Below are 110,480 nucleotides of genomic sequence, written 5' to 3'. Positions count from 1 at the left end.
ACACTCGATCTCCGGCCCGTGGGCATCTCCCACGACACCACCCGTCGCTCGATCCAGCTCGTCGGCGGTCTCGCCCTCTATGGCGGCAGCATGGCCATGCTGACCAGGTCGGGCCTCGGCCTCGACCCGTGGGACGTGCTCCACGAAGGCCTGATGAAGATCACCGGTCTCTCGTTCGGCACGGTCACCGCGTTCGCTTCGGTCGCGGTGCTCCTGCTGTGGATCCCGCTGCGGCAGCGGCCCGGCATCGGCACTGTCGCCAACATCGTGGTCATCTCACTCACCGTCGACCTCGTGCGGATCTTCCTTCCCGATCAGCACGTGCTCGGCTGGCAGATCCTCAACCTGGTCGCCGGGGTCGTGCTCAACGGCCTCGCCGCCGCGATCTACGTCGGCGCGCGGCTCGGGCCCGGCCCTCGTGACGGGCTGATGACCGGCTTCGCGGCCCGGACGGGCAAGTCGATCCGGCTCGTCCGGACCCTCATCGAGATCACCGTGCTGGCCGCCGGCTGGCTGCTCGGGGGCACCGTCGGCGTCGGCACGATCCTCTACGCGCTCGCCATCGGGCCGCTCACGCAGGCGTTCCTGCCGTTGGTCGCCTGGCGAGAACGCGCTGAGAGCTAGTGCCGCGTGATCCTGCAGGTCTTACGCGTGATCAGGCGTAGATCATGCGAGATCTCCGCCTGGTCACGCGACGCTAGCTGGCCGCGCGACGCTCCAGCAGGCGCCGGACGGCGAGGTGGTCGATCCCGCGCTGCGCGAGGACGTCGGCGGCCACGCCGGGGATCGAGGTCAGCGCGAGCAGGAAGTGCTCGGCATCGATGCGCTTGTCCCCGACGTCGACGGCTTCACGAAGGCACTTCTCCAGCACCTTCTTCGCCTCCGGCGTGAAGGGCCGATGGCCGCGTTTGCTCCGCGTCCCACCGGTCAGCGCGCCCTCGCCGTGGGTCTGCTCGACCCGCTCGACGATGTGCTCGACGTCGATGCCGAACCCGGTCAGCGCTTCGACATCGGCGTCGCTCATCCCGCCCCGGCGGCGGACCCGCCGGAGGTCGTCGGACAGTTCTCCCGCCGGACAGCCCAAGGTGGTGAGCAGGCTCGTGTTCTGGGAAAGCGAGGTCAGCAGGTGGAGCGCGTCGACATTCGCGGACTTCTCGTCCGACGCGACGCGCTGCGACCCGAGGACGATCTCGCGGGCTTCGGGGCTGAAGCGTTCGAACATCAGTGCCTCCCGTACTTCTTGTGGACCGCTTGCCTGCTGACCCCCAGCTCGGCCGCGATCTCCTGCCAGGACCAGCCGTGCACCCGCGCGCTGCGGACCTGCACGGCCTCGAGTTGTTCCAACAACCGGCGCAAGGCGGCGACGGCGCGCAACCCCACGCGGGGATCGCGGTCACCGGCTCGCGCGGCCAGGTCTGTCGCTTCGGTCATGACGTCAACCTACATTGACATGTCGCCAGTGTCAATGCCGGTTGACAGTTAGGGTCGTGGCATGGTCGAAATCGCAGTGGCGGAAAGGGACGGAGTAGGCGCGGACGGGGCACCGCGCCCCACCGAAGACCACGTCGCCGTACTCGACAACGCCGTGGTGGTGCTCGACGGGGCGACCTCGCCGCATCCGGATCTGCCGTCCGGCGGCTGGTACGCGAGCCTGCTCGTGCACAGCCTGTCGCAGGCGCTGAGCGCGGAACCCGAGGCGGATCTCTCGATCCTGCTCGCCGAGTCGATCGCCGACGTCGCCCGGCGCGAAAGCCTCGCACCGGGGCGCTCGCCGTCGAGCACGGTCGCCATCGCGCGCTGGACTGACGACACCGTCGACGGGCTGGTGCTCGCCGACAGCCCGATCGTCGCCTTCGGGCCTTCGGGCGCCGATCCGCTCACTGACGACAGGCTGGTCTCCCTCCGCGACGGCGGTCAGCTCCGTACCGGCGCCGACGTCCGCGCGAAACGCAACGCGCCGGACGGCTTCTGGGTCGCCGAGGCGGAACCCAAGGCGGCCGCCGAGGCCGTACGCCGCAGCTGGCCACGCTCCGAGGTCGAGGCCCTGCTGCTGGCGACGGACGGCGTCGCGATCGGTGTCGACGAGTACGCGCTGTTCGACTGGCCGGAAGTGCTCGCCATCAGCCGGCAGCGCGGCCCGGACGCGGTACTCGACGCGGTGCGCACGGCGGAGAAACAGGACCCGGACGGCGACCGCTGGCCCCGCGCGAAAAGGCACGATGACCAGCTACTGGTACTGATCGAGCTAGGGGTGGCCCCAGGGAAAAACCGGGGGCTTCCCGGATCGGAAATCTGCGGCCGTGCGAGCACTCTGGACGCATGACGTTCACTGGGGAGTCCTCGCGTGCCAGACCTTGGCTGATCGCGTCGGCGGTGGCCATCGGCTGGGCGGTGTTCACGATGGTCGTACTGCACCTGATCAGCTCACGCGACCCCGTGTTCGACACGTTGTCGAGTTACGCCTATGTCGACCGCGGCACGGGCATGCTCGGCGCGAGCGTGCTGTCGCTGTCCATCGGCTCGCTCACCGCGCTCGGCGCGCTGGCCGCGGCCGGGTTCCGGCCCAGCCGCACCACGAAACTGCTTTTCGTGCTGTGGTCGCTGGGGCTGGCGGCGGCCGCGATCTTCCCGGCGAGCTACCCCGAATTCCCGGATCCGGTCAGCGGCGAGATCCACCTGTACGCGTGCCTCGTCGCGTTCCTCAGCCTGCCGGCCGCCGGGTTCACCCTGCGCGACAACCTGCGCGGCACCCCCGCGGCCAGGCAGATCGGCCGCCTCGCCTGGGGCAGCGCGGCCGGGCTGATCGTCTTCGGGCTCAGCTTCATCTTCGTGCGCCTCTCCGACATACCGTTCTTCATGACGCTGACCGACATCGCGCCGGTCGGCGTCGCGCAGCGGCTTTCGCTGGTGGCGCACGTGATCCTGATCGGCGGGATGCTGAAGGTCGCGTCAGCCGCCCACCGTGCCGGTGAATTCGGGCGCGTAACCGTAGAGGCCGGGCAGACCACCCGTATGCAGGAAAACGACGTGCTCCTCGGCCGCGAAATGGCCTTCGGCGGCCCAATCGACCAGCATGGCGGCCACCTTGCCGGTGTACACGGGGTCGAGCGCGATCCCTTCCGTGCGACCGAAAAGCCGCACCGCGTCCCAGGTCCCGGGGGTCGGGAGCCCATAACCGGGGCCGATCGCGCGGTCGTCGATGCGCAGTCCTTCGAGTGACGGCGGCTCGATCCCCAGCAGCACGGAGACCGCGGTGGTGAGGTCGGCCAGGTTGTCCAGGGCCTCGTCGACCGGATGGCTGACGCAGGCGACGTCGAGGGTCAGCCAGTCGAGCTTCGCCGTCCCGGCGAGGAGCCCGGCCGAAGTCCCGCCGCTGGCGTGCGGGACGACCAGCCGCGCCTTGGTGATGCCGCGGTCGGCGAGTTGCCCGGCGATCTCGTGCGCGGCCGCCACGTACCCGAGCGCTCCGACGGCGTCAGAGCCGCCGACGGGGAAGGTGGCCACCTTGCGGCCCTCAGCCGCGGCCTCGGTGATCAACCTGTCGTAGGTCCCGCCGGTCTCCTCGCCGTCGCGGCAGACGTGCACGTTCGCGCCGAAGAGGTGATCGAGCAAGACGTTGCCGGACCGTTCGTACGCGTCGCCGTCACGAGGAACCTTCGCGGTAAGCACGAGTTCACACCGCAACCCGAGCTTCGCGCAGGCCGCCGCGGTCTGGCGGCCGTGGTTGGTCTGCAACGCGCCGAAAGTGATCACCGTGTCGACGCCCGCCTCGATCGCGGCGCCGAGCAGGAACTCGAGTTTGCGCAACTTGTTGCCACCTACGCCGAGCGGATGCACGTCGTCCCGTTTGAGCAGCAGGTTCGGCAGGCCGAGCGCCTCGCCCAGCCGGGGTGCCGGATGCAACGGCGTCGGGTGACCGCCGAGGTCGACGCGGGGGAAGCGATCGAGGTTCATGCGGATCACGTAACCACACCGAGGCCACACGCTGGTATCGTTCGTTTGAACGAACGAGACACGCAGGGGGAGTCATGACCACCTCGAAACCGGAGCTCGCGTTCACCGGCTTGGCCGAACAGGCCTCGATGCTCGCCAGTGGAGCCACGACGTCTGTCGAGCTCACGCGCTTGGCGCTCGAGCGCGCCGAAGCCAGCCAGCCGACTCTCAATGCCTTCAAGTGTCTTCGCCCCGAAGAAGCCCTTCGCGAGGCAGAAGACGCCGACCGGCGCCTGTCCGACGGCGAGACCGCTCCCCTGCTCGGCGTCCCCACCGCGATCAAGGACGACCTCGACGTCACCGGCCTGCCGACGGCGTTCGGCTGCGACGGCGACTTCTCCCCCGCGACGGCGGACTCTCCGCCCGTCGCCGCGCTCCGCCGGGCGGGTGCGGTGCTCATCGGCAAGACCAACACCCCGGAACTCGGCCAATGGCCGTTCACCGAAGGCCCGGCGTTCGGCGCGACCCGCAATCCGTGGGACACCGAGCGCAGCCCGGGCGGTTCCTCCGGCGGCGCGGCGGCGGCCATCGCGTCGGGGGTGATCGCCGCCGCGCTGGGTTCCGACGGGGCCGGGTCGATCCGGATCCCGGCCGCGTGGACCGATCTGGTCGGGATCAAACCGCAGCGCGGCCGCGTTCCGACCGAACGCGAACTGTTCCACGGCCTGACCGTGGTCGGCCCCCTCGCGCGCACCGTCGCCGACGCGGCCCTGCTGCTCGACGTCGCGGCGGGCACCGGGACCGCGTTCCAGGCCGCCGCCCGCCGCGAACCGGGCAGGCTGCGCATCGGGCTGTCGACCCGGATTCCTTTCACCGCCACGAAAACCCGGCTCGACCCGCAAGCGCACGCGGCCGTCGTCCGGCTCGCGGAGCGGTTCGCCGAACTCGGCCACGAGATCGTCGAGGTCGAACCGGACTACCGGCTGATCGGCCTCACCTTCCTGCCGCGTTCGCTCGTCGGCGTACGTGACTGGTCTCGTCGCGTCCCGGATCAGGCCCGGCTCGACCCGCGCACGCGGGCCAACGCGCGGCAGGGCTCGGCGCTCGCCGGTCCGGCGCTGCGGCTCGCGCGGGCCACGGAACCGTTGCTGCAACGGCAGATCGGCTCGGTGTTCGGCCGGGTGGACGTCCTGCTCACGCCGACCACCGCGACGCCGCCACCGCGGATCGGCACCTTCGACGAACTCAGCGGCTGGCAGACCGACCAGGCCATGATCGCCGCGTGCCCCTACGCTTGGCCGTGGAACGTGCTGGGCTGGCCGGGGATCAACGTGCCTGCCGGGCCGAGCCGGGAAGGACTGCCGCTCGGCGGGCAGCTGCTCGGCCCGTCGCACTCCGAGGAACGGCTGATCTCGCTGGCCGCGCAACTGGAAGAGGTCGAACGGTGGCAGGACCGCGAACCCGAGACCGCTTGGTGAACACCCGCGAGTCGATCCTCCACGCCACGCTCGAGGTGGTCGGGGAACAGGGCGTCGGCGGGCTGACCAACCGCCGGATCGCGCGGCAGGCCGAGGTCTCCCTCGGCACGCTGACCTATCACTTCCCCAGCCAGACCGCGTTGCTGCGCGAGGCGATGCTGCTGTTCGCCGAGGAGGAGACCTCGAAGCTGACGGGGTTCGTCGACGCCTACCGCGAGAAGGGCCTGAGCGTCGAAGAAGCGGCGTCCGTGGTCGAGCAGGTGATCGCGCGACTGCCTTTCGGCACCGACGAACTCGGCGCGCACGAGCTGTACTTGCAGGCCGCGCGCGATTCCGGACTCCAGGACGCGGCCGCGCGGTGTTTCGCCGCCTACGACGAACTCGCGCTGGTGATCCTGCGGACGCTGGGGGTCCCGTCGCCCGAGCGGCTGACCGGTCCGGTCGTGGCGCTGATCGCCGGACTCCAGTTGCGCAGGCTCGCCACGGGCGACGACGGCGTGCCGGTGGCCCTGCCCTTGATGATGCTCATCCGCGGCGCGTCGTGACCGGCCCGCCGATCGTCAAGGGGACGGCGGCGTGGAGGTACTTCGGGGACTTCCGGGCCGGACTGCTGGCCGGCCAGGTGCTGGTGTTGCAGGTCGCGCATCCGGTGGTCGCCGCGGGGGTGCGCGATCACTCCGACTACGCCGAAAACCCGTGGACCCGGCTGATGCGCACGGCCGCGTCGCTGTCCATCTACGTCTACGGCGGCCCGGAAGGCGCCAAGTACGAGGCCGACCGGTTGCGCGCGCTGCACCGGTCGTTCACCGGCGTCGACGCCGACGGCCGCCGGTACAGCGCGCTGAACCCGCGCGCGTACGCCTGGGTGCACGCCACGCTCGTCATGGTTCCCGTTGACACGCAACGGTTCTACGGCAACCCGATGACACCTTCCGAACTGGACGAGTACTACACGCAGATGTGCGACGTCGGGCGGCTTCTCGGCCTGCGCGAGCAGGACTTGCCGCCGACGTGGCCGGAATTCGAGCGGTACTACGCGGAAATGCTTGCCGGCTTCGGGCCGAACGAGACGATCTCGACGTTGTTCGAGACGATCCGGACGGTGAAGAAGCCCTGGCGGTGGCTGCCCGACGAACGCTGGGTCCGGTTGCGGCGATGGCAGTACCTGGCGCAGATGTTCCTCATCCGGGGCACGCTCCCGCCCGCGCTGCGCGACCGGCTCGGTCTACAGTGGACAGACCGGGACCGGCGCCGGTTCGACCGGTTCCGTACCGTGGTGCGGCTGGCCGGCGGCCTGGTGCCGCTGACGTCGCGGTCCTCGCTCGTGCGCCGGATCGGGCGGCTCAACGTCTGGTTCCGGGCGCATCCGCGCGCGTATCGGTTCTTGGGTGGGGTTCAGGGCTCCCCCCACCCTGGGTAAGGGGAACCATCCCCTTCACGGGGGACCCCGGTTCACCCGGCGCCGTGACGCTTTCCCCGGCCCCGGTCGTTAACTTCAGCCAGGATGGGGAATTCACCGAGGAGGCGGCGCACGGCGCCGTTGGTCATCGCCCGCGCGCTCGTGCTCTGTGCGCTGGCGTCGTTGCTGTTGGGCGGCACGGCCCAGGCGGACGGCGTGTCGAGCGGGGCGGACGTCCAGGTCGCGCAGACGCTCGGCACCCGGGATCTCACGATCGTGCTGCGGCGGATGGACAGCGCGCCCGGTCCGCTGCACGTCGACGTCGTCACGCATGCCGGGAGCGCACCGGGAACGCTGACGCTGCGCGCGTCCACCGCGGGGACGGCGTTTTCCGAAACCACCGTCCAGCTGGACGGGAAACCCGGCGCTCATCCGGCGCTGTTGCGCGTCGACCAGCCGGGGCCGTGGGAACTCGGCCTCGACGACGGGACGGACACCGCGTCCATCCCGTTCCTTGTCCCGGCCAGGGTCATTCCCCCGTGGGAGAAGGCCACTTTCGGCGGTTTCGTCGCCGCGGGCGTGTTCCTGGTGCTCGGTCTCGTCGTGGCGATGCGCGTCAAACGCCCGCAGCTCGCGCTGGTCCCGGCTGGTGGCATGGTCGCCGCGCTCGCGGTCGCGATCACCGGGGCGATGCTCTCGGCGTCGACCCCGGCACCGCCCGCGCCGGGCACGGCACTGGATCCGACCATCGACAACGTCCAGGACCCGTACGCGAACGCCCAGCTGTCCACTGTGGACTTCTCTCGACCGCCGGTGAACCTGGCCGTACGGTCCCCGAACGCGCGGTCGGGCAGCCTCGCCGAAGTCCGGATCGCCTTGGCCGACGGCGCGACCGGCCGCCCGGTCGATGACCTTCTGGTGCACGACAACGCCTTGATCCACTTCGTCGTCATTTCGCCGACGGGCAGGCTCTGGCATCTGCATCCGGTGCGCGTCGGCCCCGGCGACTACCGCGTGAAGTTCACGCCGCCCGAGGCCGGCACCTACGCCGTCGCCGCGGAACTCGCCCGGCGAGGCGGTGGCGTGCAACTTGTCCGCACCACGATGGATGTCGCGACCGGCACGGACTCCCCCGCCGAACCCGTGCCGACAGGGGCGGGAAAGCGGGTCGTCAACGGGAACCCTGTCGACGTCGACGTCGAACCGGGTACGCCGACCACCATCACCGCGCGGTTCGGCAAGGCGGATCTCCAACCGTGGCTGGGCATGCTCGGCCACCTGATCGTCGTCGGCCCGATAACCGACGACAGCCGGGTCGGCGCGGCTGCCGCTGCCGCGCCGACCTGGGCACACGTGCACTCGATGATCCCGCAATCGCCTGGTATGCCGGGAAAACCGGACGAGACCGTCGCCGCGTACGGCCCCGGCGTCCCGTTCACCTACACCTTCGCCGCGCCAGGCGAGTACCGCGTCTGGTTGCAGGCCGAACGCGACTACACGGTGCTGACCGTGCCCATGCGGCTCGAAGTCCCGGCGGAAGGGGCACCACAGTGACTTCCACAGTGGACAGATCCAAGCCCGTCCTGCTGATCTCGGTGGTGGCCGTGCTCGTGGCGGCGATCGTGGCCTGGCTGGTGTGGCCGAGTAGCGGCGGGGCACAGGTCCAGCGCTCGACGCGGGGTCCGTACACCGTGCAGTTGTCGGTCGAAGACCCGCATCAGGGCGGCAATGTCTTCGCGGTGACCGTCACCGGCGGCGAGCCGGACGTGGTCACCATCGAACCCGTGATGCCGCAGATGGGGCACGCGCTCGCGCCGTCGCCCGCCATCGCGGAGGCACCCGGCCGGTATCGCACCGGCGACGTCCTGCTGCCGATGCCGGGGCAATGGGAGATCACCGTTTCACTGCGGGGGCCGTCCGGCGCCACGCAGCACGTTTTTCCTTTGCTGGTCAAGTAAGAGAGGGAGGTCGGGGGATGGATCTCACCGCGGGAGGAGCGAGGGTCGCCTCGGTGGCACGAAGTGAGCGCACCGGGCTGATCCCGGCGTCCACCGTGCTGGCCGGATCGGTGATCTCGCTGGTCGGGCTGACCTGGGACATCCAGTGGCACGGCGACGTCGGCCCGGACACGTTCTTCACGATGCCGCACCTGTTCCTGTATTCGGGCAGCGCGATCTCCGGGCTCGCGAGCCTCGTGGTCGTGCTGATGACCACGGCCGCGCGCCGGGCGGGCCGCCAGGCCGACGCGCGTGTCGGCGGTCGCGCGATCAACGTGTTCGGCAAGGTCTTCGCCGCACCGGCCGGCTATCTGGTGACCGGGACCGGCGCGGCGATGTTCCTGCTGTACGGCCTGTGGGACCAGTGGTGGCACGGCCTGTACGGCTTCGACGCGGTGATCGACTCGCCGCCGCACATCGGGCTGCTGTTGTCGATCACGCTGAGCATCATCGGGACGGTCATGGTGTTCGCGGCGGCGCGGGAGCACCGCTGGGGCGCCCTGGGCGTGGTCGGCACCCTCGGCGTGCTGATCGCGTTCAGCATGGTCACCGTGCTGGGGCTGGAACAGATCGACGTCGACGGGCTCGACGTCGTCTCCGTGGGCATCGCGCTGCTTTCGGTGCTGCTGGTCTCGGCGGGCGCCGGCTTCTGGAAACGGCCGGGCGGCGCGGTCCGGGTCGCCGCGGCACTCGCGGTCATCCAGGCGATCACCTGGTGGTTCTCGCCGTGGGCCGCGGAGGCCTACGCGAGCGCCGTCGGCCTGCCGATGCGGGACTACATCGACGGTGTGCCCGCGATGCCCTCGATGATGCCGATGGCGTTGCTGCCGATCGCCGTCGTACTCGAAGCGGTCTACCTGCTTTCGCGGCGCGGCTGGTCCGCGGGCCGCGTTTCGGTACTGGCGGGCGGAATCGGCGGTTTCCTGGTCGGCGCGAGCATGCCGATCCAGAACACCGTCGTCCACGGGGGCGGCTCCGTCGACTGGACGGTCGTGTTCGCGACGGCCGCCGTCGGCACGGTGCTCGGGCTGCTCGGCGGGTTCGCCGGGTGGCGGTTCGGCGGGATGCTGCGGCTGCTGGCCCCGGCGAAGGAGGACAACGCGCATGCGTAAGACACTGCTGGCGCTGGCGGCGGCGATCGGGTTGCTGTTCGCGACCACTCCCGCGGCGAACGCCTACGAACCGGTGAACATCGTCCACACCGAACGGGTGCAGGTCGGCCCGTACGGGATGACGGTCGGGTTCAGCACGTGGCCGTTGCGTGCCATGCAATCGCTGGACTTCACGTTCATCCCGGACGACGGGATCGCCGGGAAATCGGGGACGCTCGCGTTCCTCAATCCGGAGACCGGGCGGCTGGGCCGTCCGCAGCCGCTGGCGAAGCATCCGCGGAAACTGGAGGTGTGGGGGCTGGACATCCGGGCCCTCCAGGTGCAGGGCTCGTGGACGTTCCGGTTCGAAGTCGACGGGCCCGCGGGCAAGGGCGCCGGGGAACTCCGCGACCTGACGGTGCTCGAACAGCCGGGGCCGCCGATGGCGGTGAGCTGGTCGATCAGCCTGATCCCGCTGATCGTCCTCGCCGTCCTGATCACCATCGCCTGGCGGAGGACCAAGTCCAGGCTGCGTGGAGGAGGGCTCCCCGCGACGGTGTGACTCGAAGTGACCGAAGATCGGATGGCTCGCGTGTCCCGATGGGGCACGCGAGCCTTTCGTCATGGGCTCAAATCGAACTGTCCGGCCTTGACCGCCATGAGGAACGCGTTCCACTCACCGGAATCGAAGACGAAGACGGGACTCTCGGCCAGTTTGGTGTCACGCACTCCCACCAGGCCTTCCCTGCCCAGGTTGACCTCGACACAGTTCCCCCCGTTGGGCTCGCTCGCGAAGGATTTCTCCCACGCGGCGTCGTCGAACAGCGACACGGCCGTGGTCGGATCGTAATCCGCCGCCGATGGATAATCGGCCATTGGTCGTACCTCCGAACGTCGGTCGGGGGCGCGGGTCGCGACCTGCGCGAACCGTCACGGTCCCGGCTTCTCCCTGCCTCAACGGGACTATCCCGCACGGCCAAGTGGGTGATCAACTCCGCCCACTCTCGACATGAAGATTATTCCAGGAGTAGGATTAATCGCAGCGGCCGGGGCTCGGTTGTTGGTGAATCGCTCGCAGTATGCAAAAACCTCGGCGACAGGGGTCACCGAGGTGGCGTTCAGCAGGGGGTTTCGCCGTTCCGGCAGGCACCGACGGCAGGTGTCCGGCAGGGGCAGCAGTAACCCCGCGGCGCAGACCACCCACCGCCGACCTCGTGGGGGAGGATCAGCGTGATCATTCAGGACACCATGCCTGCGACGGTACTCGCCGTCGGCAGGCTCATGGCCGGTACGGCTGGCGAGAGCCGCCGCTCCGCGCATCTTTTCGACCTGCACTCCAGGGGCTCGCACCCCGAATTCCTGCACGCCCGTTGTGGCACGGCGATGCCTTACGACCACTTGGAATGGATCCCCGTCGGTTCGGGGATGCCCTGTGAGCGTTGTCTCGGCTTGACCGGTTCGGCCGAGCAGACGCGGCTGCCGCGTCCGAGCCGGGGAGTGTGACCGGGATGGCCGTCCGCCTCACCACGCTGCTGTTCCGCCGTGAGGACGAACGCCTTGCCTCGGCGAAGCACCGCAACATCGGACTCGAACTGCGCCGGCGTTTCGGGTTCAGTCTCATCCAGGCGCCGCTGCGCAAGCAGCCACCGTGGAACTCCGAAGTCGATTTCCCCGGGCAGCGCGGCGCGCACCGTGACCTGATCAGGACCGGCCGGCCGTTCGAAGGTCAGTTCGAGCCTTCGCCCTTGATCGGGCATCTGACCGGCCGGGCCTGATCTCCCGACGTCTCAGGGCTTGCGGCCCAGTCCGCCGAGCCCGCCGGTGAACGTCGGATCGTCGGCGAACCGGTCGCTCGCGCGGGAGGCCGCTTCGTCCAGATGCCAGGCGGCCATCCAGTCGATCCCGGGCTCCACCATCTCCAGTCCGTCGAAGAACGCGGCGAACTCCGCGCGGGAACGCAGGTGGAACGGGGCGCTGGTCTTCTTGTACAGCTCCTGGACATTCTCCCGGTTGTCGCCCTCCTTGCGGGTGACGCCGTCCTCGGTCAGATGCGAGGACAGGAAGTACGAACCCGACGGGAGCAGGTCGAGGTAGCGCTGGACCATCTCGTGCACGTCCTCGTCCGGGCCGAGGAAGTACAGCAGGCCGACCATGACCAGCCCGACCGGCTGCCGTGGGTCGAGGACGCCGGTTTCGAGGGCGCGCTTCCAGATGTCGGCGGGATCCCGCACGTCGCCTTGCAGGACCGCGTGCCGCCCGAGCAGGCCCTCACGTTCCAGCAGCAGCTGGGAATGCGCGACGGCGACCGGCTCGATGTCGATGTAGACGACGCGGGAGTCGGGGTTGATCGCGCTCGCGATCTGGTGGACGTTGCCGACGGTGGGCACCCCGGAGCCGATGTCGAGGAATTGGGTGATCCCCTGGCGGGCCAGGTATCCCACGCCGCGGCCGAGGAAGTCGCGCCCGACCCTCGCGAACGTCTTGACCTCCGGGAACTGCTTGAGCACCTGCGTGCCGAACTCGCGGTCGATGGCCCAGTTGGCCGTACCGCCGAGGAACCAGTCGTACACCCTGGCCACGTTGGGGCGTTCGAGATCGACACCTTCGGGGGCTTCGGGATCCTGCTGCGTCGTCATGCGGTCACACCTCGTCATGAAGCGGGTTTGCGGGCGACCCCGCCGATGGTGCAGCTAAGCGTAGGCGAGCGGGCGTCGTCCAGCCTCCATGTGCCGACCGGGACCAGACCCGGCTCCGCGAGGGTGAAATCCCCGAAGAAGGCCCTGATTTCTTCCCTGTCGCGGAAGGAGGCGGGGGTGCTCGACTGTTCGTACTGCTTCACGACGTTCTGGATCTGTTCGAGCAGCTCGCCTTCCACGCCGGACGTCGTGACGTGGGAGAGAACGTAGAACGAGCCGGCGGGCAGCAGTTCGCGGTACCGCGCGATGACGGTGGCGAGTTCGGGTTCCGGCAGGAAATGCAGGACCGCGACGGTGAGCAGGGCCACCGGTTTCGCCGGGTCGAGGACACCGGTGTCGAACGCACGCTCCCAGACGTCGTCCGCGTCACGAAGGTCGGCGCCGATCACCGCGTGCCTGCCGGGGTCGCCACTCTTCTCCAGCAGGATCTTGGCATGCGCGACGGCGACCGGTTCGTTGTCGACGTACACGCACCGGCTGTCGGCGTCGACCTCATCGGCGATCTCGTGGACGTTGCCGACGGTCGGCACGCCGGACCCGAGGTCGAGGAATTGGTGCACGCCGTGCGCCACGCAATGCCGGACCGCGCGGCCGAGGAAGGCACGGTTGGCCCTGGCGAGGGACCGGATGAGCGGGAAGGCCTTGACCAGTTGCTCGCCGAATTCCCTGTCCACCGCCCAGTTCGCGGTTCCGCCGAGTGCCCAGTCGTAGATACGGGCGGCGTTGGGCCGCTCGAGATCGACACCCTCGGGCAGGAACTGCGGGTCCACGTCCAGCCCCTGTCCACTCGACCGCGCTGACGGCGGTAACCCTACCGAAGGAAGGCCTGTCGCTCTCAGGATTGCATCTGATTGCGGTACAGCTCGGCGAGCTCTTTCAGGAACTGCCGGGTCTCCTGGCGTTCCAGCGCGGCGCCACGCAAGCGGTCCCAGGAATCGACGAAAATGTTGAAATCCTTGACGTCGTCGAGGTACAAGCCGCCCGCGGAATGCTCGATGTAGACGAAATCCCTGGTGCGATCGGGAAAACGCATGATGGTGAAGTCGTTGGGCACCGCGGCGAGCCGTGCGCCGAACGGCAACACGTGCACATACACGCGCGGATGCTTGTCCAGCGCCAAGAGATGCTCGACCTGGTCCAGCATCACGGCGGGGGCGGAGCCGCCGGGAGCGCGGCGCAGGGCGCCTTCGCTGATGATGAACCGGTAGTAGGGCGGCTGCTGTTGGTCGAAGACGGCCTTGCGGTCCAGCCGGTTGCGGACCAGCGAGGTGACGTCGGTGGCGCCTGCTTCGGTGAACTGCTTGAGCATGTAGTGCTCGGACTGGAGCGGGCCGGGGATGCGCTCACCGTGCCAGGTGAGGATCTCCGCGGTCGCGGGTTCGAGGTCGGTGAAGGTGCGGAACCAGTGCGGCACCACGGATCGGTAGCCGGACCAGTGGCCGCGCTGCCCGGCGGCGGCGCGGGCGAGGTTCATCAGCGTGTCGGCCTCGTCGCCGTTGATCCCGAACGCGTTCAGCATCGATCGCACATCCCCGAGTTTGACCCCGACGGCACCGGACTCGATCTTGTTGACCTTGCCCTGGGTGCAGCCGAGAACCTCGGCGACCTGCTGCTGTGTCATCCGCGCGGCGTTGCGGGCATGCCGGAGCTCGTTTCCGAGCTGCTTCCGGCGCGAGGTGACGGTGCTGGCCATCAGCCTTGCTCTCCCGGACCACATAGCCAGGACCGCGGCTTCCCGCCGTCCTGCGCGCGAACACTTCGAACCCACCCAGGGTACTGCACCTTGCGGGGTTCGATGATGACATTGCGCAGCGTTCCAGGAAACGGCTGAAAACACCAGTCACCTGGTGCGTCACCCTGGTGGCGGAACGATCTCGTCACATTTCGGGCACCTTCGCCCGGCATGGTGACCGAGTGGACCAATCCCCCTTCGCCGAGCAGGTCATCGACGATGTCCGGCTGGAGCCGATCCACCCTGGACACGCCGCGCACGTGCTGGTTCGGCCGCCGGACACCGAATACGGTTCGGCGGCGAATCTCCGGCCTACGACGCACTGTCCGAACAGGAACGACTGCCGGCGAACCTGTACCGGCCCTACGCCGAACTGGACGGCCGCGGCCGAGGCGCGCCGATCGACCTTGGTCATCCACGAGGGTGCCCCCGATCCGCTGCTTCTCGTGACCGGACCGCACCTTCGCTCGCAACCCCCGCCGCAGCGGCTCGCAACGGCTCGCAACCCCCCGGACCGGGATGTCGCGAAAGCCACTTTCGCGACATCTGATGCCCCGAAAGTGGCTTTCGCGACATCCCGGAATCCCGCGGCGCCGCACCCCAGCCCCCCACCCAACCCTGGGGGACGGCCCCGCACCCAGCGTATCGGTACCCACCGTCGGGCCGGGGGCTTCGGGCCGAGTTGTCCACAGGCAGGCCAGGTTGTGGACAACCGGGGTTCGATCCCTTCTCGCCCCGGCGCCGTATCCCTCGACGGGGATAGGCTCGGCACGGGAATCAAAGCGGAAGGGTGCGGATGAGCAAGAAGGCGAGCATCGGGGTCACCGGCTTGGCGGTCATGGGCCGCAACCTGGCCAGGAACCTCGCGAGGCACGGGCACACGGTGGCCCTGCACAACCGCTCCGAGAAGCGGACGAAGGAACTGGTCGAGCAGTTCGGCGACGAAGGCGACTTCATCCCCGCGTATTCGGCGCAGGAGTTCGTCGACGCGCTGGAGCGGCCGCGCCAGGTCGTGATCATGGTCAAGGCCGGGGCGCCGACGGACGCCGTGATCGACGAGTTCGTCCCGCTCCTCGAGAAGGGCGATGTGATCGTCGACGCGGGCAACGCGCACTTCGCGGACACCCGCCGCCGCGAGGCCGCGCTGCGCGAGAAGGGCATCCACTTCGTCGGCACCGGTGTGTCCGGCGGCGAGGAGGGCGCGCTGCACGGGCCGAGCATCATGCCGGGCGGATCCAAGGAGTCGTACCAGTCGCTCGGTCCGCTGTTCGAGGACATCTCGGCGAAGGTCGACGGCGAGCCGTGCTGCACGCACGTGGGCGCGGACGGCGCCGGGCACTTCGTGAAGATGGTGCACAACGGCATCGAGTACGCCGACATGCAGTTGATCGCCGAATCGTTCGATCTGCTGCGCGGCGCGGGTGGCTACTCCCCCGCCGAGATCGCCGACGTCTTCCGTACCTGGAACTCCGGGCGACTGGACTCGTACCTGATCGAGATCACCTCGCAGGTGCTGGCCCACACCGACGCGGCCTCCGGCAAGCCGTTCGTCGACATCGTGGCGGACCAGGCGGAGCAGAAGGGCACCGGCCGCTGGACCGTCCAAATCGGACTGGACCTGGGCGTGCCGATCAGCGGGATCGCCGAGGCCGTCTTCGCTCGGTCGCTCTCCGGTTCTTCGACCCTGCGTGAGGCCTCCCGCGGTCTCGGGGGTCCTTCGCGTGCTCCGCTGACAGGGTCCGCTTTGGACACCTTCGCGGATGACGTCGAGCAGGCGCTGTACGCGTCGAAGGTGGTGGCGTACGCGCAGGGCTTCAACCAGATCCAGGCGGGCGGCGCCGAGTACGGCTGGGACATCGACCTCGGCAAGGTCGCGTCCATCTGGCGCGGCGGCTGCATCATCCGCGCGAAGTTCCTGAACGACATCACCGCCGCGTATGCCGAGGAGCCGGCGCTTCCGACGCTCCTGACCTCCGGCGGCTTCCGCAAGGCCGTCGAGGACGCTCAGGACTCCTGGCGTTCAGTGATCTCCACGGCCGTGCGGCTCGGGATCCCGACCCCGGGCTTCTCGACCGCGCTGGCCTACTACGACGGTCTGCGCGCGGAGCGGCTTCCCGCCGCGCTGGTGCAGGGGCAGCGTGACTACTTCGGTGCCCACACGTACCGCCGGGTCGACCGCGAGGGTTCGTTCCACACCGCTTGGGCGGCCGACGGCCGTCCTGAGTCCCCCGCCTGACGGACTGTATGAAGGCCCCTAGCGAGGGAAAGGGGCCTTCATGCAGTCGCGACCAGCAGCACGAGGAGCGCGACCCGGGTCATTTCCCGCGCGCGGCGACGATCTCCGTCAGCGCCCGCAGGATCACCGCTTCGCTTTTCTCCTTGGTGAGCCCAAGCCCGCCGAGTACGGTGAAGTCCTCGATTTCGAACAGGGCCAGCAGGATGTGTTCGGTCCCGATGTAGTTGTGCCCGAGCCGCAACGACTCCCGCATGGTCAGCTCCAGCGCCTTCTTCGCCTGCGCGCCGAACACCATCTTCGCCGCCTCCGCCGGTTCGGCGGCGGGTTCCGGCAGGCCTGCCACCGCGGCTTCGCGGACGGCATCGAGGGTCACGTTCTGCGCCACGATCGCCCCGGCGGCGAGCGCGGCCGGCTCGGAGAGCAGGCCGAGAATCAGGTGCGCGGGCTCGATCTGCGGGCTCTTCGCCGCGACGGCCTCGTCCCGCGACGCGACGACGACGTGCCGTGCGCGATCGGTGTAGCGGCTGAACACCTTCACCAGGTCTTCGAGTGAGGCGCCTTCGCCGGATTCCTTGGGCACGAAGCGTTTCTGGGCGGCCTGTTTGGACACCCCCATGTTCTTGCCGATCTCGGTCCAAGACGCGCCGGAGCGCCGGGCCTGGTCGACGAAGTGGCCGATCAGGTGGTCGGCCACTTCGCCGAGGTGCTCGCCGAGGAAGACCGCGTCGGACAGCTGGCCGAGCACGTCGCCGTCGGGATGCTGCTGCTTGATGTGGGAAATGAGGTCGTCGAGCCGGACTGGGTTCGTCATACCGTCAACTCTAGGTTGACGACCCCCCCGTCGTCAACCGCGAGTTGACGCAAAGGTCGCCTTCAGATCGAAGCCGTTGGCCTCCAACGTCTCGAACCGCGGCTCCGGATCCACGGCGAACAGGCGGCGCGCGGCGATGTGGTCCGGCGGCCGGTTCACCGACTCCACCCCGACGAGCACGCCGTCGCGAAACAACAGCACCGAAAACTTCCCGCCCTCCCGATCCCCGCTCACGACGGTCTTGTCCGCCCCGGTCAGCAGCCCGGCGATCTGCAGTTTCGCGCCGAGCTGATCGGTCCAGAACCACGGCAGGCTGTCGTAGGGCGCGGGTTCCCCGGCGATGGCCGCGGCCACCGCCCGCGCCTGGTCGACGGCGTTCTGCACCGACTCCAGGCGCGTCGCCGTCCCCGCCTGGACACACGGGAAGTTCGCGCAGTCCCCGACCGCCGAGATCTTCGGGTCGCTCGTGCGCAGATGTTCGTCGACAACGACACCGTTCGCCACGGCCAGCCCCGCCTCCTCGGCGAGCCGCGTCCTCGGCTCCACCCCGACCCCGACCAGCACCAGATCGGCGAGCAACAGGTTGCCGTCGCTCAGTTCCACCTCGGCCACCCGGCCGTCGCCTCGCAACGCGGCGACGCCCTGGCCGAGCAGGACCGTGTGCCCGGCGCCCTCGTGCAGTGCGGCGAAGTACGCAGAGACCTCCGGAGTGGTGACGCGGGCCATCAGCCTGTCCTGCGCCTCCACGATCGTCACGGGCCGCCCGGCGTGTGCGGCGAATTCGAGCCCGATGAACCCGCCTCCGACCACGACCACGTTCTCCGCGCTTTCCAGTGCCGTCCGCAAGACGTCGGCGTCGTTCTTGGTGCGCAGGGTGAACACCCCGTCCAAAGTGGACCCAGGAACCGGCAGTACGCGGTTGTTCGCTCCCGTCGCGAGAACGAGATGGTCGTACTCGTGGGCGCTTCCGTCTTCGAGGACCACGTTCGCGCCCTCGCGATTCACCGACGCGACGCGGCCAGGGATCAGCTCGATGTCCTTCTCCGCGAAGAAGTCGTCGGGCCGCAGACGCAACTGGGCGTCGCCCGCGGTCCCGGCGAGGTAGCCCTTCGACAGCGGAGGCCGCTGGTACGGCAGGCCGGGTTCGTCACCGATCAGCACCACCCGCCCGTCGAACCCCTTGTCCCGCAGCGAGGTCGCCACCCCGAACCCGCTCTGTCCGGCTCCTACGACGAGGACGGTCTCCATCGGCGCTCCTTCCGTTGTGCCCAGTGTCCATTCAACACAGATCCGGCCCTTTCGACCGTCCCTCCGAGAAGTGATCCTCATCCGGCGGAAGCGCTACGGTGATGCCCGACGAGTTCACTGGCTGTTCCCGCACCTGAGGAGGGGGTTGCATGAGCGCGAGTCCTTCCGAGGTCCATCCGGTCGATCAGCGTCCGCCGCTGCCGAAGCTGACCTTGCTCGGCCTTCAGCACATGTCGATCATGTACGCGGGCTCGGTGGCCGTCCCGCTCGTCGTCGGCAGCGCGCTGAAACTGGACGCGGCGACGATCGCGTGGCTGGTCAACGCGGATCTGCTGGTCGCGGGGATCGCGACGCTGATACAGGCGATCGGGATCGGAAAGATCTTCGGCATCCGGCTGCCGGTGGTGGCCGGCGCGACGTTCACCGTGGTCAACCCGATGATCATGATCGCGTCCCAGTACGGCATGCAGGCCGTCTACGGCGCGATGATCGCGTCGGGGGTGTTCGGCCTGCTCATCGCGAAACCGTTCGCCAAGATGATCCGGTTCTTCCCGCCGCTGGTTTCGGGCACGCTGCTCGTCGTCATCGGCATCTCGCTGATCGCCCCCGGCGTCGGCCTGATCGCCGGCCACGACACCGGATCGCCGGATTACGCGAAACCGGCCAACATCGCGCTCGCGTTCGGCGTGATCGCGGTGATCGTCCTGTTCACCCGGGTCCTGCGCGGGTTCGCGAACCAGATCGGCCCGCTGCTGGCGCTGTTGATCGGCCTGATCGCGGCCGTCCCGATGGGCATGGTGAGCTTCAAGGGCATCGCCGACGCCGACTGGTTCGGCCTCGCTTCGCCGTTCCACTTCGGCCCGCCGACCTTCCCGGTCGCCGCCGTGCTCTCGATGTGCGTCGTGATGCTGGTGACCTACACCGAATCCACCGCTGACCTGGTCGCGGTCGGCGAGATCACCGGACGTCCGGCGAACGCCTCCGACCTGGCACGCGGTCTCGCCACCGACGGTCTCTCGGCCATCCTCGGCGGTGCGATGAACTCGTTCCCGGACACGGCTTTCGCGCAGAACGTCGGCCTCGTGCGGATGACGGGGGTGCGCAGCCGCTGGGTGGTCGCGATGGCCGGTGGCCTGCTGGTGCTGATGGGCCTGGTGCCGAAGGTCGGAGCCTTCGTCGCGGCCGTACCGGAACCGGTGATCGGCGCGGTCGCGGTGGTCATGTTCGCGATGGTGGCCGTTGTCGGCGTGCAAAACCTGAAGAAGGTGGAGTTCTCCGGCAACCACAACACGTTCATCGTCGCGGTGTCGTTCGGTGTCGGCCTGTTACCCGCGTTCTCCACGAACCAGTTCGGCACCTCGATCTTCTTCCAGCACTTCCCGGCGTGGTTGCAGACCATCTGCGGCAGTCCCATCACGGTCGCCGCGATCGTCGCCTTCACGCTGAACCTGCTGTTCAACCACCTCGGCAAGCGCCGGGAGCCGGATCTACTGAAGGCGCCCTAGCACCAGAGCCACTTCGGCCACAGGTTGCACTCTTCGGCCGGGGTCGTGGTGGACGTCGGCGGAGTCGGGTTGGGCTGCTGAGGCGCACCTGTCGACCCTGTCGTCCGCGGTGGATCGGCGGGCCCTTTCGACGAGGTCGGCGTCGTGGGGTCCGGGGAGTCGGACGTCGGCGCGGCCGAACTCGACGTGCGGCGGCTGGACGTCGTCTTGCTGGGCTGCGACGAGGTCCCTCCGTCGCTGCCTTCGCCGGTTTCCACCGTCTCGGTGGACGGGGCCGCCGAGGTCGCGCCGGCTCCCCTGTTCTCCGAAGGACGCTTGGGCATCTCGATGACGCTGACCTGGTTCGGCTGCGCGTTCTGCTCGGGCTCCGAATCGAACCCGACGAGAACGGCGGCCGCGCCGCAGGCGACGACCACGCCGATGGTCACCGCGATAACTCTCCAGCGTGACTTTGCCCGTGACTCCTCGTGGTCGTCCCAGCCCTCGCGAATGAGCAGGTCGGCGACCGAAACGTCGTCGTCATCCACCGGCTGAACCTTTCGCACTGGGAACAGGCAGACAGTAGTTTTACCGGAGCTCGCGGCCGAATGGGTGAGGTTGACCAAAAATAATTCACCCGATGGAACACCTTAGCGGGTGTCGGTCACACAGCGTGTATTCATATGTTTTCGCGCATATCAACGCTGGTCGCCCTCCGGTTCGCGTATACAGCGCCCTCCATGGGTGGTGTAATCGACGGTGCCAGCACCGGAAGAGGGGGTTCGGACGGATCATGGAGGCTGACGCCCTCGCCGTGCCGGGAGCCGGAAATTCCGGTCGCCCGACAGGCGCACCGCTCGGGAACGAGCCGGTCGGCGATCTCGGCCTCGCGGGCGACCACGCCGCCATCTGGTCGTACGACTTCGAGAACGAGACGCTGTCCTGGTTGCCCGGCCTGGAGAACCTGCTGGGCGGAGCCGGGCTCCCCGAAGCCCAGCTCGAAGCGAAACTCGCCGACCTGGTCGCCCCGCTGACCTCCGGCACCCGCACTTCCCCGCCGTGGCGCGAGTTCGAACTCGAGCAGTCGTTCCGAAACCCGGCGGGCGAGATCCGCTGGATCCGCCTGCGCGCCCGCACCATCGGTGACGAGGACGGCTCGTCGGGGCTGCTCGGGATCGCCACCGACGTGACCGACGTCCGCGAAAATCGGCAAGCCCTCGAAGATCTCACTGACCGTTACCGGCTTTTGGTGGAACTCAGCCCCGACGCGGTCTGTGTCCACGAAGCAGGGATCGTGACGTACGTGAACAGGGCCGCCGTCGCCGCCCTCGGAGCGTCCTCGACCGCCGAACTGATCGGGCGGCCCATCATGGACTTCGTCGCCGACGAGTCGCTCCCAGCCCTGCTGGACAGGATCGCGTCACTCCACCGCCAAGGTGCGTCGACCGATCCGGCCGACGCCGTCATGCTCCGCCTCGACGGCACGAAATACCTGGTCCAGAGCATCTCGGTGCGGACGACCTGGGAAGGGCGGCCGGCTTTCCAGGTCATCATGCGCGACATCAGCGCGCAGAAGGCCGCCGAAGCGACCCTGCGTTATAAGGCCGCGCTGATCAGCCACGTCAGCGACGCGATCATCGCGACCAACGGCACCGGCGTGGTGACCAGCTGGAACCCGGCCGCGGAGAACGTCTACGGCTGGACGGCGAACGAGGCGATCGGCGGCACGGTCAGTCGTCTCGTCGGCGCTGCGCTCGACCCGGAAACGGTGCTGCGCAAGGGCGGCGTCCTGCGGACCACCCACCGCCATCGCAACGGCTCGACACTGGCCATCCGCATCTCGGCCGCGGAGATGAACGACGGTTTCGTCCTGGTCTGCGCCGACGAAACCGCCCGGCGGCGTGCCGAGCAGCACTACAGCACGGTGGTCGCGTCGCTCGACGAAGGCGTGATCGTGATCGGGCCCGGCGGGCTGATCGAGTCGGCCAACCCGGCCGCGTGCCGGATCATCGGCGTCGGCCACGAAGACCTCATCGGCGTCCCGTGCGTGATGCTGGAGCTGTACGACGAACTCGGCCGCATTCCTCCTGCCAGGATGCCGTCGGTGGTCACCCGGCGCACGCGGGTCACCCAGACCGGCCTCGTGCTGCGGCTGCGGAGGTCCGACGGCGGCGACGTCTGGATCTCGATGACGTCGCGGCTGCTGACCCCGGAAGACCCGTCGGCCACGGCGGTGGTCGCCTCCTTCACCGACATCACCGAACGCCGCGCCATCGGTGAGCGGCTCGCGCACGAGGCGACGCACGACCCGCTCACCGAACTGGCGAACCGGACGCTGGTGCTGGACAGTCTCGCCGAGGCGTTGTCCGGCTCCGGCCGCGCCGAGCTGACCACGGTGCTGTTCATCGATCTCGACAAGTTCAAGGTGATCAACGATTCCCTCGGGCATTCCGTCGGCGACAAGGTGCTCCGCATCGCGGGCGAACGACTGCGCCGGGGAATCGGCGAGAACGACCTCGTCGGCAGGCTCGGCGGGGACGAATTCGTCGTCGTCACCGCGGAGATCACCGAACCGGCCGAGATCAAGGCGCTGGCCGAGCATCTGCGCGAGGCGCTGACCGAACCGATCACGGTCAACGGCAGGCAACTGCACATCGACGCCAGCATCGGCATCGTCACCGCGGCCAACGACGACACCCGGACCGCCGGGGACCTGCTGCGGGACGCGGATGTCGCGATGTACCAGGCGAAAACGCTCGGCCGCGCGCGCTACGAGTTCTTCGACGTCGAACTGCGCGAGCGGATGCAGCGGCGGCTCCGGATGGAGCAGGACCTGCGCGACGCCCTCCAGAACGGTGAACTCTGGGCGGCGTACCAGCCGGTCGTGGACATCGAATCCGGCGAGATGGTCGCCGTGGAAGCGTTGCTGCGCTGGAAACATCCCGCGCACGGCACCATCTCGCCCGCCGAGTTCATCCCGCTCGCCGAGGAAAGCGACCTGATCAACCTGATCGGCAAGCACGTCCTGCGCACGACCACGCGTGAGATCGCCAAACGGCGCGCGCAACTCGGCATCGACCTGAACCTCAAGGTCAACCTTTCGGCCCGGCAGCTGGACGACCCGCATCTGGTGGCAGGCGTGCAGGACGCGATGAAGACCACCGGGCTCCCGCCGCACGCGCTGACCCTCGAGGTCACCGAAAGCGCGCTGATGCGAGACCAGGCAGCGGCCGCCGAGGTGCTGATGTCGTTGCGCGATCTCGGTGTCTCGCTGGCGATCGACGACTTCGGCACCGGCTATTCGTCACTCGCGCAGTTGCAGCGGCTCCCGCTGGACACGCTCAAGATCGACCGCACCTTCGTCACCGGCATCGCGGAATCGCGTGACGCGGCCGCGATCGTGAAGAGCATCATCGCGATGGCGCACGCCGTCGACCTGATCGTCGTCGCCGAAGGTGTCGAAGACGAAGACCAGCTCGCCGTCCTGCGTGAGCTGCACTGTGACCAGGCGCAGGGCTTCCATCTGGGCCGCCCCGCGCCCCCGGACGAACTTTTCGGAGTCGCTGAATGAGTGTCGAGATCAAATCCGGTGAAGACCGCTACGACATCGTCGTGGACGGGAAACCCGCCGGGTTCCTGGAAACCCGCACGCGGCCGGACGCGATTCTGTTCCTGCACACGGAGATCTCCGACGACTTCGCCGGGCAGGGGCTGGCGGGCAAGCTCGTGACCGCGGCGCTCGACGACGTCCGGGCGCAGGGCAGGCCCGTCCTGCCCTACTGCCCGTACGTGCGTTCCTTCATCGCGAAACACCGCGAATACGAGGATCTCGTCCCCGAGGACAAGCGCGCGGAATTCGAACTCTGAGCCTCACCCCGGGTAGACCTTCAGCAGCTTCGCGAGTTCCTCTTCGGTCAGCACGACGTCCATCTCGCGCAGTGTCGCGTCGAGCCGTTCGGGCGGGATCGTGGTGGTCTCCTTGGTCCCGTCCGGACGCTCGACGATGAACTCGTCGCCGATCAGCTTGCGGCTGAGCCCTTCTTCCAGCCGCATGATCACCAGCTGTCCGGTGAACGGCGACCGCGGATGCGTCGACGTGTAGTGGTGGTAGACCTCGTAGTCGATCCGGTGCATCGGCGTGAGTGTGAAGGCGTGCAAGTCGGTCCAGTCGTCGCCTTCCAGCTTCTGGAGGCGCCACCAGTCGCCGTCGGCGACGAGCCGGTGCGGCCAGCCCGCCTGGTCCACCACGGCACCGTCGACCAGTGGCATCGGAACCAGCATCCCGGCGCCGAAACCGACGTCGACCAGGTGCTGGACGCCGTCGGCCTCGATCGCGAGGGTCATATGCGTGTACGGTCCGTTCTTCTGCGGCTGCACCCGCGCCACGAGCCGTCGCACGGGATAGCCGAGCCGCTCGGCGGCCGCCGCGAACAGGCTTCCGTGCTCGTAGCAGTAGCCGCCGCGATGACGGCGGACGAGCTTGCCGATCACGTCTTCGAGTGCGATTCCCCTGTGCTGCCCCAAAACGACGTCGACGTTCTCGAACGGAACGGCGAGGACGTGCGCCTTCGCCAGCTCACGCAACGCGGCGGCGGAAGGCTTCGCGGGACCCTGACCGATCCGGCCGAGGTACGCGTCGAGGTCGAGGGTGCCGACAGTCCATTCGTCGACCTGCTCAGGTGCGATTGTCATGCTGCAAGGTTGACACCTCTACCTAGCTCGAAGTCAAGGTCGTGGAAGCCGTTGAGGCAACTGGCAATGGCCACCGACTTCCGGAGTGTGCCGGTGGCCGACGCCGTTGTGGAAGGAGAAACAAGTGAGGACTCGTTCCCTTCTTGCCGGTCTACTGGCTGGAGCCGCCGTCGTACTCGGGTCGGCGATCCCCTTTGGGCGTACAGCCGTTGATCGTGGGCGGTGGACGCGACGGAAACAACCGCGGTGCGTCACTGATCGCGCCGCAGTGGTTGGTGACCGCCGACCACACGAAGGGCGGCGAGGTGGACGCCGGGCAGCTACACCGACGTGACCGCGTTCACCGACTGGATCAGCAGCGGACCGGCAAGTAGAACGCCAAGCCCCGCGGCGCGCGGTGCTGTAGACCCGAAATCGGCCCCAGGCGTGAAAAAACCGCCTTGACCTGGGTCAAGACGGTTTCAAGAGCGGTGGCCAGGGCCGGGGTCGAACCGGCGACCTTCCGCTTTTCAGGCGGACGCTCGTACCAACTGAGCTACCTGGCCGGGAACGCCGGCCTGGAGCCGAACGATCTTGCGACCCTGACGGGACTCGAACCCGCGACCTTCGCCGTGACAGGGCGACGCGCTAACCAACTGCGCCACAGGGCCTTGCGTACTGCTTTGTAACTGTACTGCGTACTCCCAACGGGATTCGAACCCGCGTTGCCGCCTTGAAAGGGCGGAGTCCTAGGCCGCTGGACGATGGGAGCCCGGTTCGGTTTCGGCGAACCGACCGACCCGCGCTCTCCGGTGTCCCCGGGAGCGAACATAACTATAGGACACGCCTGTTTCAGCTCTCGCACAGGGGGTCCTCTAGTTGTTCGCAGGGCTGGGACCTGCGAGAACGCGGCGAGTTCAGGATATCAGGGCCGAGGTGACCCGAAGGGCGGCGAGACGTCGCCGAAGCTCCTCCGCTCGGTGTCCGAGAGGGTGACGACGAGTTCGGCCACGCGGTGCGCGGGAGGCGCCCACGTCCGCCTTCCGGGTCCGCGACGACGGCCTCGGGCAGGGCGGCGAAGTGGACACCGCCGCGGAAGACCACGAGCGCGATCGCCAGGCGCTCGACGTCGTCTTCCGGACGTCCGGCGAGTTGCCATCCGGCGAACAACGCGAGACCACCCGCGTCCGCGACGTCCGCGAGACGGAAGAGCGGATCAGCCAGGCGACCGGAGTCGTCGGCGCCCGAAAGGTGGACGCGCGCCCACGCGCCGATGACCGCGAGTAGGCACGGACCGCGGAAGCCGCGTCGAGAGCCGCCATCGCGGACGGCAGAGCGAACTCGAAGAGCCGGTGCGGGAAGTCCCGAACAGCTCCGCGACGACCTTCGGCGAGTTCCGGAGAGGTCAAGAACTTCCCGCCGAGGACCTGCGCCGTCCCGGATTTCCCGCGCCGACGCGCTTGCCGGCGAACCACCCGTCAAGCGCAAACGAAAGCCCGGCCACGCGGTGAACACACCACGCGACCGGGCTAGCGAACGAACTCAGCGCTGAACGGGCGCCTGCCCGTCCTCATCCAGCGTCAACCCCAGCATGTCCAGCAACTGGACACAATCATCGACACCCAGCGCGCCATTGGCCACCGCCAGCCGAGCGCGCCGCACCTGGTCGTCGGACACCCGCTGGGTATCCCCCTGACCCGTGCGCTGCGCCGGCAGGCCACCCGCCAACGTTGTCGAACTTCCCCCATCGGCACCTTCGTACCGAAGGAGGAACTGTCGAACTTCCACAGACCCACCCATGGTTCCTCCAGACGGCCAACGAACAGCTTGGCCGCGAGGCTAACCAGAGCCGGCCGCGACACACAGCCCCCCGGAGAGTGAACCTGTCGCCACGCTCCGCACAACGCAGAGCGATCACGCGTGCACCGGCATCACATGAATCACAGGGGAACCACAGGTGACGCCCCGACCGGAATTCTGCCCGCGCCCACTCGCCCTTCTCAGCAAACCGTGCAACAATTGATTTGCTGACACACCCCCGGTCAGCGCCTGTGGAGATCCCCTCCGACCCCCGCGTTCCTCCCCCTGGCGCGGGGGTCGCTCCGTGTTTGGGGGCTACCCCCGAACTCGGTTCGATCGCATGCCCGGTCTCAGGTCACGTGGATGGCTCTCATTCAGATTGCCGATCGCGTTTTGTGATCACGGGAAAAGGATTTCTTGTGGGGATTGGGCCGTTCGGGGAAAAGAAAGAGGTGTGTCGTGGCTCACTGTGGTTGGTTTGCCGAGACCGAACCGTTATCGTGGCCCGGTGCCCCTTCCCTCCCTGAGCCGTCGTAGCGGCAGCCGCACGAACCTCAAGCCGGTCAACCCCGGTCGTCACCGCAACTCCTCCACCAAGGAGGCCGAAGCGGTCGTCGAAGACACGGAGCTCACCAGCTACCTTCGTGCCCTCGCCCCCGACAACGACCCGGAGAGCACCGGCACCGGCAAGCGCTTCGGCGAAGCGCAGGTGTTCCAGCTGCGGATGAACCTCATCGCCATGGAACAGCTCAAGGACGCCGCTCAGGAACGAAACCTGTCACCGCAGGCGCTGGCGCAGGAATGGATCCTCGAGCGCCTCTCGTGGGAATCGCAGGCCAACTCGGCCCAGCAGCGCCGCCACGAAGAAGCCCACACCGACGAATTCCACTTCGACGCCGACGCGTTCGAGCAGCCCGTCCCCCGCTGACCCCGTCCCCCCGGAACGGAACAGCACACCGGAAGAAACTTCCAAAGCCAGAGAAAAGCCCCCGGCGAGAACGCCGGGGGCTTTTCTGTTCAGTCTGAGCAACGCCGAAGGGCGGACTCAGATCGCGCGGACCTTTTGGGCCTGCGGGCCCTTCTGGCCCTGACCGACCTCGAACTCCACTCGCTGGTTCTCTTCGAGAGTGCGGAAACCGCGGCCCTCGATCTCCGAGTAGTGAACGAAGACGTCGCCCTCGCCGCCATCCTGCGCGATGAAGCCGAAGCCCTTCTCCGCGTTGAACCACTTCACAGTGCCTTGCGCCACCGCTGTACTCCTCGTTGCACATCCGCTTCGAGTGCCACCGAAGTGACACCCAGACCGTCCCGGGCGGTTCCAACGAGTCGAGCGAAGAGCGCGTCACCGGCTCATGGCTCGCGTCAGAAGTTCCGCGAGTGTGAAGCCACGAACACGCAAAACGACGGCCTGATGGCAGCGTACCGGGATCTGGCCATATTTGAAGCCCGTGATCGGACTCTGAGCACCCCCGAGTACCAAGGTCACCGGAACGTCGTATACCGCTCCGTCTTTTGTCGGACCCCCTCATTAGCCTGTCGCCGTGCGCCGACCTCAGGTCAACGCCGGACACGGACCGAAGTCGGGCATGCCCCGATCGTGAACTATGATGCACCCGATTGTGACTCGCATCACTCTCCGTGGGCTCAACTTCCAGGGCGGTCCGGACGTCATGATCGGTGTACTAGGGGAGCAAAGGGGAAGCTTTGAGGTTCACTGAAACCGCCCGCCGCCGCGCGGCGATCGCGGCACTGGGGCTGGTGGCCGTTCTGACGCTGGGGGCGTGCAGCAGCGAGCCGACCGTGTCGGCCAGCGGGCCGGAGGGCGGCGGCCCGCTCAGCGGCGAGACCGGCGGACAGGCGCCCGCGCCCGCCAGATTGACCTACGAGCCCGCGGCCGGCGCTCAAGACGTCGCGCCCGGCCAGCCGATCAAGGTCAGCGTCGCCGACGGCACGCTCGACCAGATCGTGCTGACCAACCCGGAGGGCAAGCAGGTCGCCGGGCAGCCCACCGAGGACAAGAAGAGCTGGACCACCACCGAACAGCTCGGTTACGGCAAGACCTACACGTGGTCCGGCAAGGCCACCGGCACCGACGGGAAGCCCGTCGAGGTCGGCGGCGCCTTCACCACGGTCAAGCCGCGCAAGCAGGTCGGCGCGAACATCAACGTCTTCGACGGGCAGACCTACGGCGTCGCCATGCCGATCACACTGACCTTCCCGAGCAAGGTCACCGACAAGGCTTCGGTCGAGAAGGCGCTCTCCGTCGAGACCACGCCGAAGACGGAGGGCTCCTGGGCCTGGGTCCACGACGACACCTCGGTGCACTGGCGGCCGAAGGCGTACTGGCAGCCCGGCACCACTGTGAAGTTCAACGCCAAGATCTACGGCGTCAAGATCGGCGAAGGCGTGTACGGCAAGGAAGACCGCTCGGCGAGCTTCGCGATCGGGCGCTCGCAGGTCGTCAAGGGCAACACCCAGACCCACCGGCTCGTGGTGATCCGCGACGGCCGGCAGATCGCGGACTACCCGGCCAGTTACGGCCTCGACGCCGACCAGGGCCGGGTCACCCCGAGCGGCACGCACGTGGTGATGTCCAAGCACGACACCTACTCGATGACCAACGAGCGCTACAACTACGAGAACATCGTCGTGCCGTCCGCGGTGCGGTTCTCGACCAACGGCGAGTTCATCCACGGCTACGGGCCCTCGATCTGGGCGCAGGGCAAGAAGAACATCTCCCACGGCTGTGTGAACCTCGCGCCGGCGAACGCCAAGGAGTACATGGCGGGCGCGCTCGTCGGTGACCCCGTCGAGATCGAGGGCAGCACGGTGAAGATCAACCGGGCGCGTGACTACAGCGACTGGACCTACGACTGGGCCGAGTGGACGAAGCTGTCCGCGCTGGGAAGCTGACTTACTTCCGCGAATCCGGGCGGCCGGAGACCTCCATGGTCTCCGGCCGTTCGTGTCTGTCCGCCGCGGTGAAGTCTCCGTCGGGCGCGAAGTGCCCTTGGGCGGACGGTGTCGTGAAACTTCCGAAAAAGTCGATGCAACCCGGCGGCGGGCGGGACGCATGTCTAACGACGTAAGGCGCCGCGGCCAATGAGCGGCGCCCGGATCGAGGAGACACCCTTGCGTACTCGTATCGCTCTTTCCCTCGGCGCGCTGCTGCTCGCGGGCGGCGCCGCCTTCGCGACCACGTCGCTGGCGTCGGCCGACCAGAGCGCGCCGTCGCCCACGGTCACTCAGGCACCGGCCCCGGCTCCCACCACCGCGAAGCCGGGCGAGCCGCCCCGCGCCACCACAGCCCCGCGTCCCGCCCAGGAGACCCCGTCGGTCGCCGCCCCTGGCGAGCACCGCGTCCCGAAGGCCGTCCCCGCCGGGCCGACCGGGGACCTGAACCTCCCCGCGATCGTCGAAGGAGCCGGTAACTAGGTGTCGCCGAGCCGCTCGTCGAAGACCGGGACGGGCTCGCCGTGGGACGGCGAGTTCGCCCGGTACTTCGACGAGCGCGCGCACAGCCTGCGTGCCACCGCGTACCTCCTGTGCGGCGACTGGCACCAGGCCGAGGACATCACCCAGGCAGCGCTGCTGAAGCTGTACCTGGCTTGGCCGAGGCTCTCCCGGCACGACGCGCTCGACGGCTACGCGCGCAAGATCGTGCTGCGGACGTTCCTCTCCGAGCACCGGCGCGTCTGGCGCAAACGGGAGAAGCTCACCGACACCCTGCCCGAAGTCCCGGGTGAAACGAGCGGTACGGAACAGGAGATGCTGGTCAGGCACGCCCTGTCCGGCATCGCCCCGAAGCAGCGGGCCGTGCTGGTGCTGCGCTACTTCGAAGATCTCAGCGTCGAGGAGACAGCGGCGGCGCTGGGATGCAGCACCGGGAACGTGAAGAGCCAGGGCGCGCGGGGGCTGGCGACCCTGCGCAAGCGGCTCGGCCCGCATTTCAGCGAATCGGCCTTGAGCGGAGCGCGCGGCGATGGGAGGTGAGGAGATGGACGAGGACGTCAAGAGCGTGCTTTCGCACGGCGAGAGCGGTCCCCCGCTGGGCATCCGGGCGGCGGACATCATCGAGCAGGGTGGCCGGATCCGGCGGCGGCGCAAGCGGTTGGCCGTGGCGGGGAGTTCGCTGGCGACGGTCGCGGTGATCGTGCTCGGCGCGATCGCCGTCGGCGGTCGCGGCGGTGAAGGGCCGGCGCCGGTGCCGCCCGCCGGACCTGGCCTGTCGACCATCTCCCCGGCACCGGTGCCGCCGGCGCCTTCCGAGGTGCCGCCCCGGCCGGAAGTCTCCGCTGAGCCGCCCGTCCAGGGGACGGTGCCGAAGCCGGGCCAGACGCACTCACCGCCCAGGACCTCGCAGCCGGGCCGGATGACCACGGCCGTCCCGCCGCGCGCTCCCAGCCCGACGAAGGAGCTGAGCGGGCCAACGACGGCGGTCACGACGAACCGCTGATCCCCGTCCGGAACGTCCGATTCCTGAGGCGTTACCGAAAGTAATCGGAAGTTTTCTCACGTCGGTTTCAACTGGCGGTATATCACCGTTTTGGGGGAACGGCGCTCGCGCGATCGATGCAAAACGCTGAATACCTACGTTTGAGCACCTACGGTCGAGGGAACAAACCGTCGACGGTGGGTAAGTAAACGGGTGGGTCGGGAGGTCAAACCCATGGCCGAAGAGGCGCTGAGCGCGGCGCATCAGGAAAAAGGGGAACCCGCGGAGGCCCCTCCTGAGCAGATCAGAAAGGCCGTCGCCGGAGCGGCGATGGGTAACTGCATCGAGTGGTACGACTTCGGTGTCTTCGGCTTCATGCCCGCGATCCTCGGGCAGGTCTTCTTCAACGCTTCAAGCACTTCAGAGGGCGCGCTGGCGACGTTCGCGGTCCTCGCGATCACGTTTATCGTGCGGCCGTTCGGCAGCTTCGTGTTCGGTCCGCTGGGGGACAAGATCGGGCGCCAGAAGGTGCTCGCGCTGACGATCATCCTGATGTCCGGTTCGACGTTCGTCATCGGCCTGCTGCCGTCCTACGCCACGATCGGACCTGCCGCGGCGGTCGCGCTGATCCTGTTGCGCACCATCCAGGGCTTTTCGGCGGGCGGTGAATACGGCGGCGCGGCGACGTTCATCGCCGAGTACGCCCCCGCGCGGCGCCGGGGTTTCTGGGGCAGCTGGCTGGAGTTCGGCACGCTCGTCGGGTTCGCGATGGGCGCCGGCTTCGTCACGATCTTCACCGTGGTCCTCGGCGACGACGCCATGCGCGAATGGGGCTGGCGGCTGCCGTTCCTGATCGCCGGGCCGCTCGGCATCGTCGGTCTCTACCTGCGGAACAAGCTGGAGGACACTCCGCTATTCCTGGAGATCGAGCAGAAGCAGCAGGTCGAGAAGTCGCCGCTGAAGGCACTGCTCAAGAAGCACTGGACGTCGATCCTGCACCTGATCGGCATCGTGGTGATGCTGAACGTGGCCGACTACATCGTGATCACCTACCTGGAGACCTATCTCAAGGACGTGGTCGGGTTCAGCGGGCATACGCCGTTGCTGATCATCCTGGCGACCATCGCGTTGATGCTGATCTTGATCGTGCCGGTCGGCATGCTGTCCGACCGGATCGGGCGAAAACCCATCCTGATCGCGAGTTGCGCGAGTTTCCTGGTGCTGCCGATCCCGGCGTTCTCGCTGATGGGCGCGGCCGCCGACGACCGGAACGCCGGGCAGCTCATGCTCGGCCTGGTGATGATCGCGGTGCCGCTGGTGCTGATCCTGGCCGTGCTGGCGGCGACGCTGCCGGCGATGTTCCCGACGCAGGAGCGCTACGGCGGTTTCTCCATCGGGTACAGCGTTTCCACCGCCGCGTTCGGTGGCACCGCGTCGTACGTCATCGGCAGCCTGGTGACCTCGACCGGTGACACCCTGTGGCCCGCGTACTACCTGATGGGCGCGGCGGCGATCGCGGCCATCCCGATCCTGCTGCTGCCGGAGACGGCGGGGGTGTCGCTGCGCGGCATCGTGAACTCGCGGATCGCGCGGCGTCGCAAGCCGGAAACGGCCACTCCCGACGGAGCCTCGGAGCTACCGGCGAGTTAACGTCTGTCCATGAGCCGTATCTCGCAGCCGTGGCCACCGGTCGAAGTCGAACCGGCGACCGTCCACCCGAAAGCCCCGCAGCCGGGCAGCCATCTGGGCATCCACTTCGGTGAGTGCTTCGGGTGCGGTGACGAGATCGAGGCCGGGCTCCACCTGCACTCGACGGTGGGCGAAGGGACGACGGTGTACTCGAAGTTCACCGTCACCTCCGCCCACCAGGGCGCGCCCGGCCTCGCCCATGGCGGCCTGCTGGCCTGTGCGTTCGACGAGGCGCTCGGCGCGACCGTCGGCAACCTGCTGCGCCGTCCCGCCGTCACCGGGAAGCTGGAGACGGACTTCCTCCGGCCGGTTCCGGTCGGCTCGACCCTGCACATCGCGGCGAAGCTGGACGGTGTCGCGGGCCGGAAGATCTACGTGAGCGCCGTCGGGCGGCTCGACGCCGAAGACGGCCCTGCCGCGGTGCGCGCGCGGGCGTTGTTCGTACAGGTCGAGTTCGAGCACTTCAGCAACCACGGGGACCCCGAGGCCTTGCAGAAGCTCGCCGCCGCGCACGAAAAGGCCAAGCGCGAACGCGAGTGGGACATCAACCCCTGAGCGTTTCGTCCTCTGGTTGCGGTAGTTCGACCTACGAACTACCGCAACTAGAGGACGAAACGCGGGGTTAGGTGAGGGTCCTTGGCCTTATCGCGTTGGCTTTGTCGACGAGTTCGACGCGCTGGTCGACGGTTCCGGCCAAGCGGGCCAGCGTCCGGTAGCAACGCTCCAGCCCGAAGCGCAGGTCCCGTTCGTCCAGGTCGCAGCCCAGCACCTTCGCACCCGGCGTCGGCCGGTTCTGCGAGTTGAGCCAGCTGTGCGCCGCTTCGAGGATCTCCGCCGACAAGCGCGTGCGGCGCTCGGCGTCGAGCTGCAACCGCTCGAGCCGCGTCGAAGCGTCGACGAGGTCTCGCTCGGACACCAGCACCGGATCCTTGCCGCCGCCGTTGATCCTGGTCTTGATCTTGATCGCGGCCACCTGCGCGGCGACGTAGTGCGTGGACGACGCCGGGACGGCCTCCAGCACCTCGATCGCGCTGGCGCGGGCACCCTGCGCGAGGTACACGCGAGCGAGCCCGAAGGCGGCGCTGACGTACGACCGGTCCGTTCGCCACACCAGCTCGTAGTAGCGCGCGGCGCCGAAGTAGTCCCCGACCCCCTCAGCGCTGACCGCCAACGCCAGCTTCGGCGCGATCTCACCGGGAAGGTCGTCATACACCGCTTCGAACGCGACTTGCGCGACACGGGACCGGCCGCCCGCGAGCTCGATCAGCCCGCGATACCAGTCGATCCGCCAGTCGTGCGGGAATCCGGCCTTGATCGCGAGGTACTGCGCGGCCTGCAACTGCCGCTGCGCCTCGACCAGCTCGCCGAGTTCGATCCGGGCCCGGACGATCCGCAACCGGACCTCGATCGACTCACGCGGCGCGCCGGCCAGCGACTCGATCGCGCCGCTGGGATCGAGCGCGACCGTCGACGCGAGCACGCCCGCCGCCGGGTCGTCCGTGTCGACCTGCGGGATCGGCAGGCCCGAGACCACCTCGCCCGGATCCGGCAGCGGCACACTCCCGCCGTGTTCCGGGACGACCAGGTCGACGCCGAACGTGCGGGTCTCCGGGCCGAAGACGGTCGAAGCCCCCGGGCGCGGTTTCCCGGTGCCCAGCGCCATGATCTCGCGCAGCACGCCGGTCAGCTGGTCGCCCATCTCCTCGGCCGCGATGAACCGGCGGTCCGGGTCGGTGTGTGTCGCGCGCCTCAGGAAGCGGTAGTACGAACCGAAGAGCGCGAACAGCGGGACGACGTCCGGGCCGGGCAGGGTCGCCTTGTACTTGCTCGTATAGCCCGAAAACTCGAAGCTGAGGACCGCGAGCGTGCGGCCGACGGTGTAAAGGTCCGACGCCACCGAAGCGCCGTGAGTCGCCAGTTCGGGCGCACTGTAGCCGGTGGTGAAGAACAGCGGGCTCTCGTAGTCGTCGATGCGGCGGACCGCGCCCAGGTCGATCAGCTTGAGCTGCTCGTGCGTCTGGATGACGTTGTCGGGCTTCAGGTCGCAGTACAGCAGGTTCTGGCTGTGCAGGTAGCCCATGGCGGGCAGGATCTCGAGCCCGTAGGCGATCACCTGGCCGATCGGCAGCGGCTCCGGTCGCTTCGTTTCGCGGTGGTGCGCGAGCGCGAGCTGCCGCAGCGACTGACCGCCGACGTACTCCATGACGATGTAGCCGACGGAGTTGCCGGTGTCGCCGTCCGGGTGCTGCACGAAGTTGTGGATCTTGACGATGTTCGGGTGCTCGACCTCGGCGAGGAAGCGCTGCTCGTTGGCGGCGGCCGCCATCGCGGTGGCGTCACCGGTGTCGATCAGGCCCTTGAGCACCACCCAGCGGTCGCTGACGTTGTGGTCCTGCGCGAGGTAGATCCAGCCGAGCCCGCCGTACGCGAGCGCGCCGAGCACCTCGTACTGGCCGCCGACGATCTCGTTCGGCCGCAGCTTCGGGACGAAGGAGAACGGATTCCCGCACTTCTCGCAGTTGCCCTCGGGCGAACCGGGTTCGCCGTCCTTGCCGCGGCCGACCTTGGCACTGCAACTGCCGCAGAAGCGTTTCTCCTCCGACACCATCGGGTTGTCGAGGACCGCGGAGGCCGGGTCGCGGTACGGCACCTGCGGGACGTCGACGAGCCCCGCGCCGAGACGGCCGCGGCGAGAGGTGCGCGACGACGTCCGGCGCGCGGTGCCGGGGAACGAACCCGTTCCGGTGCCGGTCCCCCGGCTGCCCGATCCGGTGCCCGTGCCGGTTCCCCGGCTTTCGCTGGATCGCTCGGGGAGCACGCTTTCCGTGCCCGGATCCGGCAGCTGCCCCGGGCCGGGGTCGACGCGCGGCGCAGGCGGCATGATGCTCTGCGTCTCCGGGGTGGGCGAGGAGAGCACGCTGGTCGGCTGGGGCGCGTCGGCGGGTGCCTGCCACGCAGGGCGGACGACCTGGGTCTGCGGACTGACGGGGGCCATCTCACCCGGCGGCCGGGTCGGGTCCTCGGCGCCGGGGATCGGGCGCTGCCGGCCGCGCGGCGGCGTCTGCGGGCGCTGGACCGGTGCGTGGAAGATCGTTCGCTCGGCGTCCGTCTCCGGGGGCGGCTGCTGTGGTGGCTGTGCTTGTGGCTGTGGCTGTGGCTTCGGCGGATCGGTGAGATCGAGCCTGCCGGAAATGGACGGTTCGGGTGTCTCCCAGCGGACCGGCGCCGGTGGCGTCCACGAGGCGGACTCCGCCTCGCGATCCGGTCTGGTGTCATCCGGCGCTGCGTGCCGAGGACGGCGCGGCTCCTCCGACACTGGTACCTCCCGAAATCCCCGCGACGACGTCGGGCCCAGTCTAGGCCTGGGAGCACAGGGCATGCCCGCGCCGGGTCGAACCCGCTACGGTGCGAGAGAGAACCGATTCAGCAGGTGATGAGGGGGAGGACCGGTGCCTGCGTCATTTTCGATGTCGATGACCCAGCTCGACGTCGTACTCGAAGAACTCGGGCTCGGCAGATTCGTGCTGCCTTTCGAAATCCCGACCGTCGGTACCACCATCACCGAACGCGAGCGGCATTGCGAAGAAGTCTGGGCCGACCTGGCCGACCGAGGCTTCGCCCGCGGCCGCGAACTCCTGCGCGACTACGAAAAGGCACTCCGGCTCTGGAGCACGGGAGACTTCATCGTCACCATGGAGGCGCACGAAGTCGAGCAGAACGCCGAATACCTCTATCGGGGGTGCTGGGACCGCCACTTGGGCGTCGTGAGCCAGCAGCGCGGATTCGACATCCTCTTCGAGTCGGTTTACCCCGAACAGGTCACCGCTGCCCTTCTCGGCAACTTGCCGTCACTGCCGCCGTTCCCCGGACGGGTGACGACATCCAGCACCCTTCCCCCGTCCAAGCGACCGGACGACCCATTCGACAAGGACCCTGGCAACCTCCGCCTTGGCGCCGCGAGCCGGTTCTTCGAACACCCGCTCGCACGACTCGGCACGGTCAGCATCACTCTGCGCGACGACCGGGGTAAACCGCAGCAGAAGAGCGTCCAGTGGTTCGACAGCGTCCAGGGCCGTTTCATGCTCACCACCGACCGCTTCCCCGACGGCGAAGTCCGGCGCACGTTCACCCCGACGAACGGCTCCCACCTGGCACGATGGATCCACGACCTGGTCGAAGCCGCCCGCGTCGGCAGCGCGTGATCCTTGCCGGAAGCCGGCCGCCGAGGCCGTTTCCGCTGATATCGTGATCTGACGAACGCGACGAGTGACCGGGACTTGGTACAGGGGAGAGACCATGACTGACGGCACCGGCGGACCGCCGGGCAACTTCTCGCAGATACTGGGCGATTTCTCGGCGCAGGCCGACGCGATGGTGACGGCGGCGAAGGAGGGGCGCTTCGCGGTCAGCGAGGAGATGGGCAACGCGTACAAGGCCGCGCTTCAGGAGTACGCAGACAACTGGGGCAAGAACAACAACATGTTCATTCAGTTGGCCCAGGCGCCCGAACTCGGCACCAGTCCCTACGCGTTGGACGTAGGCAAGCACGCCGCGCTGGTCGCGGAGGGCGACGAGCAATCCGCCCTGACACAACTTGACGCACTACGCGAGGTCGTCACCAGGGCGTTGGACGCGATCAATACCGCGATGACCAACTACAAGAACTCTGACGACCAGAACAAAGAAACACTGCTGAAAATTCACCACGACTGACGAGGCCACGAATGCCATCAGCCCCAAAGCTGCTCCTCATCACCGCATCGACGGTCCTCGCCGCCGTTTCGATCAGTTCATGCTCTCCCGACAACAACGGAACCGCGATCCCGGCAGCGGGCTCGTCAACCTCGAAAAGTGGACCGTCGACGTCATCGGACGCGCAAGGCGTCTTCGGCGACCTCGTCTCGTGCGAGATCCTGAATCCGATCACACAGCCGATGGGCTATGAAGCCCCTACACCTGAGACGCTCGAGAGCGACAACGGCTGCCGAGCAGAGAAGCGAAGTCACGGAAATATCGCACTCTACCTGGTAAAAGAGGCTGGAATCGAGGGCATCAAACCGGGGCGAGGAACTATCGCCCCGACCGAGATAGGCGGCCGAAAGGCAGTCGAAGTCGCTTCGGTGGGCGGCGAAGGAAGTTGCTTCATCGGCTTGGCCGTGACAGACACGTCACGAGCAACGGTGAACCTGACCCTTTCCACCGGCTCCACCGTAGAAGCCTGCACAGAAGCCAAAACGATTGCCGAAGCGGTCGTCCCTCAGCTTCCACAAGGAGGCTGAGGTGAAGTCAAGGAGAGTGTCCTGGCGGAGAACTCGCGACACGCCCGAAGGGCGATCGCAGAGGCAACCAGCAGCGCGATTTGGCGGCCCACCACGGGGTCGAGTAGGGCATATGGCCGCCACCGCCGCCTTCGCTGCCCTGTCTTCGACGGCGTCCTGCTCGATCGAGAAGCCAGGAACACCCACGCAGGCACTTGGCAGCCCTCCGCAAGCCGCCTCGTCGAATTCCGGAAACCAGGACATCTTCGCCGGTTTGGACTCATGCGAAATACTTCGAGAGGTCACGTCGTCAGGGGGATACGAAGAACACAAGCCCGAAACGCTGGAAAGCGACAACGGCTGCCGCGCAAAGAAAGCACGTTATGGCAACGTTTCCCTCTACTTCGTGGACAAAGAGGGGATCGACAAGCTTGAGACGTCACAGGGAACAAAGAACCCTATCCAGGTCGGTCGCGAGACGAAGAACGAACAAGCCTGCGCCGACGGGATGGTCGTCGCGGAGGCTGCCGCACCCAAACTGCCAAGAGGGAACTGAACCAGCTCCGGGGAGGGGATCATGGCGGAGAACGCCGGTCAGGACAACTTCGAGTCAGTGCTGAGCGCCGACGGCAAGGCCCACCGCACGTACGAGGGCAAGCGCTACGCGGAGACCTACGAAGAGACCAATCGGGGTCCCGGCGGCAACGAACTCACCGCGCGGCTGACGGCGGAGCAGAAGGCAGGCGAGTACTCCGGCGAGCAGGCCGCGGCGCTCACCCAGGGCCAGCAGTTCCGGGGCGGGCTCGGGCCGTCGGGTCAGCGGTACGAAGGCAACTCGCACGGCGACCTGATCGGCATGGTCAACAACAACCTCTCCGCGGAGAAGATCGACCAAAAGGGTGAGATCTGGAACAACCAGGGCAACGCGCTGAACACTTTCAGCAACGCCCTCTCCTCCGCCGCCAACAAGGAGGGCGCCCACTGGCAGGGGCCGTCCGCGGAGGCCGCGCACGGGTTCTTCAAGAGCTTGGGCAAATGGGCCGACACCGCGGGCGACGGCGCCTATCTCGCGTCCAACCGGTTCTCCCAGTCGGCCGCCGCGGCCACCACCGCGAAGAACTCCATGCCCGAAGAGGTTCCCTTCGATCGCAACGCCGAGTACAAGAACGCCATCCAGCAGTTCTCGTCGGGGAACTTCGCGGGCGCGGTGGAGACGGTCGGCAACATCTCGGCCAAGCAGGAGCAGTCGTTCCAGGCGCATCAGCAGGCCGCGCAGGTGATGCACACCTACGACCAGTCGCTCTTCGACGTCAATTCCCAGCAGCCTACCTTCGCCCCGCCGCCGGAAATGGGCGATTCGACGACGGCGTCCGGGTTCTCCGGGGGTAGTGAGGTCCAGGGGTTCAGTGGCGGGCCGGGATCTGGGCCCGGCAGCGGTCCCGGGTCCGGGCCGGGTTACTCGGGTGGTCCAGGCCCAGGACCGGGGCCTGTGCCGGGGTCTGGACCAGGGCCGGGGATCACCACGGGCGGCGGGCACACCGGGGTCCCGGGGCCAGGGCAGTCGCTCAGCGGGCCACCGGGGTCGTTCCGGCCCGGACCGAATCCGGGGCTGGCGGCCATGAACGGCCCGGGGCCCACCGGTCTCGGGCGGCTGGGGAGCGAGCAGTATCGCGGCAAGCCCGGGCGGACGCCGAGCGGGCCTGGCGGGAGCGCGGCCGGCCGGTTGACCGGCGGCGGGAGCGGTGGGTTCGGGCGTAACGGTGGGTCGGGCAACGTCGCCGAGCGGCTCGCGGGTGGCAAGGTTTCGGCCGGTGACGCCGAAAAGCTGGCAGGCAAGGGTGGCGGGTCCGGGTCGGGCAAGCTGCCCGAGGAGCGCATCACCCGGGGTGGCGCGGCCGCGGCGGGCAAGAGCGGTGGGCCGGGCGCGATGGGTGCCGGTGCCCCGGGCGGCAGGGGGCAGAAGGAAGAGGACAAGGAAAAGAAGGCCCCGGACTACCTGCAGGAAGAAGACGCCGACGTCTTGTTCGGCGGCTACGACGGCGACATGAAGCCGGTGCCGCCGGTGATCGGCGAGAAGTCCCCCTGAAGCGATGGCGGGCCGTTCGGGAGCGATCCCGAACGGCCCGTTCTCACTTGTACTGCGGCTGAGGCGGCGTTCCGCCTTCGAGCTTGTTCCCGATCCACTTCGCGTAACTCGCCTGCCACGCGCCACCGCGCACGGTTTCCAGCACAGCGTTCACGTACCGCACCATGTCCTCGTTCTCCTTCGGGACACCGATGCCGTAGTTCTCCTCGGTGAACCGGTCCCCCACGATTTTCAACGTCGGGTCCTGCGCGAGCATCCCGGCGAGGATGACGTCGTCCGTCGACACGGCCTCGACCTGCTTCTGCTGCAGCATCACCAGGCAGTCCGACCAGTTGTCCACCGAGACCGGCACCGGCTTCGAGGGATCCGCCGCGATCTTCGTCAGCGAAGTCGACGTCTTGGTCGCGCACACCCGACGCCCGGCGAGATCCGAGAGCTGGGCGACCTTCGAGCCGGATTCGACCAGGATCCGTTGCCCAGCCTGGTAATACGACGTCGAGAAGTTGACCTTCTTCAGTCGGCTACAGGTGATGCTGTAGGTCCGCACCACGATGTCGACCTGCTTCTTCTCCAGCACTTCTTCCCGCAGTTTCGACGGGATCGCCCGGAACTGCACGCGGCCCTCCGCGCTGCCGAAGATCGCCTTAGCGATCTCGTTCACCATGTCGATGTCGAAGCCTTCGAGCTGGCCCGACGTGGGATTGCGGAAACCGAAGAGGAACGTCGTCTGGTCGACGCCGGCGATCAGTTTGCCGTTCTCCTTGATCTTCGCCATCGTCGAGCCGCTGGTGATCGACGTGCCGCTGGTCGGCCGCAGGCTCGCCAGCGGGTTGCAGCTCGTGTCGGTCGTTCCGCCACCGCCTGCGTTGTCGGCCCCGCCGACGTTCGCGGGCTGAGGCGGGGCGACGTCGCCCACCGGCGCCGGGTCGACCGGCGCCCCCGCGCTCCCGCAGGCCGTCGCCAGCACCAAGACGGCGCCGAGCACGGCCCCTCGCAGACCGTTCCGTATCACCGGTACTCCCTCAGCCGTTCACGGATTCCCAACGCGGCCCCCGCCGCCGCGATCAGCGCCAGCACCGCGATCCCCGGCGCGAGCAGGGTCAGCAGGCGATCGGCGCCGCGGGTGTCGTCGAGGAACTCCTGCCGTCCCACGTTGATCGCGGCCACCAGGCTGGTGTCGAGCCGCAGGAACGCCCCGGCGGCACCGTCCTTCTTGTCGTCGCGGATCGCCGTGTCGACGGCGTCCTGGTAACTGCCGTCGTCGTCCTGGCGCCGCACTTCGCCGTGCGCCTTGAACCACGCCGACGCGGCCTGGATCGCCTCGTCCACCTTGCCCGCGGCCCCGCCGCCCGCCGCGAGACCGCGGGCCTCGCCCAGCAGGCCACCCTGGCCGTCGGTCCCGCCGAGTTGCGCGGCGAGATCACGGAAGTCCTTTTCGTACGCCGCTCCGTCGCCGCGGGCGACGAGGGTCAGCGTTTCGTCGGCCCGTGCCTGCAACGCCGCGATCCGGGCGCGCACGAGGACGTCCACCTGGTGCGAGCCGTCTTCCTCGCCGCTGCCGACGAGACTGCTCTGCACGATCAGGGCCACCGCGCCCCAAAGCAGGGCGACCACCACCGACACGGACGCGACGACGAGCCCGACGTTCAGCAGCCGGTTCGTCTTCCGGGTCAAGTGCACCTGCGTGACGATCAGCGCCGCGAGCAGGGCGAGCAGCAAAGTCGTTGCCAGCCAAGGGAATCCGGTCGCGTCGTCCTGTTCGGTGGCGAGCCGGTCGGTGTCGATGCGGTACAGATCCTGTGCCGCCGGAAGGATTTTCGCCCGCATCAGCTCGGAGGCCTCACGCAGATACGAGGCACCGACGGGATATCCCTGCCGGTTGTAGGTGCGCGCGGTCTCGATCAGTCCTGTGTAGACGGGGATCTCGCGGCCGAGGGTGTTGATCTGCTCGGCCGCTTCGTCGACGCCCGAAGAGTCCGACGCCGCCTTCGCCAGCGCCGCACCGGCCTCCGCGATGTCGCGTTCGTATCGCTCGCGCATCGGGAGCGGCTCGGTGCCGATCGAGAGGAACGAACTGGCCGCGGTCGCGTCGGCGTCCGAAAGCGCGCGGTAGACCTGCTGCGCGGCGGCGGCGAGGGGCTCGCGGTGGTCGATCAGGCCGTTGATCGTGTCCTTCTTTTCCTGCGCGGCCAGCGTGCCGACCAGGCCCGCGACCAGCGACAGCAGGACGAGCCCGATCGCGATGACCGACAGTCTGCCCGGGGTGGTCGCCGCGGACCGGACGATAGCGCGGATCCCGTTCCCCGGCAGTTCGAGCAGTCCGGCGATCCCGCCGCGGCCCTCGGGCGCGGGGGGTGGCGCGGGCGCGGCGGGGTTCCCCGGCGGCCCCGGCCGGGTCACAGTGCTCGTCATCGCCGATCCTCCCCATTGGCTCTACCCGCACAGAAGGTATCCGAGTCGGGATCCGCGCAGCCAGTGACACCGGCGTGTGTCATCGGCACGTGATCTCAGAGGCCTTTTTCCAGGCCGTGGCGCATGGCGTCCGCACGATCACGCACACCGATCCTGCCCGTGCGCCGCGGGTGGGGGTCAGGCGCGGACGGCGGGTGCGACGGAGTGCGGGAGCACCTCACCCTCGGACGGCCGTTCGACGACGACCTCGATGTCGTCGGCGAACCGGTACGGTCTGGCCAGCAGGATGCCGCCGAAATGCCGCCGCATCCTGGACATCTCCGCGCGGACGGTGACGGTCCGGCCCGCGTCGCCGAAGAGATCGAGCGACAGTTCCGACGCCGACCTTCCTTCCCGATGGCGCGCGAGGAGGTACAGCATCTCCGCGTGCCGCGGGCTCAGCCGATGCGACCAGGTCCCCGCCACGCCCGACACGCGCAGCGTGCTCTCCCGTGACGACCGCAGGTCGAGCACGACGCGGGCCGGTGGCGCGTCCTCTTCTTCGGCGATCCGGACGAGCCAGCCGCCGGGCAGCGGCTCCAGCAGGCAGTTCCCGTAGGTGGGCAGCCAGGTCCGGCCGGCGGTCGCGTCGTTCGGCAGCGCGATCCGGCCGACCGGGACGAGGCCTGCCGACGCCGCGATCCAGCCGTGCGGGTCAGTGATCACCGCCCGGCCCTTCACCTTGGCGAGCAAGGGCGACGCGAGCCCGCGCAGCCGTTCCAGCTCGGAGAGGTGCGTGGTGCGCAACTGCGCCTCGGCGAGTTTCGCGACCGCGTCGACCAGGGCGAGTGTCGTCGGGTGCACGGTCGAGGCCGGACCGGACAGGTCGACGACGCCGAGCAGCCTGCCGTCCCTCGGATCGTGCAGTGGCGCGGCGGCGCAGGTCCAGTCGTGCTGGTTACGGACGTAGTGCTCGGCGGAGTAGACCTGCACCGGATGCCGGGCGACCAGCGCCGTTCCGATGGCGTTGGTGCCCGCGGCGGTCTCGTGCCAGTCGGCGCCTTCGACGAACCCGAGCCCGTCGGCGCGGCGGCGGACCGCGGTACTGCCGTCACGCCAGAGGACGCGGCCTTCGGCGTCGACGACGACCATGATGTGCACGGCTTGCTCGGCGAGGCTGATCAGGCCGCCACGCAGCGTGGGCAGGACGGCGGCGAGGCCGCTCTCGCGTCGACGGGCCTCCAGTCGCTCCGGGGCGAGCACGGGGGCCGGGGCGCCGCGATCCGGGTCGAGGCCGAGTTCGCGCATGCGCTGCCAGGACGCGGCGATGACCGCGCGCGGGTGACTCGGGAGCGTGTGGCCGGCGAGGGCGGCTTCGTGCACCTTGGCGAGGGCGCGCGCGTGCCGCCGCGGGTCCGCGCCGACCGGCAACGCCGCCTCCAGCTGCACCTGGCCCACTCCTTTGGTCCGTTTCGGCCAGTGTGCCCGGGTGATCCGGCGTTCGGAAGGTCTCTGTGACCTGGGCGAGGCTTACCCGGAGAAGGGCGCTTCCACCAAGTGGGACGCCGGAAAGGCCCCCTTCGGCTTCCGCCCCAGGAGCAGGCCTTTCCTGGTCGCTTCGGCCATCACGGCGCGGACGTCGACCGACCACGGGCCGTCGGGCTTCAGCTCGACGAAAGCGCTCTCTCCTTGTTTCAGCACGAAGTGCGGCTCACCGTCGACAGCGATGGAGCCACCGGCGGCGGCGAGGTCGACCCGGACGCCGGGATGCAGCACGCTCCAGCCCCGGACGCCCACCGCCCGGACCACACCGGGCGCGATCGGCGCCTGCACGACGTACGGTGTCTCCTCGACCGGCCCGAGCGAGACCGCGACACCGTCCACAGTGGACTTCGGACTGGGGCAGAGCCTGCCGGGGATGCTCGACAGGCCGATTCCGTCCGGCACGGCGAACGTGCAGTACAGCTCGGTCAGCGACGCGGGGTCCCAGCGGCTTTCGGCCGACACGCTGACGTCGGTCAGCGCGATCTCGCGGCGGGCCTTCGTGACGACCTCGAGTACGGTCGCGCGGTTCGTGACCAGGTCCGGGTCCACCTGATGGGTGGCCAGCAGCCCGGCGGCGAGCCCGGCGACGGTGGGCTCGGGGAGCGCGTCGGTGGCCGCGATCGGCAGCATCAAGAGCGGGACGTCGCCACAGGCGGCCGCCGCGGCCCGCATCAGGCCGTCACCGCCCAGGCAGATGAGCACGCTCGCTCCCGCGTCCACCATCCGGCGGACGGTGCCGATGATCTTCCCGGCCTCGGTCCACACCATCACCCGGCCGACTCCGGCCACGCGGAGTGCCGAACGCAGACTCTGGATGTCACGCTCCGAAGCGGGGTTCGCCACGATCCCCGCAACCGCTTCGCCCACATGTCCTCCGGTGCCGCGCCAAGTCCCTACAAGGAAACGACTTCAGGGCCACGAAAGAAAGAGTTGCACGGGGTTGCATCGCCAGGCTAGGGGCCGAAGTGCCCGATCTGCGGTCAGGCACGGTCCGGCGGACGAACACGACCAGCAGCGCGAGTTCGAGGGCCAGCAGGATCCGTTCGGCCGAGCCGCTCACCGCGCGGGCGTCGGCCAGGAACGTCCCCACGAAGACCACCAGCGCGGAAGTGCTGCGGCTGATCGCGAAAGGACGGTCCAGTCCGGAGATCGCGGCGGATCTGGTGCTCTCGGCGCAGACGGTGAAGACGTACGTCGGCCGGATACTGGCGAAACTCGGGTCACGGGACCGGGCACAGGCGATCGTGCCGGCCTACGAGACCGGATTGGTCTCGCCGTGAAAGGCCTTGAAAGACCCCGGAAAAGCAGCTGGGCCGCCTCCCCGAGGGGATGACGGCCCAGCTTGGAAAACCTGGATCAGATCACGTTGACCGAGGTGGCCTGCGGACCCTTCGCGCCCTGCCCGATCTCGAACTCCACGCGGGCGTTCTCCTCGAGGGTACGGAAGCCGTTGCCCTTGATCTCGCTGTAGTGCACGAAGACGTCGCCGCCGCCGTTGTCGGGAGTGATGAAGCCGAACCCCTTCTCGGAGTTGAACCACTTCACAGTGCCCTGAGTCATAAAATCTCCATATGCAACACAAACAAACAGGAAGCCACGTCGGCAGCCCGGGTCATGACCAGACGGTTTGCTTCCCCGGAAACACGAGGAGACACTACGCCCGCTGAGTTCTGCGAGCGTGAACCAACACGAACACAAAAATCGAGACCTGAAACAGTAAAGCACACCTCACGCAGGCCGACAAGCATCGTCACCCGGGTGTGCGCGGCCTCGCAGCGGCCTTTACCGCTGGGCTATTCGCCACTCGCCGCACGCAACGGTACCTCGCTGCCGAACGGCGAACGGCGCAGGGCCTCCCGGTTCTTGGCCACGACGGCGATGTCATGGGTATCCGCGTCCGCGCTGAACTGCACCGGCACGACACCGGAAACGGACTTGCTCTCCTGTGGCTTTTCGTCAGCCATGTTTTTCTCCCCTGTGTCAACACAACGCTCGAAGTACCCGCGTGAAGTACCGCGTGCCAACAACCCACCGGCGGACGGCCGCTGCCCCGTGGTTCGGTGACCCCGTGATCGCCCCGGTCCATATCGGACTCTCGGTGTTGCCGCGATTGTGCCACGACCGGCCGACAAAATCCGATCTCGCGAGAAGAAACTCGGCCGAGTCGTCACCGACTCCCCGCTCCTTGGGGCAGGTGACGGCCGCTTCACAAGGGTTTCTGTGTATCCCCTGAGAAAAAAGTCCGCCCGGCAGTCGGCGGATCGGCGACTACTGGCCGCCCTGCTGCGGCCTCGTGGCGCTCAGCAGGCTGGTCAGCCGGATGTCCGGGGTCACCACGTCCGGATCCGTCCTGATGTCGATCACACACGGCCGTTGCCGGACCAGCGCGCTCGCGATGATCGGCTCCAGCTCCTCACGGTCGTCCACGGTGTACCCGGCGGCGCCGAGCCCCCGTGCCCACGACGCGAAATCGGTGGTGGGGACAGTGACCCCCGACAGCCGTCCGTGCTTGCGCGCCTGGTGCACGGCGAGCGGACCGTGCAGTCCGTTCTGGAACACCAGGACGGTCACCGGCACGCGGTAGCGGACCGCGGTCTCGATCTCCTGCCCGGTCATCAGCGCGCCGCCGTCGCCGGCCATCGCGATCACCGTCCGGCGCGGCTCGGCGAGTTTCGCCGCGATCGCCGCGGGGACCGCGTAGCCCATGGCCGCGTTGCTCGGGCCCAGCTGGCTGCGCGGCGCCGTGAAGCACCAGTAGCGGTGCATGAACTGGGCGAAGTTGCCCGCGTCACTGGTCACGATCGCGTCCTCGGGCGCGAGCTTGCGCACCGCGCGGATGACGTCGGCGGGGTGGACGCGGGTGGCGCCGCTGGTGTCGGGCGGTGTCATGAAGGTGTGCACGGCGGCGTTCGCGGCCGACGCGCGGCGGGTCCGCGGCGAGGCGACGTTGCGCAGTTCACGCAGGAACGGCTCGACCTCGGAGTCGACCCGGAAGGTCAGGCCACCGCGCCGGGCGGGCTCGATCCCGGTGCCGACCAGCACCAGCGTCTGCGACGGCGTCGGATAGCGGAAGGACTGGGTGGTGACCTCGTCGAGCTGCGTACCCAGCGCGAGCACGAGGTCGGCGCGTTCCAGCGCGTCGAGCTGCCGCGCCGGGATGCCGATGCCGAGGTGGCCGGCGTAGCGCGCGTGGTTCTCGGGGAAGGCGTCCTGGCGGCGGAACGCGTTGTACACCGGGAGCGCGAGCTCGTCGGCGACGGCGATCAGCTCTTCCCGCCCCGCGCGGGCCCGGCCACCGACGATGACCACCGGGTATCTGGCTTCGTCGACCAGCTGCGCGACCGCCTCGGCGGTCCTGCCGAGCGCGCCGGTGGCCGGCGGCTTCACGGCGGCGACAGGTTTGGCCGAGTCGAACGGGACGCCCCAGAAGTCGGCGGGGACGGCGACGACGGTGGGTCCGGGCCGCCCTTCGCGGCAGCGGGTCAGCGCCTCGACCAGCAGATCGGGGACCTCGTCCGGGGATTCCGCGCGGCCAAGCCATTTTACGAGGGGTTCGAACATCGCGGTCAGGTCCGCGGTGGGCAGTTCGCTGGTCCGGCCGGGGCTGGACGGCGGGTTCTCCAGGAGCACGACCATCGGGCTCTCGTCCTGGTACGCCGTGGAGACACCGATCGCGAGGTTCGCCGCGCTCGGGCCGCGGCCCGCCAGCAGGACCGCGGGATGCTCGGTGAGCTTGCCCTCGGCCTCGGCCATGAAGGCCGCGCCGGAGTCGTGCCTCGCCGAGACGAAGGTGATCGACCGCTCGCGTTGCAGTGCGTCGAACAGATCAAGGAAGGACTCACCCACCACCGCGTACACACGGTGGATCCGCGCCTCGGTCAGGATCCGCACGGCCGTCTGGGCGACGGACGCTCCCGGTTGGTATCTAATGAGTACGAGCTTAGGCGGGCGGTGATCGGTGCCGTCAAGTGATCTTTCGATTCCGGCAACCCCGGGGCGGCAGAATGTCCGATATCGGAACGTGTTCGAGCAAGGGAGCACGAAAACGTGACCTCAGCCACCGCAGGACGTGAAACTGTTTTCACTTACGGCGCACCGGCCTTGAAGTACGGCGCCGGGTCGAGCGACGAGATCGGTTACGACCTCACGCGGTACGGTGCCCGCCGGGTGCTCGTGCTGACCGACCCGGGTGTCGCCGCGACAGGCTGGCCGCGACGGATCGCCGAAGGCATCGGGACCTACGGCATCGAAGCGGTCGTCTTCGACGGCGTGCACGTCGAGCCGACCGACGTCAGCATGCGGAAGGCCGTCGACTTCGCCAGAGGACAGGGCGAGTGGGACGCGTTCGTCGCCGTCGGCGGCGGGTCGGCCATCGACACCGCGAAGGCGGTGAACCTGTTGACCAGCAACGACGGCGACCTGATGGACTACGTCAACGCGCCGGTCGGTGGCGGCCGCGCGCCGAGCGCGCCGCTGAAACCGCTGGTCGCGGTGCCGACCACCACCGGCACCGGTTCGGAGAGCACCACGGTGTGCGTGCTGGACGTGCTGTCACTGCGGGTGAAGAGCGGCATCAGCCAGCTGAAGCTGCGGCCGAGTCTCGCCGTGGTCGACCCGAGGCTGACGGTTTCGCAGCCGCCGGAGGTCACCGCGGCGAGCGGCATGGACATCCTTTGCCACGCCGCGGAAAGCTACACGGCCAAGCCGTACACCGAGTTCGACCGCAAACGCCCGGAGGACCGGGTTCCTTACTGTGGCGCGAATCCGCTGGCCGACATGTTCGCCGAGCAGTCGCTGCGGCTGCTGTCGTGGGCGCTGCCCGCGGCCGTGCGCGACGGCTCGGACCTGAAGGCGCGCGAGGCGATGGCGCTCGCGGCGACGTTCGCCGGGCTCGGGTTCGGCAACGCCGGTGTGCACATCCCGCACGCCAACGCGTATCCGATCGCCGGGCAGGTCCGGGGATTCCATCCCGCCGGCTATCCGGGTGAGGAGCCGATGGTGCCGCACGGGATGGCGGTGTCCTTGACGGCGCCCGCCGCGTTCCGCTTCACTTTCGACGCCTGCCCGGACCGGCATCTTCAGGTGGCGCGGCTGCTCGCCCCTGACTACGAATGGCCGGGCGATCCGCAAGACCACCTGCCCGCGGTACTGCGGCGGATCATGCGGGAGATCGGTATCCCCAACGGGATCGGCGCCGTCGGCTACACCGGGTCCGATGTGGACTCCCTGGTTTCCGGCACGGTGAAACAACAACGCCTGCTGGCGACCGCGCCGCGCGAAGCGTCCGATGAGGACCTCGCCGGGATCCTGCGGGATTCGGTGGAACTGTGGTGACCGCCGGATACCCGCACTGGCAGACGGTTCCGTTGCGGTGGAAGGACAACGACGTCTACGGGCACGTCAACAACGTCGTCCACTATTCGGTGATGGACACCGTGATCAACACCTGGCTGATCGAACGGGGCGGGCTCGACATCGAGACCGGCGGCGTCATCGGGCTGTGCGTGGAATCGCAGTGCAAGTACCACGCTTCGGTGTCGTTCCCGGGAGAACTCGAGGTCGGCCTGCGGGTCGGGCATCTCGGCCGGTCGAGTGTCCGCTACGAGGTGGGGATGTACTCGAAGGAGACGGTGATCGCGGAGGGGCACTTCGTGCACGTCTTCGTCGATCGCGAATCCCGGCGCCCGGTCGCCGTCGAAGGTCTACTCCGGGGCGCGCTGGAAGAACTGCGCACTGGGCTGGGGTAGCCGCGGCGCCCACGCGTGCATGAGCTGGGCGTAGCGCGGGGACCGGTCCATGAGTTCGAGGTGGGTGCCCAGCGCCGTCTCCTTGCCGTCCATCACCAGGACCCGGTCCGCGCGCAACGCCGACGTCAGCCGGTGCGCGATCACGATCAGGATCCCGCCCCGCTCGGCGAACGCCCGTTCCGCGCGGGCCTCGGCGGGCGGGTCGAGATGCGACGTCGCCTCGTCGAGGACGACGATGCCCGCGTCGCTCGCGTACACCCGCGCGAGCGCGATCAGCTGCGCCTCACCCGCGGACAGCGTCCCGTGCCCGATTTCGCCGTCGAGCCCGCCCAGCCGCGTGACCAGCGGTTCCGCCCCGACGGCGGTGACGGCCGCCCAGAGTTCGGCGTCCATCGCGGCCTGCGCGAACAGGCCGGTGTTGTCCCGCACGGACCCGGCGAAGACGTAGGCCTCCTGCGGGATCAGCGCGATCATCCGGTGCCGCAGCGCCGCCGGGATCTCCCGGACCGGGACGCCGCCGAGCAGCACCCGGCCCGCCTGCGGTTCGAGCATCCCGGTCAGGAGCCCGGCCAAGGTCGACTTGCCGATTCCGCTCGGCCCCACCACCGCGAGGCGCTCACCGGGCCGCAGATGCAGATCCAGCCCGCGCACCACCGGTTCCGCCGCCGCACCCCAGCTGAAGGCCAGGTCGCGTACGTAGATGGCGGTCCCGTCGGGTTCGGCCGTGCCGTCCGCCTCCGGCTCGGCCTCCGCGGTCTCCGCCAGCCGCCGCAGCGCGACGATCAGCCGCAGCACCACGGTGCTCGCGGTCGCGGCCAGCCCTCGCAACGCCGGCTGCATCGTCGTCGCGAGGTAGACGAGCGCGCCGAGCGCGGCGCCCGCGGTGAGCACGCCGTCCCTGACCATGCCCGGCGCCACCAGCAACGCCAGCAGCAGCGGCACGAAGGCACCGGTCGCGATCACCACCGACCGGGCCGCCCCGGACCGCGCCACCCGCACGGCCGCCTTCGCCTGCGTGTCGATGGCGTCGTAGAGCTGAAGCGCGGCAAGGGGTTCCGCACCGCAGGCGACGACGTCACGCATACCGGACAGCGACGCGCCCGCGACCTCGGCGGTCCGCTCGTCGGCCAGCGCGAGCGCGCGCTGACGGCGGGCCAGCGACGGCAGCAGGCAGGCGAACACTCCGATCGCTACCACCACCGGGATCGCGACGATCAGCGCGAGCGAACCGGCGACGGTGAACAGCCCGGCCAGCGCCGCGAACGTCGTCACGATCATCCCGCGTGCCTGCACCAGCAGCCCGGCCGTGGCGTCGCGGACCACTTCGACGTGCTGGGTGATGCGGGCGACGCCGCTGGCGTCCGGCTGGTTCCGCGGTGGCGACGGATCGTGCAGGACACCACGGACGACGGCGGTCACCAGCGCGTCGCGCAACGGCTCGACGACCTTGCCGAGCTGATGCCACACCAGCCGCGAACCCCACGCGCCGATTACGGCGACCAGGCCGAAGATCGCGAGCCAACGCAGTCCGGTGCCTGGCCGACCCGCGGCAAACCCCTCGTCAACCGCGAGTTCGACCAGGCGACCGGACAAGAACGCGGGCGCGCTCTCGAGCACGGAACAGGCCAGCAGTACCAGCCCGCCTCTCCACTGCCCGGCCAGCGCCGAGCGGTAGAGGCCCCAGACGCTCACTGCACGCCCTCGGTGAACACTGCCTGGTAAGCCGGGTTCCGCCACAGCGCCTCATGCGTGCCGACCGCGCGGACTCTGCCCTCTTCCAGCCACACCACCTCGTCCGCCCGCGCCGCGGTGGCCGCGCGATGCGTCACGACCACCCGGGTCCGGCCGGGCAGGGTGCGTTCGATCGCCTCCTCGACGGCGGCTTCGGTGACCGTGTCGAGGCTGGCGGTGGCGTCGTCGAGGATGAGCACCCTCGGCGCGTGCGCGAGCGCGCGCGCCAGCCCGATCCGCTGCGCCTCCCCGCCGGAGAGCGGCGTCTCCGAGAGCGGCGTCCGGTAGCCGTCCGGCAGCCGGACGATCAGGTCGTCGACCTGCGCGGACCGGCAGGCGCCGCGTACGGCGGCCTCACCGGCCCACGAGCCGTATCCCACGGCGTCGCCGATGGTCGTGCCGAGCAGCGCGGGCCGTTCGAAGGCGAACCCGACGACCGCGCGGAGTTCGTGCGGCCGCAACCTGTCCAGCGGACGGCCGTCGAGCGTCGCCGTCCCCTCGTCCGGGGTGAGCAGCCCGCCGAGGACGTTGACCAGCACGGACTTCCCCGCGCCGGATCGCCCGACGACCGCGGTGAACCGGCCGCCCCGCACGAGCAGGTCGACGCCGTCCAGCGCGCCTTCGATGGTGACGCCACGCAGTTCAAGCGTGCCCTGCCCGGGGACGACGCCGAGATCGCCCGGTTCTCCGACCGGCGAGTCCAGCACCTCGTTGATCCGCCGCGCGCACTGCCGGGCGCGGGAAAGTGTGGTGAGCAACGGAATCTGGGTGATCAGGCCCATGCCGAGCGCGACGTACCCGAGCGCCGCGAGGACCTGTCCGACGGACAGCCTGCCCTCCATCACGCCGAAACCGGCGGCGGCCAGCACCGCGAGTTCCACGGCGGGCAGCAGCAGGCCGGAGCGCCACACCATCCTGGCCTGCGTGCGCCACATGCCGCGACCGGCGAGACTCAGCTTCGGCAGTGGCCGCAGTACGCGTTCGGCCTCGCGGTCGGCGGTGCCCGACGCGGCGATCGTGCGAAGCCCGGCGACGGCGTCGACCATCCTCGCCGCCAGTTCGCCGGAGACCTCTTGATAGGTCAGGACGTCGTCGGCGGTGTTCTTCAGATGGGTGCGCGCGAGCATCAGCCCGAACGGGATGCTGCCGAGGAAGACGAGCGCGAGCCGCCAGTCCATCAGGGCGAGCAGGATGACGGATCCGCCGGAGATCAGAGTGGTCGACCCGAGCTGGACGACGACCGAGGCGACGATTCCGGCGCCGGTGCAGTCACCGGTGAGCCTGCTGATCGCGTCGCCGTCGGCGAAGGCCGATCGGGTTCCGAGGGCCAGATAGCGGTCGGTGAGCCGTCGGCGCAGCCACGCCGTCGCCGAGGCCGTCATCCGCGCGGTCAGGATCCCGCCGATCAGGCCGACGGCGATCTCGGTGACGCCGAGGACGATCAGCCAGGAGACCTCGGGGAAGCTGGCGCGTCCGGCCACGACGGCGTCGACCGCGGCCGCGAGCGCGCCGGGCAGGAGCAGCCCCGCCGCCGTCCCGGCGAGTGCGCAGAGGATCAACGCGATCAGGCGGGGACGATCGAGCGCGGTCACGGTGACCAGCAGGCGATCGGCGGAACCCGCCATCCCACTCCTCAAGTCCCTGAGTCGAAGGTGAGGGCGCTTTACTCGCGTCGCAGGCGGGGGAAGTTCCCTTCAGCTCCGCGTCCCACTCCTTCGAACGTGATCCCATCGAGATGAACCGTTGGGCAAAATGAAAGCGCGGGAGCGGCGCACTTGGCCTGTGCCGCTCCCGCACCTTCAGTGATCAGCTGGCGACGCGCCTGAGATCAGTGGCAGGTCAGCAGGCTGATGGTGCTGTTGTTGCAGGAGGCGAGCAGGCTCAGGTTGCTGCCACCGCCGCCGCCGCCGTGGCCACCTTCGAGAACCTCGGGGGCTTCCAGGGCCTGAAGGTCGAGAACCAGTTCCATGGTGTTCCCTTTCATCGGTTACTTGTTTCCGCCGGCCGTCAGTGGCCGGTGGTCCTGGGGGACAGGAAAGGCAGCACGGCCTTCCCGTCCAAGGTCGCGGCGAGGGCGAGGAGCACGCCCGCGCCGCCGGTGACGACGTCCATCGACAGCCGGAGCAGCTGGTTGCCGGGGAACGCCAGGCCGCCCTTGTACGGCATCGCGTACCAGGCCAGCCGGGAAAGATGCAGGTCGATGGTGTCGAGGACGCGCTGTTCCTTCTCGGAACCCATCGAGAGCGCGGTCATCAGCCCGCATCGGCCGAAGAAGAGGCCGGGATGGATGACGAACTCGCCACGACAAGCTTCGCGAAGGCCGGGGAGGCTCTTCAACGACTTCGCGTCCGGGCGGTACTTCGCCAGCTCTTCGGCGACCATGAGGATCCCCGCGCCGCCGACACCCACGTAAGGCAACGTCCTGGACTCGCCGTCGCGGACCTGCAAGGAGCCGTCGTCGGACTCGACACACTCCTCGATGTCCCGCTCCAGCGCCTGGTCGGCGAAGGACAGCCAGCCCTCTTCACGGGTGCGCTCGAACAGCCGGACGAACAGCAAAGCGGACCCGGACCAGCCGTTGAGCAGGCCTGCCCTGGCGAATTTGCCGGGCGGGTCCGCGGTTTCGAGTGCCTCGGCGAGCCGGACCGCGGTGGCGAGTGCCTGCCTGCCGAACTCGTTGTCCTTGCGGACCACCGCGAAGTGCAGCTGAGTGAGCCCGATGCCGGACAGGCCGCCTTCGAGGCTGTGATCGGTGGTCTGCTCGACCAGCGTCGCCGACGATGCCAGCAGCTTGGTGGCCTCGTCGCGATACCCGAGCTCTTCGAGGACGTACGCGATTCCGTACGAGCCGTCGTAGAACCCCGGGCGATCCGGCGGATCGCGGCGGATCGAGTCCAGCAGCCAGCGTTCGTGATCGGGATACCGCTCCCCGCCGACCACGTTCAGGGCATGGAGGACACCGGCCGCGCCGTACCCGAAGCAGGCGCCGCCGACGCGGAACTGCTCGATGTCGCCGGGGAAGAGCCGGTCGGTGCGCTCAGGGGTCGCGGAGGCGAGGATCCCCTCCGTGATCTGCTTGCGGACCAGTGCCCAGTCAGGCTTTTCCTGGTCGAGCTCGGTCGATGCGCTCTGTGGCGCGGCGTTCCGCGGCGCGAGCTCGGCGACGATCGAGTCGGCGTAGCCCTCCGGGACGGCGAAACGCCGCTGAACGAAGTCCGCGAGTCCGCGCAGCTTCGCCGGGGCGAGTTCGAGGAGCGTGGTGAGCGGCAGGAAGATCCACAGCTTCAGCACGGCGATCGCGTAGTCGTCGATCTCGAACCCGTTCCGGTCCCGCGGAGCGCGGAACCCGGGTGCGCCGAGCGCCGGCCGTTTGCCGCTGTCGGCGTCCGTCGCCATCTCGAAGTCGATCAGCCCGATCTTGTCGTCGTCGCCGTCGACCAGGATGTTCATCGAGTGCAGATCGCCGAAGACGATCCTGCGGTCGTGCACCTCGTCGACCATCCGCGCCACGCGGTCGACCAGCGCCAAGGCTCGTCCGGTGTAGGCGACGATGTCGGCCTCGGTGCAGTCCCGCCGGGTGAGCGGGTAGTTGCGGGCGAGCCAGCTGCCGAGGGAAACACCCGGCATGTACTCCATCGCGAGGAAGTGGTGCTCCCAAACGGTGAACCGGTCGAAGGTCGCGGGGATGCCCTCGATGCCCTTCAGCCGCTCCAGGACCTCGTGCTCCCAGCGGAGGCGGTCGACGGCGTCGATCTCGTCGCGGTCGAGGCCGGCGAACGGCCTGGCCTCCTTGAGGACCACCTCTTCACCGTCGGCGTCCCGTTCGGCGAGGTACACGCCACCACCGTTGGAGAAGTGCATCGAACTCTTCACCCGGTAGGGGAACTGATCCGCGCCACCACCCTTGCGAGCTGCGAGGTGAGGGGCGAGAAACTCCGGGATCGTCACCCAGTCGGGCAAGGAGAAGGTCGGCTCGCGCTTGTCCGGGACCAGCGTTCCGTCCGGCTTGCGCACCGCGAGAACACGTTTTCCGTCGAGTTCGACCCATTGCTCGGCGAATCCGCCGTAGCGGACGTAGAGCGGCCCGGCACCGTACCGGAGATCACTCAGAATGTACGCACCGGGTTCCCCGTCGAGCTCCGCGGACAACTCGGCGAGAACGCGCTCGAGCTCGTTGTTGTCAGCTGGATAAAGAGTCAGTAACTTGCCGCTTCCGTCACGCGGGGCATATTTGGAATTTCGGGCGAGCAGGGTGCTCCGGGAGCGCAGGTGCTTGTACGACAGATTGTGCTCGATGCAATGCTCATGCACCTTTACGAGCACCCGCTCGGCGTTGCCCAAACCTGCCGACACGTGGATTTTCCAGCCCTGCAAGGGAAGGTTTCGAGCAAGAGGGTGCAGCATCCGCCACACTCCGCGCACTCCGGTGCGCCAGCCAGTCTCGGGAGCGGGCAACAGGGAGGCGAAATCGTCGGCGGCGTCCCCGGTTTCCCGCTGTTCATCGAAGAACAGGGGATCGGCGAAGCAATACGCTTCGTACCGGACGTCCATCGAGCGCCCCCTCCTTCGCACCAATCGGATGGGCCATGTGCACCATCGCGATGGGGAATATTCCACCCGCCGGACAGCTAACGGCCAATCCGCCATACCGGGGGTTCGGATGGGCTGTTCAGGGACGTGAATTCGAAACCTACCGAATGGTAGGGGTACCCAGCGTGAGGCCAACTCGGATTTCAACCACCCGGTCGGTGTGTAACAGGGACGCGTCTGCCCCGTATTCCCTGGTCGCGGCACCGAACACAATAAGGCGCGGCCGAATTGCCTGAGTGCCAACCCAACGCGCTTCGTGATCTATTCACCCGAGGTCTGGACCACGGGCTGTCCTCCGTGGCCCCCGCCACGCCCCCCGCTGGTCGCCCGTAGCGGGTGATGCGCCCGGAGGTACGTTGTCGCCGTCGGAGTAGGTAAGGAGGCGTGCGTGATCACTGGCTTCGCGGTGACCGTCGCGATCTGCGCAACCCTGGTCGCGGTGTGGAGTTTCGTGCAGTCCGCGCGCAAGAAGCTGCCGGACAACCCACTGCTCGCCGGCCTCGCCGTCGTCGAACTCCTCCTGGTGGCGCAGCTCGTGATCGGCGTCGTCCTGCTGATCGACGGCGGCCGCCCCGGCAGCATGGCCACCTACCTCGCCTATCTGATCGGCTGCCTGGTCGTACTCCCGCTCGGGACGTTCTGGGCGCTGGCCGAGCGCACCCGGTCGAGCACCGCGATCCTCGGGATCGCCTGCCTCGCCATCCCGGTGATGGTGCTCCGGCTGCACGAGGTATGGGCGGGCGCCAGTGCCTGAAGGAACCGAGGAGAACACCGTGGACACCGCAACCGACGCCCACCCGGACAAGACCTCCGGCCCGGGACGGATCCTGGTCGCGGTGTACGCGATCTTCGCGCTGGCGGCGACGTCACGCGCCGCCGTGCAGATCGGCACCAAGTTCCACGAGGCCCCGCTGGCGTACGTGCTCTCCGCGTTCGCGGCCGTCGTCTACCTCTTGGCCACCGTTGCCCTGGCCCGCCGCGGCGCGGGCTGGTGGCGGATCGCGCTGATCGCCTGCGGGATCGAACTGCTCGGCGTACTGACCGTCGGCACGTTCAGCCTCTTCGACCGCGAGGCCTTCCCGCACGCGACCGTGTGGTCGGTGTACGGCCAGGGGTACCTCTTCATTCCGCTGGTGCTGCCGGTGATCGGACTGTTCTGGTTGCGGCGGACGAAGCCATAGCGACCCACCGCAAGTAGTCCTCTACTTGCGGTCGGCTCGACCGATGTCGCAGCCGGATCGCCTGGGTTCGGGATGGTCGTGAGTGGCGAAGAGGGGTCAGAATCCGAATCGCCACCCACGAGACCTCACTTTTCGAAGCACCCTTTCTCGTTGATCGGGCCGAACGAGGGCAGCACCAGCCCGCACAGGTAGCCGTCGATCCAGCGCCCGTTGCCCGCGACGTTGGTGAGCACGCGGATCGCCGGGGCGAACGCGGCGATCCCCTTGGCCAGCCAGTCCTGGTTGCGTTGAAGCATCGACGTCAGCCGGTCGAGTTGTTCGAGCACCGGCCCGAGTTGGCCGTCGTTGTCGGCGATGATGTCGTCGAGGGCGGTCGCGAGCCGTTTCGAGCCGTCGAGCAGGTCTTTGATCGCCTGCTGCCGGGTGGAGATCGCCCGCAGTAGCGCGTTTCCGTCCTGGACCAGCCGCTGGACCTCGGCGTCGCGGTCGACGAGGGTCTGCGAGACCTGCCGCGTGTTCGCCACCAGTGTCCGGAGTTGCCGGTCGCGGGAGGCGATGGTGCCGGAGAGCTTCGAAATCCCGTCGAGCGCGGCGCGGACGTCGGCAGGCGTGTCGGCGAAGGTCGCCGAGATCGCGTCGAAGCTCTTGGCGAGCTGATCGACGTCGATGGCGTCGACGGTTTTCGACAAATCCCGAAACGCTTCAAGGACGTCGTACGGCGCGGTGGTCCGTTGCAGCGGAATCGCGTCGCCCGGATCGAGAATCGTTTCGCCGCGCGGGTCGAGCGCCAAGTACTTCTGTCCCAGGACGTTCTTGATCTGGATGGACGCGCTCGTGGCGTCGCCGAGCCAGGCGTCCTTCACCCGGAAGGAGACGACCACCCGGCCACCTTCGAGGTCGATCTCGGACACCTCGCCGACTTTCACCCCGGCGACCCGGACGTCGTTGTCCTCGCGCAGTCCGCCTGCGTCGGAGAATTCGGCGGAATAGGTGGTGCCGCCGCCGATCATCGGCAAAGCGTCGGCGTTGAGCGCCGCCGTCACTCCGAGGGCCATCGTGGTGAGCCCGGCGAGCGCCATCTTGACCGGATCCACCGCGCCGAAGGACCTCATCGTCTCACCTCGCAGGTCACGAGGGAGAGAGCCTAGGGGCAGCTCCGTCCGGTGGCCAGGCGAAACGTTGCACCGATCGGGTGGCAGCGTCTGTCCACTGAGGACAGTTCAACGCCGGAGAGCGTCCGCCGTCCCTCGCGCGACATGCTCCTCGTAGACCTCGACCTTCCGGTCGATCAGGCAGTCGGTCAGCTCGGCGATCCGCTCGTGGACGCTGTTCTCTGATGCTCCCGCGGCAGATCCAGTCGCCTTTCCTCGTTTCCTGGCCCCGCCGAACGAGTCCGGCGAATTCGCGGATGGTGACGAGCGGCATCCCGGACGCCCGGAACCTCGTACAGTTCAGGAGCCATTCGACGTCCTGCTCGGTGTACACGCGACGGCCGTTCGCGTCCCGTTTCACCGGTGCCGCGAGCAGTCCTTCCTTTTCGTAGAAGCGAAGCCCAGGCCGACCCGGATTTCAAATCGCCGGAGCGGGCGGGCTCTACTGCGAGGACTGCGACGTCGCCGGTGAGGCCCCGCGACTCTGGCAGGTTTCCGCCGGCCTCACCGCGGTCAGTTCCAGAACTTGATTTCGGGGTTGCCCGACACCGGCCCGTCCAGCGACGGCTGACTCCCGCCGCGCAGGTGCTTGTCGAAGAAGGCTGAAACGTAAGCCCTGGTCAGCGCCATTCCGCGCTCGCCGCCGAGGATGCCGGGCGGAATGATGCCGAGCTGCTCGCCGAGCACGCCGACGTCGGTGAAGGACGGATGCCCTGCCGCCGCGACGCTGATCCAGCGCTTCCAGCCGGTGAGGTTCGGCCAGTTGGCCGCCCAGGTGGTGTCGGGGCCCGCCGGTGTGTACTCACTTTCGCGGCCGAGCAACAGGAACGGCCTGTCGATCCCGGACGCGGGGATCGGCGACCACAGCCTGCCGTCCAGGTCGGCACCGGCGCGGATCCGCTGGTCGGCGACCATCGCCGTCGGCGTGCTGTAGCCCCCGATGGAATGCCCGGCCATGCCGATCTTCGTGCGGTCGATCAGCCAGGACCACTCCGACGAAGGTCCGGTCAGCGTGTCGAGGACGAACGAGACGTCCAGTGCGCGGATCGGCGGGAGCAAGGTGGAGTCGGAACCGCACGCGGCGCATCCGGTGACGCGCCCGTCGGGGAAGGCGGTGCCGTGGGATTCGTGGTTGTGGCCGATCAGCGCGACGACGAAACCCTTGCTGGCCAGCTCTTCCGCGAGTCCGGTGAGGGTGGTGCGGGGTTTGCCGAACCCTGGCGACAGGACGACCAGCGCCCGCTTTCCCGGCAGCGGCGGGGCGTCGACCCTGGCGCTGGTCCGGATCTCCGCGATCCGCGCGGGGTCGATGTCCGGGACGCCGGATTCGGTCAGGAAGGCTTTGGCCTCGGCCAAGGTGAGGTACGGCCGTTTCGGGCCGACGGGCAGCAGTGCCGGGTAGAACATCGACACCATCAGCTCACGCGGCCCAGTCGGCATCCAGGGGTCCTGGCGCGATCGGTCGGTCAGATGCAGGTCGGTGGAGCCGACGGGATGCCGGCCGGTCGGCGGTGGCAACGTCAGTCGCGGGGCCGCCGAGGCCGGGCTCGCCAGTGACACCATGGCGGCGAGGGCGACCAGTGTGACGAGAATCCTTCTCATGAGGTTTCCGTTTCTGTCGAGGATCTTCCCCACCAGCCTGAGACCCGGCGCCGTATTCGCGCATCTGTCGAAGGATGTATTCCGATGTCTGTCTCGCGGTGGATCCGCGCCGCCCGCTTTCGGGGTTACGCTCGGCCGGTGCTGGCCCTCTTCAGAAGTCACCCGAAGACCGTGGACATCGGCCTGACCGTACTCATCGGACTGTCCACTGTGGTCGCCGCTGACGACCCGGAGGGCTTCGAGTGGTGGCTGACCTCCTTGGTGGCCTTGGCTTCCTTGCCGGCCCGGCATCGCGATCCCACGATCACGTTCGCGGCCGGAGCGACCGTCTCCCTCCTGCATCTGGTCATGGGCAACGATCTCAGCCCGGTCGACGTCGTGGCGTTGATCGGCCTGTTCTCCGTCGCGGCCTGGGGGTCGCGACGGAGATCCTTCGCACTGCTGGCGGCGGGACTGTTCGTCGTCGGCGCGTGGTCGTTCTATGCCTCCGAAGCGAACACTCGGACGCCGGTTCCGATGCCGCCGCGGATCATCGTCATCGATCCGCTGGCACCGCCCACCGACCGCGACGACGACCGGGTCCAGGACTGGGGCGGCTTCCCCGGAATGGGGTTGTCGCTCGCGGTGGCGTGGCTGGCCGGGCTGAACACGCGGCAGCGGCGGATCCGGCTTTCGGTGCTGGAACAGCGGGCCGCCGATCTCGAACGCGAGCGGGACATCCAGGCCGCGCTGGCCGTCGTCGCCGAACGCGGGCGGATCAGTCGCGAGCTGCACGACGTCGTCGCACACGCGCTTTCGGTGGTGGTGCTGCAAGCCCAAGGCGCTCAGGCGGAACTGGACCGGCGGCCGGAGCGGGCGCGGGAGGCGCTGGACGCCATCGTCGGCACCGGGCGGACCGCGTTGAGCGAGATCCGGCGGCTGCTCGGCGCGCTCGGCCAGGACACGCCGGAGTGGGAACCCCAGCCGGGCGCGGAACGCCTGCCACGGCTGGCCGCCGACGTCCGGTCCGCGGGCATACCCGTCGAGTTCGTGGTCGAAGGAGAACCCCGGCCGCTCTCGTCCACAGTGGACTTGGCGGCCTACCGGATCGTGCAGGAGGCGCTGACGAACGTGCTGAAACACGCCGGTCCGGACGCGTCGGCGACTATCGTGATGCGGTACGAGCCCGACGAGCTGGTGATCGAGGTGACCGACGATGGCATCGCGGCGGCCGCCCCGTCCGGCACCGGGCACGGCCTCGAAGGGATGCGGGAACGGGTGAACGTCCTGGGTGGCACTTTCGACGCGGGACCGCGTCCCGAACGCGGCTTCGCCGTCCGCGCGACCCTGCCGTCATGACGATCCGGGTGGTCATCGCCGACGACCAGACGCTCGTGCGCACCGGCCTGCGGATGATCCTGGACAACGCCGACGACATCGACGTCGTCGGTGAGGCGGGCGACGGCGCGGAGGCCGTCGCGCTGGTGGCGGATCTCGATCCCGACGTCGTGCTCATGGACATCCGGATGCCCGAGATGGACGGTGTCGAGGCCACCGCGGCGATCGCCGCCGCCCACCGCGCCCGCGTCCTGGTGCTGACCACCTTCGACCTGGACGAATACGTCTACGCGGCGCTCCAGGCGGGAGCCAGCGGTTTCCTGCTCAAGGACGCGCTCGCGCCGGACCTGCTCGCCGGGGTCCGCGTCGTGGCGGCCGGTGAGGCCACCCTCGCGCCCACCGTCACCCGGCGGCTGCTCGACCGCGTCGTCACCGGCCTGCCCGTGCCGTCGCCGGACGGCAGGCTCGCCCTGCTCACCGGCCGCGAACACGAGGTACTGGAACACCTGGCCCGCGGGCTGTCCAACGCCGAGATCGCCGGAGCGCTGTTCCTGTCGCCGGGGACGGTGAAGACCCACGTCGGCCGCATCCTCACGAAACTCGGGCTCCGCGACCGCGTCCAGGCCGTCGTCTTCGCCTACGAGTCCGGGATGATCAGCCGCTGACCGCGGCGGGCGCCCGCCAGTGCTTGCCGCGGCGAGGCCGCCGGTGCTGACCGCGCCTGCCGAGGTCACCGAGGTCGTCCGGGCGGCGCGCGGCGAACTCCTCCGCGGTGATGCCCATCCGCACCAGGTACTTGATCTCGCCGCGTACCACTTCGGTGTCGCGCAGCCTGCTCTCCTCGCGGAAGCCGAGGCCGCCGTGCAGCGAAAGCGACGCCAGGTTGCCGCCGTACACGCTGACCTCGCATTTGCGGAAGCCGCGCTGGCCGAACATATGCGTCAGGAGGACGGTGATGGCGTCCGTGGCGTACCCGCAGCGCTGGTGCCGTGGGGCGATCCCGATGCCGTAGCCGAAGAGGCCGGTCGCCGGGTCGGCGCCGATGGTGCAGACCGAACCGACCAGCATCCGGCCTCGGACCGTCTCGATGCCGAAGTGGATGTCGTCGCCCGCGGAACCCGAACGGTGCGAGGCCCAATGCCGATGCCCGCCGCCGATCAGCGGCGTCGCCTCGCGGGCCATGTCGCGGTCGAAGCCCATCAGGACCCGGCGGTCCCGCAGACCGACCTCGCGCAGCCGCACCTTCCGTCCGACCTGCTCGGGCTCCACGGCGGAGCGGCTCACCGCGTCCGGCCGCATGGGTGCTCACGAACGATCACAAGCATCCCTTGACGATATCGGTAGCCGGGACGGCGGCTCCACAGCCCGTCGTCGGGCTCGCGGATGAGCCTGGCCACACTCCGCTAGAACTGGCCGCAGTTCCCCGTCGCGGGCTTTCCCGCGAAGCGCTCGCCCAACCAGTTCGCCGCGTCGCCCTGCGCGGAGGAAATCCCCAGGACGTGGGAAAAGACCGGGCTGAGCGACGGAATGTCCTGATAGCGCACGTTCGCCCCCTTGGCGCACCAGTCCTTGCCGAGCTGCTTGCCGATGCTCGACGGGATGACGTGTCGTCGTTGGGCGTATGCGCGACCAGCACCGGCGCGGCGGGCTCGAGGGTGCCGATCCGGTTCGCCGCGACGATGCCGCGGAACGGCTCCTGCTCCAGGTAGGCCGAGACGGGGCGGCCGTCCTTGGTCAGCTGAGCGGTGTTGCGGTACATGTATTTGAAGACCGCGTCCAGCGTGCAGGTCTTCCGCGCCTCTTCGAAAAGCTGCTTGCCGGCGTCGTTGGCGAGATCCAGGATCTTGGCGCCGGGATAGGCCGCGTCGAGCCCGACCAGCGAATACCCGAGGAAGCCGACGTACATCCCGCCGTCCAGACTCTTCGCGAGCACCGCCTTGTCGGCGGGCGCCGCTCCCACGTAGGCGCCTTTCAGATCGAGTTCGGGCGCGTAGGCCGGCGCCAACTCGGCCGCCGACGCCGAGGCGCCGCCGCCTTCCGAATAGCCCGCGATACCGACGGGTGACGCGGGCGAGAGTCCGGTTCCGGGCAGGCGCTGCGCCGCCCTCAGCACGTCGAGTACCGCGTGTGCTTCCGATTCCCGCACCACGTAGGTGTGCTCCCCCGGTGTCCCGAGGCCTTCGTAGTCGGTCTGCGCGACCGCGAAACCCTTGCCCAGCAAAGCACTCACGAAGGAGTTCTGGAACCCGGACACGAAGTCGCCACCTTCGCCCGCCATGGACTTCGACGGCGCGCACTGGTCGCCCATGCCCGCCGTGAACGGCGCGTACGCCACGACCGGACGCTGCCCCGGCCCGCTCCACGCCTTGTCCGGCACCAGAACCGTGCCGGTGATGGGTATCGCGCGATCCGCGGCGTCCCGGCTCAGGTACATGATCCGGGTCGACTTCGCCCCGCTGAAGGTCGAAGGCAGCGTCTTGATCACGTCACCGTTTCCACCCCGTGGAAGCGGTGACGGCGGCTCGTAGAAACCAGGCGCGGCCTCGGCGGGTACTGCCCCGAAAGACAGCAAAGCCGCCGTCACCACTCCGGAAAACAGCGCACGCCGCCGAGCGGACCGGAAGAATTCGTGCATGCTGAACCCCGCCCACCGAGTTGGAATCCGCTCGCGGATCCGCGAGCGAAGCCCACAGTGGCGCCCCTCTTCGGCAGCGTCAACCGGCACCGGCTCGCGTTGTGAACCGAAGCAGAAAGCGTGCACGGGTTCTTGTCATTCGCCGCCGAGCAGCTCGTCCCATTCCGGTGCCACCACGAAATGGACGTCGTACCGTTCGTGGATCCGGTCGACCTCGTCCTTCGGCAGCTTCCCGCTCAAGATGTCGGGCAGCGCGCGGAAGTAGTCGAAGCGCTCGACGGCCGGGGCCAGCGTGATGAGGACGTCGGCGGCCGTGTCCGGCGACGCGGCGAACGCGTGCCGCACTCCGGGCGGGACCACGACGTAACCACCCCGTTCGAGGGTGATCGACTCGGCGCCCACCATCATGCGCAGCGCTCCGTCGAGCACGTAGAACGCCTCCGCGGACTTCTCGTGGTAGTGCGGCTTCGTGCCGGGCTCTCCGGCCCGCAGGTACAGCCGGTTCGCGCCGAGTAGCCCGCCCGTGTGACTGCCGTCGGCCAATAACCACAACGCGGGCTGCTCGATGGTCTCCGCGTCTCCTGCCCGCACCACCCAAGCGTCGTTCGCCATCGCTCTCCCCATCTAGTTGAAGTCTTCAACCAAAACTAGCCCGAAGTAGTTGAAAGGGTCAACTGCTACCTTGGCGGCGTGACCAACTGGCTCGAAGCGGATCAGCAGCGCGACTGGCGTGCGTTCATCGAAGGATCGGTCCGGTTCGTCGACCTGCTGGACCGGCGACTGCGAGAGCAGCATGGACTGTCGCTCGCGGAATACGAACTGCTGGTGAGACTGTCCGAAGCGGACGGGCACTCGATGCGGATGGCCGACCTCGCCAAGTCGGCGTACTACTCACGCAGCCGGCTGTCCCACCGCGTCGGCGGGCTGGAGAGCCGCGGCCTGGTCCGGCGGGAGTCGGCCGCCGAGGACGGGCGAGGGGTGAGCGCCCTGCTCACCGAAGCAGGACACGAGACTTTGCGGCGCGCGGCGCCGGACAACCTGCGCACCGTCCGGGAGCACTTCGTGGACGTGATCGAGCCGGAAGACCTCCGGGCCGTCGGCCGGGCGATGACGGCGGTCACGCGGCGGCTCGAGCACTGACCGGCCCCTCGAACGCCCGAAGGCCCCCACCCGGATCGGGCAGGGGCCTTCGGTGTGAAAAAACGTCAGATGGCGACGACGCGCTGGGCCTGGGGGCCCTTCTGGCCTTGGCCGATCTCGAACTCCACGCGCTGCCCTTCGTCCAGGGACTTGAAGCCGCTGCCCTGGATTTCCGAGTAGTGCACGAACACGTCCGGTCCGCCGTCGTCCTGAGCGATGAAGCCGAAGCCCTTTTCGCCGTTGAACCACTTAACGCTGCCCTGAGCCATACTTTTACCTGCTCTTCATAGCGAGTCTGAGCCCATTCGATGCCCCGATCTCAGCACCCATTCTCGCAGGTGCCGCCGCACTGCACACGTCGTGTCCCAAAAAAGTGTGAGATCCGGTCGGCGAAAATGAAGTTTCCGCAGGTCAGCGCGGTCCCAGGGAGTCGAAGATCTCACCCCTGGCGAGTCGGCCGGATGGTCAGATCCCCGATTTCGACGTCCTCGGGCTGGTCGATCGCGAAGGCGATGGCCCTCGCCACCGCCGCCGGGTCGATCCCGAGCTCGGCCATGGTCCCCCTCACCTGCTCACGGACGGCCGGATCGTCGACGGCGTTGTCGATGAGCTCGGTGCGGACGTAGCCGGGGGAGATCGACGTCGTCCGCGGGACGCCGTCGGTGCTCTCCTGCCGCAGGCCTTCCAGAAGGGTCCGAACCGCGTTCTTCGTCCCGGCGTACACCGCCTGGGTGGGCACGATCTTCAGACCGGCGGTCGAGACGACGGTGATGAGGTGACCGCTGCCCTGGCGGCGGAACACCGGCAGGGCAGCGGCGATCCCGTGCAGAATCCCCTTGACGTTCACGTCGACCATCGCCGACCAGCCCTCGACGTCCAGGTCGACGACGGGGCTGATCCTGCTGATCCCGGCGTTGCCCACCAGGACGTCCAAGCGGCCGAAACGCTCGACGGCGACGTCGACCAGCGCCTTGAGATCACCCGATTCGGTGACGTCCACGCGGAGGGCGGCCGCCTTGCCGCCGTCGGCTTCGATCTCGACGACCAGCCGATCCAGCCGGTCGGTGCGACGGGCACCGAGGACGACAGGCGCGCCGAGCGAGGCGAGGTGGCGGGCTGTCGCTTCACCGATCCCGCTGCTGGCACCGGTGATGGCGACGACCTTGCCGTGCACGGTCATGAAGATCCTCCGCCTAGAGTGGACACATGTCCGGTTACCCTGACGAGCTTAGCGGACACGTGTCCGCTTCTGTCGAGAGCGGCAGTTCGCGGCGTGCGGACGCCCAGCGCAACCGCGAACGGATCCTTCAAGCGGCGCGTGCCCTCGTGAGCGAGCCAGGAGAGCTGAAGCTCAACGCGGTCGCGAAGGCCTGCGGCATCGGGCAGGGCACGCTGTACCGGCACTTCCCGACCCGTGAGGACCTCCTCGCCGAGGTGTACCGCCGTGATGTCGAAGAGCTGATCGCCGCGGCCCCGCGGCTGCTGGCGACGCACAAGCCGCTGGACGCGCTGGCGGCGTGGTTCGACCGGGTGGCCGCGTACGCCAGGGTCAAACGCGACGTGTTCGCCGCCGTCGAGGCGGGGACGTGGCGCGACCTCGCCGCCAACAGCCTCGGCCCGATCGGCGAAGCGGTGGAACTGCTGCTGGCCGCCGGCCGCTCGGACGGCAGTGTCCGCGCCGACGCCGAGGCCCGGGACGTCATCGTGCTCATCAACTGGTTGTCGCGGCTGGACGACGCCGAACTCGACGCGCGAGGCCCTCGCTTGCTGTCGATCCTCGTCAACGGGCTCCGCGCCTGAAGGCTTGACCTTGACCCTGTGTCAGGGTTGGAGCCTTGGCGCAGGACGAACGACATCAACCTCTGGCGACGTCACCGGGGACCAGTTCGGCGAGGGGGCCGAGACCGAGCAGCACACCGCCGCCGTCACCAAAACCACCGTCGCCTCAGTTTCGTATCGACACCCCGCCCCGGCTCAGAGTTCACCGGCTCGTGACGCTGAACGGCGTCCCCTTGCCGCCCGGCGGGGTCGAAATTCCGCAACCACGGGCCGCCGCTGGAACCAACGGCCAGGTCACAATCCGTGTTCACGTCGTGTTCACCGAGTTCGCCTTGAGGGTGGCGGGCCGTACGCAAGAGAACAACGCCTCACCGGCGGCCGCTCGCGACACCGGGTAGCCCGCACAGTCTCTGCATCGGCGACTCGACCACGTCTTCGGGTACCCACGCTGTCTGGCAGCGCCAGATCGGCCCATCAACTATTCGGCCGCTTCGAACGCAGTACGTTGGACCTGCTCGACTTATCCCGATTCACGATGGCGCGGTACACCTGGGCCGATGAAGCGCTCGCGACGAACTGGGAGGACGTCGACCTGGTGACGAGAACGGTACCCGTGGTTCGGATCAAGCTGCGGGGTTTGCCCACAAACCGCTCCCGAAGAGGGAGCCGCACGAACGTGCGCTCCTCGCGGGCAGCGGAAGTGCTGAAGCTGCGAGTCATCCGGGAAACCTCGGTGGCGACCACTTCCTCCGGGTCACCTCGCACACCTTCCGGAAGACGACCGCGCTGGACGACGCGGGGGTGCAGACGAGGTTGATCGCGGACCAGCTCGGCCACTCGCGGGTGTCGATGACGCAAGACAACTACCTGGAGCGAAGGACGGTCGCCCTAGCGACGGCGAAGGCCCTGGAAGGACTGTTGGACAAACCTGTTCGACCCAAACCGGGGAGACGATCTTGATCCTGGCTGGCCACAACGCGTGGACCAGGCGAAGAGTGGGCCGCCTGGGGCTCGAACCCAGAACCTACGGATTAAAAGCCCACGGGTTCGATGGCGGTGATCTTGAACCGAGCCCAGTCTTCTAGCCTTCTACCTGCGCTTTCTTCGCACTTAAGATCGTCTTTGCGTTTGCCAACGGCCGATCTAGGCTCCGTTATGTCTCCGTTCTTCCTGCCGCGCTCAACGGCCATCAGATCGGCCTTGAGGCCAGCTCCGGCATTCGGCTGCACAAACGGGTTCACCAGGTGTGAATTACCACATGGGCCGCCTTGTCGACATCTTCGCCACCGAGACGAGCGACCAACACGGCCTGAAGAACGGACACCGTCTGCGCGAAGATCATTTCTGACGAGTTCATCAGATCAAAGCCTGCCCGGTCGATCGTCAGCATTCCTGGTGGAAGTTGAGGTCCCTCGCCCAGGGCCCTCGCCACCGGCCGGGCGAATTCGCTCGGCAGACCGATGGTGAACGGCTGGTTCCACAGCCTACTTGGGCAGGTCGGCTCGTCTTCGGCGTCGAATAGTCCGAAACCTGCCACGCCGACGCTGATCTGCGTCCGGTCGCCTGGGCCTGGAACGAACTGCCCGCCGATGACGGCGCGTGGGGTGAGTCCACCGAACCTGCGCAGCGCTTCGACATGCATCCGGATGGGCGTCACCGAACGGGATGTGGCTGACGTCGATCGGGACGACTGCAGCCATTCCGCAGCCTGGTACGCCGCTTCATGGTCGCCTTCGCTGATCGCGACGATGCCGTGTCGCTCGACGTCGACAACGCTCATCGTGGCCCCAACCCGTTCATCTTTCGCCACCACGGACCGAACTCCGGTGACTGATCGATCACATCAGGATCATAGTTCTTACCTGGCGGATGAGACTTCAACGCCTCCGCGTGAGCCTCGTCGTATCCCATTCCGTCGTCCATCAGTTTCGCTTCAACTGTTTCGTGGCGCATGAAGTTCGTCTGCGCCTCGGACAGAGACCTCCCTTCAGCCAGCGCCTTGTCGATCCGGTCCAGCATCACGTTGTTCGCTTCGAACGGGTCAAGTTCAGGTCGCGATAGATGTTGCCTGACCCGTGAAGCATCGGTCGGCGCGAAACTCGTCGGTATATCCGGCGATCCGCCGTCCGCGTGCGACCCGGCGCCGGGTTCGTCGTCGCCATGTTTTCGGAGACCATCCTTGATCAGTTTGCCGGCACCGAGCGTGGTTGCGGCGATCATGAAGTCGGCGGTGATCTTGCCCAGGGCGCGGTCCCCGCGGCCGTTGGCCCAGTCGTCCCACGCGACCATGGACTTCAGGGTGTCCACCGGATGCGCGATGTTGTGCGCCATCGCGGCAACAGTGCCGCCCGGGTCGCTGATCGCACCCCATACGCCTTCGGCAAGGCCTTGGAGGCTGTCCAGCATACCGCCGTAGAAGTTCGCATCTGATTGTTTCCGAGAGTCCTGGGGCGCGACGGCGGCCTCATAGCGCAGTGCGTCAGCAGTCAGGTTGCCCACATTGGCCAGTTGGCGGCGGGCGCGACCGAGGATGTCCCTGGCCGCCTGGCGCTTCGCTTCGCCCGGGTCGGTGAACGGCGAGGCTTGCACCACCGTCGGATCGCCCCGTTGCACGTTCGCTCTCGTCTTTGCTTCGGCCTCGGCCACTGCTCTGTCGTGAGCTTCCTTGGCTTGTTGAGTCTCGGCGTCGCCCTGCTGCCACTGGGCGATCGCCTCCGCAGCCTGGCCTTGCGCCCAGGCAAGACAATGCGCGAAGTCGGTCAACGCCGACGCCGCGTTGTCCAGGGAATCGCCGGCGTTGCCCCAGCGCGGAACCTCGGTCTGGTGATCCTCATAAAACTGGTTCGACGCGGGGCCCTGCCATGCCCCTGTGTCGATCCGCTGCAGCGCATCGCCCGCAGCCCGCGCATCCCGTGCCCGCTCATGCAGCACCTGTGCGTTCTCGAACACCGCGTCCGGATTGCCGGGCACCAGCGCCTTCGGATCGGTCGTCTGCCCCAGCTCGGCGGTCATCGGATCGGCCCTACCGACGCCGGATCCGGCGTGATCGGATCCAGACCAGGGTCGACCTTCAACGCATCGAGGTTGGTGTTCTCAACCTCGCGGTATGCCTTCGCTGCTTTACCCAGCAGATCGCCCAGATTGCGGGCACGGTCGGACAACGCGTCGAGCCCAACGCTCCACCGGCCGCAGAATTCCGCCAGCGCGTCATGGACACCACTGTGGCCATACATCTGGTTATCGCCGCACAACCCCCGCAACTCGAAGCTGTCCTGGTCGTGCACGATCTCGCCCATACTCTTCGAAGCGCCCTCCAGCACCTCGATCTCGACATGGAACCCTGGACCATCCACCTTTCATTCCCCCTCCACCAGCGCTTACCTTGTGCCGATCAGGCGGTCGCGCTGCCTACCGCGCTGCGAACATCCGCGACCAGGCCCGCGCGACCACATCCGGCGTCCCCATCCGAGACAAGACCGGAAACCGATGCTCATCCCAGGGATCCACCATGAGACCGACACCCGGCGGGATCAGTTCCAGCAGATCCGCGCCCGTCGTCGAGAAGTAGTCACATTCACCCGCATAGGCGGCCAAGCGTTCGACAGTCGAAAACGCGACCATCCAGCGCCCCTGGTCACCGAGGTCAGACACCAGCAACGCGGGCCGTTCCGGACGCTGCGCGAAGACCATCGTTCCGGCGAACGTGTCCATGAAGTCACCAGGGCCACGGCTCCCAGCCCACACCTGCCGCGCCACTGTCACCAAGCGCGACCCAGCCGCCCCCTGGTCACAATGCACACTCGGCACCGTACTCGGAGTGATATCCGGCTTCAACCGTCCAGCTGATGCTTAAGAGCTCCTCGGCCATGGCTCGCAGGCGGCGAGATAGCCACTTCGCGCGGCCACTTGCTCTTCGAATTCCGTCCTTCGAGGCAGACCATTGCCGGTGCGCGAACGACCGCGACTGCGAAGGTGACGCTGAGCTCAGCCGAGGTCATCGTCGCTTCGTGAGACCCAACGTGAGCATGCTTCCACGGGAGCTCCGTTCACGTCTGTCCACCAGGAGAAGGTCCAAATGGGTCTGTCCCAGTAACGGTGTTTCCGGTCCGACACGCCGGCGCTGCGTTCGCCCCGGGGCCGGCACAGGCCGCAGAAGAGACGATATGACCGGAAGTCTCCCGGAGGACGGCGACAGTTCGAAGGGAGTGACGTGCTGCGTGAGCGACGTGCAGAAGGCATTCACCGCGATCGCGGCTGGGAACGGGTCCCGGCATGGACGGCTGGCCCCGGCGACGGTGAGGCGGGTCCGGGCGACATTGAGTTCCGCGCTGACCGCCGCGGTGGGTCAAGGACTTCTGGCACACAACCCTGCACGTGGCCGGGAAATCGACCTCCCGGAAGCGGTGCCGCCGCGACCATATGTGTGAACCGAGGAGCGCGTGGCGCGCTGGCGAGCAACCGGATGGCGTCCGGGACCAGTGTGCGTGTGGACGCGAGAGCAGACGATCGAGTTCCTCAAGGCCATCGCCGAACACAAGCGCTACCTGTATTACCACCTCGTGGCCGTCACCGGCCTGCGCCGTAGCGAAGCCGCCGCCTTGCGCGAGGTCGACGTGGATCTGCGGCACAACGAGCTGTTCGTCGTCACCAGGCCGGATCCCGATGAACGGACGGACGACGACGGGAAGCTGAAGAGCCGGCGCAGCACACGGACCATCGCTCTTGACCATGTCACCACCGGCTTGGTGCGGCGCTACCTCACGGCCCAAGCTGGACTCACCCCTGAGCCAGGGGGCGAACGGTATCTGTTCACCACCCCCACGGGGATGCCATGCCGACGCGACCTGTTCACCCACGAGTTCGAGGACCTGCTGGCCGAGCGCACAGCCTTGCCACCGATCCGGCTGCACGATCTCCGTCATGGCGCGGCCTCACTGTCCCTGGCCGCCGGTAACGATCTCAAGAGCGTCCAGGAGATGCTCGGACACACCTCAATGTCGTTCACCGCCGACTACTACATCTCGCTCTACCCCAGCACCCGCCGCCAGGCCGCCGAGAGGATCGGCGCGTTCCTGTTCGCGACACCGTCGAGCCGCGTTCACCGGAGCCGGCTCCCGATCCGTGGCCGACGCGTGGCGGGCAGTGCCGCCCGATGTCCACGCAGGTCAGCAACTACCTCGAAAGCCTGACCCCGCAGACTGCAAATCCGCGGGTTCGTCCCTTCGCTGACGATCAAATATCGGCCGTGAGCTGGGAAAACAGGAGCACGTGGCTGCCGCGGCGCGGAGCTGCAGTCTCCGATTGGGCTCCATTGCTCACGTTGTGCTCAGCCGGGTGACGGTCCGGCATCCTTTGACAGTGCCCGGCCACACGCGCGGACACACCAAGCTCGGCGAAGACAGACGCGGGAGAGGACGGTGAGCAGACACCGGCCACTCGCCGCTGACCAGCGCTTTCCCTTTAGTCGCGGCGAGAGCTGGCCGCTGCCGATGGCTCAGTTGACCTAAGCTGGTAACCAGACCCGGCACGCAAGCTGGTGACCTTGGACATACAACGGGCCACGCGGATTTCTCGAACCTGCGCGAAGATCACAAAATCCGCCGTTTTCGCAGTTCAAACGGGGTGCTGAAGTGGGCCGCCTGGGGCTCGAACCCAGAACCTACGGATTAAAAGTCCGCAGCTCTACCAATTGAGCTAACGGCCCATGTCGACGAGTCTAGTAGATCGCCGCCGACCACCAGGATGGCGGGGCCGCCGCCGGAGCGCCACGGAATTGTCGGGGGTCTCTGCGATGGTCGGAGCATGGACACGATCCCCGAGGAGAACTACTCGCCCAAGTGGTCCGGTGACCGGCCGGAGCCGCCGCGGGTGGGGAGCGAGCGCGAGATCCTGACGTCCACGCTCGACTGGCATCGCCACACCTTCGAGCTGAAGTGCCAGGGTCTGACGCCGGAGCAGTTGGCGCTGCGGCCGGTCGATCCGTCGACCCTGTCGCTGCACGGGCTGCTCAGGCACCTGACGGGTGTCGAGCGCTGGTGGTTCCGCATCCAGTTCGCGGGTGAGGACGTTCCGATGCTTTATTACTCCGACGAGCGTCCGGAGCAGGACTTCGAAGACACCGAAGGTGACGTCGAGGCGGCTTGGGCGGCATGGCGCGAAGAGTGTGCGTGGTCGAGGGAGATCGTGGCGGCCGCCTCGCTCGATGACTTGGGCCGGACCCACGGCAACGGTGAGCCCTTCTCACTTCGCTGGTTGCTGACCCATCACATCGCCGAGTACGCGCGCCACGACGGCCACGCCGACCTGCTGCGCGAGCGTATCGACGGGAGGACCGGCCACTGAACGACGAGAGTGCGATGCTGGGCCGATGAACGCCGATCCCGATTCCGGCCTCCTCTCCCCGGTCCGCGCGGGTACGCCCGCCGAGGCGGCGACGGGTGATTTCGCGTGGGTGCGGGCCTTGCTCGACACGGAGGCCGCGCTGGCCAGGGCGCAGGCCCGCACCGGGCTGATCCCGCGGGCCGCCGCCGAAGCGATCACCGAGGCCGCCGCGACGGCCGAGATCGACGTGGTCGCGTTGGCGAGGGCGGCGCGGGAAACGGCGAACCCGGTCGTGGGGCTGATCAAGGAACTGACCGAGGCGGCTGACACGGAGTACGTACATCGCGGCTCCACCAGCCAGGACATCTTCGACACCGCGATGATGCTGGTCGCCGCCCGGACACGGGACCTCCTCACGGCCGACCTCGAGACGACGGCGGAGGCGCTGCGGGAGCTCGCCCGCGCGCACCGCGACACGGTCATGCCCGGCCGCACCCTCACCGCCCATGCCGTACCGACCACGTTCGGGCTCAAGGCGGCGGGCTGGCGACAGCTGACGCTCGACGCGCTCGACAGGCTGAAGCGTGTCGTCCTGCCGGTCTCGCTCGGTGGCGCGGCCGGCACACGAGCCGCGTACGCCGAGTACGCGCGGCTCGCCCAGCTGCCCGACGGCTATCCCCAGCGGTTGCAGTCGGCCTTCGCCGAAGAGACCGGTCTCGCCGAGACCACGCTCCCCTGGCACACCCTCCGTACACCGACCGCCGACCTCGCGGCCGCCCTCGCCTTCACCGCCGCCGCCCTCGGCAAGATCGCGGTCGACGTGCAGTTCCTGACGCGGACCGAGGTCGGCGAGGTCACCGAGCCCGCGGGTGAGGGCCGTGGCGGTTCCTCGGCGATGCCGCACAAACGCAATCCGGTGCTGGCGACGCTGATCCGTTCGGCCGCCCTCCAGGTCCCGGTGCTGGCCACCGGCGTCACCCAGGCCATGGTCTCCGAGGACGAACGTTCGGCGGGCGCGTGGCACGCCGAGTGGCAGTTGCTGCGCGAATGCCTGCGCCTGACCGGCGGCGCCGCGCACACGGCGGCCGAACTCGCCCGCGGCCTGGTCGTCAACGACGGCCGCATGCGTGCGAACCTCGGCCTCACGCACGGTCAGATCGTCTCCGAGCGGCTCTCGACCGCGCTTGCCCCGCTGCTGGGCAAGGCGCGGGCCAAGGAGGTCCTCGGCCACGCGTCCAAACTCGCGCTGGAGCAGGGCAGAGCCCTCGGCGACGTTCTTTCCGATCTGCCGGAGATAACCGGGGTGCTCTCCGCGGAATCGCTCGCCGACCTGCTGGATCCCACGCACTACACCGGTTCGGCCGGGACGCTCACGGACGCCGCACTGGAGTCCTGCGAAGAAAATCCGCGCACTTCTTGAACCGGTCCCGCGAGGGGCCCGTGTAGGGGGTACAAGCTCACCGCGCCAAGCCGCGGAACCCCTACGAACAAGGAGAAATCCCATGCTTCGCAAGCGTTTCGTCGTCGCAGCGGCGTCCGCGGCCGTAGGCCTGGTTGCGCTGTCAGCCTGCTCCGGCGGCACTGAGACGGCGGCGCCCGCCGTCGCTCCCGCCGCCGCGGTGGCCGGGGCGGGCGGAAACGCTCCCGCCGCCAAGGGTGAGACCAAGGTCGCCGTGGCCGAAGCCGGGGATCTCGGTCAGGTGCTCGTCGACAAGGACGGGTTCACCTTGTACCGCTTCGACAAGGACAGCGCGAAGCCGCCGAAGTCCACTTGCGACGGTGACTGCGCGAAGGCGTGGCCGCCGGTGCTCGCCGACGGCGAGGTGCGGATCGAAGGTGTGGACCAGGCCCTGGTCGGCGAGCTGACCCGCGCCGACGGCCGCAAGCAGGTCACCGTCGGTGGCTGGGCGCTTTACCGCTACGCCAAGGACGCCAAGGCGGGTGAGACGAAGGGGCAGGGCGTCGGCAGCACCTGGTACGCCGCGAACACCAAGGGCGGCAAGGCGGGCCAGGCCGCCAAGGAAGCTCCGGTCGAGCAGAAGGACGGCGCGACGAAGCTGGTCACGAGCAACGTCGATGGCATCGGACCGGCCATTGTGGACAAGGAGGGCTTCACCCTCTATATGTTCACCAAGGACAAGAAAAAGAGGCAGCCGACCTGTAATGGTGACTGCGCCAAGACCTGGCCGCCGGTGCTCGCCGAGGGCGACGTCCAACTCGAAGGCATCGAACGGAAGCTGCTCGGCACCGTGAAGCGAGCGGACGGCACCACTCAGGTCACCGTCGGCGGCTGGGCCGTCTACCGCTACGCCAAGGACGCTGACGCCGGTGAGGCGAACGGCCACGGCGTCGGCGGCACCTGGTTCGTCATCGAGCCCGCGGGCTGCAAGAGCACCGCGCCGGTGAAGGACAAGGCGGCCAAGAGCGGGAACGCCGCCCCCCAGAAGGAGAGCGGCGCCCCCGCCGAGTCCGGCGGAACCGAATACGGTCACTGAACCGCTGATCTAGCGGGCGAGGCCCGGTGGTCGTTCTTCTCGAGCGACGGCCGGGCTTTTTTCATGCTTCGGCCGTCGCGAAGTGTCGGGAACGGGCTCGACGACCGTGGCGCTGTCGGCCCGGTCCGCCACCACGGTTTCCTCTTCGTCCTCCGGCAGCAGCACCTTGTGCCGCGCGGGAAGGAACGCGATCAGCAGACCGAGCGCGGCGAGGCCGAGGTGCAGCCAGTTGTCCGGTCCGTTGAGGTTGAACGGGTTACCCGCCTGCGAGACCGGGTTCGTCGAAACGGTCCCGGTGATCATGAGACCCCAGACGAACAGCGCCCCGAAGGCGGCGAACGTCAGGAGACCGAACACCCTGGACCGGCCTGAGCCGAAGGTCAGCAGCAGGCCGATCGCGCCCAGCAGGACGAAACCGAGGTTGTAGAGGGGGTTCACGGAGAACCCGAGAACGGTCGCGTCGTTCCGGCCGACGAAATCGGCGAACCCGGTCCTGGTGAATCCCACGATCCCGAACACCAGGAAGGCCAGGCCCGCCAGCCCGGCGAGGATCTGCGCGGGCTGAAGCCCCGCCGTCCGGATACGAGCGCGTTGTACACGTGCCATTGCTCCGCCTTCCAGAGTTGGCCACTTAAAGTCACGCTGGGGATCACATACCCCGGGGGCCTCCCGGACAAACCGGAAAGACGAGCCCCGGCGACACCGCGGGGTCAAGCCGTCACTGAACTCCCGGTCAAACGAGACCTGCGCCACACGAATGGCCCGGCCGTGAACACGAAAGAGTGAAACGGCCGATAAGTCGTGTGGGCAAAGTGAGCGGAGTCTTCCTCCTGGTGGGGCTGTGCCTGGGAGCCATCATCGCGATGCTGCTGGTTCCGCCGTCGCGATCCGGCACGACCGTGGTCGCCGACGCGGCGTCCGGGTCCGCCGCGACGACCGTCGACTCGGAGCAGGCCGAATCCTCGGCGCCGCCCTCGGTCTCGTCGGAACCGTCGAAGCCCCCCGAGCCCGGCAAACCGTCGATGGAACTCGACCCGAAGACCCTCGCGGACCTCGTCCCCGACGGGCAGGTGAGCGTGGTCGTCTACGACCGCGCCGCCAAGAAGAACACGGTTTCCCTTAAATCAGAACGTTCTTACACTTCGGCGTCGCTGGTGAAGCTCCTCATCGCGCTGGAAACCCTTCAAGCGGGTGGCTCCCCGGCCACCGTGCAGCGGATGCTCTCGGTCAGCGATGACGGCATCGCCAGCAAGCTGTGGTCCGACCACGGCGGGCCGGTCATCGTCACCCGCTGGGCGACCAAGATCGGCCTCAGCGGCACCCGCCCGCCCGAGGATCCCGGCCGCTGGGGTGACACCCGGATCACCGCCGCGGACATCGCGAAGGTCTACCGTTACGTGCTGGACCAGGCCGGTGCGGGAACGCGAACGACGATCATGCGGGCGTTGAGCGGCGCGACGGAGAGCGGCTCCGACGGGATTCGCCAGTATTTCGGCATTCCCGACGCCGTCGGCACTCTCCGCTGGTCGATCAAGCAGGGCTGGGCATGCTGCCGCGGCGCCCGGATCCTGCACAGCTCCGGCGTCGTCGGCGAGCGCCACATCGTCGTCGTGCTGACCTCACAACCGACCTCGACCACCTACGCCGGCGGAGGTAGGCGAGTGACCGAGGTGGTGAAAGCACTGGTCCCGACGCTGGAGTCAGGCGGCTGAGCACTATAACCCGCCTGGTGGGTGCACGGCTCGACGTTCTGGACGACCGTCCGCTGCACAAAACCTTCGTAAATCCGTTGTCCTGCATGGAAAGCGACGTTTCCACAGCGAATGGCGACGGCTCGGGCTGATGCTCGGTCTCCGTGAGCACCACATGCCCGCCGACCTCGAAGACAACCACACGGTACGAGGACTGCTCGCCTCGATCACCATGCGCGACGCTCCGCCGCCGCCGTGATGACGCTCTGCGCGATCGGCCTGTCGCCCCAGGCCCTACGTGAGCGACTGGGTCTCAAGTGGACAGACGAGAACCCGACAGCCTTCGCTTGTATCCCCGGGCTCACCGCGCCAAGCTCACTCGACGACGTCGACCAGCGCGCCCTTCGCCCCGGTGTTGGGCAGCGGCCACGGGGTGACACCACCGTTGGAGACGATCTTCTTGTCCTGCGGCGCGCTCGGCGGCACGGTCCGCGCGCCGATCCACGCCAGCACGTCGGGAACCTGCGCCTTGAAGGTGTTCATGTTGTGCCCGGCGTCCGGGATCCGCCACGACGAAAGCGTCGCGGGCGCGCGGACGGCGGTCTGGAGCTGGTCGATCGAGAAGCTCTCGAAGCTTTCCTTGTCCCCGGCGATCGCGAGGATGTCGACCGGCGACGGATGTTTCCGCATGTTCACCGTGATCGTGTTCGCGTCGACGATGTCCTGCCTGCCCTTGAACAGGTTCTCCGTCTCCGCGTCCACCGAGGCCTTGTAGTACCCGCTGACGCTCGCCGCCTGGCCATACCACTGTGGATGCCGGGTCACCAGGTTCATCGCGCAGTACCCGCCCGAGGACCAGCCTGCCATCGTCCACGCCTTCCGCTGCGGATTGGCGCCGAGCCGCTCGATCGCCCAGTCGCGGATGTCGGCGCTCAGGTAGGTGTCGTTGGCGGTCCCGTTGACCTGGTCGATGCATTCGGTGTCGTGGCCGACTTTCGGCTTCCCGGTCGGATCCGGGATGATCACCAGGGTCGGCGGGAGCACGTGCTTCGCGATGGCCGCGTCGAGCCTGGCGGGCAGTTCGTACGGGCCGGTGACCACTTCCGGGCCGGACGGGTAGTTCGGGATCCATTCGATGACCGGGAACTTGAGCGCCCGGTACGCGGGATCGTAGTACTGGGGCGGGAAGTAGACCGACACGTCGCGCGTGAGCCCGGTGCGCTTGCCGGTCACCGTCATGTGCACGACGGAGCCCTTGCCCTCCTTGGCCCGCATCGCCCCGGCGTCACGCAGTTTGTCGAGGTCCGAGCCGTTCTGGCTCGCGACGGCGTCGACGCTTTCCCCCGAGTACACGCCGGTGCCGAGCAGGGCGCCGACGGTCGGGAAGAACCCGCCGATCATGTTCCCGCCCATGGCGGTGCTGACCACGATCAGCACCACCGCGGCGAGGATCGTGGTGCTGCGGCCGAGCACCTTGCGGCGCCAGCGTTCCCAGAAGAACGGCACGGCGATGATCGCGAGCAGCGCCAGCACCACGACGATGACGAGGTTCAGCGTGGAGTCGAGCCGGATGGCACTCAGTCCCAGTCCCATGGCGATCGTTCCCTCCCCGGCCGGGGCCGTGCGCCCCACGTCCCACATCTGGATCAAGAGACGTACGACCACCGGGAAGTGTTGTCCAGGGTGACGCGGGTCACCCTGGACAAACCGCACCCTGGACTACTCAGCCGCGAGGGCGGTACGCAGCACACCGATCGCCTGGTTGATCGCCGCTTCCGCGGCATGCGTTTCACGCAGCGTGTTCAGCATGACGAAGTCGTGGACGATGCCCTGGTACCGCACGGCCGTCACCGGCACTCCGGCCTGACGCAGCTTCGCGGCGTACGCCTCGCCTTCGTCGCGCAGGACGTCGGCCTCCCCGGTGATCACCAGCGCGGGCGGCAAACCGGCCAGCTCGTCGAGGCTCGCCCGCAGCGGCGACGCGGTGATCTCCGCGCGCTGCGCCGGGTCGGTCGTGTACTGGTCCCAGAACCACTTCATGCCGTCGAGAGCGAGAAAGTAGCCGTCGGCGAACCGCCGGTAGGATTCGGTGTCGAAGTTCGCGTCGGTGACCGGGTAGAAGAGGACCTGCTGGCGGAAGGTGACGTCGCCGCGCTGCTTCGCCATGAGGGTGAGCGCCGCGGTCATGTTCCCCCCGACGGAGTCACCGGCGATGGCGATCTTCGTGCTGTCGAGGCCGTTCTCGGCGCCGTGTTCGGCGACCCACTTCGCCACCGCGTAGTTCTGCTCGATGGCGACCGGGTAGCGCGCCTCCGGCGAGCGGTCGTATTCGGGGAACACGACGGCCGCGCCGGTACCGACGGCGAGTTCGCGGACCAGGCGCTCGTGCGTGTGGAAGTTCCCGAAGACCCAGCCGGCGCCGTGGATGTAGACGATCACGGGCAACGGGCCGGTGGCGCCCGGCGGGCGGACGATGCGGACCTCGACCCCGTCGACGTGCGTGGTCTCGACGTCCGCGGCCGGCAGTTCGACGTCGCCACCCTGGACCTCGTCGACGGCCTTGCGACCTTCCACGGGCGGCAACTCGAAGAGGAACGGCGGGTTGGCGGTGGCCTCGACGAAAGCCTGCGCGGCCGGTTCGAGGGCCAGCTTGTGCGGGTTGGCGGTCATTTCTGCCTCCTGGAGTCCGAAGTCGATACGCTGAAGGTAGCTCACAACTAAGTTGTGCACAACTAAAACGTGCTCAAGGAGATTTACCCCACTCGAGTAGCGTGGCGCGACATGATCGGCGCACCATGGGGAAAAGGAGGACCGATGCCAACGGACAACACCGGATCGCTGGGCCTGGACGATCAGCTGTGCTTCGGGCTCTACGCGGCATCTCGCGCGGTCACCGCGCTTTACCGCGTGGTGCTCGACGATCTGGGCCTGACCTATCCCCAGTACCTGGTGATGCTCGCGCTCTGGGAGGAGGACGAGCGGCTGGTCAAGGAACTCGGCACCTTGCTGAACCTCGACTCCGGGACACTGTCGCCACTGCTCAAGCGCCTGGAGAGGTCCGGACTGGTCCGGCGTGACCGGCGGGCCGACGACGAACGGTCCGTTCGCATCAGCCTGACCGAGGACGGCGCCCGGCTCAAGGACCGCGCCGAGGGGATCCCGGCGATCATCGGCGACGCGATGGGCCTCGACGCGGCGGGGCTGGCCCGCACCCGCGCGGAACTCGATCGCTTGACCGAATCCGTGAACGCCTATCGCGAGGCGTACGTCCCGGCCGGTTAGCATGGGATTTCCGGCGCGGACAAAGGGATGACGATGATCGATCACGACGCGGCGCTCAAGGCCGTCGAGAACAGCTTGGACCGGCCGTCCGCGGCGAGGGTCTACGACTACTTCATCGGCGGCGACACCCACTACGCCATCGACCGCCTTTTCGCCGAGAAGGTGCGCGAGCGCCTGCCGCTCATGGGTGACTACTGCAAGACCAGCAGGCAGTTCCTCGGCAGGGCCGTGCGGCACTGCGCGGAACTGGGCATCCGGCAGTTCGTCGACATCGGCTCCGGCCTGCCGACCGCGGGCAACGTGCACGAGGTCGCGGACGAGGCGCGGCCGGAGGAGGACACGCATGTCCTCTACATCGACAACGAGCCGATCGCGCTCGCGCACTCGACACTGCTGCTCGCCGACACCGCCGACCCGGACCGCCACCACGCGATCGCCGCGGACCTGTTCGACCCCGAGGACCTCTGGAACCGGGTGATCGACTCCGGCATCATCGACGTCCGGCAGCCTGTCGCACTGGTGATCAACGCGGTCATGCACTTCATCAAGGACGAGCAGGACCCGGACGAGCTGCTGGCCTTCTACCGCGACCGGCTCGCGCCGGGCTCGCTGCTGGTGCTTTCGCAGATGACCAACGAGAACCCGGCCAACGAGGAAGAGAAGCAGGCGCTGCTCGACATCCTCGACTACTACGAGACCACGACGAACCCCGGCTTCCTGCGCACCATGGCCGAGTTCCGGCGCTTCTTCGGCGGCTGGCCCCTGCTGGAGCCGGGCCTGGTCTACGCGCCGGCGTGGCACCCGGACGAGAAGACGGTCTTCGCCGCGGTCCCCTCGGAATCCCGCGTCATCGGCGGTATCGCCCGCAAGCCGTAGCGTTTTCCGCGTGACGGCCCCATCTGCAATGACCCGTTCCTGTTGGCGCCGGTCGCCACCGGTACTCCGGCGGACCCAGCGCGTACCGGTTCACGAGCAGTGGTGACAGACGCTGGTCACGATCCGGCCCGTCTAGCGAGTAAGTCACTCTGACGTGCGGCGTTGTCACGCTGTCAGGGAATCGACACCTCGCGGCTCGGCCTGAAAGATCGCAGCGTGCCGACATCCGGCACGTACTTCCAGGGAAAGTCGGTTTACCACCCATGAACTTCGTGAAGAAGACCGTCGCCGCCACAGCGCTCGCCGCCGCTGCGATGGTCGCGCTCTCGCCGGTCGCGAGCGCGGCCACGCCTGTTGCCACCAACGACCCCGTGAGCGGCCTCCTCGGCGGAAGCGACGTCGTCGGCGGTCTCCTCGGTGGAGGCGACGTCGTCGGCGGTCTCCTCGGCGGTCTCCTCTAAGGCCCGTGTAAACGCGTAAGGCCCCGCCTCCCCAAGGCGGATTCTCGGGGTCCTCGCAACACCTGATGGCCTATGTGGTCGTCAGTAGATTACGCAGACGCTCGGCTGGTGTTGACCAGTCGAGCGTTTTGCGTGGTCGGCGGTTGAGTTTCTGGGCGACGTGTTCGAGGTCTTCGGCGCTGTGAACGGACAGGTCGGTGCCTTTGGGGAAGTACTGGCGGAGCAGTCCGTTGGTGTTCTCGTTCGATCCGCGTTGCCAGGGCGAGTGCGGGTCGCGGAAGTAGACCGGCACTCCGGTCGCGATGGAGAATTGCTTGTGTGCGGCCATTTCGCAGCCCTGGTCCCAGGTCAGCGAGCCGCGTAGATGTGCGGGCAGGGTCTGGATCAAGGGCACGAGCACGTCGCGGACCTCTTCGGCGGTGTGCCCGCCGGGCAGATGTCCGAGCAGGACGTAGCGGGTGGAGCGTTCGACCAGGGTCACGATCGCGCTCTCGTTGCGGGTGCCGACGATCAGGTCGCCTTCCCAGTGGCCGGGGACCGCGCGGTCGGTGACCTCGGCCGGACGTTCGGAGATCATCACCATCTCCTCGACGAACCGGGATGTGCGCTGGTCCGGTCTGCGACGTGGTGTGCGGCGGGTCCGGCCGGTGCGCAGCGCGGCCGCGACCTCGCGCCGCAGCCCGCCACGCGCCTGGAGATAGATCGCCTGGTAGATCGTTTCCGGGCTCACCCGCATGTCCTCATCGTCGGGAAACTCGATGACCAGAGCCTGACAGATCTGTTCCGGTGACCACTGTTCCCGCAGCTTGCCCGCGACATGGTCGCGCAACGGGCCGTCCAGGGCGAGCTTGGACTCTTTCGGGCGCGGCCGGCTTGTCGCCCAGGCCCGCTGAGCGTGGTGCGGCCGGTAGACACCGTTGACCGACCGCGTGTCGATCTCCCGTTTGACAGTGGACGCCGGACGTCCCAGCGCCCGCCCGATCGCCCGGAACGACTCGCCCTGGCGGCGCAGGTCGGCAATCAGCTCCCGATCGGTCACCGTCAAGTACCGGGGATGCAAAGTGGCCTCGACCGCCGCGACAGACGGCTCCGAGGACACCGGAACGATAATGGTCACGCCTGTCTTGTAGTCGACCCGGCGCCCATCCGCGTGGAGGCGCGCGTCACCGATCTTCCGGATACCGCGGTCCCAGTCACGGGCGGTGCGTTCGTTGACTCCGACCTGCGCCGCGGCATCCCGCCGTCGCACACCGGCCACGCGAAGCCGGTCGTACTCCGCCCGGCCCGGATGCCCGGTCGTGCCTGTCTTCCCACGTCCTCGGAGACCAGCCTTCCGCACCCACCCAAAGGCCGTACTCCGGTTCACCCCGACCGCCCGAGCAGCACCCGAGACACTGCCCTTCTCACGGTCCAGGGCATCGAAAAACCTCGCCTTCAACTCCTCAAAATCCACGATCCCCGCAACTCCCTGAAATCCAGGGTGTTGCGGGGATCGCTAGAACCCGCCCAAGTGAGACGGGGCCTTACGCGTATCGGTCACTCCGGGTCTTCACCGTGACTCGCGATGTGCCGTCACTTGACTAGCTCGTTAGGCGATGCCGCGCATACTGTCTTGCCCGCTGCGTACCACCGAAGGCAGGTAGCCGTGTTAGCGCAGGTCAGACGGCTCCCGGGCGCTGGAGGTACAGAACGAGCCTTTACGCGCTTGTGACGCGCGTCGCCTTGCAGTGCAACTAGGTGCATATGAAACTGGGTGCATGGCACTGGAGCACGCGATCCTGGTTTCGCTGTCCGAGCGGTCCGGCTCGGGCTATGAGCTGACGCGCCGCTTCGAGAAGTCCATCGGGCTGTGGTGGAGCGCCACCCATCAGCAGATCTACCGCGTCCTCAAGCGGATGGAGGACGCGGGCTGGGTCGCCGTCGACCACGTCGCGCAGTCCGGGAAGCCCGACAAGAAGGTCTACACCGTCGGCGACGCGGGCCGGGCCGAACTGGCCCGCTGGCTCGCCGAACCCGATCCCGCCGCTTCGGCGCGGGAACTCGCCGTCAAGATCCGTGGCGCGACGCTCGGTGATCCCGGTGCCGTCGCCGCCGAGATCACCCGGCATCGCGACGCGCACGCGGCAAGGCTCGACGCCTACCTGCTGATCGAGAAGCACGACTTCCCCGATCCCAGCGTCCTCAGTGGACAGTCGTTACACCAGTTCCTTGTGCTGCGCGGAGGAATCCGTACCGAACAGGGCCACGTGGAGTGGCTTGAGGAAGTCCTCCAGGCGTTCCACCACGATGCGTAAGGACCAGCGATGAGCCAGTACCCGAACCTGTTGTCCCCTCTCGATCTCGGCTTCACCACCCTGCGCAACCGGGTGATCATGGGCTCGATGCACACCGGCCTCGAAGACAAGGAAGCGCATTTCCCGCGACTGGCCGAGTATTACGCCGAACGCGCCCGCGGTGGTGTCGGGCTGATCGTCACCGGCGGGTTCGCGCCGAACCGGACCGGCTGGCTCCTGCCGCTGGCGTCGAAGCTCTCGACGCGCGCGGAAGCCGAGGCGCACAAGCGACTCACCGATCCGGTGCATGAGGCGGGCGGCAAGATCGCGTTGCAGATCCTGCACGCGGGCCGGTATTCCTACCATCCGCTGAGCGTTTCCGCGTCGGGCATCAAGGCGCCGATCAACCCCTTCAAGCCGCGAGCCCTTTCCGGATATGGCGTGCTGCGGCAGATCCGCGCGTTCGCCGATTGCGCCTTCCTCGCCAAGGAAGCGGGCTACGACGGTGTCGAGATCATGGGGTCCGAGGGCTACTTCATCAACCAGTTCCTCGCCGAACGGACCAACAAACGCACCGACAAATGGGGCGGCAGCGCGGAAAACCGGCGGAGGATCGCCGTCGAGATCGTGCGCCGAACCCGTGAAGCGGTCGGCGAGGACTTCGTCATCATCTATCGACTGTCCATGTTGGACCTCGTCGAGGGCGGCCAAAGCTGGGAAGACGTCGTCGCGCTCGCCAAGGAGGTCGAGGAGGCGGGAGCGACGATCATCAACACCGGCATCGGCTGGCACGAGGCGAGGGTGCCGACGATCGTGACGTCCGTACCACGCGCCGCCTTCACGTGGGTGACCGGGAAACTCAAACCGCACGTCGGGATCCCGGTCGTCACGTCGAACCGCATCAACATGCCCGAGGTCGCCGAGGAGGCGCTGGCGGGCGGGGACGCGGACCTGGTGTCGATGGCGCGGCCCTTCCTCGCCGACCCCGAATGGATCCGGAAGGCCGAGACCGGGCGCGAGGACGAGATCAACACCTGCATCGCCTGCAACCAGGCCTGTCTCGACCACGCGTTCAAGCGGAAACCGGTGTCCTGCATGGTGAATCCGCGCGCGGGCCATGAGACCACGCTGACCCTGGCACCCACGCGCAAGACCAAACGCGTCGCCGTCGTCGGCGCCGGTCCAGCCGGGCTCGCGGCCGCGACCAGCCTCGCCGAACGCGGGCACGCCGTCGAACTGTTCGAGGCCGACGACGAGATCGGCGGCCAGTTCGGCATCGCGCGGAAGATCCCCGGCAAGGAGGAGTTCGCGGAGACGATCCGCTACTACACGCGGCGTCTGGAGGTCACCGGTGTCAAGGTCCACCTCGGCGCCCGGGTGACCGCCGCCGATCTCGTGGACACCGGGTTCGACGAGGTCGTGCTGGCCACCGGCGTGGTGCCGCGGGTGCCGTCGCTGCCCGGGATCGGCCACCCCAAGGTTCTGTCCTATGTGGACGTCGTGAAACACGGGAAGCCGGTGGGCGGGAAGGTCGCGGTGATCGGCGCGGGCGGGATCGGCGTGGACGTCAGCGAGTTCCTGACCCACACCACCTCCCCCGCGCTCGATCTGGACGCGTGGATGGCCGAATGGGGCGTCACCGATCCCGAGCACGCGGCCGGCGGGCTGACCGAGCGGAAGGTCGAGCCGTCACCGCGGCAGGTCTTCCTGCTGCAACGCAAGAAGTCCGGGATCGGCGCGGGACTGGGCAAGACCAGCGGCTGGGTGCACCGGGCGGCACTGAAGGCCAAACGCGTCGAGCAGCTCACCGGGGTCACCTACGACCGGATCGACGACGACGGTCTGCACATCACCGTGGGTGACGAGCCGCGCGTGCTCGACGTGGACAACGTCGTCGTCTGCGCCGGGCAGGAGCCGGTGCGAGACCTCGCCGACGGCCTGCGGGCGGCCGGGGTGCCGGTGCACCTGATCGGCGGCGCCGACGTCGCGGCGGAGCTGGACGCCAAACGGGCCATCGATCAGGGAACGCGCCTGGCCGCTGTTCTCTGACGAGTGGGCCCGCAGATGGCAGGATGAACACTTGTGCGAGACGTATGCGTGATCGGGCTCGGGTTGATCGGCGGTTCGCTGCTGCGCGCGGCGAACTCGATCGGCCGCACCACGTTCGGGGCGGCGACCTCCGAAGCTGACGCGGACGCGGCCAGCAGAGCGGGTTTCGACGTCACCACGCAGGTCGAAGCGGCGCTGGGCAAGGCGGCCGAACGGGACGCGATGATCGTGCTCGCGGTGCCGCTGCCCGTGGTCGAAGACGTGCTTCGGACCGTTTCGCGGGTCGCCGGGCACTGCGTGCTCACCGACGTCACCAGCGTGAAGGGCCCGGTGCTCGACGCCGTCCGGCGCCGCGCGCCGTACGCGAAGTTCGTCGGCGGGCATCCGATGGCCGGGACCGCGGAGTCGGGCTGGAAGGCGAGCAACCCGGCGCTGTTCGGCAGGGCCGCGTGGGTGCTGGGCGTCGAGCACGACACCGATCTGACGGCTTGGGCCGAAGTCGCGCAACTGGTGCTCGACGTCGGCGCGCACGTCGTGCCGCTGCCCGCGGACTCGCACGACGAGACGGTCGCGCGGATCTCGCATCTGCCACATATTTTCGCGGCCATCCTGGCCACGATCGGCGCGCAGGGCGGGCCGCTGGCGATGTCGCTGGCCGCCGGGTCCTACACGGACGGCACCCGTGTGGCCGGGTCGAGCCCGGCGCTGGTACGGGCGATGACCGAGGGCAACCGGGACGCGCTGCTCCCGCTCGTCGACGAGGCGCTCGGGCGGCTGGGTGCCGCGCGGGGTTCGCTGGCGTCGACGGGTGGGCTCGCGGTGACGATCAACGCCGGTCACGAGGGCGCGCAAGCGTTTGCGGCCGACAAAGACGCGGAACGCGCTGGGGTGCGCGTCAGTCTGACCGCTCCCGACGCGCGGGACGGCCTGATCGCCCTCGGCGAGCGCGGTGGCCGGATCACCGCGATCGACGGCGACACCGCGATCGGCGAGGTCTCTTGATGCGTTTCGTCCTCTGGTTGCGGTAGTTCGCAGGTGAACTACCGCAACTAGAGGACGACTTGCGAGGGACTACTGGCCGGGCCGCTGCTGATCCTGGGGCGGGTTGTCCGGGGTGTCGTCGAACTTGTTGATGAAGCCCTTCGCCTTGTCGACGCCGGAGTCGATCTGGGCGCCGTGGCCGAACTTGGACTTGGCGAATTCCGCCGCCTTGTCCAGGCCGCCCTCGATCTTGTCGTTGTGCTCACGGAGAGTGTCGGTGGCCTTGTTCTTCAATTCGTCGAAGTTGATGCCCATGGCCTCATCGTCACACAGGTACCGGGCGACCCGCGCGGACGATCACCCGTCGCGGGGACCGCTCAGAACGGCCGGTCGCCCACGATGGCGACACGTTCGGCCACTCGCGCGTACGGGTGGTAGTCGTTGACGGCGTAGTGCTGCGTGGCGCGGTTGTCCCAGAAAGCCACCGAACCGGGCCGCCAGGAGAAGCGCACCTGGAACTCCGGGACGTGCGCGCGGCTGAAGAGGTACCGCAGGAGCCTGTCGCTCTCTTCGCGGTCGAGTCCGACGATGTGGGTCGTGAAGGCCTGGTTCACGAACAGGGTGCGCCGCCCGGTTTCCGGATGCGTGCGGACGACCGGGTGCTCGACCGGCGGGAAGGCGTCCTGGTGCCGCAGGAGCAGTTCCGGGTCGGAGAAGCGGGCAAAACCGGGGACGAAGTCATGCACCGCGGTCAGCCCGTCGATGCGGGCACGGACGTCTTCCGGCAGGTTGTCGTAGGCGGCGGCCATGTCGGCCCACATCGTGTCGCCGCCGACCGGCGGGACCTCGATCAGCCGCAGCACCGAGCCGAGCGCCGGCGCGGGCCGGAACGTGACGTCGACGTGCCAGATGTTCTCGAACGCGGGCATGGTCGCGGACCGGGTGAACCGGGTGGTGTCCTCGGTCTCCCCCTTCGGGATGAACGGGTTCGTCTCCAGCTCACCCCAGTGGGCGGCGAACGCGCGCTGGTGCGCCGAGGTGATGCGCTGGTCGCGGAAGAACAGCACCTTCCACTCCAGCAACGCGCGGTTCAGCTCGGCCTGGAGCGCGGGTGTCAGGGGTTCGGCGAGGTCGACGCCGCCGATCTCGGCACCGATCACGCGTCCCAGCGGACGCGGCGCGAACAGCTCGTAAGGACGTTCTTCGACACCCTCCGGCAGGCGCCGCAGCACGCGCGGTCCTTCGAGGATTCCGCCGTCGGGGACGGTCGCCGGGCGGACGCGGACACGGTCGGGCAGCTCTACGGACATGCTCGGCTCCAGGGTTTCCGATTTCCGGGGATGACGAAGAAGGCCATCTGTGCGGATGGCCTTCGCGGGAAATGCGGTTACGCGGGCGGCGAGCCCAGCCGTCCACGGCGCAGGAGCAGTGCGGCGACGCCTTCACCCGCCGTGCGGCGGGGTGCGAACTCCCAGGTGACGAACACCTCGCCATAGTGGCCGCCTTCTGGCACTCGGTCAACACCGTCCACGGGACGGGACGAAGGCACCGACACGATCGGGCCGACATGGCGGTTTCTTGTATCCGCGGAGACGATCTTCGCCTCTCTTGCCCATTGTTGACAACGCCCCGGAAAGTGTCCAGAAATAGGATGAGCGGATTCGCGGGAATGGTCATTCCGGACCCATTGGAGACAGGCGCGAATATTCGATCAGGCTACTACGGAGTACAGGATTCGACGTCGACACGCTTATCTGGCCAGGGATTACACCCGAAAAAGTTACGATCGAATATTCGAAAGAATCCATTGCGGAAGATTCCGCGAACCCGCACCCGGAGTCGCGCGCACAATCCCACGCATGCCAGACTTGCGCCAGCGGGAGAACCGGAAACGACGCGGCTCTCTGTAGCGGAGAAAGCCGCGCCACCGTCGCCCGAACTCGAAACCATTCCCGGAAGGACGACATGGCGACACTAGACCCCTCTTGTTTTGTGGTGCCACCAGGACATGCCGATGATCACTCCACCGTGGCGCCGCCCGCGTCGCGCGTGGTGGTGATCGAGTTCGCCGAGTCCGGCCCCTCGTTGCGGCGTATAGAGACCCCGCAGCGGCGACAGCGGCGATGTCGGCCCCGCCTCCGTCGCCCGGTCCCGCGAACTCGCGCCGCGGGGCTCGTACCTGGCCATTTCCCACATCACCGACGAGGGCGTCCCGAGTCACTACGACAAGTCGCTGGTCAAGCTCAAGGAGATGTACGACCGCAACAGCAGTCCGGTGATCTGGCGCAAGCACGACGAGATCAAGGCGCTGTTCGGCGACTTCGAGCTCATCCCGCCCGGCATGACCTGGACGATCGCCTGGCACCCCGAGGACGCCGGCCCGGCCGAGCCGGAGATCACCTTCGCCGAGCCCAACGCATCGCTCATCCTCGCCGGTGTCGGCCGCAAGCCCTAGCCCCGTCCGCGTCGCTCGGACGGGAAGCTGCCCGACCAGGCGTTCCGCTGTTCGCGTGGCCGGAGCGCCTCGGCGAGCACCCATTGCGAATGCGTGGTCCCGCCCCGGCCGACCGGGCCGAGCTGGAAGGTCACCCAGCCGACCCAGTGCCCCGTCGTCGTCGCCCGCCACATCCCCAGCAGGCCGGGGACGGTGGCGGTCAGGTCGAGGCCGTCGGGCAGCCGGGTCTTCGCCGGGCCGACCGCGTACACCAGCTTGAGATCGACCCAAACAGGCTGGTTGGGCCGGACCATGTGCAGGTGACGCGGCCCCGGCGGCGACGTGTCACCAGTATCGAGCATGGCCCGATTATGCGTCACTTTCTCGAACGTGCGTTCGAGACGATGCTCACCCTCCCCCATCCGGGTGGGGTGCGTCGCTATGGTCGGGTCCATGCTCGTCTGGATCAACGGCCCGTTCGGCGGTGGCAAGACGCAGACCGCGCACGAGCTGCGTCGGCGCCTTCCCGGGAGTGTCCTTTCCGATCCCGAAGTCGCGGGCTTCGGCCTGCACCGGATGCTGCCGCGGGCGCTGCGTGGCGACTTCCAGGATCTGCCCGCGTGGCGCCAGGGCGTCTTCGAGATGCTCGACTTGCTGCTCCGCGAACAGGACGGCGTGGTGGTCGTGCCGATGACGCTGGTCGAGCCGAAGTACTTCGAAGAGATCGTCGGCGAACTGCGGGACCGCGGGCACGATGTCCGTCACTTCGCGCTGCTGGCCGAACGCGAGACCGTGTTGCGGCGGCTGAGCGAACGCGGCGTCGTCCACTCCGTGCGCGGTGTGCCGCCGAAGCACGAGAGCTTCGCGGTATCGAAGCTCGACCTCTGCCTGAAACGGCTGAGCGGTGCGGAGTTCGGTGAGCACATCCAGACCGATCGACTCACCGTCGCCCAGGTCGCCGACCGGATCGCCGCGTCCGCGGGGCTGACGCTCGAACCGAACACGGACAGCGCGCTGCGGGGCTTCGTCCGTCGCAAGTGGACGAGCGTGAAGCACATCCGGATCGGCTGACGTTCAAGCGCGACGGTGGTACGGAAGGAACCGCCGGACCAGCCGCAGCGGTGCGCGCTCGACGAGGTCGGGGCCTCGCACGGCGTCGAAGGCGGCTCCGATCTGGTCGACGACGCCGGAAAGTTGCTCGTTGTCGGGCATCGGCATCTCCGCCGGGTCCCGTTCTTCGCGGACGGCGGCGGCGAGTTCGGCGAGCGCGGCCGTCAGGAGGGCGATGTCGGCGTCGGACGGTGCGGGGGCGCCGCCGCCGAGGGTGACGCCGACCTCGGTGACGGCGTCGGCGACGCGTTCGAGTCCGGCGATCACCGGCCACCAGGCGACGGCCTGCCGTCCGGCGGCGGAGGGTTCTACGACGACCTGCTGGAACGCGGTCCGCAGGTCGGCCAGTGCGCGGTAAGCGCGACGGCGGGCGCGTGAGCGTTCCAGGCGTGCTTCGCCCGACGGTGCGAGCACGAGTCCTTTGTCGACGTACTTCACCAGGCTGTCGAGGCTTTCGGCGAGCCGTCCGCCGATCTGCGGGCGGCGGCTGCCCGGCCAGAGCAGGTAACCGAAGAGCAGGACGATCGCGCAGCCCAGCACGGTGTCGACGAGCCGCGCGAGCACGACGTCCCAGCTTCCGGTGCTGGCGAGGTCCATCTGCAGGATGATCAGCGGTGTCACGAAGGCGCTGAGGATGCCGTAGTTGCGGACCTTGCCGACCGCGACGCCGCCCGCGAACACGGCGATCAGCAGGACCAGCAGCCAGCCCTCGCCACCCGCGGCGAGTACGGCCGCGCCGATGCCGACGCCGATCACCGTGCCGATCCCGCGCAGCACCGCGCGGCCGAACACCGAGCCGAAGTCCGGTTTGAGGACGATGCCGACGGTGAGCGTGATCCAGTAGGAGCGTTCGAACGGGACGAACAGCGCGACGACTTCGGCGATCGCGACGCACAGCGTGAGGCGGAGCGCGGCGAACCAGGTGAGGGGGCCGGAGATGAGCGAACCCGCCCAGCTTCGGAGGCGCTTGTGCCACGGCTGGACCTCGCGCCGTTTCCGGTTGTCGCCCTTGCCTATCCGGGCGAGCCCGGCGTAGAGCGCGGCAAGGACCGGATCGGCGTCTTCGGGCGCTTCGGGAGGCTCCGGCAAGTCCTGGTTCGCGAGCACGGCGGCCGAGGTCGCGATGAAGTGGTCGATCACGTCGTCCGGGGCGCGGCGGCCCGCGTTGACCATCGCGACCGACGCCTCGACGGCCGGGGTGCTGGCCGACAGCAGGTTGAGCAGTTGCCGGTAGGTGGCGTCGCGGCCGGACAGCCAGGATCGCGCGGTGAGCAACCGGTCGTAGGCGGTGTTCATCGCGGTCGTGAGCTGGTGACGCGCGACGCGGGAGGTGGCTTCGTCGGTCGCGGACAGCATCGCGGCGAGTTCGACGTAGACGTGGGCGACGGCGCCGCGTTCCGGGCTGGTGGCGCGGAAGGTCCAGCTGGAGAGCGCGATGAGCAGGCTCCAGGCGGCACCGACGCAGAAGTAGCCGAGCAGGATTTCGACGCGCAGGCCGGTGACGTGCTGGCCGGTGCCGAGTACGCAGAAGACGAACATCTGGAGCCCGGCGACCGACGCGTTGCTGCCTGCCGCGCTGATCAGCGCGGACATCGCCGCGACTCCGACGACGACCGGGATGGAGGCGGCGGGGATGCCGCCGGTGATCAGTCCGGCGAAGTAACCGAGGGCGGCGGCCGCGGTGGCGCCGCCGAGCCGCCGGGCGCGGTAGCGGTACGGGCCCGCGGATTCGGACAGGACGGTGGGGAGGGCGCCGGTGGAGACGAGCGCGCCGACGCCGATGTCGCCGAGCGCGTACCCGACGGCGAGCGGGACGGCCAGTGCGAGGACGGCGCGGGCGACCATGTTCCACGGGATGGGAACCGGCGTGCTGCGGAGCAGCTGCACCAGCCAATGTGGTGCGGCGATCTCGCGGCGCGTCGTGCTCACGCCCCCTATCTTGACTTATCCGTGGCGGCTGGAGCGGTTATCGTCGCCACATGGGCAAGACGTACTCCTTCGAGATCAACCGGACGAGCAGCGCCTCGCCCGCTTCCCTCTTCGCGCTGGAGGCCGACGGTTCCCGGTGGTCGGAATGGGCGAAACCGGTGGTGTTCCACTCGCGCTGGGCGCGGGAACCGGGCGAGGACGGGGTGGGCGCCGTCCGTGCCGTCGGCCTGTGGCCGGTGTATCTCCACGAAGAGACGCTGGAGTACGAACAGGACCGAAAGCACGTCTACGGCTTCGCGGGCCTCAAACTGCTGAAGGACTACCGCGCCGAAGTCTTGTTCACGCCGACCGCTTCCGGCGGCACTGAGCTGCGCTGGACGGGCCGGTTCACCGAACCGCTGCCCGGCACCGGCGTCGCCGTCCGCGCCGCCCTGCGCGCGGTCATCTCGGTGCTGTCCACTCGCCTGGTGAAACACGCCGAACGCGCCTGACCCCACCCCCCACCCGTCCCAAGGGGGGCGACCCCGAGTCCAGTCTACCGGGGTTGGAGGACGGGAATGGCCGCTCGGCGGAGTTGTCCACAGGTGACGGTGATTGTGGACAACTCCTGTGGGCTACTCGGTCGGCGATGTCGCGAAAGCCACTTTCGGGACATCAGATGTCGCGAAAGTGGCTTTCGCGACATGCCCGGACACGACAGGCACGGATCGGCGCCCGCGGAGAAGGCACGTCAGCCCGCGCCCAGGCACAAGAACGGGCGCCGCAAGGGATCCGCGGCCATCGCTTCGGCGAGCGCCAACGCGGGCGCGGTTCCCGAAGCCAGCCGCCGGTGCAGGTCGGACATCGCGTCGGCGGCGGCCTTGTCGCCGACCCGCGCGATCGCGCCGATGACCGTCCGCGAGCCGCTGGCGAGCAGCGTCCCGGCGAACCCGAGCGCCTCCTCACCGGGCCGGATGTGGCTCATCGCGAGTTCGCACGCGGCCAGCACCACCCGTTCCGGCGGGTTCGCGAGCCGGGCGGTTTCGTGCGCGTACAACGGGCCTCCGACGAGTTCGAGCCGCGAGAACAGCGCGTTCGCCGGTTCGTGCGCGCCGTGCGCGACCAGGTGCGCCATCCCGGAACCGTCCAAAGCGGACAGTACGATCTCGCTGGTCGCGTCCTTCCCGTCGACGAGCCGCGCCCGCGGGTACACCGCCCGCAGGTTCCGCACCTCACCGACCGAACCCGGCACCCCTGGCCCGCCGGCGAGCAGGACCGGCCCCTCGTTCCGCCGTCCGGACGCGGTCACCCATGCCGTCGCCGACGGCGCGATCGACACCGGATGCCCGTGCAGTGACGGCAAAGCGCCCCAAGGCAACGCGTACAGCGAACCGATCGGCACGATGATCAGCTCGCGGTTCTCCAGCGTCTTCGCCAGCGACGCGGAGATCAGTTTGTCCAGTTTGTCCGCTCGGCGCCGCGCGGAACCGGTGACGACCTCGACCAGCGGCGCGGGCAGGTTGTCCGGGGCCAGCGCGTCGAGGTCCGCGTGCAACTGCCGCGCGGTCTCGACGATCTCCGCGAGCGGGCCCAGCTTCACGAGCCGGAACCGGCCGTGGTCGACGACCACCGCGTACAAGGTGTCGCGGTACCCCATCAGGCTGACCAGCACGCGATCCCCGAGCCGCTCGACCACCTCTTCGGGCGCCGAGACCGGCCGCGGCCGACCCCATTGGCTGGTGTACCACCCGAGTCGGGTCGCTTCCTGCTGAAGCCGGTCGTAGCGCTCCTCGAGTTTCCCGACCGGTTCACCCGAAAGCCGCCGCGCCTGGATCGTCCCCTGCACGTGCCGCATCTCGTTGATGTGCCGGGCGAGCGCGGGGTCCTCGATGACCGGGAGCGGCTCGTACCGGTACACCTGCGCGCGCGTGCGTTCCAGCCAAGCGAACAGGCTCTTCGCCCCGGCACCGCTGCGCCTCGCCTTCTTGAGCACCAGCGTCAGCGCGAGTTTGCCCAGCTCTTCACCGTGCGCCGCCGTCCCGCAGACGAGGTCGAGCCCGCCCATGCGGTCGCGGATCTGCCCGAGTTCCGCCAGCCCGGCCCGCGCCTGCGCGAGCGCCGACCGCGGCCGGTGGGACGCCACCGCGAGTTCGGCCCGGCACAACCGCAACAGCATCCGGTGGTCGATCGGCGTCGTCTGCCGCGGTTTCGATACCTGCGCGAGCAGTCCCTGCGCGGCGGCCGTCTCGTCGCGACGGATCAGCAGCCGCACCGCGAACATCCTGGCCGCGCCCGCTTCGTCGCGCAGACCGAGTTCGGCCAGCCGGATGGCGAGGCCTGCCAGTTGGTCCGGCAGTTTCGCGGACGGTTTCTTCTCCCGGTCCGCCAAGACCTTCACCGCGTCGGCGCGAAGCCTCGTCAACGCGGCGATCTCCGCCCAGCGTCCCTTGCCGCGCCTCAGAAAACTCCGCTGCGCGGACGCCGCGAGCTTCTTCGCCAGCGCGTAGTCGCGCTCCAGGATGGCGGCACCGGCCCTGGCGACCTCCGCCTCGGCGACGACGTGCACCGCGCCGTTGCGCCGTAGTTCCGGGATCGCTTCGTCGAGATGCCGCGCCGCCTCTTCGGCGAGTCCCGCGGTGAGCAGCGCCTTCGCCTGATCGAGCCGGACGAGCGGCAGCGAACCGGGACCGTCGGTCACGAAGATCGCGGCGGCCTGTTCGTAGTTCCGCAACGCTTCCGGGATGTCGCCGAGCAGCTGCGCGTGATCACCGAGGTTGTGCCGGATCTTCCCTTCCAGCAACCGATGGCCGTGCTCGACCGCGAGGGCCAGTGCCTCGACGAGGTCTCGGTACGCCGCGTCCGGATTGCTCATCTCCAGGTGCAGCCAGGCGCGGTTCACGAGCGACCGGGTCAGCACCACGCTGTACTTGCCCGCCTCCGCGGCCAGCCCGGGAAGGAAGGCGTTGTTGAGCGCGAGCGACTCCTCCAGCCGACCGGCTCTCATCAGCACGACGGCGCGCTGCAACCCCACGACGAACCGCAGCTCGTGCCGGACGTCGCCGTCCGGCAGCAGCGACCGGATGCGTTCCGCCTCGTCCAGCCGGGCGAGACCGTCCTCTTGGGACACGAACTCCGCCTCGGCCGCCGCCAGGCTGATCAGGATCCGGACCCGGATCTCCAGGCGGGCGACCAGATCCGCGTCCACCGGGCCGAGCAGGGCGAGCGCGCGCAGGAGCAACCGGATCGGCCTGCTGAGCCCGTGATCCGAGGCGGCGGCCTTCGCTTGGCGATGGAGGCCGGCCGCTTCCTCGGCTACGGAATCGACGACAGGAGGAGACGGCGCGGGCACACGCACTATGGGAGCACACCCACGCCGCATAACGGAACAGCCGTCCGGTTAGAGCACCACTGTCGGGGTCACGACGGTCCGGCGACAGGTCACGTCGCCGAGGTGGATCACGATCTGGGTGGTTCCCTGGGGAACGTTGTCCAGCACGAACCGGCCTCCCTCGTCGGCGGTGGTGGAACTCGTGCCGTGCTCGGCGACGCGAACCTCCACTCCGTACTCTCCGGCGGGCACGAGCCAGCCGTCGATCCGGTGCTTCTTGCCGATTTTGGTGAGGTTGATCATCACGGTCAGGTCGCTGACGGTGAAGGTGATCGTGCCGGTGTCGCTGCCGCGAACGCCGGCCGTGGCGTCCATCCGTTCCCATCGGGCGACCTCGACGTCGAGGTTTTCGAGCGCGAGCGCGAACTGAACCCGCTGCACCAGGTCTCCCGGTGGCGGGTCCAATTCGTCCATGAAGCGCCCGATATCGGCGAGCAAGGCCTCATCGCCCGGGGAGGTCATCTCCCCCGGCGTCCCGAGGTCGTTCATCGGCTTCCCCCTTCGTGGGCCAGCAGGTCGCGCATCGATTCGAGGCAACGGCCCCTGGTCGGACCGACACTTCCGCGCGGCATGCGGAGTGCTTCGGCGACCAGTTGGTATTCGGCGCGCCCGGCGAGCACGGTCAGCCGAAGGAGCTGCTGACAGCGGTGCGGCAGGCGGAGGAAGGCGCGCCAGACCCGGCGATCCCGGTCGGCGCGGACGGCTTCCTCCTCGGGAGCCGGGTGGGTGCTCTCCATGTTTTCGGCCAGCTCGTCGGTCAGCGGGACAGGCTGGGCGCGGCGGCCGAAGGGGTGCTGTGCTTCACGCCTGGTGGTGGTGATCAACCAGGCGGCGAGCGCCTTGGGGTCACGGAGTTTCTCGAGCTGGCTGAACAGGGCGAGCCACACCGTCTGGACTACGTCCTCGGCGGTCAGGCGATCGAGCCCGTTCGCACGCGCGACATGCCAAACGAGCGGAGTCAGCTCGTTCACAAGTCTGTCCATCGCCTGGCGGTCACCGGCCCGCGCCGCGCGCATGCAGGCGGCATGCAGGTCGGCACCGGTCAGTCCTTCCCATGGCGGGTCTACCTCGGTCGTTTGCACGTCGGTCACCGTATCTGCCCCACTTCGGACGTGTCTTCGTGTCGGCGCTGGCAGTATCGCGGGCCCTTCGGGGAGAAGGAGCGTGCAAGAGGCTCTGGGATACATCAAGTCACTAACTTTTTCGTGTCGGAAATCCGGTCGTCCTCGGTCTGGTGAGCGGGCAAAGGCACCGGCCGGCGCGAGCAGGTGTGGACTGCGCACCGGCCGGCCCTTTTTCCCTCCCCCCGGGCCCGCTCCCCAACGGGCCCGCGTCCGGGCGTCCCCCTCCCCCGAAGGAGCACCCGGAGGCGATGTCCGGAGGCCCCCTCGGCCTCCGGACATCACCCGTCTGTGTTCGTTCAGTTCACCGGCGGCTTGGTGCCGTGCGGGTCCCAGTTGCCGTCGCCGCCGGTACCCGGGCCGCCGGGGCGGCCCGGCACGGGAACCGTCAGCGGGATCGGCTTCTTGGTCTCGGTGACACCTTCGGCGAGGCCCTCGGTGGCCGTGGCCTCGTCGTCGACGGGCGCGGTGTTGGTCTCGGTCGTCATCGGGCATCCCTCATTTCCTCGACTGCTCCATAGGACGCAACGAGGCTGCCACCAGATACACGCAGAGCCAGCTTTTTCGCGGATATTTCTCAATCTGTGGCAGGCGGGTGACCTGATCAGCGATTTTCCGGCTGTATCGTGTCGCTGAGTAGTCGACGGCTCACGTCCGCGAGTTGCTCGGCCCAGCGCCGGTAGCCCTCGGGACCAGGGTGGAAGCGGTCCTCGGCGAAGGTCGCGGGGTCCAGCATCGCGGCGGGCATCTGGACGTGGACGACGCCGGGCAGCGACCCCAGCCGGGCGGCCGCGGCGTCGAGGGCGCCCGAACGCGCGCCGAGGACGTCCCGCAGCGGACGCGGCAGGGCGGGGAACCGGCCCATCGGCGGCACGCCTGCCAGCACCACCGGCACGTGCCCGGCGCGGCGTCGCAGGGAAACCATCAGGTCGAGCAGGTCACGCCGGTAACGCGTGGCCGAATGCAGTTCGATCGTGTCGTTGACGCCCAGCGCGATCACCACGAGGTCGGCGGGTTCGAGCAGCGGCAGCAGGTCTTCGCGCGCCACCCTGGCGTTGGCCCCGGTCCGGCCGACGGCCTGCCAGGCGACCGCGCGGCCGCCCCGCGCCAGTGCGTCCGCGAGCTGACCGGTCAGCGCCTCGGCGTGTGTCGCCGCGCCGACGCCGTCCACAGTGGACTCGCCGAGCACCGCGAGCCGCAGCGGGCCGCCCTCGCCCCGCACGAGGCCGCTGACCGGCCCCGTCGCGCCGGGCAGCCTCGGCGTCGCGCGGCGCACCCGGACCGCCTGCGCGAGGAGGATCGGGGCGAGCATCACCGCATGATTGATCACCGGGCGACTCTACTTCCGCGTTTCGTCCTCTGGTTGCGATCGTCGCGCACGCGACAACCGCGGGCAGAGGACTAGGGCGTGTCTCCCGACTGAAGTCGGCAGGGTGGGCGAGGACACGCGCGCGTTCCTTTTCGCCCGGAAGCCTCGGGAGCGAGTGGCGAGCAGGCGGGGCGGACGTCCCGCTCGTGCGCGTCATCGAGTACCTGGGCGAAGAGGTCCGGCTCGGCCGGATACGCGAGGACGCGGATCTGGAGGCGTCGGCGTCCTTGCTGCTCGGGGCGTGTTTCCCGGACGCGTTCCTGGCGTCCTTCGAGGCCGCGAACCGTCCGAAGCGGAACTGGACGGATGGGCGGAGCGGCTCGCGGCGACGCTGGTGGTCACGTTGGTGCGGTCACGGACTCCGTGATGTCCGGCGGCCGTGTCGCGAAAGCCACTTTCGCGACGTCTGATGTCCCGAAAGTGGCTTTCGCGACATCCGGCCGGGCTGCTGCGGCCCTCCCGGCGGCCGGATCAGCGCGGCGCCTACTTGTCCTTCGCCGCCCGCATCTCGTGCCACTTGGCGTACATGTCGTTGAGTTCCTTGATCATGAAGCTCAGGAAGTCCCGCATCTCGGCGACCCGTTCGCCCGCCGGGGTGTCCGACCCCAGCGCCGCGACCCCCTCGTCGGCGGCGTCGCGCCACAGGGTGATCATGCGGTCACGTTTCATGAAGGTGGCGTACCAGAGGTCGTCGAAGAGCCGGTAGTGGTCGCGACGCGAGCCCGGCTCGCGTTCCTTGGCGACCAGCCCGATCTGCTCCAGCCAGCGGACGGCCCCCGAGATCGCCGCCGGGCTCACCGAAAGCTGCTCGGCCAGTTCAGCGGCGGTCAGGCGGCCGGCGTCGGTGGTCATCAACGCGGCGAAGACCCGTGCGGGCATGCGCTGCATCCCGATCTGGGAGAGCGTGAGGCCCAGGTGCTCCACGTAACGGCGGACGGCGTCCTCGTCTCTCTGGGTGCTCGAAGCACTCTCAGGCGTCGTCGTCATGGGCACATCCTCTCGTACGACCCCCAGAGTGATCACGCCATCCATATGTTTTCTTAACTTCACAACTTCATGAAATAACTGTACCTTCAGCCGTATGGAAAACGCCATCTCCATCTCCGGCCTCCACAAATCCTTCGGCCGGACCAAGGCTTTGGACGGCCTCGACCTGCGGGTACCCGTTGGGGAGGTGCACGGTTTCCTCGGCCCGAACGGCGCGGGGAAGTCGACCACCGTCCGGGTCCTGCTCGGCCTGCTCCACGCGGACTCGGGCGACGTCCGCCTGCTCGGCGGCGACCCCTGGAAGGACGCGGCGAGCCTGCACCGGCGCCTCGCCTACGTCCCCGGTGACGTGAACCTCTGGCCCAACCTCTCCGGCGGCGAGGTGATCGATCTGCTGGGGCGGCTGCGGGGCGGGCTCGATCAGCGCCGCCGCGAGGACCTCATCGAACGTTTCGACCTCGACCCCAAGAAAAAGGGACGCACCTACTCCAAGGGCAACCGGCAGAAGGTCGCGATCGTGGCCGCGCTGGCCTCGCACGTGGACCTGCTGATCCTCGACGAGCCGACCTCCGGCCTCGACCCGCTGATGGAGGCCACCTTCCAGTACGCGATCCAGGAGGAGCGTGAGCAGGGCCGCACGGTGCTGCTGTCGAGCCACATCCTGGCCGAGGTCGAGGCGCTCTGCGACAAGGTCAGCATCATCCGCAACGGCCACACCGTGGAAACCGGGACGCTGGCCGAACTCCGGCACCTCACCAGGACGTCGATCTCGGCCGAACTCGCGGGCACGCCGAACGGGCTGACGAAACTGGAGAACATCCACGACCTCAAGGTCGAGGGCAACCGGGTCCGCTTCGACGTGGAGACCCGTTCCCTCGACGACGCGCTGCGTCAACTCACCGAGGTCGGTGTCCGCAGCCTGACCAGCCAGCCGCCGACGCTGGAGGAACTGTTCCTCCGCCACTACACCGCGGAAGCGGGCGCGAAATGACCGCGACACTCGACCGCGCGGCCGTGCCGTCGCACGGATTGGCAGGCACCTGGCAGCTGATAAGGCTGGCGCTGCGGCGGGACCGGATCGTCCTGCCGATCTGGGTCGTCCTGCTGGGGGTCATGCCGTCGACGTCGTCGGGGACGTTCGAAACGCTGTACCCGACGGCCGCCGAACGGGCCGGGCTCACCGCGGGCATGGGCGCCAACCCGTCGCTTTCGCTGATCTACGGCCCGGCCTTCGACCTCTCGACCGCGGGCGGGTTCACCGCGTGGCGGCTCGGCGGGTTCCTCGCCCTCGCCGTCGCGCTGATGGCGGTCTTCACCGTCACCCGGCACACCCGCGCCGAGGAGGACACCGGCCGCGCGGAACTGCTGGCGTCCGCGGTGGTCGGCCGGTACGCCCTGCTGAGCGCGGGGGTGCTGGTGTCCGCCGGGGCGAGTGTCCTCATCGGACTCGTCGAGACCGGGCTGATGATTGGCGCGAAACTTCCCGTCGCGGGCTCGTTCGCGCTCGGCGGCGCCACCGCGGCGACCGGGCTGGTCTTCACGGCGGTCGCGGCGGTCGCCGTCCAGGTGGCCGAATATGCGAGGACGGCCAACGGGATCGGCGCCACCGCCGTCGGTGTCGCGTTCCTGCTGCGCGCGGTCGGCGACTCGGCGACGGACGCGACCTGGGTCTCCTGGCTGTCCCCGATCGGCTGGGCGCAGCGGATCCGGCCGTTCGCCGACGAACGCTGGTGGGTGTTCCTGCTGCCGCTGGCCGCGACCCTGGTCGTCGGCGCCGCGGGTTACGCGCTGCTCCCGCGGCGCGACGTCGGGACCGGCATCGTCCCGCCGCGCCCCGGCCCCGCCGAAGCGGCGACGTCGCTGCGCAGTCCGTTCGCGCTGGCGTGGCGGCTGCACCGGGGCCCGTTGCTCGGCTGGCTGATCGGCACGGCGGTCTGCGCCGCGGTGTTCGGCTCGGTCGCGAGCGGGATCGGCGACGTCGTCGGGGAAAGCGAGCAGGCGAAGGAGATCTTCCAGCGCCTCGGCGGCACGGACGGGCTGATCGACGCGTTCATGGCCGCGATGGCCGGGCTGTTCGCCATGGTCATCGCGCTCTACGGGGTGCAGGCCTCGTTGCGGATCCGCGCCGAGGAGACCGCGATCCGCGTCGAGCCGCTGCTCGCGACGGGCGTGGGCAGGCTGCGGCTCCTGGGAAGCCACCTCGTGTTCGCGTTCGGTGGCACGGCGCTGATGATGGTCGTCAGCGGTGTCCTCTTAGGACTGTCGAACGGGGCGCGGGCCGGTGACGTCGGCGGGTCGATCGGCGACATGACGGTCGCGTCGCTGGCGCAACTCCCGGCGGTGTGGGTGATCGTCGGCCTCGCCGTCACGGTGTTCGGCCTGGCGCCGAAGTTCTCGACGGCGGGCTGGGCGATCGCCGGGCTGGCGTTGCTGCTCAGCCTGTTCGGCCCGGTGCTGAACCTGCCGGAGGCGCTGGTGGACGCCTCGCCGTTCGCGCACGTTCCGAAACTGCCCGCCGCCGAGTTCACCGCGGCGCCGCTGCTCTGGCTCACCGGGGTGGCCGTGGTCGCGCTGGCGGCCGGGCTCATGGGCTGGCGGCGTCGCGACGTCGGCTAGCCAAGGGGGAACCGTGAAGGCCGCCCGCCGGGGAGGGCGGCCTTCACGGCCTCAATCGATCCGGGGTCCCGTGCTCGAGGTGGACGACGTCGGCGGCGGCGGGGTCGACGACGTCGAAGTGGTCGACGGTGTCACGGTCCTGGTCACCGTGCGCGGCGTGGGCGTGCTGGTGTGGGTGACCGTGAGTGGTTCCGGCACGATGCCCGGCACGGTCACCGTCACCGGGCCGACCGAGTGGGAGGTCGTTGCCGGGGAAGGGGTCGTGCCGACTTCGTGGACGCGGGGCCGCGGGGCGCGCCCGGCCACGAGAAGGGCGGCGACGAGCAGCCCTGTCGCGAGGCCCGCGAGAGCCGCGACCGTGACGGAACCGGTGGTGGGACCCTGACTGGACATCCGGCACCCCCTCGCCATGCGAAGCGCAGGTACGAGGACTTCTCGTGTTGATCTTACGTTTTGTTACGCACGTGCGACTTGAGTGGAATGTGCTCAAGCGGCTTTGCGCAGGCCATCGACCACGACGCGGACCAGGTGACGATCTTCGAGCGAATACCGTTCCGCGGCGAGGCAGCCGGCGATCAGGGCGCGCAGGTCGTCACCGTCGATGTCCTCGCGCACCGCGCCCGCGAGCTGGGCCCGCGACAGCAGCGCCTCCAGCGCCGACCGGAAATCGGTGCCCGCGCTCGCTTTGAAGCCCAGCCCCGTCGTCTCGGCGAGCGCGTCGCACAGGGCCCGGTTGAGGGACGCCTGCTTGACGACGCGCTTGAAGAAGTCGAAGAAAGCCGAGCCGGGGTCTTCGGCGGTCAGCAGGTCCCGAGCTTCCTGCGCGAACTGCGCGATGCGCTCCAGCACGACGGCCTGGAAAAGTGCTTCCTTGCTGGGGAAATGCCGATACACCGTGCCCGCGCCGACACCGGCGAGGCGGGCGATCTCGTCAAGGGGGACGGCGAGGCCGTCGACGGCGAAGGCCTCTTCGGCCGCCGTGAGCACCTTCGCTCGGTTGCGTCGCGCGTCGGCGCGCAGCACGGGCTTGTCCACTGTTCCCCCTCCTCAACCGGGTCCGGCGTTCCGATTCAACGCCGACGGCGGCGGGGGCATTCCAGGAGCCGGGAGATCCGTGGCACTCCGTGCCTGTCGTGACGCATCCCGGGTCCGCCACCAAAGCTCACTGCACCGCGGTCTGTGTCCCGTCCGGCGTCAGCAACCCCTGCGCGGTGGTGAACAGGTACTCCCAGACGCCGGGGATCAGCACCACCGCGGCGACCGCGAACACCGGGAAGATCAGCCGGTTCTCGACCTTCTTGCCGGTCCGGAACCGCAGCGCCTTCGGCGGCCGGATCTCGTACCAGGTTTCACCCGCGATGGGGACGGGGAACAGGAACGGGCAGCCGGACTCGGTCAGCGCGTCCCCGAGGCAGTGCACGAAACAGCCGACCGCCACGGCGATGCCGAGCCAGCCGGAGATCTCCGCGAGTTGTGCCGCCTTGTCCGGCGGCGCGGTCCACACCCACCACCCGACCGCGGCGCCGCTGACCGGCAGCAGCCAGTCGCCGAGCGCGCCTTCGGCGAGCAACAGGCCGAGGACGACGACGCCGAACACCGCCCACGGTCCGCCTTCGGTGGTACCCCAGGAGGTCAGGAAGCCGAGGCCGACGGCGAACAGCACGGTGTGCGAGAGGTGCCGGTGCTTACCGGTGACTTTCTCGTCGCGGGGCCCTTTGGTCAGCGCGTAGACGGCCGCCGAGACCCGGCGCAGGAACCAGGAGATCGCGCCCGTGAACCAGCCGAGCAACCGTGACGCGCGGGCGCCCGGGTGGTCGAGGTCGGGCAGGAGGGCGAAACCGGCCGTGGTCGCCGCGAAAACGACCGCCTGGTGCACCGTGCCCGCTCCGACGACGGGTGCGACCGCGAGGCCCGCGCACCAACCGGTCAGGGCATGCGTCCGCCCCATCATCGTGCTGCGTCCCCCAGATGTCGCGGATCACGAGCCCACGACCGTAGCGGGGGATCAGGCGGGGGGCTCCTCCGACACGCTGAGGTGCTCAGCGACGCCGGTGAGTTCGATCACTCGGCTCACCTGGGGGCTGGGGACCACTTCGAGCTCGACGGCCTTCTCGGCCGCCTGACGCTGCGCCTGAAGCACCACGTTCAGCGCCGAGGAGTCGAAGAAGGTCACGCCGGTCAGGTCGGCGACGACCCGGCCCGACGGTTTGTCCGTGATCAGGGCCCCGAGGGTCTCCTGGAGCTGCGGGCTCGTCAGCAGGTCGAGCTCACCGGTGACCACCACGCGCGGCGTGGGCGCTTCGACGTCCAGCTTGATACTGAAACCGGGCGGCGTGGTGTTCTGCTCCGCTGCGGGCATGCACATTCTCCTCATAGGTGAGAACCGGCGCTCGATGCCGGTGCTCGCCTGTGGTCTCAAGCTTCGGCCGCGACCAGTCCGGACACGGACGCACGCTCTTCTTCGGCGGGTAGGCGTGGCTGTCCCCGCAACGACAGTCCCAACCCTAACCCAGTACGGACAGGGCGCCACGATCGCCGTCTCGCGCGTCGCCGACCGGTGCCCGGGGCGCGCTCAGTACGCGGTCAAGGCCTGACGCCCGGCGCGGCGTTCCCGGAGGAACAGCTCGCGGCGTTCGATCTCGCCGAGGCCGCCCCAGATGCCGTAAGGCTCCTGGACCGCCAGGGCGTGCTTGCGGCACTGTGCCAGCACGGGGCAGGTCTGGCAGATCGCCTTGGCGCGGGATTCGCGCCGCTCACGGGCCGAACCACGCTCGTTGTCCGTGTGGAAGAACAAGCTGCTGTCGGCGCCTCGGCACGACCCACGGAGCTGCCAGTCCCACTCTTCCGCCACCACGTTCGGCAGCCGGCTCACGTCAGCCATGTCGGTCCCCGCCCTTTCCAGGAGATCGTTTGTCGCCCGTTACATGCCCGCCGCCTGCGGGAGTCAAACGTGGGTTTGGTTTGCTCACACTCAGGGCATGTGACGGTCGGCAGTGCAGCTTGAGAGAGGAACACACGTGGTGGACAACACCCCGCCCAACGGGGAGGGCGCTCAACTCATCGAGGTACGCACGGCCGCGGTACCGCATGTGGTGCCGACGCTCCGGACGATCGTCGCGGACATCGCGATGCGTCAGGACTTCGACCTGGACGCGGTCGAGGATCTCCGGATGGCGGTGGACGAGGCGTGCTCCATGCTGCTCCCCTCGGCCTCCGACGGTCATCTGACCTGCGTTTTCTCGTGGAAGGACGGCCGGATCGAGGTGACCGTCTCGGTGCTTTCGGACTCCCCGGAACCCGACGACGAGACCGGTCTGTCCTGGCAGCTGCTCACCGCGCTCGCGACGTCCGCGCGGCGCGTCGTGACCCCGGCCGACGGCGGCTACCTGTCCAGGGTGGAACTCATCCGGGAGAGCGAGGCGGCCCGGCCGTGACGGAACCCGTCGAGCGAGACGGCGCGAACGTACCGGCCCTGTTCGAGCGCATGTGCGCGCTGCCGCAGGACGCCCCCGAACGGGAACGGCTGCGGGACGAGCTCGTGCGCGCGCATCTGGAACTCGCGCGCAACCTGGCGCGCAAGTTCCGCAACCGGGACGAGTCGATGGAGGACCTGGTCCAGATCGCGACGATCGGGCTGATCCACGCCGTCGACCGCTTCGATCCCACGCAGGGCAGCGACTTCCTCGCCTTCGCGGTCCCGACCGTCTCCGGCGAGTTGCGGCACCACTTCCGCGACAACAGCTGGTCGGTCCGGGTTCCGCGGCGGCTCAAGGAGCTGAACGCGAACATCTCGGCCGTCCGCGAGGAGCTGACGGTCCGGCTCTCCCGCGCGCCGAAGCCCAGTGAGATCGCCGCCCATCTCGGTGTCCCGGTCGACGAGGTCTTCGAAGGCCTCCGTGCCGGCCAGGGCCGGTACGGGACCTCGCTGGACAACCTCCTGGAGAACTCGGCGCACACCCGCTTCGGCGAGGCGGACGCCAACCTGAGCCAGGCGGAGCTGCGCGAGGCGCTGCGACCGATGCTGGAACGGCTGCCCGATCGCGAGCGCAAGATCGTCGCGCTACGGTTCGGCTCCGGGATGAGCCAGTCGGATATCGCGCGCCGGGTCGGGGTCTCGCAGATGCAGGTGTCCCGGTTGCTGGCCGCCACGCTCAAGAAGCTGCGTGAAGGATTGACCGAAACAGAACTCACGGACGGAGTCTGATTCGACCCTTACCCTTGTGGGTACCTGGGAGGCGAACAGCGGATCTGGGAGTCTCTCATGAGGGGAGGTGCGGAACCATGACGATGTCCAAGACGCGATCGGAGGCCTCGTTGCCGGTTGTTTCCCTGCCCCTGCCGGTCGACGTGACGGCTCCCGCCATCGCGCGGCAAGCGGTACGGGCGACGCTGGTGAGCCTCGGGTTCGACGATCTGGCCGCCGACGACATCCTGCTGGCCACCTCCGAACTGGTCACGAACGCCTTCGAACACGGTGAGAAGCCGGACAGGCTCGAGGTCGAGTACGCCGAAGGCAGGCTCACCCTGCGGGTCTTCGACTCCGGTTCGGGCCGGCCGAAGCTGAAGGAACCGTCGCCGATGGCGGCGCGCAGTCGCGGCCTTCAGCTGGTGCACGCGTTGTCCGACGACTGGGGACACGAGCCGTGCGACGGCGGCAAGTACGTTTGGGCCGTGTTCAGTCTTCGGCGGGCCGATGCCCAAGCCTGAGCGCGGCGTCCGTTCCGGCGATGCGCTCCCGGAGCGATTTCCGTTCCAACGCCTCGACGGCGGCGACCAGCACCTCCCTGAGCGGGTACGGCAGTTCGGCTTCCAACTGTTCGGCCGCGGCGGTGGTCGCCGCCCATTCGGCTTCGAGCGTCGGCATCAGCCGTCGTGTCTTCTCGGTCAGCGAAACGATCCTCTGCCTGGCGTCGGCCCCCGGCCGGAGAGTGACGAGGTCCTGGCGGGCCATCTGCGCGACGGTCTGGCTCGCCGCGGAGTGCGTCACCCCGACCTCGGCGGCGAGATCGCGGATGGGCAGCGGCCCGCGCGCGACGATCGCGCGGACGATCGGGGTGAAGCGCGGACGGTAGTCCCCCAGCCCGATGTCTTCGAAGAACGCGGAGACGTCCGTCTCGGTCAGTTCGAGGACATGTCGGAGCAGTGTGCCCATCCCTCGTTCGCGCGGCGGCCTCCCCACCAGCGGATCATAACGACTTATCGGCGGAGCTGAGAGGGACCCGGGAAAGTGCCCAGCGGGGTGAAGGCCCCGCTATCGCGGTGGCAGGACGCCCTGCCCGCTCACCGTGACCTGCCCGACCAGCGAGCGCCCTGCCGACGTCGATCGCGGCCGCGGGTTCACCAACGGGCGGATGACGACATAATCGCCGGATGACGCCCGAAGAGCTGCTGACGACCACCCGGACCGTCCGCAAACGACTGGACCTGAACCGGCCGGTTCCCCTCGAACTGGTGAAACACGCCTTGCAGGTCGCGCTGCAGGCGCCGAGCGGGTCGAACACCCAGCGCTGGCACTGGCTCGTGATCACCGATCCCGGGCAGCGGGCCGAACTCGGCAAGCTCTATCAGCGGGCCTGCCGCGAGTACCTGGATTCCCCGAACGCGGCCGGGAAACTGTTCGCGGACGACCCGCGACGCTCGAAGGTGCAGAAGCGCGTCGGCACCAGCGTCGAGTACCTGGCCGACAAGATGGGCGAGGTGCCGGTGCACGTCATCCCGTGCCTGGAGACGACGGGTGCCACTCTGCCCGCCGGCAATCAGGCCGGGCTGTGGGGGAACCTGCTGCCCGCCGTGTGGAGCTACATGCTCGCGGCTCGCGCGGTCACCCTCGGCACCGCGTGGACGACGCTGCACCTCGCGTACGAGAAGGAGGCCGCGGAGATCCTCGGCCTGCCGGGGAACGTGCACCAGGCCGCGCTCATCCCGACGGCGTTCTACACCGGTGACACCTTCAAGCCCGCCGCGCGTCAGCCGCTCGAAGAGGTCATGCGCCTGGATCGCTGGTGAGGTAGGACTCCAGTCGGTCCGCCAAGGCCTTGGGGTGGCTCAACGGCACGGAGTGCGAGCCCTTGATCTCGTCGGGCGCGAACCCGAGCCTGTCCTGGACGACCCGGCGTTGGAACTCAGGCGTGAAGAAGCGGTCTTCGCGCGCGATGAGCGCCTTCGTCGGGACGTCCGGCCACTTTTCCAGCGGCCACGGCTGTCCCCATTCGGCGCTGACCTGGTTCCGGCCGTGCGATCCCGCGTCCACGACGAGGTCCGCGGGGACGCCGTTGTAGAACTTCTCCTCGTCGCTGAGGTCCTTGGCGTCCTCGAAACCCGTGTTGCCCCACCAGTCCCCCGGCGTCTCGCCCGGCTTCGGGATCATCGCCGTGAGCATCACGAGCAACCGTGCCGAGTGCCTCTCGGCGACCAGCGGCGCGGTGAAACCGCCGTAGGAATGCCCGAGCACCACCAAATCTCCGCGGTCGCCGATCGCCTTCGTGACGGTGTCGACGTGCTCGTCGAAGCCGGCCTTCTCGTCTTCGATCGGCAGGTTCACCGCGACGACGTCGTGCCCGCGGCCGGTCAGTTCCGCCTCCAGGAGGTGGAAGTCCCAGGCGCTGCCGCCACCGCCGTGGATCAGTACGAAGGTCGCCATCGCCCCAGCCAACCCGAAGCCGGGGAGATCAGCAACGACCGAGCATGTCCCCGAGCGCGGTCTTCTCCGCGGTGGTGATGGTGAGGCCGTAGTAGTGCTTCACGGTGATCCAGTCGGTGGCGTAGGTGCACCAGAACGACACGAGCGGCGGCTTCCACTGATCCGGCGCCTTGTCGCTCTTCTCCTGGTTGACGTTGTCGGTGACGGCGAACAGTTGCGGCCGGGTCAGGTCGTTCGCGAACTGGCGCCGCTTCTCGTCGTTCCACGACTTCGCGCCGCTGACCCAGCTCTGGGCGAGCGGGACCATGTGGTCGATGTCGATGTCGGTCGGCTTGGTCCAGGTCTCGCCGTCGTAGATGCTGGTCCAGCTACCGGAGGTCGGGGCGCAGTCGGAACCGGCCTTGACGTCCTTGCCGTCGCGTTTGAGCACGAACTCGCGGGTGTTGCAGTTGTTCCCCTGGTTGTCCCAGTGCGGGTACTTCTTGCGGTCGTAGCCGTCCATCGAACCGCGTGGCGCGACGGTGAGTTCGTCCAGCTGCTTGCGCGCGTCGGCGGCGCTCGCGGGGTTCGGCGGCGTCGGTTGCCGCGCGTCGCCCTTGCCGCTCACGAACCAGAACACCGCGAGGACGACGGCGGCGAGCGTGATCAGCAGGAGCAGCCGCTGAGGCGTGGTCATCTGCGGGGTACGCGTGGCCACCGCGCGATTCCTCTCGACCGGGGACGGGAAGCGACCAAGTATCGCCGTGCCGCGTAAGGAAACCGGGTGCGACACGACGATGACAGCAGGTAGTTGTTGTCACATTGGGCTCCTGATCCGCGACTACCCCAGGGACGCTGCCGGAAGGAGCGGGCTTGTGGGCGCCGGAAAACGCAAATGGAACACCAGGGTCGACGACTATCTGAACCGTAAGGCCGCGGAGCGCGGACACGTGATCGCCATGGCACGGATGGGATCCACCGCGCTGGAGCGCGGCGATCCCGACGAGGCCGAGGCGTGGTTCCGCAAGGCCGCCGCGGGCGGGGACAGGGCCGCGATGGGCACCCTGGCACACCTCCTGCGCGAACGCGGCGCGCCCGAACAGGCCGAACGCTGGTATCGCGAAGCGGCGATGGCCGGTGATTCGCATGCCATGGCGCGTCTGGGAAATCTCTGTGCGCGGCGGGGAAGTTTCGACGACGCCGAGAACTGGTGGCGGCGGGCCGCCGCCGAGGGCCGGGTCGAGGCGATGGCGGAACTCGGGCGGTTGCTGCACCGGCGCGGCGAACTCGAGGAGGCCGAGCACTGGGCGGGCCAGGCCGCGGGGGCCGGCAACGTCGAAGGCATGATCACGCTCGGCGCCGTGCTGTGCGACACCGGGCGGACGCGGGAAGCGGAACCGTGGTGGCGCAGGGCGGGTGAAGAAGGCGACGCTTCCGCCCTCTGCGAACTCGGTCTCGAGGCCGAACGCCGGAACGACCTCGCGCGCGCCGAAAGCTGCTATCACGCGGCCGCGGCCGCCGGTGCCCCCGAGGCCGCCGTCCGCCTCGGCCTGGTGCTGCACCGGCGCGGCGAACTCGACGCCGCCGAACGCTGGTACCTCAAGGCCGCCAAACGGGGCGACGCGGCGGCGATGACGAACCTCGGC

Annotated in this window: 117 protein-coding genes, 4 tRNA genes and 3 pseudogenes (2 of these 124 only partly in view); 61 read left to right on the top strand and 63 right to left on the bottom strand. The window is 68.5% G+C overall.

The window, feature by feature from the left end:
- Positions 1-624: the 3' portion of a membrane protein YczE gene (yczE, locus tag BS329_RS28040; RefSeq protein WP_076164208.1), read on the top strand. It extends 9 nt beyond the left edge of the window; 624 of the gene's 633 nt are visible here — the last part of the coding sequence; its start codon lies off the left edge, out of view; it ends in the stop codon at positions 622-624.
- A gap of 73 nt (positions 625-697) precedes the next feature.
- Here yczE and BS329_RS28035 read toward each other — a convergent pair whose 3' ends face one another.
- Together BS329_RS28035 and BS329_RS28030 are read right to left on the bottom strand one after the other, a co-directional pair.
- Positions 698-1,222: a Clp protease N-terminal domain-containing protein gene (locus tag BS329_RS28035; RefSeq protein WP_076164207.1), complete on the bottom strand. Its 525-nt coding sequence runs from the start codon at positions 1,220-1,222 to the stop codon at positions 698-700.
- Positions 1,222-1,431, bottom strand: a complete 210-nt coding sequence (locus tag BS329_RS28030; protein WP_004559389.1) for a sigma factor-like helix-turn-helix DNA-binding protein — start codon at positions 1,429-1,431, stop codon at positions 1,222-1,224. Before BS329_RS28030 ends, BS329_RS28035 begins: the two co-directional genes overlap by 1 nt.
- Before the next feature lie 61 nt (positions 1,432-1,492).
- Here BS329_RS28030 and BS329_RS28025 point away from each other — a divergent pair, with 61 nt between their 5' ends.
- Together BS329_RS28025 and BS329_RS28020 are read left to right on the top strand one after the other, a co-directional pair.
- The gene (locus BS329_RS28025) at positions 1,493-2,323 is read left to right on the top strand and encodes a protein phosphatase 2C domain-containing protein (RefSeq protein WP_076164206.1); all 831 of its coding nucleotides are present in this window, start codon (positions 1,493-1,495) and stop codon (positions 2,321-2,323) included.
- A pseudogene (locus BS329_RS28020) lies at positions 2,320-2,868 on the top strand (DUF998 domain-containing protein); the annotation flags it as partial. The gene BS329_RS28025 and the pseudogene BS329_RS28020, both read left to right, overlap by 4 nt.
- Positions 2,869-2,949: 81 nt before the next feature.
- On the opposite strand, the gene BS329_RS28015 reads toward BS329_RS28020, so the two are convergent.
- Positions 2,950-3,954 (bottom strand): D-cysteine desulfhydrase family protein, encoded by a 1,005-nt coding sequence (locus tag BS329_RS28015; RefSeq protein WP_076164204.1) that lies wholly within the window; start codon positions 3,952-3,954, stop codon positions 2,950-2,952.
- A gap of 74 nt (positions 3,955-4,028) precedes the next feature.
- Here BS329_RS28015 and BS329_RS28010 point away from each other — a divergent pair, with 74 nt between their 5' ends.
- From BS329_RS28010 to BS329_RS27980, 7 genes are all read left to right on the top strand, one after another.
- The gene (locus BS329_RS28010) at positions 4,029-5,411 is read left to right on the top strand and encodes an amidase (protein WP_076164203.1); all 1,383 of its coding nucleotides are present in this window, start codon (positions 4,029-4,031) and stop codon (positions 5,409-5,411) included.
- The gene (locus BS329_RS28005; RefSeq protein ID WP_143253235.1) at positions 5,408-5,956 is read left to right on the top strand and encodes a TetR family transcriptional regulator; all 549 of its coding nucleotides are present in this window, start codon (positions 5,408-5,410) and stop codon (positions 5,954-5,956) included. The genes BS329_RS28010 and BS329_RS28005 overlap by 4 nt, the downstream gene beginning before the upstream one ends.
- A complete protein-coding gene (locus BS329_RS28000; RefSeq protein WP_076164201.1) occupies positions 5,953-6,831 on the top strand; it encodes an oxygenase MpaB family protein in 879 nt (292 codons plus the stop codon). The genes BS329_RS28005 and BS329_RS28000 overlap by 4 nt, the downstream gene beginning before the upstream one ends.
- Before the next feature lie 84 nt (positions 6,832-6,915).
- Positions 6,916-8,364, top strand: a complete 1,449-nt coding sequence (locus tag BS329_RS27995) for a hypothetical protein (RefSeq protein WP_076164200.1) — start codon at positions 6,916-6,918, stop codon at positions 8,362-8,364.
- Positions 8,361-8,768, top strand: coding sequence for a FixH family protein (locus tag BS329_RS27990; protein WP_084750232.1), 408 nt, complete (start codon positions 8,361-8,363; stop codon positions 8,766-8,768). The genes BS329_RS27995 and BS329_RS27990 overlap by 4 nt, the downstream gene beginning before the upstream one ends.
- A 17-nt stretch (positions 8,769-8,785) precedes the next feature.
- Complete coding sequence (locus tag BS329_RS27985; RefSeq protein ID WP_076164199.1) at positions 8,786-9,919, top strand: hypothetical protein; 1,134 nt, start codon at positions 8,786-8,788, stop codon at positions 9,917-9,919.
- Positions 9,912-10,460: a hypothetical protein gene (locus tag BS329_RS27980; RefSeq protein ID WP_076164198.1), complete on the top strand. Its 549-nt coding sequence runs from the start codon at positions 9,912-9,914 to the stop codon at positions 10,458-10,460. Before BS329_RS27985 ends, BS329_RS27980 begins: the two co-directional genes overlap by 8 nt.
- Before the next feature lie 59 nt (positions 10,461-10,519).
- Here BS329_RS27980 and BS329_RS27975 read toward each other — a convergent pair whose 3' ends face one another.
- The gene (locus BS329_RS27975) at positions 10,520-10,774 is read right to left on the bottom strand and encodes a DUF397 domain-containing protein (RefSeq protein ID WP_076164197.1); all 255 of its coding nucleotides are present in this window, start codon (positions 10,772-10,774) and stop codon (positions 10,520-10,522) included.
- Positions 10,775-11,128: 354 nt separating this feature from the next.
- Here BS329_RS27975 and BS329_RS27970 point away from each other — a divergent pair, with 354 nt between their 5' ends.
- Both BS329_RS27970 and BS329_RS27965 read left to right on the top strand, forming a co-directional pair.
- On the top strand, positions 11,129-11,401 hold the full coding sequence (locus tag BS329_RS27970; RefSeq protein ID WP_076164196.1) for a hypothetical protein: 273 nt from the start codon (positions 11,129-11,131) through the stop codon (positions 11,399-11,401).
- A 5-nt stretch (positions 11,402-11,406) separates the two neighbouring features.
- Positions 11,407-11,673: a hypothetical protein gene (locus BS329_RS27965; protein ID WP_076164489.1), complete on the top strand. Its 267-nt coding sequence runs from the start codon at positions 11,407-11,409 to the stop codon at positions 11,671-11,673.
- 12 nt (positions 11,674-11,685) lie between these two features.
- Here the strand turns inward: BS329_RS27965 and BS329_RS27960 are convergent, their stop codons facing one another.
- From BS329_RS27960 to BS329_RS27950, 3 genes are all read right to left on the bottom strand, one after another.
- Positions 11,686-12,534 carry an SAM-dependent methyltransferase gene (locus BS329_RS27960; RefSeq protein WP_076164195.1) on the bottom strand — a complete coding sequence of 283 codons (849 nt, stop codon included), beginning with the start codon at positions 12,532-12,534 and terminating at the stop codon, positions 11,686-11,688.
- Between the two features lie 14 nt (positions 12,535-12,548).
- Complete coding sequence (locus tag BS329_RS27955) at positions 12,549-13,364, bottom strand: SAM-dependent methyltransferase (RefSeq protein ID WP_076164194.1); 816 nt, start codon at positions 13,362-13,364, stop codon at positions 12,549-12,551.
- 65 nt (positions 13,365-13,429) lie between these two features.
- Positions 13,430-14,287, bottom strand: coding sequence for a helix-turn-helix domain-containing protein (locus tag BS329_RS27950; protein WP_076164193.1), 858 nt, complete (start codon positions 14,285-14,287; stop codon positions 13,430-13,432).
- 835 nt (positions 14,288-15,122) lie between these two features.
- Between BS329_RS27950 and gndA the strand changes: the two genes are divergently transcribed.
- Positions 15,123-16,562, top strand: a complete 1,440-nt coding sequence (gndA, locus tag BS329_RS27945; RefSeq protein WP_076164192.1) for an NADP-dependent phosphogluconate dehydrogenase — start codon at positions 15,123-15,125, stop codon at positions 16,560-16,562.
- Between the two features lie 79 nt (positions 16,563-16,641).
- Here gndA and BS329_RS27940 read toward each other — a convergent pair whose 3' ends face one another.
- Positions 16,642-17,373 carry a Clp protease N-terminal domain-containing protein gene (locus tag BS329_RS27940; protein WP_076164191.1) on the bottom strand — a complete coding sequence of 244 codons (732 nt, stop codon included), beginning with the start codon at positions 17,371-17,373 and terminating at the stop codon, positions 16,642-16,644.
- A 33-nt stretch (positions 17,374-17,406) separates the two neighbouring features.
- Positions 17,407-18,621, bottom strand: coding sequence for an NAD(P)/FAD-dependent oxidoreductase (locus BS329_RS27935; protein WP_076164190.1), 1,215 nt, complete (start codon positions 18,619-18,621; stop codon positions 17,407-17,409).
- Positions 18,622-18,770: 149 nt separating this feature from the next.
- On the opposite strand from BS329_RS27935, the gene BS329_RS27930 reads away from it, so the two are divergent.
- A complete protein-coding gene (locus tag BS329_RS27930) occupies positions 18,771-20,126 on the top strand; it encodes a nucleobase:cation symporter-2 family protein (protein WP_076164189.1) in 1,356 nt (451 codons plus the stop codon).
- Here the strand turns inward: BS329_RS27930 and BS329_RS27925 are convergent.
- Complete coding sequence (locus BS329_RS27925; protein WP_076164188.1) at positions 20,123-20,653, bottom strand: serine/threonine protein kinase; 531 nt, start codon at positions 20,651-20,653, stop codon at positions 20,123-20,125. The genes BS329_RS27930 and BS329_RS27925 overlap by 4 nt on opposite strands.
- Before the next feature lie 245 nt (positions 20,654-20,898).
- On the opposite strand from BS329_RS27925, the gene BS329_RS27920 reads away from it, so the two are divergent.
- Together BS329_RS27920 and BS329_RS27915 are read left to right on the top strand one after the other, a co-directional pair.
- On the top strand, positions 20,899-23,676 hold the full coding sequence (locus tag BS329_RS27920) for a sensor domain-containing protein (RefSeq protein WP_076164187.1): 2,778 nt from the start codon (positions 20,899-20,901) through the stop codon (positions 23,674-23,676).
- A complete protein-coding gene (locus BS329_RS27915; protein ID WP_076164186.1) occupies positions 23,673-23,972 on the top strand; it encodes a GNAT family N-acetyltransferase in 300 nt (99 codons plus the stop codon). Before BS329_RS27920 ends, BS329_RS27915 begins: the two co-directional genes overlap by 4 nt.
- 3 nt (positions 23,973-23,975) lie before the next feature.
- On the opposite strand, the gene BS329_RS27910 is transcribed toward BS329_RS27915, so the two are convergent.
- From BS329_RS27910 to BS329_RS27890, 4 genes are all read right to left on the bottom strand, one after another.
- Positions 23,976-24,797: an arylamine N-acetyltransferase family protein gene (locus BS329_RS27910; RefSeq protein WP_076164185.1), complete on the bottom strand. Its 822-nt coding sequence runs from the start codon at positions 24,795-24,797 to the stop codon at positions 23,976-23,978.
- 471 nt (positions 24,798-25,268) lie between these two features.
- Positions 25,269-25,342, bottom strand: a tRNA-Phe gene (locus BS329_RS27900).
- Positions 25,343-25,373: 31 nt separating this feature from the next.
- Positions 25,374-25,447 (bottom strand) — tRNA-Asp (locus BS329_RS27895).
- Positions 25,448-25,475: 28 nt separating this feature from the next.
- A tRNA-Glu gene (locus tag BS329_RS27890) sits at positions 25,476-25,548 on the bottom strand.
- 308 nt (positions 25,549-25,856) lie between these two features.
- Here BS329_RS27890 and BS329_RS43525 point away from each other — a divergent pair.
- A complete protein-coding gene (locus BS329_RS43525; RefSeq protein WP_076164183.1) occupies positions 25,857-26,063 on the top strand; it encodes a hypothetical protein in 207 nt (68 codons plus the stop codon).
- Positions 26,064-26,318: 255 nt separating this feature from the next.
- Here the strand turns inward: BS329_RS43525 and BS329_RS27880 are convergent, their stop codons facing one another.
- Positions 26,319-26,576 (bottom strand): hypothetical protein, encoded by a 258-nt coding sequence (locus tag BS329_RS27880; RefSeq protein ID WP_076164182.1) that lies wholly within the window; start codon positions 26,574-26,576, stop codon positions 26,319-26,321.
- Between the two features lie 508 nt (positions 26,577-27,084).
- Here BS329_RS27880 and BS329_RS27875 point away from each other — a divergent pair.
- Entirely contained in the window at positions 27,085-27,504 is a 420-nt protein-coding gene (locus tag BS329_RS27875) for a hypothetical protein (protein ID WP_076164181.1), read from the top strand.
- 117 nt (positions 27,505-27,621) lie between these two features.
- On the opposite strand, the gene BS329_RS27870 is transcribed toward BS329_RS27875, so the two are convergent.
- Positions 27,622-27,825: a cold-shock protein gene (locus tag BS329_RS27870; protein WP_003097368.1), complete on the bottom strand. Its 204-nt coding sequence runs from the start codon at positions 27,823-27,825 to the stop codon at positions 27,622-27,624.
- A gap of 455 nt (positions 27,826-28,280) precedes the next feature.
- Here BS329_RS27870 and BS329_RS27865 point away from each other — a divergent pair, with 455 nt between their 5' ends.
- The 6 genes from BS329_RS27865 (at position 28,281) to BS329_RS27840 (ending at position 33,255) form a co-directional block, all read left to right on the top strand.
- Positions 28,281-29,489: a L,D-transpeptidase gene (locus tag BS329_RS27865; RefSeq protein ID WP_076164180.1), complete on the top strand. Its 1,209-nt coding sequence runs from the start codon at positions 28,281-28,283 to the stop codon at positions 29,487-29,489.
- 189 nt (positions 29,490-29,678) lie between these two features.
- Positions 29,679-30,011 carry a hypothetical protein gene (locus tag BS329_RS27860; protein ID WP_076164179.1) on the top strand — a complete coding sequence of 111 codons (333 nt, stop codon included), beginning with the start codon at positions 29,679-29,681 and terminating at the stop codon, positions 30,009-30,011.
- The gene (locus BS329_RS27855; RefSeq protein ID WP_076164178.1) at positions 30,012-30,569 is read left to right on the top strand and encodes a SigE family RNA polymerase sigma factor; all 558 of its coding nucleotides are present in this window, start codon (positions 30,012-30,014) and stop codon (positions 30,567-30,569) included. It begins immediately after the preceding gene.
- Between the two features lie 4 nt (positions 30,570-30,573).
- Positions 30,574-31,032, top strand: a complete 459-nt coding sequence (locus BS329_RS27850; protein ID WP_244197315.1) for a hypothetical protein — start codon at positions 30,574-30,576, stop codon at positions 31,030-31,032.
- Positions 31,033-31,245: 213 nt separating this feature from the next.
- Positions 31,246-32,661: an MFS transporter gene (locus BS329_RS27845; RefSeq protein WP_076164176.1), complete on the top strand. Its 1,416-nt coding sequence runs from the start codon at positions 31,246-31,248 to the stop codon at positions 32,659-32,661.
- Positions 32,662-32,670: 9 nt separating this feature from the next.
- Positions 32,671-33,255: a PaaI family thioesterase gene (locus BS329_RS27840; protein ID WP_076164175.1), complete on the top strand. Its 585-nt coding sequence runs from the start codon at positions 32,671-32,673 to the stop codon at positions 33,253-33,255.
- A gap of 67 nt (positions 33,256-33,322) precedes the next feature.
- Here BS329_RS27840 and BS329_RS27835 read toward each other — a convergent pair whose 3' ends face one another.
- Positions 33,323-36,016: a serine/threonine-protein kinase gene (locus BS329_RS27835; RefSeq protein ID WP_076164174.1), complete on the bottom strand. Its 2,694-nt coding sequence runs from the start codon at positions 36,014-36,016 to the stop codon at positions 33,323-33,325.
- Between the two features lie 133 nt (positions 36,017-36,149).
- Here BS329_RS27835 and BS329_RS27830 point away from each other — a divergent pair, with 133 nt between their 5' ends.
- The 5 genes from BS329_RS27830 to BS329_RS27815 all read left to right on the top strand — a co-directional run bounded on the left by BS329_RS27830 (position 36,150) and on the right by BS329_RS27815 (position 40,044).
- Positions 36,150-36,902 carry an ESX secretion-associated protein EspG gene (locus tag BS329_RS27830; RefSeq protein ID WP_244197314.1) on the top strand — a complete coding sequence of 251 codons (753 nt, stop codon included), beginning with the start codon at positions 36,150-36,152 and terminating at the stop codon, positions 36,900-36,902.
- A 94-nt stretch (positions 36,903-36,996) separates the two neighbouring features.
- The gene (locus tag BS329_RS43520; RefSeq protein WP_076164172.1) at positions 36,997-37,413 is read left to right on the top strand and encodes a hypothetical protein; all 417 of its coding nucleotides are present in this window, start codon (positions 36,997-36,999) and stop codon (positions 37,411-37,413) included.
- Between the two features lie 11 nt (positions 37,414-37,424).
- Positions 37,425-37,979 carry a DUF3558 domain-containing protein gene (locus tag BS329_RS42825; protein ID WP_076164171.1) on the top strand — a complete coding sequence of 185 codons (555 nt, stop codon included), beginning with the start codon at positions 37,425-37,427 and terminating at the stop codon, positions 37,977-37,979.
- A gap of 112 nt (positions 37,980-38,091) precedes the next feature.
- Entirely contained in the window at positions 38,092-38,514 is a 423-nt protein-coding gene (locus BS329_RS42820; RefSeq protein WP_143253220.1) for a DUF3558 domain-containing protein, read from the top strand.
- A 21-nt stretch (positions 38,515-38,535) separates the two neighbouring features.
- Entirely contained in the window at positions 38,536-40,044 is a 1,509-nt protein-coding gene (locus BS329_RS27815) for a hypothetical protein (protein ID WP_084750228.1), read from the top strand.
- Positions 40,045-40,087: 43 nt separating this feature from the next.
- Here BS329_RS27815 and BS329_RS27810 read toward each other — a convergent pair whose 3' ends face one another.
- The 4 genes from BS329_RS27810 to BS329_RS27795 form a co-directional block, all read right to left on the bottom strand.
- Positions 40,088-41,053 carry a glutamate ABC transporter substrate-binding protein gene (locus BS329_RS27810; RefSeq protein ID WP_076164486.1) on the bottom strand — a complete coding sequence of 322 codons (966 nt, stop codon included), beginning with the start codon at positions 41,051-41,053 and terminating at the stop codon, positions 40,088-40,090.
- Positions 41,053-42,456: a hypothetical protein gene (locus tag BS329_RS27805; RefSeq protein ID WP_076164170.1), complete on the bottom strand. Its 1,404-nt coding sequence runs from the start codon at positions 42,454-42,456 to the stop codon at positions 41,053-41,055. Before BS329_RS27805 ends, BS329_RS27810 begins: the two co-directional genes overlap by 1 nt.
- 177 nt (positions 42,457-42,633) lie before the next feature.
- Entirely contained in the window at positions 42,634-43,893 is a 1,260-nt protein-coding gene (locus tag BS329_RS27800) for a GAF domain-containing protein (protein ID WP_076164169.1), read from the bottom strand.
- Between the two features lie 72 nt (positions 43,894-43,965).
- Positions 43,966-44,847: a diacylglycerol kinase family protein gene (locus tag BS329_RS27795; protein ID WP_076164168.1), complete on the bottom strand. Its 882-nt coding sequence runs from the start codon at positions 44,845-44,847 to the stop codon at positions 43,966-43,968.
- Positions 44,848-44,945: 98 nt separating this feature from the next.
- Here BS329_RS27795 and BS329_RS45555 point away from each other — a divergent pair, with 98 nt between their 5' ends.
- On the top strand, positions 44,946-45,260 hold the full coding sequence (locus tag BS329_RS45555; protein WP_425266379.1) for a response regulator transcription factor: 315 nt from the start codon (positions 44,946-44,948) through the stop codon (positions 45,258-45,260).
- A 76-nt stretch (positions 45,261-45,336) separates the two neighbouring features.
- Here BS329_RS45555 and BS329_RS27785 read toward each other — a convergent pair whose 3' ends face one another.
- The 3 genes from BS329_RS27785 to BS329_RS27780 form a co-directional block, all read right to left on the bottom strand.
- A complete protein-coding gene (locus tag BS329_RS27785; RefSeq protein ID WP_037319152.1) occupies positions 45,337-45,540 on the bottom strand; it encodes a cold-shock protein in 204 nt (67 codons plus the stop codon).
- 233 nt (positions 45,541-45,773) lie between these two features.
- Positions 45,774-45,944 (bottom strand): hypothetical protein, encoded by a 171-nt coding sequence (locus BS329_RS43970; RefSeq protein WP_167480034.1) that lies wholly within the window; start codon positions 45,942-45,944, stop codon positions 45,774-45,776.
- 304 nt (positions 45,945-46,248) lie between these two features.
- Positions 46,249-47,910: a thiamine pyrophosphate-binding protein gene (locus BS329_RS27780; protein WP_279628201.1), complete on the bottom strand. Its 1,662-nt coding sequence runs from the start codon at positions 47,908-47,910 to the stop codon at positions 46,249-46,251.
- A gap of 117 nt (positions 47,911-48,027) precedes the next feature.
- On the opposite strand from BS329_RS27780, the gene BS329_RS27775 reads away from it, so the two are divergent.
- On the top strand, positions 48,028-49,314 hold the full coding sequence (locus BS329_RS27775) for a hydroxyacid-oxoacid transhydrogenase (protein WP_208619282.1): 1,287 nt from the start codon (positions 48,028-48,030) through the stop codon (positions 49,312-49,314).
- Positions 49,308-49,727: an acyl-CoA thioesterase gene (locus BS329_RS27770; RefSeq protein WP_076164165.1), complete on the top strand. Its 420-nt coding sequence runs from the start codon at positions 49,308-49,310 to the stop codon at positions 49,725-49,727. The genes BS329_RS27775 and BS329_RS27770 overlap by 7 nt, the downstream gene beginning before the upstream one ends.
- Here the strand turns inward: BS329_RS27770 and BS329_RS27765 are convergent.
- The 4 genes from BS329_RS27765 to lanKC all read right to left on the bottom strand — a co-directional run bounded on the left by BS329_RS27765 (position 49,683) and on the right by lanKC (position 56,009).
- A complete protein-coding gene (locus tag BS329_RS27765) occupies positions 49,683-51,419 on the bottom strand; it encodes an ABC transporter ATP-binding protein (RefSeq protein WP_076164164.1) in 1,737 nt (578 codons plus the stop codon). The two genes, BS329_RS27770 and BS329_RS27765, sit on opposite strands and share 45 nt — an antisense overlap.
- Positions 51,416-53,083 carry an ABC transporter ATP-binding protein gene (locus BS329_RS27760; RefSeq protein WP_076164163.1) on the bottom strand — a complete coding sequence of 556 codons (1,668 nt, stop codon included), beginning with the start codon at positions 53,081-53,083 and terminating at the stop codon, positions 51,416-51,418. The genes BS329_RS27765 and BS329_RS27760 overlap by 4 nt, the downstream gene beginning before the upstream one ends.
- 203 nt (positions 53,084-53,286) lie before the next feature.
- Entirely contained in the window at positions 53,287-53,427 is a 141-nt protein-coding gene (locus BS329_RS42815; RefSeq protein WP_101613675.1) for a SapB/AmfS family lanthipeptide, read from the bottom strand.
- Positions 53,428-53,465: 38 nt separating this feature from the next.
- Positions 53,466-56,009: a class III lanthionine synthetase LanKC gene (lanKC, locus tag BS329_RS27755; RefSeq protein ID WP_076164162.1), complete on the bottom strand. Its 2,544-nt coding sequence runs from the start codon at positions 56,007-56,009 to the stop codon at positions 53,466-53,468.
- A 427-nt stretch (positions 56,010-56,436) separates the two neighbouring features.
- Here lanKC and BS329_RS27750 point away from each other — a divergent pair, with 427 nt between their 5' ends.
- Together BS329_RS27750 and BS329_RS27745 are read left to right on the top strand one after the other, a co-directional pair.
- Positions 56,437-56,802, top strand: a complete 366-nt coding sequence (locus tag BS329_RS27750) for a hypothetical protein (RefSeq protein ID WP_076164161.1) — start codon at positions 56,437-56,439, stop codon at positions 56,800-56,802.
- 19 nt (positions 56,803-56,821) lie between these two features.
- On the top strand, positions 56,822-57,229 hold the full coding sequence (locus tag BS329_RS27745; protein WP_208619281.1) for a hypothetical protein: 408 nt from the start codon (positions 56,822-56,824) through the stop codon (positions 57,227-57,229).
- A gap of 125 nt (positions 57,230-57,354) precedes the next feature.
- Here the strand turns inward: BS329_RS27745 and BS329_RS27740 are convergent, their stop codons facing one another.
- From BS329_RS27740 to BS329_RS27730, 3 genes are all read right to left on the bottom strand, one after another.
- Complete coding sequence (locus tag BS329_RS27740) at positions 57,355-58,341, bottom strand: MCE family protein (protein ID WP_076164160.1); 987 nt, start codon at positions 58,339-58,341, stop codon at positions 57,355-57,357.
- Positions 58,342-58,357: 16 nt separating this feature from the next.
- On the bottom strand, positions 58,358-58,741 hold the full coding sequence (locus tag BS329_RS27735; protein ID WP_244197313.1) for a MerR family transcriptional regulator: 384 nt from the start codon (positions 58,739-58,741) through the stop codon (positions 58,358-58,360).
- Between the two features lie 152 nt (positions 58,742-58,893).
- A complete protein-coding gene (locus BS329_RS27730) occupies positions 58,894-59,982 on the bottom strand; it encodes an alpha/beta hydrolase family protein (protein ID WP_076164483.1) in 1,089 nt (362 codons plus the stop codon).
- 138 nt (positions 59,983-60,120) lie between these two features.
- On the opposite strand from BS329_RS27730, the gene BS329_RS27725 reads away from it, so the two are divergent.
- Together BS329_RS27725 and BS329_RS27720 are read left to right on the top strand one after the other, a co-directional pair.
- Positions 60,121-61,320 (top strand): sensor histidine kinase, encoded by a 1,200-nt coding sequence (locus BS329_RS27725; protein ID WP_076164481.1) that lies wholly within the window; start codon positions 60,121-60,123, stop codon positions 61,318-61,320.
- Entirely contained in the window at positions 61,317-61,964 is a 648-nt protein-coding gene (locus tag BS329_RS27720; RefSeq protein WP_076164159.1) for a response regulator, read from the top strand. The genes BS329_RS27725 and BS329_RS27720 overlap by 4 nt, the downstream gene beginning before the upstream one ends.
- On the opposite strand, the gene BS329_RS27715 is transcribed toward BS329_RS27720, so the two are convergent.
- The 3 genes and pseudogenes from BS329_RS27715 to BS329_RS27705 form a co-directional block, all read right to left on the bottom strand.
- Positions 61,954-62,598 carry a GNAT family N-acetyltransferase gene (locus BS329_RS27715; RefSeq protein WP_076164158.1) on the bottom strand — a complete coding sequence of 215 codons (645 nt, stop codon included), beginning with the start codon at positions 62,596-62,598 and terminating at the stop codon, positions 61,954-61,956. The genes BS329_RS27720 and BS329_RS27715 overlap by 11 nt on opposite strands.
- A 104-nt stretch (positions 62,599-62,702) precedes the next feature.
- Positions 62,703-63,934: pseudogene (locus BS329_RS27710) on the bottom strand (lipase family protein).
- A 135-nt stretch (positions 63,935-64,069) separates the two neighbouring features.
- Entirely contained in the window at positions 64,070-64,546 is a 477-nt protein-coding gene (locus tag BS329_RS27705) for a cupin domain-containing protein (RefSeq protein WP_244197312.1), read from the bottom strand.
- Positions 64,547-64,624: 78 nt separating this feature from the next.
- On the opposite strand from BS329_RS27705, the gene BS329_RS27700 reads away from it, so the two are divergent.
- Positions 64,625-65,074, top strand: coding sequence for a MarR family winged helix-turn-helix transcriptional regulator (locus BS329_RS27700; protein WP_076164156.1), 450 nt, complete (start codon positions 64,625-64,627; stop codon positions 65,072-65,074).
- Positions 65,075-65,139: 65 nt separating this feature from the next.
- On the opposite strand, the gene BS329_RS27695 is transcribed toward BS329_RS27700, so the two are convergent.
- Together BS329_RS27695 and BS329_RS27690 are read right to left on the bottom strand one after the other, a co-directional pair.
- Positions 65,140-65,343, bottom strand: coding sequence for a cold-shock protein (locus BS329_RS27695; protein ID WP_005149851.1), 204 nt, complete (start codon positions 65,341-65,343; stop codon positions 65,140-65,142).
- A 170-nt stretch (positions 65,344-65,513) separates the two neighbouring features.
- Positions 65,514-66,254: an SDR family oxidoreductase gene (locus tag BS329_RS27690; RefSeq protein WP_076164155.1), complete on the bottom strand. Its 741-nt coding sequence runs from the start codon at positions 66,252-66,254 to the stop codon at positions 65,514-65,516.
- A gap of 26 nt (positions 66,255-66,280) precedes the next feature.
- Between BS329_RS27690 and BS329_RS27685 the strand changes: the two genes are divergently transcribed.
- Entirely contained in the window at positions 66,281-66,874 is a 594-nt protein-coding gene (locus BS329_RS27685) for a TetR/AcrR family transcriptional regulator (RefSeq protein WP_244197311.1), read from the top strand.
- Positions 66,875-68,090: 1,216 nt separating this feature from the next.
- Here the strand turns inward: BS329_RS27685 and BS329_RS27665 are convergent.
- Genes BS329_RS27665 through BS329_RS27650 form a run of 4 tightly spaced genes read right to left on the bottom strand, consistent with a single transcriptional unit; the run spans position 68,091 to position 70,597 of the window.
- Positions 68,091-68,633 carry a hypothetical protein gene (locus BS329_RS27665; protein ID WP_076164152.1) on the bottom strand — a complete coding sequence of 181 codons (543 nt, stop codon included), beginning with the start codon at positions 68,631-68,633 and terminating at the stop codon, positions 68,091-68,093.
- Complete coding sequence (locus BS329_RS27660; RefSeq protein ID WP_076164151.1) at positions 68,630-69,865, bottom strand: putative T7SS-secreted protein; 1,236 nt, start codon at positions 69,863-69,865, stop codon at positions 68,630-68,632. The genes BS329_RS27665 and BS329_RS27660 overlap by 4 nt, the downstream gene beginning before the upstream one ends.
- Positions 69,862-70,206: a hypothetical protein gene (locus tag BS329_RS27655; RefSeq protein WP_076164150.1), complete on the bottom strand. Its 345-nt coding sequence runs from the start codon at positions 70,204-70,206 to the stop codon at positions 69,862-69,864. The genes BS329_RS27660 and BS329_RS27655 overlap by 4 nt, the downstream gene beginning before the upstream one ends.
- A 55-nt stretch (positions 70,207-70,261) precedes the next feature.
- Positions 70,262-70,597 carry an SseB family protein gene (locus tag BS329_RS27650; RefSeq protein WP_482746711.1) on the bottom strand — a complete coding sequence of 112 codons (336 nt, stop codon included), beginning with the start codon at positions 70,595-70,597 and terminating at the stop codon, positions 70,262-70,264.
- Between the two features lie 740 nt (positions 70,598-71,337).
- Between BS329_RS27650 and BS329_RS27645 the strand changes: the two genes are divergently transcribed.
- Positions 71,338-72,042 carry a site-specific integrase gene (locus BS329_RS27645; protein ID WP_076164148.1) on the top strand — a complete coding sequence of 235 codons (705 nt, stop codon included), beginning with the start codon at positions 71,338-71,340 and terminating at the stop codon, positions 72,040-72,042.
- A gap of 442 nt (positions 72,043-72,484) precedes the next feature.
- On the opposite strand, the gene BS329_RS27640 is transcribed toward BS329_RS27645, so the two are convergent.
- A tRNA-Lys gene (locus BS329_RS27640) sits at positions 72,485-72,557 on the bottom strand.
- A 98-nt stretch (positions 72,558-72,655) separates the two neighbouring features.
- On the opposite strand from BS329_RS27640, the gene BS329_RS27635 reads away from it, so the two are divergent.
- The 3 genes from BS329_RS27635 to BS329_RS27625 all read left to right on the top strand — a co-directional run bounded on the left by BS329_RS27635 (position 72,656) and on the right by BS329_RS27625 (position 75,669).
- The gene (locus BS329_RS27635; RefSeq protein WP_076164147.1) at positions 72,656-73,195 is read left to right on the top strand and encodes a DinB family protein; all 540 of its coding nucleotides are present in this window, start codon (positions 72,656-72,658) and stop codon (positions 73,193-73,195) included.
- 25 nt (positions 73,196-73,220) lie between these two features.
- On the top strand, positions 73,221-74,594 hold the full coding sequence (locus tag BS329_RS27630) for a nitrosuccinate lyase (protein ID WP_076164146.1): 1,374 nt from the start codon (positions 73,221-73,223) through the stop codon (positions 74,592-74,594).
- Positions 74,595-74,676: 82 nt separating this feature from the next.
- Positions 74,677-75,669 carry an SCO0930 family lipoprotein gene (locus BS329_RS27625; RefSeq protein ID WP_076164145.1) on the top strand — a complete coding sequence of 331 codons (993 nt, stop codon included), beginning with the start codon at positions 74,677-74,679 and terminating at the stop codon, positions 75,667-75,669.
- Between the two features lie 9 nt (positions 75,670-75,678).
- On the opposite strand, the gene BS329_RS27620 is transcribed toward BS329_RS27625, so the two are convergent.
- Positions 75,679-76,275, bottom strand: coding sequence for a DUF4383 domain-containing protein (locus BS329_RS27620; protein ID WP_076164144.1), 597 nt, complete (start codon positions 76,273-76,275; stop codon positions 75,679-75,681).
- A 197-nt stretch (positions 76,276-76,472) separates the two neighbouring features.
- Between BS329_RS27620 and BS329_RS27615 the strand changes: the two genes are divergently transcribed.
- Positions 76,473-77,381 carry a serine hydrolase gene (locus BS329_RS27615; RefSeq protein ID WP_076164143.1) on the top strand — a complete coding sequence of 303 codons (909 nt, stop codon included), beginning with the start codon at positions 76,473-76,475 and terminating at the stop codon, positions 77,379-77,381.
- A 354-nt stretch (positions 77,382-77,735) separates the two neighbouring features.
- Here the strand turns inward: BS329_RS27615 and BS329_RS27610 are convergent, their stop codons facing one another.
- Both BS329_RS27610 and BS329_RS27605 read right to left on the bottom strand, forming a co-directional pair.
- Positions 77,736-78,953: an alpha/beta hydrolase gene (locus BS329_RS27610; protein ID WP_076164479.1), complete on the bottom strand. Its 1,218-nt coding sequence runs from the start codon at positions 78,951-78,953 to the stop codon at positions 77,736-77,738.
- Positions 78,954-79,079: 126 nt separating this feature from the next.
- Positions 79,080-80,030 (bottom strand): alpha/beta hydrolase, encoded by a 951-nt coding sequence (locus BS329_RS27605; protein WP_076164142.1) that lies wholly within the window; start codon positions 80,028-80,030, stop codon positions 79,080-79,082.
- A 144-nt stretch (positions 80,031-80,174) separates the two neighbouring features.
- On the opposite strand from BS329_RS27605, the gene BS329_RS27600 reads away from it, so the two are divergent.
- From BS329_RS27600 to BS329_RS27590, 3 genes are all read left to right on the top strand, one after another.
- Entirely contained in the window at positions 80,175-80,642 is a 468-nt protein-coding gene (locus tag BS329_RS27600) for a MarR family winged helix-turn-helix transcriptional regulator (protein WP_076164141.1), read from the top strand.
- A 27-nt stretch (positions 80,643-80,669) separates the two neighbouring features.
- Complete coding sequence (locus BS329_RS27595) at positions 80,670-81,518, top strand: SAM-dependent methyltransferase (protein ID WP_208619280.1); 849 nt, start codon at positions 80,670-80,672, stop codon at positions 81,516-81,518.
- A 263-nt stretch (positions 81,519-81,781) separates the two neighbouring features.
- Entirely contained in the window at positions 81,782-81,979 is a 198-nt protein-coding gene (locus tag BS329_RS27590) for a hypothetical protein (RefSeq protein ID WP_076164140.1), read from the top strand.
- A gap of 70 nt (positions 81,980-82,049) precedes the next feature.
- Here BS329_RS27590 and BS329_RS27585 read toward each other — a convergent pair whose 3' ends face one another.
- Positions 82,050-83,228, bottom strand: a complete 1,179-nt coding sequence (locus BS329_RS27585) for an IS30 family transposase (RefSeq protein ID WP_084750302.1) — start codon at positions 83,226-83,228, stop codon at positions 82,050-82,052.
- A gap of 508 nt (positions 83,229-83,736) precedes the next feature.
- Between BS329_RS27585 and BS329_RS27580 the strand changes: the two genes are divergently transcribed.
- The 3 genes from BS329_RS27580 to BS329_RS27570 are packed head-to-tail and all read left to right on the top strand — an operon-like array spanning position 83,737 to position 87,303.
- Positions 83,737-84,273 (top strand): PadR family transcriptional regulator, encoded by a 537-nt coding sequence (locus BS329_RS27580; protein WP_076164138.1) that lies wholly within the window; start codon positions 83,737-83,739, stop codon positions 84,271-84,273.
- Between the two features lie 9 nt (positions 84,274-84,282).
- The gene (locus tag BS329_RS27575; protein ID WP_076164137.1) at positions 84,283-86,301 is read left to right on the top strand and encodes an NADPH-dependent 2,4-dienoyl-CoA reductase; all 2,019 of its coding nucleotides are present in this window, start codon (positions 84,283-84,285) and stop codon (positions 86,299-86,301) included.
- 48 nt (positions 86,302-86,349) lie between these two features.
- On the top strand, positions 86,350-87,303 hold the full coding sequence (locus tag BS329_RS27570) for a prephenate dehydrogenase (RefSeq protein WP_076164136.1): 954 nt from the start codon (positions 86,350-86,352) through the stop codon (positions 87,301-87,303).
- A 69-nt stretch (positions 87,304-87,372) separates the two neighbouring features.
- Here the strand turns inward: BS329_RS27570 and BS329_RS27565 are convergent, their stop codons facing one another.
- The 3 genes from BS329_RS27565 to BS329_RS45220 all read right to left on the bottom strand — a co-directional run bounded on the left by BS329_RS27565 (position 87,373) and on the right by BS329_RS45220 (position 88,795).
- A complete protein-coding gene (locus BS329_RS27565; RefSeq protein WP_076164135.1) occupies positions 87,373-87,597 on the bottom strand; it encodes an antitoxin in 225 nt (74 codons plus the stop codon).
- A 62-nt stretch (positions 87,598-87,659) separates the two neighbouring features.
- Entirely contained in the window at positions 87,660-88,592 is a 933-nt protein-coding gene (locus tag BS329_RS27560) for a TauD/TfdA dioxygenase family protein (protein WP_076164134.1), read from the bottom strand.
- A gap of 77 nt (positions 88,593-88,669) precedes the next feature.
- Entirely contained in the window at positions 88,670-88,795 is a 126-nt protein-coding gene (locus BS329_RS45220; protein WP_279628194.1) for a hypothetical protein, read from the bottom strand.
- A 636-nt stretch (positions 88,796-89,431) separates the two neighbouring features.
- Between BS329_RS45220 and BS329_RS27555 the strand changes: the two are divergent.
- Positions 89,432-89,737 (top strand): annotated as a pseudogene (locus BS329_RS27555) (SAM-dependent methyltransferase); the annotation flags it as partial.
- Here the strand turns inward: BS329_RS27555 and BS329_RS27550 are convergent.
- A complete protein-coding gene (locus BS329_RS27550) occupies positions 89,734-90,078 on the bottom strand; it encodes a hypothetical protein (protein ID WP_076164132.1) in 345 nt (114 codons plus the stop codon). The pseudogene BS329_RS27555 and the gene BS329_RS27550 sit on opposite strands and share 4 nt — an antisense overlap.
- 91 nt (positions 90,079-90,169) lie before the next feature.
- Between BS329_RS27550 and BS329_RS27545 the strand changes: the two genes are divergently transcribed.
- Entirely contained in the window at positions 90,170-90,787 is a 618-nt protein-coding gene (locus BS329_RS27545; protein ID WP_076164476.1) for an AAA family ATPase, read from the top strand.
- Positions 90,788-90,790: 3 nt separating this feature from the next.
- Here BS329_RS27545 and BS329_RS27540 read toward each other — a convergent pair whose 3' ends face one another.
- On the bottom strand, positions 90,791-92,755 hold the full coding sequence (locus BS329_RS27540) for an FUSC family protein (RefSeq protein ID WP_076164131.1): 1,965 nt from the start codon (positions 92,753-92,755) through the stop codon (positions 90,791-90,793).
- A 50-nt stretch (positions 92,756-92,805) separates the two neighbouring features.
- Between BS329_RS27540 and BS329_RS27535 the strand changes: the two genes are divergently transcribed.
- Complete coding sequence (locus BS329_RS27535) at positions 92,806-93,246, top strand: SRPBCC family protein (protein WP_076164130.1); 441 nt, start codon at positions 92,806-92,808, stop codon at positions 93,244-93,246.
- Between the two features lie 239 nt (positions 93,247-93,485).
- Here the strand turns inward: BS329_RS27535 and BS329_RS27530 are convergent, their stop codons facing one another.
- The 5 genes from BS329_RS27530 to BS329_RS27510 form a co-directional block, all read right to left on the bottom strand.
- Positions 93,486-96,089 carry a CHAT domain-containing protein gene (locus BS329_RS27530; RefSeq protein ID WP_076164129.1) on the bottom strand — a complete coding sequence of 868 codons (2,604 nt, stop codon included), beginning with the start codon at positions 96,087-96,089 and terminating at the stop codon, positions 93,486-93,488.
- Between the two features lie 42 nt (positions 96,090-96,131).
- The gene (locus BS329_RS27525) at positions 96,132-96,611 is read right to left on the bottom strand and encodes a hypothetical protein (RefSeq protein ID WP_007030725.1); all 480 of its coding nucleotides are present in this window, start codon (positions 96,609-96,611) and stop codon (positions 96,132-96,134) included.
- Positions 96,608-97,213 carry an RNA polymerase sigma factor gene (locus BS329_RS27520; RefSeq protein ID WP_076164128.1) on the bottom strand — a complete coding sequence of 202 codons (606 nt, stop codon included), beginning with the start codon at positions 97,211-97,213 and terminating at the stop codon, positions 96,608-96,610. The genes BS329_RS27525 and BS329_RS27520 overlap by 4 nt, the downstream gene beginning before the upstream one ends.
- Positions 97,214-97,542: 329 nt before the next feature.
- Positions 97,543-97,731, bottom strand: a complete 189-nt coding sequence (locus BS329_RS27515) for a hypothetical protein (protein ID WP_076164127.1) — start codon at positions 97,729-97,731, stop codon at positions 97,543-97,545.
- Positions 97,732-97,847: 116 nt separating this feature from the next.
- Positions 97,848-98,573, bottom strand: a complete 726-nt coding sequence (locus BS329_RS27510) for an SGNH/GDSL hydrolase family protein (RefSeq protein ID WP_084750214.1) — start codon at positions 98,571-98,573, stop codon at positions 97,848-97,850.
- A gap of 185 nt (positions 98,574-98,758) precedes the next feature.
- Here BS329_RS27510 and BS329_RS27505 point away from each other — a divergent pair, with 185 nt between their 5' ends.
- Positions 98,759-99,022: a hypothetical protein gene (locus BS329_RS27505; protein WP_244197310.1), complete on the top strand. Its 264-nt coding sequence runs from the start codon at positions 98,759-98,761 to the stop codon at positions 99,020-99,022.
- A 73-nt stretch (positions 99,023-99,095) separates the two neighbouring features.
- On the opposite strand, the gene BS329_RS27500 is transcribed toward BS329_RS27505, so the two are convergent.
- On the bottom strand, positions 99,096-99,599 hold the full coding sequence (locus BS329_RS27500) for a GbsR/MarR family transcriptional regulator (RefSeq protein ID WP_076164126.1): 504 nt from the start codon (positions 99,597-99,599) through the stop codon (positions 99,096-99,098).
- A 94-nt stretch (positions 99,600-99,693) separates the two neighbouring features.
- On the opposite strand from BS329_RS27500, the gene BS329_RS27495 reads away from it, so the two are divergent.
- From BS329_RS27495 to BS329_RS43515, 3 genes are all read left to right on the top strand, one after another.
- On the top strand, positions 99,694-100,590 hold the full coding sequence (locus BS329_RS27495; protein WP_076164125.1) for an ABC transporter ATP-binding protein: 897 nt from the start codon (positions 99,694-99,696) through the stop codon (positions 100,588-100,590).
- Positions 100,587-102,215 carry an ABC transporter permease gene (locus tag BS329_RS27490; protein ID WP_076164124.1) on the top strand — a complete coding sequence of 543 codons (1,629 nt, stop codon included), beginning with the start codon at positions 100,587-100,589 and terminating at the stop codon, positions 102,213-102,215. The genes BS329_RS27495 and BS329_RS27490 overlap by 4 nt, the downstream gene beginning before the upstream one ends.
- A 70-nt stretch (positions 102,216-102,285) precedes the next feature.
- Entirely contained in the window at positions 102,286-102,600 is a 315-nt protein-coding gene (locus tag BS329_RS43515) for a hypothetical protein (RefSeq protein ID WP_158075835.1), read from the top strand.
- 101 nt (positions 102,601-102,701) lie between these two features.
- On the opposite strand, the gene BS329_RS27480 is transcribed toward BS329_RS43515, so the two are convergent.
- The 4 genes from BS329_RS27480 to BS329_RS27465 all read right to left on the bottom strand — a co-directional run bounded on the left by BS329_RS27480 (position 102,702) and on the right by BS329_RS27465 (position 105,096).
- Positions 102,702-103,250 carry a TetR/AcrR family transcriptional regulator gene (locus BS329_RS27480; protein ID WP_076164122.1) on the bottom strand — a complete coding sequence of 183 codons (549 nt, stop codon included), beginning with the start codon at positions 103,248-103,250 and terminating at the stop codon, positions 102,702-102,704.
- A 127-nt stretch (positions 103,251-103,377) separates the two neighbouring features.
- A complete protein-coding gene (locus tag BS329_RS27475; RefSeq protein ID WP_076164121.1) occupies positions 103,378-104,163 on the bottom strand; it encodes a metal-dependent hydrolase in 786 nt (261 codons plus the stop codon).
- A gap of 57 nt (positions 104,164-104,220) precedes the next feature.
- Positions 104,221-104,574: an STAS domain-containing protein gene (locus BS329_RS27470; protein ID WP_076164120.1), complete on the bottom strand. Its 354-nt coding sequence runs from the start codon at positions 104,572-104,574 to the stop codon at positions 104,221-104,223.
- 213 nt (positions 104,575-104,787) lie between these two features.
- Positions 104,788-105,096: a WhiB family transcriptional regulator gene (locus tag BS329_RS27465; protein ID WP_076164119.1), complete on the bottom strand. Its 309-nt coding sequence runs from the start codon at positions 105,094-105,096 to the stop codon at positions 104,788-104,790.
- A 136-nt stretch (positions 105,097-105,232) separates the two neighbouring features.
- On the opposite strand from BS329_RS27465, the gene BS329_RS27460 reads away from it, so the two are divergent.
- From BS329_RS27460 to BS329_RS27450, 3 genes are all read left to right on the top strand, one after another.
- Positions 105,233-105,649, top strand: coding sequence for an ATP-binding protein (locus tag BS329_RS27460; RefSeq protein ID WP_076164118.1), 417 nt, complete (start codon positions 105,233-105,235; stop codon positions 105,647-105,649).
- A complete protein-coding gene (locus tag BS329_RS27455; protein ID WP_076164117.1) occupies positions 105,646-106,419 on the top strand; it encodes a SigB/SigF/SigG family RNA polymerase sigma factor in 774 nt (257 codons plus the stop codon). Before BS329_RS27460 ends, BS329_RS27455 begins: the two co-directional genes overlap by 4 nt.
- A gap of 77 nt (positions 106,420-106,496) precedes the next feature.
- The gene (locus BS329_RS27450) at positions 106,497-106,922 is read left to right on the top strand and encodes an ATP-binding protein (protein WP_076164116.1); all 426 of its coding nucleotides are present in this window, start codon (positions 106,497-106,499) and stop codon (positions 106,920-106,922) included.
- Here the strand turns inward: BS329_RS27450 and BS329_RS27445 are convergent.
- Complete coding sequence (locus BS329_RS27445; RefSeq protein ID WP_076164115.1) at positions 106,891-107,367, bottom strand: MarR family transcriptional regulator; 477 nt, start codon at positions 107,365-107,367, stop codon at positions 106,891-106,893. The two genes, BS329_RS27450 and BS329_RS27445, sit on opposite strands and share 32 nt — an antisense overlap.
- Positions 107,368-107,585: 218 nt before the next feature.
- On the opposite strand from BS329_RS27445, the gene BS329_RS27440 reads away from it, so the two are divergent.
- Positions 107,586-108,221: a nitroreductase family protein gene (locus BS329_RS27440; protein WP_076164114.1), complete on the top strand. Its 636-nt coding sequence runs from the start codon at positions 107,586-107,588 to the stop codon at positions 108,219-108,221.
- Here BS329_RS27440 and BS329_RS27435 read toward each other — a convergent pair.
- Complete coding sequence (locus tag BS329_RS27435) at positions 108,199-108,855, bottom strand: alpha/beta fold hydrolase (RefSeq protein ID WP_076164113.1); 657 nt, start codon at positions 108,853-108,855, stop codon at positions 108,199-108,201. The two genes, BS329_RS27440 and BS329_RS27435, sit on opposite strands and share 23 nt — an antisense overlap.
- Before the next feature lie 28 nt (positions 108,856-108,883).
- Complete coding sequence (locus tag BS329_RS27430) at positions 108,884-109,531, bottom strand: HNH endonuclease family protein (protein WP_425266383.1); 648 nt, start codon at positions 109,529-109,531, stop codon at positions 108,884-108,886.
- A 178-nt stretch (positions 109,532-109,709) separates the two neighbouring features.
- Here BS329_RS27430 and BS329_RS27425 point away from each other — a divergent pair, with 178 nt between their 5' ends.
- On the top strand, positions 109,710-110,480 hold the 5' portion of the coding sequence (locus BS329_RS27425; RefSeq protein WP_076164111.1) for a tetratricopeptide repeat protein. 237 nt of this gene lie beyond the right edge of the window; the window shows 771 of its 1,008 coding nt (coding positions 1-771); the start codon lies at positions 109,710-109,712; the stop codon falls past the right edge of the window.

It is taken from the genome of Amycolatopsis coloradensis, assembly GCF_001953865.1.
GTDB lineage: Bacteria > Actinomycetota > Actinomycetes > Mycobacteriales > Pseudonocardiaceae > Amycolatopsis > Amycolatopsis coloradensis.
Note: the sequence above shows the minus strand (reverse complement) of the source record. Positions and strands in the feature narration are given on the sequence as shown.

Excerpts from the sequence above, each read along its gene's own strand:
- BS329_RS27515 (WP_076164127.1), bottom strand. The coding sequence starts at position 97,731 with ATGACGACCGAGACCAACACCGCGCCCGTCGACGACGAGGCCACGGCC.
- BS329_RS27950 (WP_076164193.1), bottom strand. The coding sequence starts at position 14,287 with ATGGCCAGCACCGTCACCTCGCGCCGGAAGCAGCTCGGAAACGAGCTC.
- BS329_RS27525 (WP_007030725.1), bottom strand. The coding sequence starts at position 96,611 with ATGAACGACCTCGGGACGCCGGGGGAGATGACCTCCCCGGGCGATGAG.
- BS329_RS27545 (WP_076164476.1), top strand. The coding sequence starts at position 90,170 with ATGCTCGTCTGGATCAACGGCCCGTTCGGCGGTGGCAAGACGCAGACC.
- BS329_RS27920 (WP_076164187.1), top strand. The coding sequence starts at position 20,899 with ATGGAGGCTGACGCCCTCGCCGTGCCGGGAGCCGGAAATTCCGGTCGC.
- BS329_RS28025 (WP_076164206.1), top strand. The coding sequence starts at position 1,493 with ATGGTCGAAATCGCAGTGGCGGAAAGGGACGGAGTAGGCGCGGACGGG.
- BS329_RS42825 (WP_076164171.1), top strand. The coding sequence starts at position 37,425 with ATGCCATCAGCCCCAAAGCTGCTCCTCATCACCGCATCGACGGTCCTC.
- BS329_RS43970 (WP_167480034.1), bottom strand. The coding sequence starts at position 45,944 with ATGGCTGACGAAAAGCCACAGGAGAGCAAGTCCGTTTCCGGTGTCGTG.
- BS329_RS27580 (WP_076164138.1), top strand. The coding sequence starts at position 83,737 with ATGGCACTGGAGCACGCGATCCTGGTTTCGCTGTCCGAGCGGTCCGGC.
- BS329_RS27995 (WP_076164200.1), top strand. The coding sequence starts at position 6,916 with ATGGGGAATTCACCGAGGAGGCGGCGCACGGCGCCGTTGGTCATCGCC.
- BS329_RS43520 (WP_076164172.1), top strand. The coding sequence starts at position 36,997 with ATGACTGACGGCACCGGCGGACCGCCGGGCAACTTCTCGCAGATACTG.
- BS329_RS27730 (WP_076164483.1), bottom strand. The coding sequence starts at position 59,982 with ATGAGAAGGATTCTCGTCACACTGGTCGCCCTCGCCGCCATGGTGTCA.
- gndA (WP_076164192.1), top strand. The coding sequence starts at position 15,123 with ATGAGCAAGAAGGCGAGCATCGGGGTCACCGGCTTGGCGGTCATGGGC.
- BS329_RS27435 (WP_076164113.1), bottom strand. The coding sequence starts at position 108,855 with ATGGCGACCTTCGTACTGATCCACGGCGGTGGCGGCAGCGCCTGGGAC.
- BS329_RS27620 (WP_076164144.1), bottom strand. The coding sequence starts at position 76,275 with ATGGCACGTGTACAACGCGCTCGTATCCGGACGGCGGGGCTTCAGCCC.
- BS329_RS27610 (WP_076164479.1), bottom strand. The coding sequence starts at position 78,953 with ATGGGACTGGGACTGAGTGCCATCCGGCTCGACTCCACGCTGAACCTC.
- BS329_RS27450 (WP_076164116.1), top strand. The coding sequence starts at position 106,497 with ATGACGATGTCCAAGACGCGATCGGAGGCCTCGTTGCCGGTTGTTTCC.
- BS329_RS27560 (WP_076164134.1), bottom strand. The coding sequence starts at position 88,592 with ATGTCCGTAGAGCTGCCCGACCGTGTCCGCGTCCGCCCGGCGACCGTC.
- BS329_RS27850 (WP_244197315.1), top strand. The coding sequence starts at position 30,574 with ATGGACGAGGACGTCAAGAGCGTGCTTTCGCACGGCGAGAGCGGTCCC.
- BS329_RS27985 (WP_076164199.1), top strand. The coding sequence starts at position 8,786 with ATGGATCTCACCGCGGGAGGAGCGAGGGTCGCCTCGGTGGCACGAAGT.
- BS329_RS27490 (WP_076164124.1), top strand. The coding sequence starts at position 100,587 with ATGACCGCGACACTCGACCGCGCGGCCGTGCCGTCGCACGGATTGGCA.
- BS329_RS27565 (WP_076164135.1), bottom strand. The coding sequence starts at position 87,597 with ATGGGCATCAACTTCGACGAATTGAAGAACAAGGCCACCGACACTCTC.
- BS329_RS27705 (WP_244197312.1), bottom strand. The coding sequence starts at position 64,546 with ATGGCGAACGACGCTTGGGTGGTGCGGGCAGGAGACGCGGAGACCATC.
- BS329_RS27845 (WP_076164176.1), top strand. The coding sequence starts at position 31,246 with ATGGCCGAAGAGGCGCTGAGCGCGGCGCATCAGGAAAAAGGGGAACCC.
- BS329_RS27935 (WP_076164190.1), bottom strand. The coding sequence starts at position 18,621 with ATGGAGACCGTCCTCGTCGTAGGAGCCGGACAGAGCGGGTTCGGGGTG.
- BS329_RS42815 (WP_101613675.1), bottom strand. The coding sequence starts at position 53,427 with ATGGAACTGGTTCTCGACCTTCAGGCCCTGGAAGCCCCCGAGGTTCTC.
- BS329_RS27715 (WP_076164158.1), bottom strand. The coding sequence starts at position 62,598 with ATGCGGCCGGACGCGGTGAGCCGCTCCGCCGTGGAGCCCGAGCAGGTC.
- BS329_RS27575 (WP_076164137.1), top strand. The coding sequence starts at position 84,283 with ATGAGCCAGTACCCGAACCTGTTGTCCCCTCTCGATCTCGGCTTCACC.
- BS329_RS27690 (WP_076164155.1), bottom strand. The coding sequence starts at position 66,254 with ATGACCGTGCACGGCAAGGTCGTCGCCATCACCGGTGCCAGCAGCGGG.
- BS329_RS27635 (WP_076164147.1), top strand. The coding sequence starts at position 72,656 with ATGGACACGATCCCCGAGGAGAACTACTCGCCCAAGTGGTCCGGTGAC.
- BS329_RS27445 (WP_076164115.1), bottom strand. The coding sequence starts at position 107,367 with ATGGGCACACTGCTCCGACATGTCCTCGAACTGACCGAGACGGACGTC.
- BS329_RS27660 (WP_076164151.1), bottom strand. The coding sequence starts at position 69,865 with ATGACCGCCGAGCTGGGGCAGACGACCGATCCGAAGGCGCTGGTGCCC.
- BS329_RS28015 (WP_076164204.1), bottom strand. The coding sequence starts at position 3,954 with ATGAACCTCGATCGCTTCCCCCGCGTCGACCTCGGCGGTCACCCGACG.
- BS329_RS27760 (WP_076164163.1), bottom strand. The coding sequence starts at position 53,083 with ATGGCGGGTTCCGCCGATCGCCTGCTGGTCACCGTGACCGCGCTCGAT.
- BS329_RS27595 (WP_208619280.1), top strand. The coding sequence starts at position 80,670 with ATGACGATGATCGATCACGACGCGGCGCTCAAGGCCGTCGAGAACAGC.
- BS329_RS28035 (WP_076164207.1), bottom strand. The coding sequence starts at position 1,222 with ATGTTCGAACGCTTCAGCCCCGAAGCCCGCGAGATCGTCCTCGGGTCG.
- BS329_RS27910 (WP_076164185.1), bottom strand. The coding sequence starts at position 24,797 with ATGACAATCGCACCTGAGCAGGTCGACGAATGGACTGTCGGCACCCTC.
- BS329_RS27535 (WP_076164130.1), top strand. The coding sequence starts at position 92,806 with ATGGGCAAGACGTACTCCTTCGAGATCAACCGGACGAGCAGCGCCTCG.
- BS329_RS27605 (WP_076164142.1), bottom strand. The coding sequence starts at position 80,030 with ATGACCGCCAACCCGCACAAGCTGGCCCTCGAACCGGCCGCGCAGGCT.
- BS329_RS27600 (WP_076164141.1), top strand. The coding sequence starts at position 80,175 with ATGCCAACGGACAACACCGGATCGCTGGGCCTGGACGATCAGCTGTGC.
- BS329_RS27980 (WP_076164198.1), top strand. The coding sequence starts at position 9,912 with ATGCGTAAGACACTGCTGGCGCTGGCGGCGGCGATCGGGTTGCTGTTC.
- BS329_RS42820 (WP_143253220.1), top strand. The coding sequence starts at position 38,092 with ATGGCCGCCACCGCCGCCTTCGCTGCCCTGTCTTCGACGGCGTCCTGC.
- BS329_RS27815 (WP_084750228.1), top strand. The coding sequence starts at position 38,536 with ATGGCGGAGAACGCCGGTCAGGACAACTTCGAGTCAGTGCTGAGCGCC.
- BS329_RS27430 (WP_425266383.1), bottom strand. The coding sequence starts at position 109,531 with ATGACCACGCCTCAGCGGCTGCTCCTGCTGATCACGCTCGCCGCCGTC.
- BS329_RS27465 (WP_076164119.1), bottom strand. The coding sequence starts at position 105,096 with ATGGCTGACGTGAGCCGGCTGCCGAACGTGGTGGCGGAAGAGTGGGAC.
- BS329_RS27695 (WP_005149851.1), bottom strand. The coding sequence starts at position 65,343 with ATGGCTCAGGGCAGCGTTAAGTGGTTCAACGGCGAAAAGGGCTTCGGC.
- BS329_RS27965 (WP_076164489.1), top strand. The coding sequence starts at position 11,407 with ATGGCCGTCCGCCTCACCACGCTGCTGTTCCGCCGTGAGGACGAACGC.
- BS329_RS27475 (WP_076164121.1), bottom strand. The coding sequence starts at position 104,163 with ATGGGGCGGACGCATGCCCTGACCGGTTGGTGCGCGGGCCTCGCGGTC.
- BS329_RS27685 (WP_244197311.1), top strand. The coding sequence starts at position 66,281 with ATGTCCGGTTACCCTGACGAGCTTAGCGGACACGTGTCCGCTTCTGTC.
- BS329_RS28030 (WP_004559389.1), bottom strand. The coding sequence starts at position 1,431 with ATGACCGAAGCGACAGACCTGGCCGCGCGAGCCGGTGACCGCGATCCC.
- BS329_RS27590 (WP_076164140.1), top strand. The coding sequence starts at position 81,782 with ATGAACTTCGTGAAGAAGACCGTCGCCGCCACAGCGCTCGCCGCCGCT.
- lanKC (WP_076164162.1), bottom strand. The coding sequence starts at position 56,009 with ATGGACGTCCGGTACGAAGCGTATTGCTTCGCCGATCCCCTGTTCTTC.
- BS329_RS27550 (WP_076164132.1), bottom strand. The coding sequence starts at position 90,078 with ATGCTCGATACTGGTGACACGTCGCCGCCGGGGCCGCGTCACCTGCAC.
- BS329_RS27665 (WP_076164152.1), bottom strand. The coding sequence starts at position 68,633 with ATGAGCGTTGTCGACGTCGAGCGACACGGCATCGTCGCGATCAGCGAA.
- BS329_RS27500 (WP_076164126.1), bottom strand. The coding sequence starts at position 99,599 with ATGACGACGACGCCTGAGAGTGCTTCGAGCACCCAGAGAGACGAGGAC.
- BS329_RS27930 (WP_076164189.1), top strand. The coding sequence starts at position 18,771 with ATGAGCGCGAGTCCTTCCGAGGTCCATCCGGTCGATCAGCGTCCGCCG.
- BS329_RS27470 (WP_076164120.1), bottom strand. The coding sequence starts at position 104,574 with ATGCCCGCAGCGGAGCAGAACACCACGCCGCCCGGTTTCAGTATCAAG.
- BS329_RS27975 (WP_076164197.1), bottom strand. The coding sequence starts at position 10,774 with ATGGCCGATTATCCATCGGCGGCGGATTACGATCCGACCACGGCCGTG.
- BS329_RS27740 (WP_076164160.1), bottom strand. The coding sequence starts at position 58,341 with ATGAGGTCCTTCGGCGCGGTGGATCCGGTCAAGATGGCGCTCGCCGGG.
- BS329_RS27720 (WP_076164159.1), top strand. The coding sequence starts at position 61,317 with ATGACGATCCGGGTGGTCATCGCCGACGACCAGACGCTCGTGCGCACC.
- BS329_RS27880 (WP_076164182.1), bottom strand. The coding sequence starts at position 26,576 with ATGGGTGGGTCTGTGGAAGTTCGACAGTTCCTCCTTCGGTACGAAGGT.
- BS329_RS27625 (WP_076164145.1), top strand. The coding sequence starts at position 74,677 with ATGCTTCGCAAGCGTTTCGTCGTCGCAGCGGCGTCCGCGGCCGTAGGC.
- BS329_RS27440 (WP_076164114.1), top strand. The coding sequence starts at position 107,586 with ATGACGCCCGAAGAGCTGCTGACGACCACCCGGACCGTCCGCAAACGA.
- BS329_RS28010 (WP_076164203.1), top strand. The coding sequence starts at position 4,029 with ATGACCACCTCGAAACCGGAGCTCGCGTTCACCGGCTTGGCCGAACAG.
- BS329_RS27785 (WP_037319152.1), bottom strand. The coding sequence starts at position 45,540 with ATGACTCAGGGCACTGTGAAGTGGTTCAACTCCGAGAAGGGGTTCGGC.
- BS329_RS27860 (WP_076164179.1), top strand. The coding sequence starts at position 29,679 with ATGAGCGGCGCCCGGATCGAGGAGACACCCTTGCGTACTCGTATCGCT.
- BS329_RS27840 (WP_076164175.1), top strand. The coding sequence starts at position 32,671 with ATGAGCCGTATCTCGCAGCCGTGGCCACCGGTCGAAGTCGAACCGGCG.
- BS329_RS27495 (WP_076164125.1), top strand. The coding sequence starts at position 99,694 with ATGGAAAACGCCATCTCCATCTCCGGCCTCCACAAATCCTTCGGCCGG.
- BS329_RS27630 (WP_076164146.1), top strand. The coding sequence starts at position 73,221 with ATGAACGCCGATCCCGATTCCGGCCTCCTCTCCCCGGTCCGCGCGGGT.
- BS329_RS27940 (WP_076164191.1), bottom strand. The coding sequence starts at position 17,373 with ATGACGAACCCAGTCCGGCTCGACGACCTCATTTCCCACATCAAGCAG.
- BS329_RS27805 (WP_076164170.1), bottom strand. The coding sequence starts at position 42,456 with ATGACGAGCACTGTGACCCGGCCGGGGCCGCCGGGGAACCCCGCCGCG.
- BS329_RS27915 (WP_076164186.1), top strand. The coding sequence starts at position 23,673 with ATGAGTGTCGAGATCAAATCCGGTGAAGACCGCTACGACATCGTCGTG.
- BS329_RS27960 (WP_076164195.1), bottom strand. The coding sequence starts at position 12,534 with ATGACGACGCAGCAGGATCCCGAAGCCCCCGAAGGTGTCGATCTCGAA.